90 protein-coding genes, 1 tRNA gene and 1 pseudogene (2 of these 92 running past the window's edge) are annotated in these 115343 nt (G+C 66.9%); 59 read left to right on the forward strand and 33 right to left on the reverse strand.

Annotation, left to right across the window (positions count from 1 at the left end):
• Positions 1-1267: the 3' portion of a DUF5719 family protein gene (locus VUN84_04770; protein XAS64990.1), read on the forward strand. Its footprint begins 449 nt before the window's first position; only the last 1267 of its 1716 coding nucleotides appear in the window; its start codon lies beyond the left edge, outside the window; the stop codon is at positions 1265-1267.
• A 15-nt stretch (positions 1268-1282) separates the two neighbouring features.
• Here VUN84_04770 and VUN84_04775 read toward each other — a convergent pair whose 3' ends face one another.
• The gene (locus VUN84_04775; GenBank protein ID XAS64991.1) at positions 1283-1816 is read right to left on the reverse strand and encodes a metallopeptidase family protein; all 534 of its coding nucleotides are present in this window, start codon (positions 1814-1816) and stop codon (positions 1283-1285) included.
• Positions 1817-1922: 106 nt separating this feature from the next.
• Here VUN84_04775 and VUN84_04780 point away from each other — a divergent pair, with 106 nt between their 5' ends.
• The 6 genes from VUN84_04780 to VUN84_04805 all read left to right on the forward strand — a co-directional run bounded on the left by VUN84_04780 (position 1923) and on the right by VUN84_04805 (position 8462).
• A complete protein-coding gene (locus VUN84_04780) occupies positions 1923-2312 on the forward strand; it encodes a DUF3499 domain-containing protein (protein ID XAS64992.1) in 390 nt (129 codons plus the stop codon).
• A gap of 81 nt (positions 2313-2393) precedes the next feature.
• The gene (locus VUN84_04785) at positions 2394-2639 is read left to right on the forward strand and encodes a Trm112 family protein (protein XAS64993.1); all 246 of its coding nucleotides are present in this window, start codon (positions 2394-2396) and stop codon (positions 2637-2639) included.
• 119 nt (positions 2640-2758) lie between these two features.
• Positions 2759-4237, forward strand: a complete 1479-nt coding sequence (gene ahcY / locus VUN84_04790) for an adenosylhomocysteinase (GenBank protein ID XAS64994.1) — start codon at positions 2759-2761, stop codon at positions 4235-4237.
• A 131-nt stretch (positions 4238-4368) separates the two neighbouring features.
• Positions 4369-5595, forward strand: coding sequence for an Ig-like domain-containing protein (locus VUN84_04795; protein XAS64995.1), 1227 nt, complete (start codon positions 4369-4371; stop codon positions 5593-5595).
• A gap of 67 nt (positions 5596-5662) precedes the next feature.
• The gene (locus VUN84_04800; GenBank protein ID XAS65756.1) at positions 5663-6934 is read left to right on the forward strand and encodes an Ig-like domain-containing protein; all 1272 of its coding nucleotides are present in this window, start codon (positions 5663-5665) and stop codon (positions 6932-6934) included.
• A gap of 145 nt (positions 6935-7079) precedes the next feature.
• Positions 7080-8462 (forward strand): TIGR01906 family membrane protein, encoded by a 1383-nt coding sequence (locus VUN84_04805; GenBank protein XAS64996.1) that lies wholly within the window; start codon positions 7080-7082, stop codon positions 8460-8462.
• Between the two features lie 126 nt (positions 8463-8588).
• Here the strand turns inward: VUN84_04805 and VUN84_04810 are convergent, their stop codons facing one another.
• A complete protein-coding gene (locus tag VUN84_04810) occupies positions 8589-10418 on the reverse strand; it encodes an AMP-dependent synthetase/ligase (GenBank protein ID XAS64997.1) in 1830 nt (609 codons plus the stop codon).
• 59 nt (positions 10419-10477) lie between these two features.
• Positions 10478-12190: a phospholipid carrier-dependent glycosyltransferase gene (locus VUN84_04815; protein XAS64998.1), complete on the reverse strand. Its 1713-nt coding sequence runs from the start codon at positions 12188-12190 to the stop codon at positions 10478-10480.
• A 235-nt stretch (positions 12191-12425) separates the two neighbouring features.
• Here VUN84_04815 and rsmI point away from each other — a divergent pair, with 235 nt between their 5' ends.
• Both rsmI and VUN84_04825 read left to right on the forward strand, forming a co-directional pair.
• Complete coding sequence (gene rsmI / locus VUN84_04820) at positions 12426-13247, forward strand: 16S rRNA (cytidine(1402)-2'-O)-methyltransferase (protein XAS65757.1); 822 nt, start codon at positions 12426-12428, stop codon at positions 13245-13247.
• 188 nt (positions 13248-13435) lie between these two features.
• Positions 13436-14932: an NAD-dependent succinate-semialdehyde dehydrogenase gene (locus tag VUN84_04825; GenBank protein ID XAS64999.1), complete on the forward strand. Its 1497-nt coding sequence runs from the start codon at positions 13436-13438 to the stop codon at positions 14930-14932.
• A 27-nt stretch (positions 14933-14959) separates the two neighbouring features.
• Here VUN84_04825 and VUN84_04830 read toward each other — a convergent pair whose 3' ends face one another.
• From VUN84_04830 to VUN84_04840, 3 genes are read right to left on the reverse strand one after another with little or no spacing between them, the layout of a single operon-like run.
• Positions 14960-17491: a DUF3488 and transglutaminase-like domain-containing protein gene (locus VUN84_04830; GenBank protein ID XAS65000.1), complete on the reverse strand. Its 2532-nt coding sequence runs from the start codon at positions 17489-17491 to the stop codon at positions 14960-14962.
• Complete coding sequence (locus VUN84_04835; GenBank protein XAS65001.1) at positions 17488-18912, reverse strand: DUF58 domain-containing protein; 1425 nt, start codon at positions 18910-18912, stop codon at positions 17488-17490. The genes VUN84_04830 and VUN84_04835 overlap by 4 nt, the downstream gene beginning before the upstream one ends.
• 12 nt (positions 18913-18924) lie before the next feature.
• The gene (locus VUN84_04840) at positions 18925-20013 is read right to left on the reverse strand and encodes a MoxR family ATPase (protein ID XAS65002.1); all 1089 of its coding nucleotides are present in this window, start codon (positions 20011-20013) and stop codon (positions 18925-18927) included.
• 223 nt (positions 20014-20236) lie between these two features.
• Between VUN84_04840 and VUN84_04845 the strand changes: the two genes are divergently transcribed.
• From VUN84_04845 to VUN84_04940, 20 genes are all read left to right on the forward strand, one after another.
• Positions 20237-21124 carry a TatD family hydrolase gene (locus VUN84_04845; protein XAS65003.1) on the forward strand — a complete coding sequence of 296 codons (888 nt, stop codon included), beginning with the start codon at positions 20237-20239 and terminating at the stop codon, positions 21122-21124.
• Positions 21125-21406: 282 nt separating this feature from the next.
• The gene (locus VUN84_04850) at positions 21407-22675 is read left to right on the forward strand and encodes a transglycosylase family protein (GenBank protein ID XAS65004.1); all 1269 of its coding nucleotides are present in this window, start codon (positions 21407-21409) and stop codon (positions 22673-22675) included.
• A 219-nt stretch (positions 22676-22894) separates the two neighbouring features.
• Positions 22895-23734, forward strand: coding sequence for a 16S rRNA (adenine(1518)-N(6)/adenine(1519)-N(6))-dimethyltransferase RsmA (rsmA, locus tag VUN84_04855; protein ID XAS65758.1), 840 nt, complete (start codon positions 22895-22897; stop codon positions 23732-23734).
• Positions 23735-23813: 79 nt separating this feature from the next.
• The gene (locus tag VUN84_04860) at positions 23814-24776 is read left to right on the forward strand and encodes a 4-(cytidine 5'-diphospho)-2-C-methyl-D-erythritol kinase (protein XAS65005.1); all 963 of its coding nucleotides are present in this window, start codon (positions 23814-23816) and stop codon (positions 24774-24776) included.
• Between the two features lie 105 nt (positions 24777-24881).
• Positions 24882-26711 carry an ABC-F family ATP-binding cassette domain-containing protein gene (locus tag VUN84_04865; protein ID XAS65006.1) on the forward strand — a complete coding sequence of 610 codons (1830 nt, stop codon included), beginning with the start codon at positions 24882-24884 and terminating at the stop codon, positions 26709-26711.
• Positions 26712-27359: 648 nt separating this feature from the next.
• Positions 27360-27431 (forward strand) — tRNA-Gln (locus tag VUN84_04870).
• A gap of 208 nt (positions 27432-27639) precedes the next feature.
• Positions 27640-29130, forward strand: a complete 1491-nt coding sequence (gene glmU / locus VUN84_04875) for a bifunctional UDP-N-acetylglucosamine diphosphorylase/glucosamine-1-phosphate N-acetyltransferase GlmU (GenBank protein XAS65007.1) — start codon at positions 27640-27642, stop codon at positions 29128-29130.
• Between the two features lie 5 nt (positions 29131-29135).
• Positions 29136-30116: a ribose-phosphate diphosphokinase gene (locus VUN84_04880; GenBank protein XAS65008.1), complete on the forward strand. Its 981-nt coding sequence runs from the start codon at positions 29136-29138 to the stop codon at positions 30114-30116.
• 247 nt (positions 30117-30363) lie between these two features.
• Complete coding sequence (locus VUN84_04885) at positions 30364-30966, forward strand: 50S ribosomal protein L25/general stress protein Ctc (protein ID XAS65009.1); 603 nt, start codon at positions 30364-30366, stop codon at positions 30964-30966.
• Positions 30967-31069: 103 nt separating this feature from the next.
• On the forward strand, positions 31070-31657 hold the full coding sequence (gene pth / locus VUN84_04890) for an aminoacyl-tRNA hydrolase (GenBank protein ID XAS65010.1): 588 nt from the start codon (positions 31070-31072) through the stop codon (positions 31655-31657).
• Positions 31658-31843: 186 nt separating this feature from the next.
• Positions 31844-34585: a LuxR C-terminal-related transcriptional regulator gene (locus tag VUN84_04895; protein XAS65011.1), complete on the forward strand. Its 2742-nt coding sequence runs from the start codon at positions 31844-31846 to the stop codon at positions 34583-34585.
• The gene (locus VUN84_04900; GenBank protein ID XAS65012.1) at positions 34572-37277 is read left to right on the forward strand and encodes a LuxR C-terminal-related transcriptional regulator; all 2706 of its coding nucleotides are present in this window, start codon (positions 34572-34574) and stop codon (positions 37275-37277) included. Before VUN84_04895 ends, VUN84_04900 begins: the two co-directional genes overlap by 14 nt.
• 716 nt (positions 37278-37993) lie before the next feature.
• Positions 37994-39532 carry a sugar transferase gene (locus tag VUN84_04905; GenBank protein ID XAS65013.1) on the forward strand — a complete coding sequence of 513 codons (1539 nt, stop codon included), beginning with the start codon at positions 37994-37996 and terminating at the stop codon, positions 39530-39532.
• A 57-nt stretch (positions 39533-39589) separates the two neighbouring features.
• Positions 39590-40045, forward strand: a complete 456-nt coding sequence (locus VUN84_04910) for an adenylyltransferase/cytidyltransferase family protein (GenBank protein XAS65014.1) — start codon at positions 39590-39592, stop codon at positions 40043-40045.
• Positions 40046-40082: 37 nt separating this feature from the next.
• Positions 40083-40886 (forward strand): WecB/TagA/CpsF family glycosyltransferase, encoded by an 804-nt coding sequence (locus VUN84_04915; protein ID XAS65015.1) that lies wholly within the window; start codon positions 40083-40085, stop codon positions 40884-40886.
• Positions 40887-40891: 5 nt separating this feature from the next.
• A complete protein-coding gene (locus tag VUN84_04920; GenBank protein ID XAS65016.1) occupies positions 40892-42244 on the forward strand; it encodes a hypothetical protein in 1353 nt (450 codons plus the stop codon).
• Between the two features lie 44 nt (positions 42245-42288).
• The gene (locus VUN84_04925; GenBank protein ID XAS65017.1) at positions 42289-43830 is read left to right on the forward strand and encodes a hypothetical protein; all 1542 of its coding nucleotides are present in this window, start codon (positions 42289-42291) and stop codon (positions 43828-43830) included.
• Positions 43827-45209, forward strand: coding sequence for an O-antigen ligase family protein (locus tag VUN84_04930; GenBank protein XAS65018.1), 1383 nt, complete (start codon positions 43827-43829; stop codon positions 45207-45209). The genes VUN84_04925 and VUN84_04930 overlap by 4 nt, the downstream gene beginning before the upstream one ends.
• 12 nt (positions 45210-45221) lie before the next feature.
• Positions 45222-48566 (forward strand): PKD domain-containing protein, encoded by a 3345-nt coding sequence (locus tag VUN84_04935; GenBank protein XAS65019.1) that lies wholly within the window; start codon positions 45222-45224, stop codon positions 48564-48566.
• A gap of 291 nt (positions 48567-48857) precedes the next feature.
• Positions 48858-50312, forward strand: coding sequence for a glycerophosphodiester phosphodiesterase (locus VUN84_04940; protein XAS65020.1), 1455 nt, complete (start codon positions 48858-48860; stop codon positions 50310-50312).
• 24 nt (positions 50313-50336) lie between these two features.
• Here the strand turns inward: VUN84_04940 and VUN84_04945 are convergent, their stop codons facing one another.
• On the reverse strand, positions 50337-51467 hold the full coding sequence (locus VUN84_04945; protein ID XAS65021.1) for a glycosyltransferase family 4 protein: 1131 nt from the start codon (positions 51465-51467) through the stop codon (positions 50337-50339).
• A 137-nt stretch (positions 51468-51604) separates the two neighbouring features.
• On the opposite strand from VUN84_04945, the gene VUN84_04950 reads away from it, so the two are divergent.
• The 4 genes from VUN84_04950 (at position 51605) to VUN84_04965 (ending at position 57118) form a co-directional block, all read left to right on the forward strand.
• Positions 51605-53146, forward strand: coding sequence for a right-handed parallel beta-helix repeat-containing protein (locus VUN84_04950; protein ID XAS65022.1), 1542 nt, complete (start codon positions 51605-51607; stop codon positions 53144-53146).
• Between the two features lie 336 nt (positions 53147-53482).
• Positions 53483-54904 (forward strand): right-handed parallel beta-helix repeat-containing protein, encoded by a 1422-nt coding sequence (locus VUN84_04955; protein XAS65023.1) that lies wholly within the window; start codon positions 53483-53485, stop codon positions 54902-54904.
• Between the two features lie 215 nt (positions 54905-55119).
• On the forward strand, positions 55120-56154 hold the full coding sequence (gene gmd, locus VUN84_04960; GenBank protein ID XAS65024.1) for a GDP-mannose 4,6-dehydratase: 1035 nt from the start codon (positions 55120-55122) through the stop codon (positions 56152-56154).
• Positions 56147-57118, forward strand: coding sequence for a GDP-L-fucose synthase (locus VUN84_04965; protein ID XAS65025.1), 972 nt, complete (start codon positions 56147-56149; stop codon positions 57116-57118). Before gmd ends, VUN84_04965 begins: the two co-directional genes overlap by 8 nt.
• A 93-nt stretch (positions 57119-57211) precedes the next feature.
• Here VUN84_04965 and VUN84_04970 read toward each other — a convergent pair whose 3' ends face one another.
• Complete coding sequence (locus tag VUN84_04970) at positions 57212-57817, reverse strand: CDP-alcohol phosphatidyltransferase family protein (protein ID XAS65026.1); 606 nt, start codon at positions 57815-57817, stop codon at positions 57212-57214.
• A 1226-nt stretch (positions 57818-59043) separates the two neighbouring features.
• On the opposite strand from VUN84_04970, the gene VUN84_04975 reads away from it, so the two are divergent.
• The 4 genes from VUN84_04975 to VUN84_04990 all read left to right on the forward strand — a co-directional run bounded on the left by VUN84_04975 (position 59044) and on the right by VUN84_04990 (position 66371).
• The gene (locus VUN84_04975) at positions 59044-61791 is read left to right on the forward strand and encodes a LuxR C-terminal-related transcriptional regulator (GenBank protein ID XAS65027.1); all 2748 of its coding nucleotides are present in this window, start codon (positions 59044-59046) and stop codon (positions 61789-61791) included.
• A gap of 131 nt (positions 61792-61922) precedes the next feature.
• A complete protein-coding gene (locus VUN84_04980) occupies positions 61923-64496 on the forward strand; it encodes a LuxR C-terminal-related transcriptional regulator (protein XAS65028.1) in 2574 nt (857 codons plus the stop codon).
• 93 nt (positions 64497-64589) lie between these two features.
• Positions 64590-65903 carry a SufS family cysteine desulfurase gene (locus VUN84_04985; GenBank protein XAS65029.1) on the forward strand — a complete coding sequence of 438 codons (1314 nt, stop codon included), beginning with the start codon at positions 64590-64592 and terminating at the stop codon, positions 65901-65903.
• Positions 65904-65915: 12 nt separating this feature from the next.
• A complete protein-coding gene (locus VUN84_04990; GenBank protein ID XAS65030.1) occupies positions 65916-66371 on the forward strand; it encodes an SUF system NifU family Fe-S cluster assembly protein in 456 nt (151 codons plus the stop codon).
• On the opposite strand, the gene VUN84_04995 is transcribed toward VUN84_04990, so the two are convergent.
• The 3 genes from VUN84_04995 to VUN84_05005 are packed head-to-tail and all read right to left on the reverse strand — an operon-like array spanning position 66368 to position 68669.
• Positions 66368-66589: a hypothetical protein gene (locus VUN84_04995; protein XAS65031.1), complete on the reverse strand. Its 222-nt coding sequence runs from the start codon at positions 66587-66589 to the stop codon at positions 66368-66370. The two genes, VUN84_04990 and VUN84_04995, sit on opposite strands and share 4 nt — an antisense overlap.
• A gap of 2 nt (positions 66590-66591) precedes the next feature.
• Entirely contained in the window at positions 66592-67089 is a 498-nt protein-coding gene (locus tag VUN84_05000; protein XAS65032.1) for a DUF2505 domain-containing protein, read from the reverse strand.
• 44 nt (positions 67090-67133) lie between these two features.
• On the reverse strand, positions 67134-68669 hold the full coding sequence (locus VUN84_05005) for an SDR family oxidoreductase (protein XAS65033.1): 1536 nt from the start codon (positions 68667-68669) through the stop codon (positions 67134-67136).
• 170 nt (positions 68670-68839) lie between these two features.
• On the opposite strand from VUN84_05005, the gene mfd reads away from it, so the two are divergent.
• Together mfd and VUN84_05015 are read left to right on the forward strand one after the other, a co-directional pair.
• On the forward strand, positions 68840-72583 hold the full coding sequence (gene mfd, locus VUN84_05010) for a transcription-repair coupling factor (GenBank protein XAS65034.1): 3744 nt from the start codon (positions 68840-68842) through the stop codon (positions 72581-72583).
• A gap of 3 nt (positions 72584-72586) precedes the next feature.
• Complete coding sequence (locus tag VUN84_05015; protein ID XAS65035.1) at positions 72587-73420, forward strand: metal-dependent hydrolase; 834 nt, start codon at positions 72587-72589, stop codon at positions 73418-73420.
• A gap of 105 nt (positions 73421-73525) precedes the next feature.
• Here the strand turns inward: VUN84_05015 and VUN84_05020 are convergent, their stop codons facing one another.
• The 7 genes and pseudogenes from VUN84_05020 to VUN84_05050 form a co-directional block, all read right to left on the reverse strand.
• Entirely contained in the window at positions 73526-73759 is a 234-nt protein-coding gene (locus VUN84_05020) for a hypothetical protein (GenBank protein XAS65036.1), read from the reverse strand.
• Positions 73760-73822: 63 nt separating this feature from the next.
• The gene (gene deoC / locus VUN84_05025; GenBank protein ID XAS65037.1) at positions 73823-74557 is read right to left on the reverse strand and encodes a deoxyribose-phosphate aldolase; all 735 of its coding nucleotides are present in this window, start codon (positions 74555-74557) and stop codon (positions 73823-73825) included.
• Positions 74558-74680: 123 nt separating this feature from the next.
• The gene (locus VUN84_05030; GenBank protein ID XAS65038.1) at positions 74681-75541 is read right to left on the reverse strand and encodes an FAD-dependent oxidoreductase; all 861 of its coding nucleotides are present in this window, start codon (positions 75539-75541) and stop codon (positions 74681-74683) included.
• Positions 75542-75689: 148 nt separating this feature from the next.
• Positions 75690-76460, reverse strand: coding sequence for a uroporphyrinogen-III synthase (locus tag VUN84_05035; GenBank protein XAS65039.1), 771 nt, complete (start codon positions 76458-76460; stop codon positions 75690-75692).
• Positions 76461-76465: 5 nt separating this feature from the next.
• Complete coding sequence (locus VUN84_05040; GenBank protein XAS65040.1) at positions 76466-76723, reverse strand: hypothetical protein; 258 nt, start codon at positions 76721-76723, stop codon at positions 76466-76468.
• A gap of 86 nt (positions 76724-76809) precedes the next feature.
• A pseudogene (locus VUN84_05045) lies at positions 76810-77091 on the reverse strand (nitrite reductase (NAD(P)H)).
• Between the two features lie 331 nt (positions 77092-77422).
• A complete protein-coding gene (locus VUN84_05050) occupies positions 77423-79165 on the reverse strand; it encodes a phospho-sugar mutase (GenBank protein ID XAS65041.1) in 1743 nt (580 codons plus the stop codon).
• A 130-nt stretch (positions 79166-79295) separates the two neighbouring features.
• Here VUN84_05050 and VUN84_05055 point away from each other — a divergent pair, with 130 nt between their 5' ends.
• Positions 79296-79778, forward strand: coding sequence for an Rrf2 family transcriptional regulator (locus VUN84_05055; protein XAS65042.1), 483 nt, complete (start codon positions 79296-79298; stop codon positions 79776-79778).
• 27 nt (positions 79779-79805) lie between these two features.
• On the opposite strand, the gene VUN84_05060 is transcribed toward VUN84_05055, so the two are convergent.
• Positions 79806-80624, reverse strand: coding sequence for a purine-nucleoside phosphorylase (locus VUN84_05060; protein ID XAS65043.1), 819 nt, complete (start codon positions 80622-80624; stop codon positions 79806-79808).
• Between the two features lie 118 nt (positions 80625-80742).
• Between VUN84_05060 and VUN84_05065 the strand changes: the two genes are divergently transcribed.
• From VUN84_05065 to VUN84_05090, 6 genes are all read left to right on the forward strand, one after another.
• On the forward strand, positions 80743-82158 hold the full coding sequence (locus VUN84_05065; GenBank protein XAS65044.1) for an NAD(P)H-quinone dehydrogenase: 1416 nt from the start codon (positions 80743-80745) through the stop codon (positions 82156-82158).
• A gap of 52 nt (positions 82159-82210) precedes the next feature.
• Positions 82211-82969, forward strand: coding sequence for a prolipoprotein diacylglyceryl transferase family protein (locus tag VUN84_05070; GenBank protein ID XAS65045.1), 759 nt, complete (start codon positions 82211-82213; stop codon positions 82967-82969).
• Positions 82966-83328, forward strand: coding sequence for a hypothetical protein (locus VUN84_05075; protein ID XAS65046.1), 363 nt, complete (start codon positions 82966-82968; stop codon positions 83326-83328). The genes VUN84_05070 and VUN84_05075 overlap by 4 nt, the downstream gene beginning before the upstream one ends.
• Positions 83325-84929 carry a radical SAM protein gene (locus tag VUN84_05080; protein XAS65047.1) on the forward strand — a complete coding sequence of 535 codons (1605 nt, stop codon included), beginning with the start codon at positions 83325-83327 and terminating at the stop codon, positions 84927-84929. The genes VUN84_05075 and VUN84_05080 overlap by 4 nt, the downstream gene beginning before the upstream one ends.
• A 6-nt stretch (positions 84930-84935) precedes the next feature.
• The gene (locus VUN84_05085) at positions 84936-85325 is read left to right on the forward strand and encodes a hypothetical protein (GenBank protein ID XAS65048.1); all 390 of its coding nucleotides are present in this window, start codon (positions 84936-84938) and stop codon (positions 85323-85325) included.
• 91 nt (positions 85326-85416) lie between these two features.
• Positions 85417-85956, forward strand: a complete 540-nt coding sequence (locus VUN84_05090; GenBank protein ID XAS65049.1) for a flavodoxin domain-containing protein — start codon at positions 85417-85419, stop codon at positions 85954-85956.
• A 26-nt stretch (positions 85957-85982) separates the two neighbouring features.
• Here the strand turns inward: VUN84_05090 and VUN84_05095 are convergent, their stop codons facing one another.
• Complete coding sequence (locus VUN84_05095) at positions 85983-86204, reverse strand: hypothetical protein (protein ID XAS65050.1); 222 nt, start codon at positions 86202-86204, stop codon at positions 85983-85985.
• Positions 86205-86294: 90 nt separating this feature from the next.
• The gene (locus tag VUN84_05100; GenBank protein ID XAS65051.1) at positions 86295-86675 is read right to left on the reverse strand and encodes a hypothetical protein; all 381 of its coding nucleotides are present in this window, start codon (positions 86673-86675) and stop codon (positions 86295-86297) included.
• A 324-nt stretch (positions 86676-86999) separates the two neighbouring features.
• Here VUN84_05100 and VUN84_05105 point away from each other — a divergent pair, with 324 nt between their 5' ends.
• Positions 87000-88412 carry an MFS transporter gene (locus VUN84_05105; protein XAS65052.1) on the forward strand — a complete coding sequence of 471 codons (1413 nt, stop codon included), beginning with the start codon at positions 87000-87002 and terminating at the stop codon, positions 88410-88412.
• Positions 88413-88606: 194 nt separating this feature from the next.
• Here the strand turns inward: VUN84_05105 and VUN84_05110 are convergent, their stop codons facing one another.
• The 3 genes from VUN84_05110 to VUN84_05120 form a co-directional block, all read right to left on the reverse strand.
• Positions 88607-89338 (reverse strand): glutamine amidotransferase, encoded by a 732-nt coding sequence (locus tag VUN84_05110; GenBank protein ID XAS65053.1) that lies wholly within the window; start codon positions 89336-89338, stop codon positions 88607-88609.
• Between the two features lie 66 nt (positions 89339-89404).
• Positions 89405-91225, reverse strand: coding sequence for a biotin carboxylase N-terminal domain-containing protein (locus tag VUN84_05115; protein ID XAS65759.1), 1821 nt, complete (start codon positions 91223-91225; stop codon positions 89405-89407).
• A 157-nt stretch (positions 91226-91382) separates the two neighbouring features.
• On the reverse strand, positions 91383-92060 hold the full coding sequence (locus VUN84_05120; GenBank protein XAS65054.1) for a Maf family protein: 678 nt from the start codon (positions 92058-92060) through the stop codon (positions 91383-91385).
• Positions 92061-92132: 72 nt separating this feature from the next.
• Between VUN84_05120 and VUN84_05125 the strand changes: the two genes are divergently transcribed.
• Entirely contained in the window at positions 92133-92426 is a 294-nt protein-coding gene (locus tag VUN84_05125; GenBank protein ID XAS65055.1) for a hypothetical protein, read from the forward strand.
• 99 nt (positions 92427-92525) lie between these two features.
• Complete coding sequence (locus tag VUN84_05130; protein ID XAS65760.1) at positions 92526-93938, forward strand: DUF222 domain-containing protein; 1413 nt, start codon at positions 92526-92528, stop codon at positions 93936-93938.
• A 131-nt stretch (positions 93939-94069) separates the two neighbouring features.
• On the opposite strand, the gene VUN84_05135 is transcribed toward VUN84_05130, so the two are convergent.
• The 3 genes from VUN84_05135 to VUN84_05145 are packed head-to-tail and all read right to left on the reverse strand — an operon-like array spanning position 94070 to position 97769.
• On the reverse strand, positions 94070-96610 hold the full coding sequence (locus VUN84_05135; GenBank protein XAS65056.1) for an MMPL family transporter: 2541 nt from the start codon (positions 96608-96610) through the stop codon (positions 94070-94072).
• Between the two features lies 1 nt (position 96611).
• Entirely contained in the window at positions 96612-97331 is a 720-nt protein-coding gene (locus VUN84_05140) for a TetR/AcrR family transcriptional regulator (protein ID XAS65761.1), read from the reverse strand.
• A 45-nt stretch (positions 97332-97376) separates the two neighbouring features.
• Positions 97377-97769, reverse strand: coding sequence for a YbjQ family protein (locus VUN84_05145; GenBank protein XAS65057.1), 393 nt, complete (start codon positions 97767-97769; stop codon positions 97377-97379).
• A 168-nt stretch (positions 97770-97937) separates the two neighbouring features.
• On the opposite strand from VUN84_05145, the gene VUN84_05150 reads away from it, so the two are divergent.
• Positions 97938-98507, forward strand: coding sequence for a hypothetical protein (locus VUN84_05150; protein XAS65058.1), 570 nt, complete (start codon positions 97938-97940; stop codon positions 98505-98507).
• Between the two features lie 107 nt (positions 98508-98614).
• Here the strand turns inward: VUN84_05150 and VUN84_05155 are convergent, their stop codons facing one another.
• From VUN84_05155 to VUN84_05170, 4 genes are all read right to left on the reverse strand, one after another.
• Complete coding sequence (locus VUN84_05155) at positions 98615-100069, reverse strand: dicarboxylate/amino acid:cation symporter (GenBank protein XAS65059.1); 1455 nt, start codon at positions 100067-100069, stop codon at positions 98615-98617.
• Between the two features lie 203 nt (positions 100070-100272).
• Positions 100273-101976, reverse strand: a complete 1704-nt coding sequence (locus tag VUN84_05160; protein ID XAS65060.1) for a DUF885 domain-containing protein — start codon at positions 101974-101976, stop codon at positions 100273-100275.
• Between the two features lie 88 nt (positions 101977-102064).
• On the reverse strand, positions 102065-102298 hold the full coding sequence (locus VUN84_05165) for an acyl-CoA carboxylase subunit epsilon (protein XAS65762.1): 234 nt from the start codon (positions 102296-102298) through the stop codon (positions 102065-102067).
• Positions 102298-103881 (reverse strand): acyl-CoA carboxylase subunit beta, encoded by a 1584-nt coding sequence (locus tag VUN84_05170; protein ID XAS65061.1) that lies wholly within the window; start codon positions 103879-103881, stop codon positions 102298-102300. The genes VUN84_05165 and VUN84_05170 overlap by 1 nt, the downstream gene beginning before the upstream one ends.
• Before the next feature lie 247 nt (positions 103882-104128).
• On the opposite strand from VUN84_05170, the gene VUN84_05175 reads away from it, so the two are divergent.
• From VUN84_05175 to VUN84_05215, 9 genes are all read left to right on the forward strand, one after another.
• On the forward strand, positions 104129-105034 hold the full coding sequence (locus tag VUN84_05175; GenBank protein ID XAS65062.1) for an NAD(P)-dependent oxidoreductase: 906 nt from the start codon (positions 104129-104131) through the stop codon (positions 105032-105034).
• 186 nt (positions 105035-105220) lie between these two features.
• Positions 105221-106144: a biotin--[acetyl-CoA-carboxylase] ligase gene (locus VUN84_05180; protein XAS65063.1), complete on the forward strand. Its 924-nt coding sequence runs from the start codon at positions 105221-105223 to the stop codon at positions 106142-106144.
• Positions 106137-106742: a PH domain-containing protein gene (locus VUN84_05185; GenBank protein XAS65064.1), complete on the forward strand. Its 606-nt coding sequence runs from the start codon at positions 106137-106139 to the stop codon at positions 106740-106742. Before VUN84_05180 ends, VUN84_05185 begins: the two co-directional genes overlap by 8 nt.
• On the forward strand, positions 106732-108042 hold the full coding sequence (locus tag VUN84_05190) for an adenylate/guanylate cyclase domain-containing protein (GenBank protein ID XAS65065.1): 1311 nt from the start codon (positions 106732-106734) through the stop codon (positions 108040-108042). Before VUN84_05185 ends, VUN84_05190 begins: the two co-directional genes overlap by 11 nt.
• Before the next feature lie 245 nt (positions 108043-108287).
• The gene (locus VUN84_05195; GenBank protein XAS65066.1) at positions 108288-109100 is read left to right on the forward strand and encodes a protein phosphatase 2C domain-containing protein; all 813 of its coding nucleotides are present in this window, start codon (positions 108288-108290) and stop codon (positions 109098-109100) included.
• Positions 109057-111420: an NAD-dependent DNA ligase LigA gene (ligA, locus tag VUN84_05200; GenBank protein XAS65067.1), complete on the forward strand. Its 2364-nt coding sequence runs from the start codon at positions 109057-109059 to the stop codon at positions 111418-111420. The genes VUN84_05195 and ligA overlap by 44 nt, the downstream gene beginning before the upstream one ends.
• On the forward strand, positions 111417-112253 hold the full coding sequence (locus VUN84_05205; GenBank protein ID XAS65068.1) for an inositol monophosphatase family protein: 837 nt from the start codon (positions 111417-111419) through the stop codon (positions 112251-112253). Before ligA ends, VUN84_05205 begins: the two co-directional genes overlap by 4 nt.
• A gap of 90 nt (positions 112254-112343) precedes the next feature.
• Complete coding sequence (locus tag VUN84_05210; GenBank protein XAS65069.1) at positions 112344-112880, forward strand: GNAT family N-acetyltransferase; 537 nt, start codon at positions 112344-112346, stop codon at positions 112878-112880.
• A 62-nt stretch (positions 112881-112942) separates the two neighbouring features.
• The gene (locus tag VUN84_05215) at positions 112943-113464 is read left to right on the forward strand and encodes a hypothetical protein (GenBank protein XAS65070.1); all 522 of its coding nucleotides are present in this window, start codon (positions 112943-112945) and stop codon (positions 113462-113464) included.
• An 18-nt stretch (positions 113465-113482) separates the two neighbouring features.
• Here VUN84_05215 and VUN84_05220 read toward each other — a convergent pair whose 3' ends face one another.
• Positions 113483-114154, reverse strand: coding sequence for a response regulator (locus VUN84_05220; protein ID XAS65071.1), 672 nt, complete (start codon positions 114152-114154; stop codon positions 113483-113485).
• Positions 114147-115343: the 3' portion of a sensor histidine kinase gene (locus VUN84_05225; GenBank protein ID XAS65072.1), read on the reverse strand. It continues 543 nt past the right edge of the window; 1197 of the gene's 1740 nt are visible here — the last part of the coding sequence; the start codon falls outside the window, past its right edge; it ends in the stop codon at positions 114147-114149. The genes VUN84_05220 and VUN84_05225 overlap by 8 nt, the downstream gene beginning before the upstream one ends.

Genomic DNA, 115343 nt, shown 5'->3' on the forward strand with positions numbered 1-115343 from the left:
CACCGTGGTTGAACTGGCTAAAGCCGCGACCGCGTCAGGGACCCCGGCGCCGGCGACACCCACCCCGGCAAACGCCGTGCAGCTTGCCGGGGTCCTTCCCCAGCGCAGTGTCGATGCCGCCAGCGTCCTGAGTGCCGACGTCCAGGGCGGACGGCAGCCTTCCGCGGGAGCCGTTTTGCGCTACACCGCCGAGGACGGTGACCTCCGGGGGGCCGCGGCCGCCGCCTGCCAGCAGCCGGCGAACGACCTCTGGCTGGTGGGGGCCGCTACGGCGCTGGGCCGGACAGCGGTGCTGAACCTCAGCAACGCCTCCAGCAGTCCGGCCACTGTCAGCCTCGACCTCTTCGGAGCCAAGGGCACCATTCAGGCCCCGGGCAGCCGTGGGCTCCTCGTCGCCCCGGGCACCACCCGCTCCATCATTCTGGCCGGCCTCGCCCCCGGGGAGGAACGGCTGAGCGTGCGGGTGCGCAGCGCAGGCGGTCCGGTCGCTGCGCTCATCCAGCAAAGTGTGCTGCGCGGGTTGACGGCCGGCGGCGTAGAGTTCATCACCCCTGCCGCCGCCCCGGCGCTGCGCCAGGTGGTTCCCGGCGTCGACATCCAGGACGGTGCCGCGGTGGCCGCCCTCACGGGAACGTCCGGCTTCGCAGATGCCGGACCGGCCCTGCAGATTACGGTCCCGGGGTCAGTGGACGCCGTCGTGGCGATCAAGCTGTTTGGACGGGATGGTCAGAAGGCGCTGCCCGCCGGCGGGGTCGTGACAGCAAAAGCTGGATCCGTCACCGAGGTCCCGCTCGCCGGCGTGCCGGCCGGGCCGTACACGGTGGCCATCAGCTCGGACGTTTCGTTCACGGCGGCGGCCCGCGCCACCCGCGGCCTCAAGGCCGAGGACCCCACCGATTTCGCCTGGTCCGCGGCCGCGGCAAGGCTCGGAAGCGAGCACGTCGTACCGGTGCCGGGCGAGGGTGACCGCTATCTGGTTTTCGGTGCTCCCGAGGGGCGGACCACGATTTCCTACGCGCCGGTCACAGCTGACGGCAAGATCCGCACGGCCGCATCCGCCGACATCGCCGGCGGAACCACCGCGTCCGTGAAGGTTCCCGCAGAGGTCCAAGGCTCCCGGCTCGTCGGCTATGTGGTGTCCGCCGCCGGGGATCCCGCGTACGGCGCGGTGCTCCTGCAGCAGGACGGCAGGCAGGACATCTCAACAATTGCCATCGCCCCCGGCGCAGCCGGGCAGGAACAGGTCCCGGTCACACTCGGCTACTGACCGGGCCGCGGCGTACTAGTAGCGGCGGCGGTATACCGGGTCGAGGGACTCCGGCGGAACACCGAGCATCTCGGCGGTGTACTCCACCACAACGTCATGGACCAGGTCCTGGAGTTCGTCGCGGCCCCCGCAGGCGTGTTCCACGACCCGGCGGTAGAGGGTGATCACCGGGCCCTCGTCCGCGGTGGCGGGGGAGTAGGAGCCCATCGGGGCGTGGACGCGGTCCACCACAAGCTGCTCCAGCCCCGGCGGGATCTCATCCACCGCGAAGCGGACACCGTCCAGCGGTTTGCCCCAAATATCGTGCAGCCGCTCAGCGGAATCGAGGACGAAGTCATCGAAGCGGTCAGAGCGGGTGCGGTAACCGGGCAGTGTCGGCAGCATGATCTCGCCGCGGAGCCCGCGGCCGTGCCGGTTCCTCCGCCGCTGGCGGAAGCCCCGGGCGCCGGCATGCCCCGAACCGGACGCCGGGGACCCGGCGTCGGGACCTGCGGCGCCGTTTTCAGCCAAACGGACCGAAAATCCCGGAGCTTGGTGCGATGACTGCATATCTCGACTCTAAACCCGGCGAATGGTTTACGCGACACAGGCCGCCCGACCCGCCGCCCGCGTGCCGGGCCGCTTCCGCGGACGCGGGGGAGTAGTCTGTGATCTCGTGGGAGCTATTCGTCTATGTTCAAGGTCAGCCTGCCGCAACTCAGCGGTGGCAACGTTGACGTACGTTTATGCCGACTCCACCGCCGTCCTGGGGCCCCTGGCAACCTACGCCGAACCGCACTGCTACGACTTGTGCGAACAGCATGCCGGATCCCTGACAGTGCCCCGCGGCTGGGAAGTGCTTCGGCTGGCCATGCCGGCCAGCACCACAGGTCCGGGCCCCGATGACCTCCTCGCCCTTGCCGACGCGGTCCGGGAGGCAGCATACCGGCCCGGCGCGCCGGAAGCCGGACAGGGCCAACGCGGCGTCCACCCCGCCCTGGAGGCTCCGGCCGGGGCCGAGGGCGCCCGCCGGGGGCACCTGCGGGTGCTGCGCGAACCGTCGTAGGCACCAACTGGCGGTAGGCTGGGAACTGCAAAATCCGTAAGCCACCGGCGCCTGCTGCGGCGTCCACCAGGAGCGTTCACCATGCCGAAGATCAGTCCCGAACTGTTGTCTGTCCTGAGATGCCCGGTGACCGGGTCCCCGCTGGAACAGGACGGCGAGGACCACCTCACCACCGCGGCCGGCCCCTCCGGAGAGAAACTGCGCTACCCGATCGAGGACGGCATCCCCCTGCTGCTGCCGCCGGAACTGCTTCCCGCCGCTGCCGCAGCGTCCTCTTCCCAGCACGACGGCGGCCGGCCGGACGGCAGCGCGCCCGCCGGTAGCTAAGCCCGGCCCATCGTTTCTCCGTTCGGCACCGAAGTACTTCCAGCCCCGCCCAGCACGTCCTCCGATGACACAGGCGACCAGGTCCGCGATCTGGCCGCCGGCCACAACAAAGGATTCATATGACTTTCGATTACAAGATTGCGGACATCTCCCTCGCCGAGGCAGGCCGACACCAGATCCGCCTCGCCGAGCATGAAATGCCCGGCCTGATGTCCCTGCGCGAGGAGTTCGGCGCCAGCCAGCCCCTCAAGGGTGCCCGGATCGCCGGGTCCCTGCACATGACAGTGCAGACCGCCGTCCTGATCGAGACGCTCACCGCACTCGGCGCTGAGGTCCGCTGGGCTTCCTGCAACATCTTCTCCACCCAGGACGAGGCCGCCGCCGCAATGGTGGTCGGCACGGGAACTGCCGAGGACCCGCAGGGTGTGCCCGTCTTTGCCTGGAAGGGCGAGACGCTGGAGGAGTACTGGTGGACGGCCGAGCAGATCCTGACCTGGCCGGGTGCGGACAGCAACCCGGATCTGGGCCCGAACATGATTCTCGACGACGGCGGCGACGCCACCATGCTGGTCCACAAGGGCGCCGATTTCGAGGCCCTGGGCGCCGTCCCGGCCACCACCGACGACGAATCCGAGGAAGGCCGGGTCTTCCTCGAGGTGCTGCGCGCCTCGCTGGAGGCGGACCCGAAAAAGTGGACCCGGATCGGCTCGCGCCTGCTGGGCGTCACGGAGGAAACCACCACCGGTGTGCACCGCCTCTACCAGCTCGCGGAACAGGGCAAGCTGCTGTTCCCCGCCATCAACGTCAACGACTCCGTCACCAAGAGCAAGTTCGACAATAAGTACGGCATCCGCCACTCGCTGCCCGATGGCATCAACCGCGCCACCGATGTCCTGATGGGCGGCAAGGTTGCCGTTGTCTGCGGCTACGGCGACGTCGGCAAGGGTGCGGCCGAAGCCTTCCGCGGCCAGGGCTCCCGCGTGATCGTCACCGAAATTGATCCCATCTGCGCGCTTCAGGCAGCAATGGATGGCTATCAGGTGGCCAAGCTCGAATCCGTCCTGGCCGAGGGCCACATCTTCATCACCACGACGGGCAACAAGGACGTCATCATGGCCGAGCACATGGCCGGGATGCGGGACAAAGCGATTGTGGGCAATATCGGCCACTTCGACAATGAGATCGACATGGCCGGCCTGGCCAGAATCCCGGGCATCAAGAAGGTCGAGATCAAGCCCCAGGTGCACGAATGGGTCCTGGATGCCGGGACCGCAGAAGAGCGTTCCATCATCGTCCTGTCCGAAGGCCGGCTGCTGAACCTCGGCAACGCCACCGGACACCCATCGTTCGTAATGAGCAATTCCTTCGCGAACCAGACGATTGCGCAGATTGAGCTCTTCACCAAGCGCGACCAGCCCGAAGGTGAACGGGAATACGGCAAGCAGGTCTACGTGCTGCCCAAGGTTCTCGACGAGAAGGTCGCCAGGCTTCACCTCGACGCCCTCGGCGTCGAGCTGACCGAGCTCTCAAAGGAGCAGGCCGCCTACCTGGACCTGGAGGTATCCGGGCCTTACAAGCCGGACCACTACCGCTACTAGGCAACTGACCAGAGGGCTTCGGACGTCCGTCCGAAGCCCTCTGCGTGCCCGGCTCGTGGCGCAGCCGGCCGCCCGCCCCGGCGGGAAGTCACTTATGCTGTGAAAGTAACGTCTGGAAGGACCTGAGTATTGTGAAGACCCCAATAAGCCGGAGCGCCGGACGAAAGCTCGCCGTGCTGGGAGCGGTCTGCGCCCTCGCCGCGGCCGGCGGGGTGTTCGCAGCGGGCGCCGGATTGTCCCCGGCTTCCTTCGCGTCCGAGGCCGCCTCCCCGGAACGCTCGACGCCGGGACTCGCTTTTCCGGTCGTGGCCCCGGCGCAGCTGGACGCCACACCGGCCAACGAGGCCAAGCAGGTCAACCCGGCCGCGCCCGTGACGCTGAACGTCAAAAACGGCCGGATCGACCGCGTGTCGCTGACGAGTGCTTCCGGTGACGCCGTCGACGGAACGCTCAGCGCCGACGGCTCCAGCTGGACGGCGGGTGCACCGCTGAAGTTCAACACCCGCTACAGCTACACCTATTCAGTGCTGGACGCGGCAGGCCGCAAGGACAACACGACGCAGACGTTCACCACCGTGTCCGCTGCCAACGAAGCCGACGCCGCCATCTACCCGCTGGACGGCATGAAGGTGGGGGTGGCGCAACCGCTGCAAATCACGTTCAGCGAGCCGGTCCTGAACCGGGACGCCGTCGAAAAGGCCATCAAAATCAGCTCCACATCGGGGCAGGCAGGTGCCTTCCACTGGTTCAGCAACACCATGGTCCGGTACCGGCCAGAGAGCTTCTGGGCCGCCAACAGCACCATCACCATGGACCTGCAGCTTTTCGGAGTGGACCTCGGCAACGGCCAGATCGGTAACTTCAATAAGAAGGTCACCGTCCACATTGGCGACAAGAAGGTCGGTATTGCGGATGCTACGGCGCATACTTTCACGGCCAGCATCAATGACCAGAAGGCCGGCCAGTGGCCCGCGACCATGGGGGACACCCGGTTCCCCTCCGCCCGCGGGTATCTGGTGTTCATGGAGAAGTATCGGGTGGAGCACATGGATGCATCCACGATCGGTCTCAAACCGGGCGACCCGGCCTATTATGGGCAGCTGGACGTTAACTACGCGACGCGGTTGACCCCGAGCGGTGAGTTCATCCACCAGGCCACGGAGTCCGCCATGCCCTATCTCGGCGCCGCCAACCTCTCCCACGGCTGCATCGGCCTGGGCCCGGACGGGGCGAAGTGGGTCTTTGAGAACATGACCACCGGTGACGTGGTCCAGGTGGTCAACACCGACGGTGACTTCGCCGCCGTCGACGACGGTTACGGGGACTGGAACATCCCGTGGGCGCAGTACGCCAATTAAGCTCCGGTTCGCGGAGGACTCCGCGGACGGCTGACGGTATTTCCTTGGGGGACAGGTTATGGACGAGATGACAACGGGCCCGGACGGGCCGCCGCGCGGCGGCGAACGTGCAGGCCGCGGCAGCAGGCGCAGCCGAAAAATGCTGGCCGTACTGGCCGTCTGCGCCGTCGTCGGTGCCGGCGGCATCGGCGTCGCGACGGCGCCCGCCCCGGCCGAAGCGGAGCTGCCGTCAGAGTCGGCTTCCCCGATGCGGAACGTGACCGGCCTCGCGGCTCCGGTGGTGAAACCCGTCGAACTCGCAGTGACTCCTAGGGACGGGGCGAAGGCGGTCAACCCCGCAGCTCTGCCATCAGTGAAGGCAGTGAACGGCACCGTGAAGGACGTCGCACTGGAGCGGGCCTCCGGCGGCGGCCGCATCCCGGGGACCACCAGCCCGGACGGCTCCACCTGGACTGCCGGGGAACCCCTCGAATTCGATACTCACTACACGTACAGCTTCACGGTTGTTGACCAGGCCGGCCGGGAGACGACGACGACCCAGGCCTTCGCGACCGTCGCCAAAGCCAACGAGGCCGACGCAGCCGTGTACCCCGTCAACGGGAGCACCGTGGGCGCCGGCCAGCCCATCGAGATCGTGTTCAGTGAACCGGTGCTGAACAAGGAGGCTCTGGAGAAAGCCGTCACCGTCTCGGCGTCCTCCGGCCAGGCCGTTGCGTGGCGCTGGTATTCGGACCGGCGCGTCCGGATCCGGCCCGAGGCCTTCTGGGCGTCGAACAGCACCATCACCCTTGACCTCAAGCTCTTCGGTGTTGATTTCGGCAACAAGATGATCGGTAACTCCAACACCAAAGTGTCCTTCAGCGTCGGGCCGCAGCGACTCGCGGTGGTTGATGACCTCACCAAGACGATGAACGTGTACTTCGACGGCCGGCTGGTCAGAACCGCGCCGGTCACCCTCGGAGACGCTGACTGGCTCTCACCAACCGGCTTTGCCGTCATCATGGAGCAGGAACGCCACTCCAAGTTCAACGCCGGCAGCATTGGCCTTGAACCCGGCGACAAGGGCTACTATCCGCCGCTGACGGTGGAATACGCCAACCGGCTCACCAGCTCCGGGGTCTACGTCCACCAGGCGCTCGAATCAGCCTGGGGTGCGGTGGGCAGGTCCAACGTGTCTCACGGCTGCGTCGGGCTGCTTCCGGCGGACGCGGCCTGGTTCTTCGGCAACATGAAAACCGGTGACGTCGTCCAGACCCTCAACACGGGAGCCCCCGCCGTCGAGCCGCTGGAAGGCTTCGGGGACTGGAACATCCCCTGGGCCCAATACGCCAAACGCTAAGGGCGGGGCAGGGTGCATAAACCCCATATCGTTACGGGGTGGCATCTCGCCCGCGTTGCGGCTCGGGCGGTAGGCTCGAAGGCAGATAAGGAGCGTCGCCAGGTAAGGCCCGGCGGCGCGGACGCCTACGGAAGTGAAGCTGCACGTGACTGACTCAAGTCCCACCCCTCCGAACCGGCAGGATCCGCAGCTGGATCCGGCCGACGACGCTGACGAACCCGCGTTCGACTGGATGAAGCCGAGCTCCGCGGAGAAGCGTCCTGCCGACTCCGGCCGTCCGGCGGGATCGCCAGCGGCTGTCCCCGCCCCACCCCACCCCGGTCCGGTTTCGTCGGGCGCTGTTTCGTCGGGCACGGCTCCGTCGGAGACCACGACGCCGGCGGCTGCCAGCCGGGGAACGGAAACGCCGGCCTTGCGCCGGGCCGTCGGCGGTTCCGACCGCAAGGCCGCCGACGCCGTCGAGCCGGCTTCCACGGGCGGCAGCGGACGCTTCAGCGAGCCGCTGCCGACGTCCGCGCTTCCCGTCCGGCCCCCGGAGGAGGAGGTGCAGCGCCGCAACGCCGAGCGGGAGCACGCAGCCAACGCCAAGCCCGTCGCCCCGCGGGTGATGCAGGTCCTCCTGGCACTCTGCTTTCCTGTCATCGTGCTGGTGCTGGCTGTCCGGGCCGTCGCCAGCCCGTTGTTCCTCTGGGTGGAGTACAACCGGCCAGGCTTTCCGGGGGACGGCTACGGTTTCAGCACCGATGACCGCATGACCTACGGCTCCTACGCCGTGGACTACCTCAGCAACTGGGCCGGACCGCGGTACCTGGGTGAGCTCGTCCAACGCGGCGGGGAAAAGCTGTTCAAGGGCGGCGAGGTCAGCCACATGGCCGACGTCAAGGTGGTCATCCTGTCTGCGTTCGGCGCCGGAGCAGTCCTGCTGCTGCTGAGCCTGGTCGCGGTCATCTACTTGCGACGCCGCAGCCGCGGCGGGGTGCGCCGCGGCCTCTTTGCAGGCGCCCTCATTGCCCTGGTCATCATTCTCAGCCTCGGCGTGCTCGGTGTGCTGGGCTGGGAACAGTTCTTTACCCAGTTCCACAGCGTTTTCTTCGCCAGCGGCACCTGGACGTTCTCCTTGCAGGACACCCTGATCCGGCTGTTCCCGGCGCAGTTCTGGGTGGACGGCGGCATCGTGATCGCCGGCCTGGTGCTGATCGTCTCGCTCCTGACCCTGATCCTCACCTGGCCGACGCGCAAGCGCCGCGGGCTGCCCAGACGCGGTGCCGCGCCGCAGGACCTTGCCGGCGGGGAAACCGCGGCAGCAGCCTCCACCGGTTCCGCCGCGGGCAGCCCCGCCCCGGCCAAACGCCCATTCTTCCGCCGCAGCAAGGCTGAGACGCCCGCCGGGCTATCCTCCGGCGCAAGCCAGGGCCATGGGCCGGACTCAGCCGCAGGTCCTGCGAACACCCCGGAGACAACGACCACCGGCACCGCCGCGACCGGCTCCCGGGATGCCCCCACCCGGGGGCAGTCCAGCTCCGTCTAGCAGCTCTGTAGCGTCCAACAGCTGAACAGGAAGCGGCCGGCACCATCGGTGCCGGCCGCTTCCTTACTTTAGCGGGTGCCTTTGCGGGTGCCTCCGCGGGTGCCTCCGCGGGTGCCTCCGCGGGTGTCAGCCGTAGATGCGCTCAATCTCAGCTTCGAAGTCACGAACGACGACGGCGCGCTTAAGTTTCAGAGACGGCGTCAAGTGACCGGACTCCACCGTGAAGTCGGCGTCGAGGACGACGAAGCTGCGGATGGACTCGGCCTTCGACACCAGGGCGTTCGCGTTGTCCACTGCACGCTGCAGGGCAGTCCGCACCAGTTCACTGCTGCGGGCTTCGGCGGGGCTCAACGGATCAAGCCGGCGCACGGCGCACCAATTCTCCAGGCCTTCCGGGTCCAGGTTGATCAGCGCCGACACAAACGGCCTGCCATCGCCGATTACCACGGCCTGGAGGACCAGTTCGTGCTCGCGGATCTTTTCCTCCAACGGGCCGGGCGCGACGTTCTTGCCGCCCGCGGTGACCAGCAGGTCCTTCTTCCGGCCGGTGACTGTCAGGAATCCTTCCGCGTCAAGGGACCCGAGGTCGCCCGTGCGGAAAAACCCGTCCACGAAAGCTTCCGCATTGGCCTCGGCGTCGTTGTGGTACCCCTTGAAGACGCCGATGCCCTTGACCAGAATCTCGCCGTCCCCGGCGACCCGGATGGTAGTTCCCGGCACGGGGATGCCGACCGTTCCCACTTTGGTCCGGGTCGGGGTGTTGGCCGTGCACGGTGCCGTGGTTTCGGTGAGGCCGTAGCCTTCCAGGACCGGGACGCCGGCACCGCGGAAGAAGTGGGCATCGTGGGCACTGAGCGGGCTGGCGCCCGAGACGGTGTAGCCCAGCCGGCCGCCGAAGGCCTGCCGGAGTTTGGGGTACAGCACCCGGTCGAAGAGGGCGTGTTTGGCGCGGGTCATCCGTCCGGGGCCGGTCCCGTTCCCCCTGGCAGCGGCGTCGAGAGCCCGGGAGTAGTCGATCGCGACGGCAGCGGCTGCCCCGAACAGGCGGTCCTTGCCCGCGAGGGCCGCCTTGTGGGCGGCGCCGGCATAGACCTTTTCGAAAATCCGGGGCACGACGAGCAGAAACGTGGGCTGGAAGCTGGCCAGGTCCGCCAGGAGCTCCTTGGCACTGGCGGTGTGTCCCACAGTGGTCCCGGCGGCCAGACAGATCACCTGGACGGCGCGGGCGAGGACGTGGGCCAGCGGGAGGAACATCAGGGTCCGGGTGCGGGGCTGCATCAGGATTTCGGGCAGGAACGGGACGATGTTCCTGGCGACCAGCGCGAAGTTTCCGTGCGTGATTTCGCAGCCCTTGGCCCGGCCGGTGGTGCCGGAGGTGTACACCAGGGAAGCGACGTCCGCGAGGCCTGCCGCCGAGCGGTGCCGCTCGAGCTCGGCATCGCTGACTCCGCCGCCTGCCGCTGCCAGGCTGGCGAGGTTGGGGGCGGCGCCGTCGTAGTCCATCCGGACCACCGGCAGCACGGTGTCGCCAAGCACGCCGGAGTTGTCCAGAACCTGCCGGACCAGGCCGGTTTTGGCCTCATTTTCCGCGAAGATCCGCCGGGCGCCCGAATCGTTGAGAATCCACTCAATCTGGCTGGCAGAGGACGTCTCGTAAATGGGCACGGGCACGCCGCCGGCGAACCAAATGGCGAAGTCCACCACGGTCCATTCGTAGCGGGTGCCGGACAGCACCGCCACGGTGTCCCCGGGAGTAATGCCGCCGGCGATCAGGCCCTTGGCCAGCGCCCGGACCTGGTCCAGGAATTGTTGGGCGGAAACGTCGGCCCAGCCGGCCGGACCTTTGCGTGCATACAGGGCGTGGACCGGATCCTTGGCGTGCTGCTCCAGCAGAAGGTCGGTCACGTTGCTGCCCGGATCCAGTTCGACGAGCAGTCCGGTGCTTGCTTCTCTCACAGCCGTTTCTTTCGTTCCGGGTCCGCCGGGTGCCGGGGGACGTCCCTTGCCATCCTGCCCTAGATCCAGGACGGCATCCACATCCGGAACCGCCAATCCTGGTACGTGATGGTTTCGGCGGTCCACACCGGATAGAAGAACGCGGAGACGATGACGGCCGTAACCACAAAGAGGGCCACGACGTACAGCCCGGAACGGCGCCGCCACAGCGGGTCCGTGCGCCGGCCCAGGACCAGGCCCAAACAGTAGGCGAGGGCCAACACCAGGAAGGGCTCGAAGGACACCGCGTAGAAATAGAACATGGTGCGTTCCGGGTAAAGGAACCAGGGGAGGTATCCGGCCGCCACGGCCGCGAGAACGGCTCCGGCCCGCCAGTCCCGGCGCCCGGCCCACCACAAGAGCAGCACACCCAGGCAGACGGCGGCACCCCACCAGATCACCGGGTTGCCCACGGACAGGATCGCCGTGGTGCAGCTGGCGGTGTTGCACCCCGGGCTGCCCTGCTTGGGGGACTCGTAGAAAAAGGAGGTGGGCCGTCCGAGCACCAGCCAGCTCCAGGCACTGGCCTCATAGGGGTGGTCCGAGCTGAGTCCTTGATGGAATTTGTAGGCCTCCAGGTGATAGTGCGCCAGGGACCGGACGGCGTTGGGCAGCCAGCCCCACTCCGCTGAGGGGACCGTCCCGGCCCAGTTCCGGAAGTACGCGTCCTTGGAACGGAACCAGCCGGTCCAGGTGGCGGCGTATACCAGCGCGGCCACCGGCACGATGCTGAGGAAGGCCGGGATCCCGTCCTTGAGAATTCCCCCGCTGATCCAGCCGTGGATTCCCGCGATCCGCCGCGCGCTCAGGTCCCAGAAGACCGTCAGGAGCCCGAAGCCGGCCAGGAAAAACAGCGCAGACCACTTGGTGCCGACGGCCAGTCCCAGACAGATCCCGGCCGCGAGCCGCCACCAGCGGACTCCCAGCCAGGGTCCCGACGCCAGTTGCAGCAGGCCGGGCCGGCCGTCCGGCACATCAGCCCCCTGCCGGCCCAGCCGTTCGGCAAGCCGGCGGCGGCCATCGTCGCGGTCCAGGAGCAGAGCACCGAAGGCGGCAAGAACCCAAAACATCAGGAAGATATCCAGCAACGAGGTCCGGGACATCACCAGGTGGTGTCCATCCACCGCCAGCAGCACCCCGGCCACGGCCCCGAGGGTCAGGGAGGAGAGCAGTTTCTGGGCGATGAGGGCCACCAGGAAAATGGACAGCGTGCCGGTCAGGGCTGCTCCGAACCGCCAGCCGAAGGGGTTGTCCGCGCCGAAGAGCCACATCCCGGCGGCGATCATCCACTTTCCGACCGGCGGGTGGACGACGTACTCGGGGGTATCCAGGAGTACCCCTGGATTGCCGGCGATAAAGGAATCGTTGGCTTTCTCCGGCCACGCCCGTTCGTAGCCGGAGACCAGCAGCGAATAGGCGTCCTTGACGTAGTAGGTCTCGTCGAAGACCAGGTTGCGCGGCGAGTCCAGCCGAACGAAGCGCAGTACACCGCCGAGAACCGCGGTGATGAGGGGTATGAGCCAGAACCACAGCCGGAGCGAGGGCGGGTGATCCCGCCAGCTTCGGATGTCGCCGATCAGGCGGTCCTTGAGGGCTTCGGGAGTGAACGCCTCCGCCGGGCGGCTGATCCAGCGGTGCCCTTCCAGATTGCGTCCGGTGCTGGGGGCTGGGGGCGCCGAACCGGTGGAGCCGGCATCGACAGGCCGCGTGGGGGTCTGCGTCACGCTGCCCATGCTACCTTTTGCGGCCAGGCCCGCGGCCGGCTGCCGGGCCGTTTCGCGGGTCCGGCAGGTCCGGCCCCGCCCCTGCCAGCAGTAGGCTGGTCGTGTGGATCCTCAACTCAGCACTTCCCCGACCCTTCCCGGCGACAGCGTGGTCCCCGCGGACCACACCGGGGACGGACCCGGTCCCGGGACAGGAGAAGAGCCAGTAACGGCGCCGGTTCCGCCTACCGGCGGGCCCGGCCGGATCGTGCTGGCGGCAACCCCGATCGGCAACGCCGGGGACGCGACCTACCGGCTCGTAGAGCTGCTGACGACGGCGGACATCGTTGCCGCCGAAGACACCCGGCGGCTGCACCGGCTGGTCCAGAACCTGGGCATCACCGTGGCCGGCCGGATCATCAGCTACCACGAGCACAACGAAGCCGCCAAGACCGGTGAACTCCTGGAACAGGTGCGGGCCGGGAAGACCCTCGTCATGGTGACCGATGCCGGTATGCCGTCCGTCTCGGACCCCGGCTTCCGTCTGGTCGAAGGGGCGGTGGCCGCCGGACTGACCGTTACCGCCGCGCCCGGGCCGTCCGCGGTGCTCACCGCGCTGGCGCTCTCGGGCCTGCCGACGGACCGGTTCTGCTTTGAGGGGTTCCTGCCCCGCAAGGCGGGGGAGCGGTCCTCCCGGCTCGCGGATCTCGACGCGGAACGGCGCACCATGGTCTTTTTCGAGGCGCCGCACCGCCTGGAGCCCATGCTCCGGGCGCTGCGGGAGCGGTTCGGCGCGGACCGGCGCGCCGCCATCTGCCGGGAACTGACCAAGACCTATGAGGAGGTCATCCGCGGCACCCTGCGCGAACTGCTTGAGTGGGCCGAGTCCAACGAGGTGCGGGGTGAGATTGCCGTCGTCGTAGGCGGTGCCCCGGCGCGGGAACCGGGCAAACCGGAGGACCACGTGGCCGACGTGAACGCGCTGATGGCGCAGGGTATCCGGCTCAAGGAAGCCGTCGCGGCCGTGGCGGAGGACGCCAAAATCAGCAAGCGCGAACTTTATTCCGCCGTGCTCGCCGCCCGGTAGCGCGGGCCCGGCCGGACGGCCGTCCGCTGTGCAGCTGCACAGCGATTCCCGGCGCGCGTGGTGCGGCCATGCGTAGACAGGTACGAGAACGCGGCAGTACCGTGGCAGTAATCCAGCGCCCCAAGGACGTTCCGAACGGCGCTGAACCCGAACCCATCCACCCCGAATCGCTGACGAGGGAGTCAACCGTGACTGCAATTGCCCAGCCCATTACCGCGGAGCGCGAAAGCGCCCTGCTGGCTTCTGTTCCCACCGGTCTGTTGATCGGCGGCCAGTGGCGCCCGGCCGCCTCCGGCAAGACCTTCGACGTGGAGGATCCCTCGACGGGCAAGGTGCTGCTGAGCATTGCCGACGCCGGACCCGAGGACGGTGCCGCGGCGCTTGATGCGGCGGCCGCCGCGCAGGAGTCCTGGGCCAAGGTTCCGGCCCGTGAACGCGGGGAGATCCTGCGCCGTGCGTTCGACATGGTCACCGCCCGTGCAGAGGATTTCGCGTTGCTGATGACGCTGGAGATGGGCAAACCGCTCGCCGAGGCCCGCGGTGAGGTCACCTACGGCTCGGAGTTCCTGCGCTGGTTCTCCGAGGAAGCCGTCCGCGCGTTCGGCCGCTACTCGGTCTCCCCGGATGGTAAGTCCCGGCTGCTGGTAACGAAGAAGCCGGTGGGCCCCTGCCTGCTGATTACGCCCTGGAACTTCCCGCTGGCGATGGCGACACGCAAGGTGGCCCCGGCCGTTGCCGCCGGCTGCACCATGGTGTTGAAGTCCGCGAACCTGACGCCGCTGACCTCGCAGCTGTTCGCCGCCGTGATGATGGAGGCCGGGCTGCCCGCCGGAGTGCTGAACGTGATCCCCACGTCCACGGCCGGTGCGACGACGGGTCCGCTGATCAAGGACGCCCGGCTCCGGAAGCTTTCCTTCACCGGCTCCACCGAGGTGGGCCGCCGGCTGCTCGCCGACGCCTCCGAAAACGTGCTGCGCACCTCGATGGAACTCGGCGGCAACGCCCCGTTCGTCGTCTTCGCGGACGCCGACATTGACGCCGCCGTGACCGGGGCGATGCTGGCGAAGCTGCGGAACATGGGCGAGGCCTGCACGGCCGCAAACCGGTTCATCGTGCATGAGTCCGTCGCCGACGAGTTCGCGGCGAAGTTCGCCGCGAAGATGGCGGACATGACCACCGCCCGCGGCACCGAAGCGGAGTCCAAAGTGGGCCCGCTGATCGATGCGAAGAGCCGGGACAAGGTCCACGAACTCGTCTCCGACGCCGTGTCCGCCGGTGCGGTCGCGGTGATCGGCGGCGCCGCAGTCGAGGGCCCGGGCTACTTCTACCAGCCCACCATCCTCAAGGGCGTCACCGAGGGCACCCGGATCCTGGCCGAGGAAATCTTCGGCCCCGTCGCCCCGATCATCACCTTCGACACCGAGGACGAGGCCGTGAGGCTGGCCAACAACACCGAGTACGGTTTGGTGGCCTACGTCTTCACAAAGGACCTCAACAGGGGCATCCGGATGGGCGAACGCCTCGAGACCGGCATGCTGGGCCTGAACGCCGGCGTAGTCTCCAACGCGGCCGCGCCCTTCGGCGGCGTCAAGCAGTCCGGTCTGGGCCGCGAGGGCGGCCTGGAAGGCATCGAGGAATACCTCTACACGCAGTACATCGGCATCGCCGACCCCTACGCCGGTTAGGCACACCCCCGGCCCGCCGGGGGAGCCTCAGCTCCGACGCAGCCAGCGCACCCGGCGCAGCGCTGCGCGGGCCCTTGACCAGGCCTGCGCCAGTCCCCGCCGGGTGCGTTGTGCTGTGCGCCGCACGAAGCGGAAGGGGGCCGATGCGCCATACCGCCACGCCGCAAGGATGGAGGGCGGCAGCCAGGCTGCACGGAAGCGCACAAGCCGGCCGGCGTTCCCGTCCAGCGAGGCGCGGACCGCCGCAATCAGCGCGACGGCAGATCCGGCGACGGCTGTCCCTTCCCCGGGCCTGCCGTATTCACGGCGTTCAAAGTCGGCCGTCAGGGACCGGACGGCCTGGTGGCCATCCGCATCCAGGCCCTGGGGTTCGCCCAGCGCCCCCGAGGAGCGCAGCCTGTCGGAGAAGTGCCGCGGAGTCTCGCTGATCCGCGGCGCTACGCCGTAATCCTTGGACAGGTCGCGCAGTTCCGCCCATGCCTGCAACGCCGTGGCAGCTGCACCGGCCGAACCCGTCAGGCCGGACGCGCTAAGCCGGCGGCGGCGCACCGCACCGCGCGCCAGATGCGGGGATGCCAGCAGCAGGCCCAGGAGCAGCAGCACCGCGGTGCCGTAGAGCGCCGGCAGCAGGGCACCGGCAGCATCGGGCCGGGCTGCTGCCCCCGGCAACGGCACCGGCGCCACACTGGGCACCGCCGACGGGACGGGGCTGCGGTCCGGAAGCAGACCATCGTTGGTCTCGTTCGTACTGGCACCGCTCGGCGCCGCGGCGTCCGAGGCGTAAGCCGGGACCACGCCCCGCGACGGGGTGGGCTCGAAAGGAACCCAACCGAGGCCCTGGAAGTACAGTTCCGGCCACGCGTGCGCGTCGCGGGCGTCCACCTCGTACTCCGGCAGGGCTCCCTGGCCTCCGATCGATACTGTGGAGCCGGTGGGCCGGCCGGGGGCGTAGCCGACGGCAATACGGCTGGGGATCCCTTCCAGCCTTGCCATCACGGCCATGGCCGAGGCGAAGTGGATGCAATAGCCGCTCTTCTGGGTGAGGAAATCCGCCAGCACGGACAACCCGTTGCCGTCATAGCCGCCCTGTACCGGGGATTGCAGCGAGTAGGTGAAATTGACCGAGCGCAGGTACCGCTGAAGGGCCATGGCCCGGGCGTAGGGGGTGGCGCTTCCCGCGGTCACGGTCTCAGCGGTCGTCCGCACAATTTCCGGGACGTTATCCGGCGTGCGGATGAACTCCTCCGAGACGCCCTGCACCGGCCCCGTGGCCTGTGCCAGCAGGTCCGCGGTGAGCTGGGGTGCCACCGAGAGTGCCACATACTGCTGGTCGCGGGAATTAGTGTCCACACCCTTGATGCTGAGCGTGGCGGGATCCCAGCTCCACCGGCCCGTGAGGCCGTTGACCGCCTCCGGGGCATACGGTACCGGCAGGTAGGGGCTGGTGAACTGGCCGGTATTGACCGCGGTGACCACCCGGACTTCCGTGGCTGCCGGCTCCAGGCCTGCATCCAGCCGCCCCGTGCCCAGGCGGCGCGTTTCGTCGCGATCATCCGGCGCCCAGTTATCGCCGTTAAAGCTGTCCACGGTCACTGAGCGCAGGTACGGAGTGCTGGCAGCATTGGTGGCATACGTGATCCGTCCGTCACCGGAGGGGCTGCGCAGGCTGTTGCCCAGGCTGATCATGGGGTTGAGGCCCGAGGCCGGCCCAAACGGATTCAACCGCGAGCCCTGCGGGAAGGATCCCTGGTCAAAACCCGGCGTCACCAGCTGGAGCACAAGCGTTGCGGCCAGCGCCGCGGCGCCGGTCAGGGCACCCCGACGGAACTGGCCCGGGTTCCGTACGGCCTCCGTGCCGGTCCGTGCGTCGGGTGCGAACCAGTGGCTGCAGCCGAGGATCAGCAGGTAGCCGCAGGCGGCCGCGGCGAATGCCAGCACGCCGACGCTCTGGGGCTTGATCATGGCCGGAACGATCAGGACGGCCAGGATCCCGAGGCCGCTCGTGGCAGGCAGGGCCAGGGGATACGCAAGGGCGTCGACCAGGATCACCGTCAGCCCGAGGGCGGCGCAAACGAAGAGGACAATCCCCGCGTTGGGGGCCACCGGCGCGCTCTCCGCGAGGATGGTCTCGCTGGCCCGGCGCACATACCGGCCCAGCTGGGTCATGGTGGCGCCGGAGGGAAGGAACCCGGCAGTGCTCTGCGGGCGGAAGAAAGTGAACGTCAGGATCAGCACCAACGAAGTCAACGCACCGGCTGTCACCGGGAGGCTGCGCCAGCGCAGGGCACGGAGCCCGGCCATCGTGAAGGCCACTGTCAGGACTGTCGAGAGCGCAGGGGAGTACCACGCCCAGCCCCGCAGCACTCCGTTCAGGCTCAGCGCCGCGCCGGCGACGGCGACGGACACTGCCAGGGCCATCAGCCACGGCTGCGGGCCCACCTTCTTCCGCACCCTGGCCTTCCCGGGGCCGGCTCCCGGGCCGGCGGGTTCAGCGCCGCGCCCCGCAGCCGCTCCGGCCGGGCCGGCGGGTGCATCGCTGCGCTGTGGTGTCATGGTCATCGCCGGGCCCCCGTCCCCCGCCGCACGTCCGCGGCGGCCGCCAGCGGCGCCGTGCCGCCGTCGTCGAACGCCGCCCATGCGGCGGTCAGCGGCGTCGAGGGGATCACGGCAACGGCCCGCCAGCCGCCGAGCCGCAGGATCTCGAGCACGTCCGTCGGCTGCGCGGACCGCTCCGTGATGACCAGCGCAAAGGCGTTGGCCGCAAATGCCGCCGCCGGGGACAGCACCCGGGCCTCGGCCGGCGTGATGTCACCGAGGATTGCCAGCACCGGCCCGCGCATGCGGTGGGCTGCCAGCTTGTCCATAAGCCGGTCGTCGAACGGCTGCGGCCCGGCCTCCGCGCCTGCGGGGTGCCGGTGCCCGCCCGTCCGGGGCCCGGCGGCCCCCGCCCCGTCCCTGCGGCTGGCGTGAGGCCCGGTGAGCTGGATGGCTGCCAGACTCTCGGCGATTGATTGCAGCCCCGTCGCGCCGAGGTACTCTTCCGATTCCGGCTCGGGAGCGGACGGCGAATGGCGGAACGCCGGCTCGCCGGCGGCGTCCAGGAAACGCAGCGCGTAGTTGCGTTCGGCGAGGTGGGCGCCAACGGACACCGCAGCCGTTACGGCCCATTCGAAGGCGTCGCTGGTCACGGGCTCATGGCCGTCCGCGCCGGCGGTGCCCCGGGTAAAGGCGGAGCGCCGCTGGTCCAGGATGATGGTCGCCTCCGGGGTGGTGACGGATTCCTCCTGACGGACCATCAGTTCCCCGTGCCGCGCCGTCGCCGCCCAGTGCACGCGGCGCATCGGATCACCATGGCGGTATTCCCGGGTCATGACGTCGTCGTCGCTCGGGTTGGCCCGGATGCGTGTGGCGGTCACGCCGTCATGGCCCCTGGCGCCGGCGAGGCCGGTGGCCGGGAGTTCGACGGCGGCCGGTGTCACGGTGAGGATGTCGCCGCCGTCGATGGCGTGCCGCTGGAGGGAGAGCCCGAAAGGATCGCTGAACTCGGCCGTGACCGGCCCGATGCGGAACTGGCCGCGTTTGTTGGAGCGCACATGGTATTCATAACGGCTGGTGGCGGCCGTGGCCGACCGGGCCGGGAACCGGAAGGCAGGGGACTGCCCAAACCGGGCGGGCAGGTGCTCCTCCATGAGCGCATGGCCCGAACCCGCGCCGGTCCTGGCCACGGCCAGCCGGACGGTCGCCGTGGCCGCCGTTTCGACGCTGGCCGGGGTGAACTCCCGGAAAATACTGAAGTTGGGCTTGAGCAGGCGGGTTCCGGCCAGCGAGAGCAACGGCAGTACGACGAGGAGGATGGCCAGTGCCAGGAGGTCCCGGCGCCCCATTGTCTGGGCCGCCAGTAGGAACACCCCGCCTGCGGCCAGCAATCCCCAGCCCCGGGTCGTGAAAATGTCTTTCGGGAACCGGTGCGTCAGTGCCACGGCAGTGCCACCCTAGCGGCGGTTCGGCAGCGTAGCACCGGGGGCGGCGGCCAGATCGGGGCTGACCGGGATCTTCGCCAGCACGGCACGGATGACACCCTGGGCGGTCTCGCCCGCGCCTGCGGCCTTGCGGTCCAGGATGATCCGATGCGCCAGCACGGCCTCCGCCACGCCCACGACGTCGTCCGGCAGCACGAAGTCCCGGCCCTCCAGCGCTGCGGTGGCCTTGGCCGCGCGCAGCAGTTGGAGCATGGACCGGGGGCTGGCGCCAAGCCGGAGCAGAGGGCTTTCCCGCGTGGCGCGGCCCAGGGACACGGTGTAGTCCTTGATCGCCTGCGAGACGTACACCTGCCGCACCGTTGCGATCATCGAGGCAACCTCGTCGGCGGTGACGACGGCGGTGACCTTTGCCAGCGGGGAGGTGGCCTGATGCGTTTCCAGCATCTCCATCTCGGCGTCCTTGTCCGGATAACCCATGGAAATCCGTGCCATAAAGCGGTCCCGCTGCGCTTCCGGAAGCGGATAGGTCCCTTCCATCTCGATCGGGTTTTGCGTGGCCACCACCATGAAGGGTTCATCGAGGGTGTACGAGGTGCCGTCGACGGTGACCTGGTGTTCCTCCATGCATTCCAGCAGTGCCGACTGGGTCTTGGCAGAGGCGCGGTTAATTTCATCGCCAATGACAATGTTGGCGAACACGGCGCCGGGCCGGAACTCGAAGGACCTGGACGCCTGGTTGTAAATGGACACGCCGGTGACATCGGAGGGGAGCAGATCCGGGGTGAATTGGATGCGGCTGACCGAGCAGTCGATGGTGCGGGCCAGGGTCTTGGCGAGCAGGGTCTTGCCGACCCCGGGGACGTCTTCGAGGAGCAGATGGCCCTGGGCGAGGAGGACGGTCAGCGCCAGTCTGGCTGCCTCGGCTTTCCCGTCGATCACGGTGTTGATGGCCGCCAGGATGCGCCCGCTCGCGGACCGGAACGTCCCGGCGTCCATCGCGGCAGGCGGCTGGGCGGGCCGCAGCCCCGCCAGCGCGGGGTCGTCCCCGACGTTGCGCTCCTCAGAGGGTGCTTCGTCTAAAGAGATGCGGTGGTAGTCCATCGGCAGCCTTTCAGCCCTGGTGGTTCCCGGGAAGGACCGGCGTGGTGCCTGGGACCGGTCTTTAGAACAGAGTACTAACACAACTGCCGGGCCTGACAGAGAGTTCCGCGGAAATCTGCAGTCACCGTCCCGGGTTGAGATAGCGCGGTCAGGTTAACTCGCGGCCGGGTCCGGTTCATGGGTCCGGTTCATGCGTCCGGGGGAGCGCCGATAAGGTGGACGGATGATCACCGCCCTCACTCCCGTCCCGTTCCGCGCGCCCGGCAGCGACGGTTCCGGCAGGCAGGGATACCCGCCCGCCCCCGAACCGCTTCCGGTGCCCGTCATGGATAACCACACCCACCTGGACTTCCCGCACAACGAGCTCAAGGTCAGCGTCGCCGCTGCTTTGGACGCCGCTGAGGCAGTCGGGGTGCAGGGTGCCGTGCAGGTGGGATGCGACCTTGAATCGTCGAGGTTCACCGTGCAGGCGGTTCAACTGGATCCCAGGCTGCTCGGTGCAGTTGCCCTGCACCCTAATGACGCGCCGGAGTACGCCGGCCGCGGCGAGTTGGAGGAGGCCCTGGCCGAGATTGAAGACCTCGCGGCGCACCCGCGGATCCGGGCCATCGGCGAGACCGGCCTGGACTTCTTCCGCACCGAAGGTGACGGGCTGGCCGCCCAGCGCTACTCCTTCCGCCGCCACATTGACATCGCCAAACGCCTCGGCCTGACGTTGCAGATCCACGACCGGGACGCCCACGACGACGTGGTGCAGGTGCTGCGGGAGGAGGGCGCCCCCGAACGGGTGGTTTTCCACTGCTTCTCCGGCGGGGAGGAACTCGCCCGGACCTGCAACAGCGAGGGCTGGTACATGTCCTTCGCCGGTACGGTAACTTTCAAGAACGCCGCCAACCTCCGGGCCGCCCTGTCCATAGCGGAGCCCGAGCGGATCCTGGTCGAAACGGACGCCCCCTTCCTCACCCCGCACCCCCACCGGGGCCGCCCCAATGCGAGCTATCTGGTCCCTTACACCGTGCGGGCCATGGCCAACGTGACTGGATGGGAACTCTCGGAACTCTGTGCCCGGATTGCCCAAAATACGGTGCAGGCCTACGGATCCTGGGACTGATCCCGGCACAACTGCGCCGCTTCTATGAATACGTAGTATGCACAATTTGTTGGTTGCTTTATAACGCTCCGGTTACAGTGAGAACCATTAGCCGGGGTCGGGGAAGGCCAACGGATAATTTCACTCCTGCAGGGCGCGCATCGTGGCCAACGATCCATGGGCGCGCTCTCGTTTGTGAGTGTGGCAGTGCACGCAGCTGCCGCGGACATGATGCACCGGTTCCGGTGCTGGCCCCCGGGCCGTCCGCGGCGGATTGAACGGTGCACTTTTCCCCGTGCCCGGATGGTCCAAAAGATACGGGCAATCGTGGTCAAGTTCTTCACATCGGATGGCAAATTCAGCTACGTCAAAGTCGGCACGCAGCTCGTGGTGCTCGTGGCACTCGTTCTGGGGCTCGTCGCTTTCGTCGGCAACAACAAGACAGTAACCCTCAACGTAGACGGCAGAGTCAGCTCCGTCCAGACGTTCGGCGGCACCGTCGGCCAAGTGGTCAAGGGCGCGAGCGTCGAACTCCAGCCGTCCGACCGGATCACGCCGGCGGCTGACTCCCACGTGCTGGACGGCTCCGTCATTAACGTCAACCTCGCCAAAGCCGTCAAGGTCAACCTGGACGGCGCCGAGCGGACCATCAGAACGACCGCTCCCACCGTCGAAGGCCTTGTCAGCGAACTCGGTGTCGCGGGTTCCTCCGATGTGTCCGTTCCGAAAGATGCCCAGCTCACCGTCACCGGTTCCTTCGTGTCCATTTCGACGCCGAAGTCCGTGAGCATCGTCGCGGACGGCAAGGCCGCCACGACCTCCACCACGGCAGCCAACGTCTCCCAGCTCCTGGCCGACGCCGGCATCACACTGGCCGCCACCGACCGGACCTCGCAGCCGGGCAACGCGCCGGTGGTCAATGACATGGTGATCAAGGTCTCCCGCGTGGACGCCGGCAAGACCGAAGATGCTGCCGAGGCCGTACCGTTCGAAACCGTCACCACCGAGGATCCGGCGATGACCAAGGGCGAGAAGAAGGTCACGCAGGCAGGTGTCGCCGGCACCCGCAGCAAGAGCTTCAAGCTGGTCCTGGTGGACGGTCGCGAAGCGTCCCGCACCCTCGTTTCCGAGACCGTCAGCACACCGCCGGTCACCGAGCAGATCAGCGTCGGCACCAAGGAGAAGCCCAAGCCGGCAGCCCAGGCCGCCGCGGCCAGCCCCGGCGTCGCCGCCAGCCCCGGAGCAGCCGCCAGCCCCAGCGTCGCCGCCAGCCCCCGTGCGGCAGCCAGCACCGGTGCCAACACCGGCGCCGCAGCACCGGCCATGATGAACGAAGCCATGTGGGACAAGGTCGCGAAGTGCGAGTCCGGCGGCAACTGGTCCATCAGCTCCGGCAACGGTTACTACGGCGGATTGCAGTTCGACGTCCGGACCTGGCTGGGCTCCGGCGGCGGCGCCTATGCCCCGACCGCAGCAGGGGCCAGCAAGGCCCAGCAGATCGACATCGCCAACCGCGTCTACGCACAGCGCGGCCTGCAGCCCTGGGGCTGCGGCTGGGCAGCTTCACGCTAAAGCAGGCACGCCCCGTTTCGGCTCCGGCCGGCGGGCAACCGATGTGGAACGGGATCCGCGGTGACTGACCACCACTGCGGCCCCTGGCGCAGGCCGGGTCCGGGTTCCCGGGCCCGGCCTGCGCCATGTCCGGGCCGGGCCGCGGGATAGGATACCAAGGTGACTGAACCGACCCCCTCCGCGCCAGGTCCGGCGCCAAAGAGCGCGCCAGCCCCCCTCATGGGAGCCTCCGATATCCGCAGACTGGCTGAGGAAATCGGCGTCCGGCCCACCAAGACCCTCGGTCAGAACTTCGTCATCGACGGCAACACCATCCGCCGGATCGTGGCCGCTGCGGACATCCACCCGGATGAGACCGTCCTGGAGGTCGGTCCCGGGCTGGGATCCCTCACCCTGGGTCTGCTGGACGCGGCCCGCTCCGTCGTCGCCGTGGAGATCGATCCGGTCCTCGCCGGAAAGCTGCCCGCCACCGTCGCGCAGTGGCGCCCGGACGCCGTCGAGAACTTCCATCTGGTCCTTGCCGACGCGATGCGGGTCACCGAGCTCCCGGTGGAGCCGACCGCCCTCGTGGCGAATCTTCCTTACAACGTCGCCGTTCCGGTGGTCCTGCATTTACTCCAGCATTTTCCGGGCCTGCGGCACGGCCTGGTCATGGTCCAGGATGAGGTCGCCGACAGGCTGGCCGCCGGCCCCGGCTCCAAGACGTACGGTGTCCCCTCGGTCAAATCGGCCTGGTACTCCAGCATGCGCAAGGCCGGGGTCATCGGCATGAACGTCTTCTGGCCGGCACCCAAGATCCACTCCGGTCTCGTCGCCTTCACCCGGCGGGAACCCCCGGTCACCACGGCCACCCGGGAACAGGTGTTTGCTGTCATCGATGCTGCCTTCGCCCAGCGCCGCAAGACCCTGCGGGCCGCACTGGCCGGATGGGCCGGCAGTGCAGCGGAGGCAGAACGGTGCCTGCGCGCTGCCGGCGTCGACCCCACCGCCCGCGGCGAGGTCATCGATATCGCGGCGTTTTCCCGGATCGCCGAAGCGCACGGCCGCCCGGCCCAGTGACACCCGCGGCCGCGCCGGGAAGGTGACACCGGCGCGGACTGTGCTTGGACCCTGCCTCGCCATGCCATAGCGTGGAGCCATGAACGCAGTGAGAGGGCGCTTTGCAGCGAGGACCGTCCGGGTCAAGGCTCCCGGCAAAGTAAACGTCTCACTGGATGTGGGGCCTCTCCGGGCTGATGGCTACCACTCGGTGGCCAGCGTTTATCTGGCGGTATCCCTTTATGAGGAAGTCGCAGCCACCAGCACCGACACCGGCGACATCACGGTCAGCATCAGCCCCGCCAGCACCCTGGACCTCGACGGCGTTGACATTCCCCTCGACGAGCGGAACCTGGCCTATAAAGCTGCGGCCATCATGGCCGATGTCTCGGAGCACTCCACCGGCGTCCACCTTGAAATCACCAAGCGGGTGCCCGTCGCCGGCGGCATGGGCGGCGGATCAGCCGACGCCGCTGCCACCCTGCTGGCCTGTGACGCCCTCTGGAACAGCGGACTGTCGCGGGACGAACTCGCCCATCTGGCCGCCGAACTCGGCGCCGACGTGCCGTTCTCCCTCCTCGGCGGAACCGCCGTCGGGCTGGGGCTTGGCGACGAACTCTCGCCCGCGCTGGTTAAGGCTCAGACGGACTGGGTCCTCGTGGCCGCAGACTTTGGCCTGCCCACCCCGGAGGTCTACCGGACCCTGGACCGGTTGCGTGCGGCCGAAGACGCGGCCACCGAGGAACCGACCGCGGTGGACCCCCTGATCCTCCAGGCCCTGCGGGCCGGCGACGCCGACGCTTTGTCCCGGGTGCTGGTCAACGATCTGCAACGCGCGTCCATTGAGCTGGCGCCCGGTCTCCGGGACACCCTGGGATTGGGCGAATCACTGGGGGCGATCGCCGGTATTGTCTCCGGTTCCGGCCCCACGGTGGCGCTGCTGGCCCACAGTCCGGCCGCGGCGGAGGGACTCGCCGATGACCTCCGGCACCACGGCCTCGATGCCATCGCGGTGCACGGCCCGGTTCACGGCGCGCGCATCATCTCCGATACGCTCCTTTAATAGGATTGCCGCCGTCATCAGCGCGGCGCACCGGCCCGGCCCCATCGGGCCCGGCCTAAAAAAGACGTTGCTCGACATTAGTTACCTCTAGGAAAGCAGTTCCCCGTGGCACACCTGCTCGGCGGCGAAAACCTCACGGTCTCGTACGCAACCCGCACCGTCCTCGACGGCATTACCCTCGGCCTGGAAGAGGGCGACCGGATCGGGATGGTGGGCCGCAACGGCGACGGCAAGTCGACCCTCATGCGGCTGCTGGCGATGCGCTCCACCCCCGACACCGGCCGCGTGACCAAACGCAGCGAGGTCAACATCGGCTACCTGGACCAGAGCGACGTGCTCGACGGCGACCTCACCGTCGGCGCCGCGATCGTCGGTGACCAGGCCGATTATGAATGGGCCCGCAATCCGCAGATCCGCGAGGTCATGGGCGGACTCGTGTCCGACGTCGACTGGCACGCGAACGTCCATGCCCTCTCCGGCGGGCAGAAGCGGCGCGTGGCGCTGGCGAAGCTGCTCATCGAGGACCACGACGTCATCATGCTGGACGAGCCGACCAACCACCTCGACGTCGAAGGCGTTGCGTGGCTGTCCCGGCACCTCAAAACCCGCTGGCGGCCCAACCAGGGTGCTTTCCTCGTGGTCACCCACGACCGGTGGTTCCTCGATGAGGTCTGTACCAAGACCTGGGAAATCCACGACGGCATCATGGACCCGTTCGACGGCGGCTACGCGGCGTACGTGCTGGCCCGCGCCGAGCGCGACCGCTCCGCGTCCGTGGTCGAAAGCAAGCGCCAGCAGCTCGTGAAGAAGGAGCTCGCATGGCTCCGGCGCGGCGCTCCTGCCCGCACCGCGAAGCCGAAGTTCCGGATCGAGGCGGCCAACGCCCTGATCGCGGACGTCCCCGAACCGCGTGACTCGACGGCACTGAGCAAGATGGCCACGGCCCGGCTTGGCAAGGACGTTCTGGACCTTGAAAACGTCTCCCTCGACTTCCTGGGCGGCGACCCGGGACAGAAACTCTTCGACAACATCATTTTGCGGCTCGCCCCCGGTGAACGGTTGGGTCTCGTCGGCGTCAACGGCGCCGGCAAGACCACACTCCTGAAGCTCCTTAACGGCGAAATCCAGCCCTCCTCGGGAACTGTGAAGCGCGGCAAGACGGTGGTCACCGCGGTGCTGACCCAGGAGGTCAAGGAACTCGACGACGTCTCGGACCTGCGGGTCATCGAAGTAATCGAACGCGAAAAGCGCTCGTTCAACGTCGGCGGCAAGGAATTCACCGCCGGCCAGCTCGTGGAGCAGCTGGGATTCACCAACGAGAAGCAGTGGACCCCGGTTAAGGACCTCTCCGGCGGGGAACGCCGCCGCCTCCAGCTCCTGCGCCTGCTCGTGGGAGAGCCCAACGTGCTGATGCTCGATGAGCCCACCAATGATCTCGACACCGACACCCTGGCCGCCGTCGAAGACGTGCTTGACGGCTGGCCGGGCACCCTCGTCGTCGTCAGTCACGACCGCTACCTGCTCGAACGCGTCACGGACCACCAGATGGCCCTCCTGGGTGACGGCAAGATCCGTGCCCTGCCCCGCGGCGTCGACCAGTACCTTGAATTGCGCGAAGGGGCCCTGGCCGGTTCCACCATCACCGGCGGCGGTAATCCCGTCACCGCTGCCAGCGGCACCTCTGCCGCCGCAGCGGACGGACCGTCGGAGGCCGAGAAGCGGGACGCCCGCAAGGCCAAGAACAGGATCGACCGCCAGCTGGGCAAGCTCAAGCAGCAGGAAGACAAGATCCACGCCCAGATGACCGCGACGGCCGCCGACGCCTCCGCCGTGGGCGATCTCGCCGGGCTCAATAAAAAGCTCAAGGACCTCGCAGTCGAGCGCGAAGGCCTTGAACTTGAATGGCTGGGAGCGCTCGAGGTCCTCGGGGAGTAAGCCCGCCCGGTCCCGGGGGACATGCCCACTCGCAGGCCGCCGTGTCGGGCATGCCCATCTGTGCAGGCGCTCAGCGGATATGTCCATCGGGCGGCTTGGTTTCCACCGGACATGCTCAGTGGTGCACGCGGGCAGTGGGCATGTCCCTTGGTCGCCTGGGAGTCCACCGGACATGCTCAGTGGTGCACGCGGGCAGTGGACATAGTGGGTTTATGTCCATTGCTCGCGGCCGGAAGAGGGCATGTCCTGCGGCGCTTGGGGCTTAGTCAGCTGCCGCCAACGGACGTCGGAGACTGGGGCGGTCCCAGCGATGGACATGTCCGGTGTGCCAGGTCAATCCCGACGGGCATGCTCAGTGGTGCACGCGGGCAGTGGACATAGTGGGTTTATGTCCATTGCTCGCGGCCGGAAGCGGGCATGTCCCGCGGCGCCGTGGGCAGCATCCACTGGGCAGCATCCACCCATAAGCATCCACCCATATACACCCACGACAGGCCCTCCACGGCAGGCCGTTCGCTGCAGCGGATCCGCCGCAGAGCAGGTGCCGGCGAGGACACTGCCAAGGCCGCCGACGTGGCGCCCGCACGGAGGGGCAACGCAGTGTGGCAGAATTGATTCTCGTGCCGCAGGCTCAGCGCCTTGGCACGGTCCGCCCTGGTGTAATGGCAGCACCCCGGCCTTTGGAGCCGTGGAGTATAGGTTCGAGTCCTATGGGCGGAACAGTGGTGGGTCGGGTTGCCCGGCAAGGCCCGGGAAGCCGGGGCCCCGCGGGAGTCCAGTAAGATGAATCTGGCGCCGCGACCGGATTCTGGTCCGGCCCGGCCGCGCGGATCCGGCACCCGGGTTCACTTCCGGGCCCCAGCCGCGGGGCGCCCGGATCCACCAGAGAGTGGCATGAGCTAAGCCATTGAGCAAGGAGAGCCCGTACGTGAGCCCCGAGAACACCGGCCCAGCCGCCGTCATCGTCCTAGCTGCAGGTGCCGGTACCCGGATGAAATCCCGTACCCCTAAAATTCTCCACGAAATCGGCGGTCGGTCCCTTGTCGGCCACGCATTGCATGCTGCCCGCACCATCCGCCCGCAGGAGCTGGCTCTGGTCGTCCGGCACGAACGCGACCTCGTGGCCGCCCACATCGGCGCCGTCGACCCTGCGGCCCTGATCGTCGACCAGGACGAGGTCCCCGGCACCGGCCGTGCCGTCGAAGCCGCCCTCGCGGCCCTCGACGCGCTGCACTCCGACAGCCGGCTCAGCGGAACTGTCGTGGTCACCTACGGAGACGTCCCCCTGCTGACGGGCGGGCTGCTGGCCGAACTCGTCGCCAGCCACGAGACTGACCGCAATGCCGTCACCGTCCTCACCGCCGTCCTCGATGACGCCACCGGCTACGGCCGCATCCTGCGTGCCGCCGACGGTACCGTCACCGGGATCCGGGAGCACAAAGACGCCACAGACGCGGAGCGTGGAATCCGCGAAATCAACTCCGGCATTTATGCCTTCGACGCCGCCGTGCTCCGTGATGCACTGGCCCACGTCACCACCGACAACGCCCAGGGTGAGATGTACCTCACGGATGTGCTGGGCCTCGCCCGGGCAGCGGGAGGCCGCGTCGCCGCCGTCGTGACCGAAGACCGCTGGCAGGTCGAAGGCGCCAACGACAGGGTCCAGCTCTCGGCCCTCGGCGCCGAACTCAACCGGCGCACCGTCGAGGCCTGGATGCGCGCCGGTGTCAGCGTCGTTGACCCCGCCACCACCTGGATCGATGCGACCGTCACCCTCGACGAGGACGTCCGGCTGCTGCCCAACATCCAGCTCCACGGCAGCACCACCGTGGCGCGCAACGCCGTCGTCGGACCCGACACGACCCTCACCGATGTGCAGGTGGGTGAGGGTGCCACTGTAGTCCGCACCCACGGTTCCGGCTCGAGTATCGGCGCCCGCGCGAGCGTGGGGCCCTTCACCTATCTGCGCCCCGGCACGGTGCTTGGTGAGACCGGCAAGATCGGCGCTTTCTACGAAACCAAGAACGTCACCATCGGCCGCGGTTCCAAGCTCTCCCACCTCGGCTACGCCGGCGACGCCGAGATCGGCGAGGACACCAACATCGGCTGCGGCAACATCACCGCGAACTACGACGGCGAGACGAAGCACCGCACGGTCATCGGCTCGGGCGTGCGCACCGGCTCCAACACCGTCTTTGTTGCGCCCGTCCAGGTCGGCGACGGCGCCTACAGCGGCGCCGGCGCGGTGATCCGCCGCGACGTCCCGCCCGGCGCCCTGGTCTTGTCCCTGGCGAAGCAGCAAAACGCCGAGAACTGGGTCCTCGCGAACCGGCCGGGATCGGTGTCCGCGTCCCTGGCCGAGGCCGCCGGCGCCACCACAACTTCCTCCAGTACTCCGGCATCTACAGAAGAGGGCTAGCAATAATGAGCGAAATTACGGCACGCGGCGAGAAGAAGCTGGTGCTTGCCGCTGGGCGCGCGCATCCTGAGCTGGCGAAGGAGATCGCCAAGGAGCTCGGAACCGAGCTGCTGCCCCTGGATGCCTACGACTTCGCCAACGGTGAGATCTACGTCCGGGCCGGCGAAAGTGTCCGGGGCACCGATGCCTTCGTCATCCAGGCCCACCCGGCCCCGCTGAACAACTGGCTGATGGAACAGCTCATCATGATCGATTCGCTCAAGCGGGCCTCCGCCAAACGCATCACCGTGGTGTCGCCGTTCTACCCGTACGCCCGCCAGGACAAGAAGGGCCGCGGCCGCGAGCCCATCTCCGCGCGCCTGATCGCTGACCTGTACAAGACCGCCGGTGCCGACCGGATCATGAGCGTGGACCTGCACACCTCGCAGATCCAGGGCTTCTTCGACGGCCCGGTGGACCACCTCATGGCCATCCCGCTGCTCGCGGACTATATCCGCACCCGCGTCGGCGCCGACGACGTCACGGTGGTGTCCCCGGACACCGGCCGCGTCCGGGTCGCCGAACAGTGGGCCGAGCGCCTGGGCGGCGCGCCGCTGGCGTTCGTGCACAAGAGCCGCGACCTCACCGTTCCAAACCAGGCCGTGTCCAAGACCGTCGTGGGCCAGGTCGAGGGCCGGACCTGCGTCCTGATCGATGACATGATCGACACCGGCGGCACCATTTCCGGTGCCGTCCAGGTTCTCAAGAACGCCGGCGCCAAGGATGTCATCATCGCTGCGACGCACGCCGTCTTCTCCGACCCCGCAGCCCAGCGGCTCTCCGAGTCCGGCGCCCGCGAGGTTGTGGTCACCAACACCCTGCCGATTGAAGCCAGCAAGCGCTTCCCGCAGCTCACGGTGCTCTCCATCGCCCCGCTGATCGCCCGCGCCATCCGTGAAGTGTTCGACGACGGTTCGGTCACCAGTTTGTTCGACGGCAACGCCTAGCCAGGCACCGTGCGGGCACGTTTTTACGAATCCGTGCCCGCACTGGTAGCCTTGTAGTGAAACCTTGGCGAGGGAGAGCGCCGGTGATCCGTTGCCACGGAACCCGGAACTGTCCGTTATCGACTGGGTCTGAATCTCCTTCTGAAGCTCAGCTGCACGGCAGCCGGCGTTGAAGGTCGTAAACAGACCTCCGCCCTTGCTGATGACCGTCCAGTCCCACCGCTTGAAACCCCACCAGGAGATATCCATGTCTGAGCAGAAGCTCGCAGCAGAAGTACGCACCGAATTCGGCAAGGGCTTCGCCCGCCGCGCCCGCATGGCCAACCTGATCCCGGCCGTCATCTACGGCCACGGCGCCGAGCCGATCCACATCACCCTTCCGGCCAAGGCCACCACGCTGGCCGTCCGTGTTGCCAACGCCCTGCTCACCCTGGACATCAACGGCGAAAAGCACCTGGCCCTGGTCAAGGACATCCAGCGCGACCCGATCAAGCAGATCATCGAGCACCTCGACCTCTTGACCGTCCGCACCGGCGAAAAGGTCACCGTTGACGTTCCCGTTCACGTGACCGGCGAGCTGGCTCCGGGCAACGTGTTCAACCAGGAAATGACCGTCGTGTCCCTCGAAGCCGAGGCAACCCACCTGCCGACCGGCATCGAGGTCAGCATCGAAGGCCGTACCGCCGGCGAGCACATCCACGCCGCGGACCTGGTCCTGCCGACGGGTTCGGTCCTGCTGGCCGACGCTGAGGCCCTCGTCGTGCACATCTCCGAGGCCACCGAGGTCTCCGAGGACGAAGCATCCGCTGACGTCACCGCAGGTTCTTCGGTCTCGGACGCAGCCGAGTAGTTCCGGCGCTTTTCCGGTGGCCGGGTCCCTTTGGGGCCCGGCCACCGTCGTTTCCCCGGGCAACGCCACCCCGCTGCCGGCCCGCTTACCGAAGGACTGACCCATGACAGAGACGTGGCTGATCGCCGGCCTTGGCAACCCGGGGGCGGAGTATGCCCACAACCGGCACAACGTGGGGCAAATGGTGCTCGACGAGCTCGCCTCGCGGACAGGGGGCGGCTTCAAGTCGCACAAGTCCCGTGCCCAGGTCCTGGAAGGGCGGCTGGGCGTTGGCGGCCCGCGGGTAGTGCTGGCCAAACCGTTGTGCTATATGAACGTCTCCGGCGGCCCGGTCTCGGCGCTTGCCAGGTTCTACGACATCGCGCCGGGCCGGGTCATCGCCGTGCACGACGAAATCGACATTCCCTTTAATACAGTGAAGCTGAAACTGGGGGGCGGCGAAGGTGGACACAACGGGTTGCGGGACATCTCCAAGGCCCTCGCCACGAAGGATTATCTGCGGGTCCGGGTCGGCGTCGGACGGCCGCCGGGAAGGATGGACACAGCGGATTTTGTGTTGAAGGATTTCTCCGGCACCGAGAAAAAAGAGCTGCCCTTCCTGATCGACGCCGCCGCCGACGCCGTGGAGGCCCTGGTCCGCAATGGCCTCCAGGCGGCGCAGCAGCAGTTCCACCCGACGAAAGCCCCATAGCCGGAGCGCCCGCGGACCTCGTCCGGAGCTTGCCAAGGCACCCAGCGCGCCGGCTCCTGAAATACTTCCACGCTTCCTGAATTGCGGATATGATCGCCCTACTCTCATGTCGGGGGATAGGGATACGCTACTGCTAAGCGGACGATGTCAGACTTGCTGTCCGCAAAGCGGTACGAAGGAAATTAGATGTCGAGGGAATCGCTGGGCTGGGGGAATGTTTCCACTACATTGGCACCCGCCGAACAAGAACCTGTAACCGGTACTTTGGACCGGCACAGGTGGTCAGGTCTCGCGCGCACTGCCGACGCCGACCTCGTCCGCAGTGCCCTGCTCTCCGACGAGCATGTGGGCGTCGTCATCACCGGTGACCGCGGAGTGGGCAAAACCCAGGTGGGCCGCGCCGTCATCGCGGGCCTCGGACCCGACGTCCATACCCTCCAGTTGCGCAGCGCGGGACCGGGTTCAGCGACCCCCTACGGCTGCCTGGCCTTCACTCTTGCCCGCCTGCCGCAGAGTTCCCTCGGCTCGCCGACGGCCATTCTGCAAGGCATTACCTCCCTGCTCCACGATGACGCCGCCGGACGAAAGTGCGTCATCTTTCTGGACAACGCGGGGACACTGGATGAGCTCAGCACCGGCGTCCTGCTGAACCTTGTGCAGACCCGGACCGCGCGGCTCGTTGCCACCGTCCCGCGGACCACGGACCTGCCGCCTGATTTCTACCGGCTCATCACCGCCGGGCAGCTGGCCGAGGTCAGGCTCGCCAACCTCACGGAGGTGGAAACACTGGACGTGCTTCAGGCGGCCCTGGGCTACAGGGTTTCAAGTGCCCTCGCCAGCCAGTTGCACCATCTGGTCGGCGGCAGCCCCACACTGCTGCAGGCTGTGGTCTCGGAACAGATCGAACGCGGCAACCTCGTGCTGTCCGGCTCTGTCTGGACCTTGATCGACGAAGTGGTCCTGGACGGGCGAACTGCCCTGGAGGACATCGTCCGGGCGCGGTACGCCCGGGAGACACCCGTGGCACGTGAACTGATCGAGGTGCTGTCCTGTGCCCGTACCCTGCCCTTGGCCCGGCTCGCGCGGATGTACAGCCCCGGCGTCATTGCGGATATGGAAGATGCGGGCCAGATCGTCATTGACCGGGCTGACCGGCACCTGGTGTCGCTCGGTGACCGCTATCTGGGCGACATCGTCCGCAACTGGCTCAGCGTGGAGCGCCGGCTGGAGTTGCGGGACAAGGTCCCCGGCCACCAGCAGGACGAGCTGAACGAGTTGACCGTCGAGGACCTGCTGGCCTACGCAGCATGGACCCACGACTGCGGTGCGCCCCTGTCGTCCGCCCACGCCGTGGCAGCTGCCGCCGCCGCCGTCCGGCTCTTCGACCCGAAGTTTGCGCTTAGATGCGCCGGAAACCTGAGCCCGCAGGATCCCGAATGGACCGAGGGGCAGCTACAGAAGTCCGCCGCTTACCTGCAGCTGGGACTGCCTCTGCAGGCGATGGCTGCCCTGGATGATGTCTCCGACGCCCAGCTCAGCGCACTGGGCGCCGAAGCGTACGCAGAGCTGATCGCCGCCAAGGTGGACTGCATGTCCTGGCTCTCCGACCGGACGGGTCAGGTCCCTGACCTGATCAAGCGGGCCCGGGCGCATCTCGAAGAGCCCGGGATCCGGTCGCTGACGTCGCCGGAGGAACTCACCCGTTCCCGGCTGTCCCTGGACCTCTGCGAATACAACTACCTCTCCTTCGTCGGGAACTACGCGGCGATGATGGACCGGCTGACCGCGGCGGCGTCTTCGGACCTGGACGAGGTCAACCCGGTGCACCGGCTCAGATCCGGCATCATCCTGATGGAAGCCCTGTGCATGACCGGAAAGGAAAGCGAGGCCCGCACGCTGCTGGGCGAGATCGGCGATCAGCTGGGGGAGTGGTCCAACGTTCCGCGGATCCGGGAAAACTATGCCTGGCGGTCCGTCAACGTACTGCTGCTCTCCGGACACTGGCGCCAAAGCATCGACATGCTCAAGGACGCCAGCGGCCGGGCCGGGCACGGACTCCATACCGGCAGTGCGTCCACTGACCTTGCCGTTGGACTCGCCTACGTCTACGCGGGCCGTGGTTATATGGCCCTGGACCCGCTCCTTGCAGCCATCGCGCAGCTTGAGGTCAGGCCGAGCCTGCATTCGTTGCGCCAGGCCTACGCGGCGACCGCCTTCGCCTACGCGCAGACCGGAAATTCGGTTCAGGCCACGGTCTATCTGGACCGGGCACGCTCAGCCAACGTCCCGGCGAGGTTCTCGATCCGCAGCTCAGCAGACTTCTGCATGGACATGGCCTCGCGGTGGCTGGGCGATCCGGCGGCGAAGGCCAGGCTGGTGGCGGCGGCCGAGGAACACTTCCAGGAGCACCGGTACACCCTGGCCGGCATCTTCATGCTCGGGGCCACCGTCAGTGGCAACACCCACGACTTTGAATTCCTGGAGGAGATCGCGGCCCTGCGGCAGGGTCCCCTCGCTGAGCTGTCCCGGACCGTTGCCGTGGGCAGCCGCAAAAAGGACGCCGCCATCATGCTGGAAGCCGCGGCCCAGGCCGCGGTCCTGGAACTTGACGCCGTCCAGGCGCGCTGCGCTGCCCTCGCATTCGACTTTGCCAAGGCAGCCGGGCTCAGCGGCAAGGCCAGTGCCGCGCACATCATGCTGGAGAGCCTCGCCGAGTCTTTACCGGCATTGCCGATCACGCCCAGGAACAAGGGGCCGCTGCTTACTGACAGGGAACGGCAGATCGCCACCCTCGCCGGCAACGGCGTCACCAACAAGGACATAGCCCTGGCCGTCGGCATATCCGTCCGCACCGTGGAAGGGCACCTGTACCAGGTGTTCACCAAGCTTGGAGTTTCCTCGCGAAGTGATCTGCTTGGACTCATCTAGACAACACGCCGCCACTCCCGACGGAGCAGAGGAATCCACGGTCCTCACCGGACGGTCGGAGGACCTTCGTTCGGCGGTGGAGGCCATTCAGGGATCCACCCACGTCGCTGTCCTCCTGCTCGGGGACAGCGGCATCGGAAAATCCACCCTCTTGGAAGCCGTCGCGGCCGAACTGCAGAGCTCTGTGACGCCGGTCCGGATCTATGGCAGCCCGTCGCTGGCGAATGTGCCGTATGGTGTGCTGGGTCCGTTTCTCGTCGGGTTGCCTGTGCAGGAGGCCACCTCGCAACTGGCGGTACTCAGGACCTTCTGGGCCCGTCTGGAGGAGGAACGCCAGAGTTCGGAAAAACCGTTGCTGCTTATCGTCGACGACGCCCACGACCTCGACGAGTCGACCGCCGGCATTCTGGTGGAACTCGCCGCCGCAGGTTGGGCGAAACTCCTGGTGGCTTCCGCTACCAGGCCCGGTTTGCCTGAACCGCTGCTCCAGCTGTGGTTTGAGGGCCTGGCGGAACGCCTGGATCTCCGCCCCTTGACCAGTCAGCATACGAACGACATTCTGCTTCGCGCGCTGGGACCGCAGGTGCTGCCCAGCGTCGCCGACACCCTCTGGGAGGCTTCCGAGGGCAACCCCTTGCTGCTCAACGGCCTCATCGAGGACGCGAAAAGCGACGGCACGCTGCGCAAACACAACGAGGTATGGCTGCTGACGCGCCCGCTTGAAAGCCACGGTGATCGGCTGACCGAGGTAGTGCGCCGGCAGTTGCTCCGGCGCTCGCCGGCGGAGCGCCAGGCCCTGAACCTGATCGCCTTGTCCGAACCGGTGTCCCGGGAACTCATTGAGTCCACCGTGGGCGAAGACCCCGTGGCGGCACTCCTGGAGCATGAAATGATCCGCGTCACGCCCTCACCGCATCCGCAGTTGCGCCTGTGGCACCCGGTCTACGGCGATGCGCTGCGCAACCTCATCTCTCCGGCCCGCAGCCTGCAGCTGCGCCAGAGCCTCCTGCGGCGGATGGACAGCGAACCGACGTCGGCCGAGGGCCTGCTGCGCCAAGTCAGCTGGTCGATTGAATGCGGCGCCGACATTGAGGACCGGCAGTTGTTGCGGGCGGCCGTTCTGGCCAGCCGGCTGCACCAGGACGAGCTGGCCCGCAGGGCAGCCGCCCTGATCAAGGACTCCGAATTGCAGGTCGCCGCACGGGCCGTGACAGCACGGACCTACTTCAACACCGCGGACTACGCTGCGGCCCGCGACATCCTGGAAGGTGACTTTGCGCAGGGGCTGAGCGTGGCTGTTCTGCTGACGGGAACATTGATGTGGGCGGCCGTGCAGGCCGCACTTGGACACGCGCCTGCGGACATCATGGCCCGCGCCCGGGCCCTCCTGGAAGCGGGGGAAGAGCTGGCCAGAAAGAACCCGGACGATGCTGAGGGCATTCTTGCGGCCACCAGGGAACGTTATGCCACCATGCAAGCGATGGTTTATGCGCTGGCGGGGGAGTACCCGGAGGATTCGGGCGCGGAAGGTAAGGACGGGGCAGGCCCGCCTGCCAACGCCTTCGAAGCCGCTTTCAGGCTGGCGCTGACATCGGAGCAGCTTCTGGTGCAGGGCAAGTCAGTCCAGTCTTTCGCCGCGGTCTCCGCGGCCTTGGACACCGCTGGCTCCGGCCACGACGAACTCCACTTCCTCGCGGAATTCCTCGTGGCGCGGGCAGCGGCGGCTGTCATCCACGGCGGCGACTGGCAGGGCGCCGAAGCTCTGCTGTCCGGAGTCGCCGCCGGACAGGCGCCCCACCTCATCTCATTCGGCGGGGGCGTGCACGCGGCGAACGGCATCATCCTGCTGTACCAGGGCAAAACCGGCCAGGCCTTGGGCACCCTCAGCGCCGCCCTCGAGTCACTGCGGCTCGCGGACCCCCAACAGCTCTTCGCCCTGACCGCGTCCATGGCTTTCGCAGCTGCCGCTGACGCCGGCGCCAAGGACAGGGCGGCAGCTTTCCTGGCCGACTACGAAACCGCGCCGCGGGCGGTGTCACGCTACCTGCGCGTTCTCTCGCAGATGGCAGTCGTCTACGGAAAGGCGCGGCTTGGCCATTACCCCGGCGCCGTGACCGAGCTCCGCGCGCTCGGCCGGCCGCACGGTGATGGGTCTACCCCGGGCCTGGAATTCGACGCGCTGGTGTTCTGCCTTGCCTTGGGAGACCGGGATGCGGCCGGCAGACTGCTGGAGCTGCAGCCCCAGCTGGAGGGCCCCAGGGCCGCCGCTATCTGTTCCTTCGCATTCGCCGTCGACACCGACCAGGCCGCAGACCACCTGGAAGCCGGCAAAAACTGCGAAGCCGCCGAACTGTGGGGCTTTGCGGCCCTCGCCTATGACGCCGCCGCGAACGGATACAAAGCGGCCGGTGACAGCATGCGCGAGCGCATGGCACTGTCCCAGCGGAAGCGCTGCCTGGCCAGGGCAGACAACGTCACCGGCCTGGAGCCGGAACCGGAGTCCGGCGCGCTTGGTCTGCTGACCCGGCGTGAGCGCGACATCGTAGCGCTGGCGGTGCGCGGCCTCAGCGACCGCCAGATCGCCGCCGAGCTGCAAGTGTCTATCCGGACTGTCGAAGGGCACCTTTACCGAAGCTACGCCAAGCTCAGCGTTAAAGGCCGGGATCAGCTGCCGGGCATCGCCGGCAGCTGATCCGCACGGAGCCGAGTAGCCCGGTAGACCGCAACCTGGGAAAACAGGTAGCCGCGGAACGTTGGGTCCCGCAAAACGGGTAGCCGCGGAACTCGGTGGACCGGTCGGCAACGGGTGCCGGCACCCGCTAATGAGCGCCGCCGCTGCCACAAGAGGTGGTTCGAGGCCCTGCCTGGCCAATCGGCGGGCGTCGTCGGCACGCCCCCACGGCCAGTGATGCTCGGGACGGGGTGCCGGCGTGGTTCCGGACTGTGGGCGTTGGACGGGGCGGTTCGGCCCCCGTTTGCAAGGAATTCCGGCAGTTTCCGATGCCTGCCAGCAAACCCCTGACCCTGCCGTAAACCGTAAGGATGCCCGCAGGTGCAGTCCCCGCGGCCAGGCCCGTTGCCGGCTAAACCACGCCCTGACGAGTGGGGAGCGCCTTCCCCAAACGGGGCGATGCAAGGTGATTTTCGGGTAGTCCGCCGGAAGCGGCACGTAGCGGCCACGCGCAGGCGGCAACTCCGGCGGGTAGTCCACCCGGCCGAACACCATGACAGGGCCGGGAAGATAGGTGGAATGTACTCGTGTGCCCCTCGTGCCCGGCCCATAAGTTTGCGATAGCAATCAGTCATTAATCGCTACGGCCACGAATTGGGTCTCGAAATGCGCACGTCACTTCCTTCAGTTTTGCCTTCTGCCGGGGACGGCGTTGCCTTCCGCGCCTGGGTGCGCCCGTGACCGCCGTTCGTGACTCCGCCGCGGGTCCTGTCCTTGCCGCAGGCGCAGTCGGCTTCCCCCGGGTTGCAGCCTCACGGCCGCTGCAACACCGGGCACGTGTCGTCGGGGAGGGAACGCGTTGGAGCAACAAGTACCGCCGTGTGCTGGCTATCAACGATGTGTGCGTCATTTTCTCGGTTACCCTGACGGCCCAGGTAGCGAGGTTCGGGCTCGATGACGTCCAAGTGGCGGTGGGCAGGTTCAGCCTCGGATACTTCCAGGTCTCCCTCCTGATAGCGGTGGCCTGGATGGTGGCGCTCGGGACATACCGGACGCGCGACGCCCGAATCGTCGGAATCGGCGTTGACGAGTACAAACGGGTGGTGAGTGCCACCGTGGCACTGCTGGGCGTCCTCGCCATGCTGTGCCTTTTGTTCCAAGTGGACATCGCCCGTAGTTACTTTGCCTTGGCCTTCCCCTTAGGAATGGCAGGCCTCATTGCCTCCCGATGGGCGCTTCGCCGCTGGCTCAGCCGACAGCGCACCAAGGGGCACTACCTTTCACAGGTTTTGGTGCTCGGAAAGCCCAAAGACGTGAGCTACGTCGTCAACCAGATTGAGAAGAAGTCCGGTGCCGCCTATCGCGTCGTCGGTGTCTGCTTGACCGGAAACCCCGGGATGAAATGGCTGAGCCTTGGGCGGCGCGCAGTTCCCGTTGTGCAGGAATCCGGGTCAATTGTGGACGCGGTCCGCGAGCTCGGCGCTGATGCAGTGATCGTGGCCGGCCCAGGCAAAGGCGGTGGCAAGTACATCCAGGAACTTGGCTGGCAATTGGAGGAGTCGTCCACCGAACTGATCCTCACCACCGGGCTGACCAACGTGGCGGGCCCCCGGATTCATGCACGTCCGGTCGAGGGCTTGCCACTCATGCACGTCGAGCTTCCGCAGTACACCGGGGCCCGCCACACCCTGAAGCGCGTCTTTGACGTCGTGGCTTCCGCCTCCGCCCTGCTCATTTTGCTTCCGGTCTTCCTGGCGCTGGCGATCCTGATCAAGCGCGACAGCCCCGGCAAGGTGTTGTTCCGCCAGGAGCGTGTCGGCAAGGCCGGCAAGAAGTTCCTGATGGTCAAGTTCCGGTCCATGGTGGAATCCGCCGAGGACGACCTCGCCGGGCTGCTGGATCAAAACGAGGGGTCCGGGGTGCTCTTCAAAATGCAGCACGACCCCCGGGTGACAGAGGTCGGTCGCTGGATGCGCAAATACTCCCTGGATGAGCTCCCGCAATTTTGGAACATTCTCAAGGGGGATATGAGCCTGGTCGGACCCCGGCCACCGCTTCAGCGCGAGGTCGATGGCTACAAGAACCGGGCACACCGCCGGCTCTACATCAAGCCCGGACTCACGGGGATGTGGCAGACAAACGGCCGGTCGGAACTGAACTGGCAGGACAGCATCCGGCTGGACCTGTACTACGTCGAGAACTGGTCCCTGGCCGGGGACCTCATCATCATCTGGCGCACCGCGCTGCAGATGATCAAACCCGTCGGCGCTTACTGAACGGCCAGCACCGGCTCAAGCTCCCCACCGACAGCCCCAGGTAGTAAGGACACCCCATTGAACACTCGCATTGGCTACGCAGCCGGAGCTTTCGACCTCTTCCACGTCGGGCACCTCAATCTCCTGGCCCAGGCCCGGCAACGCTGTGACTTCCTCATCGCCGGCGTGGTCTCGGATGAGCTGCTGCTGGCGACCAAAGGCCGGGCGCCCGTTGTACCGCTGGCTGAACGGCTCGAAATCGTTCGGAACATCCGGTACGTGGACGAAGCGGTGGCCGAGGTCCATCCCAGCCGCCTCGACACCTGGCGGGACACCCCTTTTGACGTTTTCTTCAAGGGCGACGACTGGCGGGGCACGGAGAAAGGGATCTCGCTCGAACAACAACTCTCGAGTATCGGAGTGGAAGTCGTCTACTTCCCCTACACGATGCATACCTCCAGCACGGTTTTGCGCCGCGCGCTGGGACAGATTTTGGAGTCCGAACAAGGAAACACGACAGCAAACTTCGCTTAGCTGCCTGGTTGCACATTTTCCGAGGGGGAAAATTTACATGGTCTCAACTTCACATTCCGGGCATGGCGGGGGTCTCCTGTCATCGACCCTGCGCGTGGACATCTTGGGCATCCGCATAAGCGCGGTGAATATGCCGCAGGCCCTGGACCGCCTGATTCGCCACATCGGCGATGGGCGTCGGGGCTACGTCTGCGTCACGGACGTCAACGCGTTGCTTCACGCACGCCGTGACCCGGAACTCCGCCGGATCTTTAACGCGTCCACTATGACTGTTCCGGACGGTGTGCCCCTGGTGTGGGCCGGCAAGAGCGCAGGTGCTGACTGGATGGGCCGGGTGTGCGGGCCTGACCTGATGCCGGCGCTCCTGAAGGCCGCCGCCGAGCGCGGATGGTCGTCGTACTTTTTGGGCGGTGCGCCACACGTCGCGGAAGAAATGATCGCAAATTTCAGCCGGACCATCCCCGGGCTCCAGGTTGCCGGATGCCAGTCCCCTCCCTTCCGCGAGCTAACTCCGGACGAGGAAACGGCTTTGACTCAGGAAATCAACGATTCGGGCGCCAAGATCGTCTGGGTCGGGCTGGGTGCACCCAAGCAGGAGAGCTGGATGGACCACTACCGCGGCCGCCTCAACGCGCCGCTGTTGATCGGCGTCGGTGGCGCTTTTGATATGCACGCCGGGCGAGTCAGCCGGGCGCCTCTCTGGATGCAGCGGAACGGCCTCGAATGGGCATTCCGCTTTGCGCAGGAACCCGGCCGCTTGTGGAAGCGCTACACCCGCAACGTCCCCGTCTTTGCTTTGGCGCTGTGCCGCAGTGCACCGAAGCTCGTGGAATCTACGTGAGAGTCATGACAAGAGCCGATGCTGCGCCCGGCCAGGTCAGAGGGCGCCGCGCCCGGTCGTGGCACGCCGGGGCGGTGAAACGAGTCGGCTGGGGGCTCGGAGACCAGGCCCTCAGCAGCATGACCAACTTCGCAGTTGGAATCCTCGTGGCCAGGTCCGTCAGCGTTTCGGATTTCGGCGCCTATGCACTGGCCTTCTCCGCCTACTGCTTCATCCTGGGGATCTCCAGGGCTCTTGCAACGGAACCCTTCGCCGTCAGGTTCGTCATTGGCGAGCCGGAGGACCTTCATCGGGCCCGGGCCGCTGTCACCGGAGTGGCTCTCCTGACCGGGGTTGCCTTTCTAGCGATGGCATTGGTGCTCAGCCAGATGCTGACGGAGGAGTACCGGTCACTGGCTGTCTGCTTGGGTGTCAGCCTCCCGGGGCTGCTGGTTCAGGACAGCGTCCGCCAGATCCTCTTTGGGGCGGGGCGCGGACGGTCCGCCTTCAATAACGATCTGCTGTGGGCCGCACTCATGGCACCGGCCTTCGCTGGCGTTATCCTCTCCGGCAATGCCAACTCAGCCACGTTAATCCTTGCCTGGGGCGCCGCGGCTACCGTGGCTGCCATTGTCGGATGTTTCCAGTGCCGGGTGGTACCGGGAATCCGCCTGATCAATGCCTGGCTGAACTCCCAACGTGGGCTCTGGGCACCCTTCCTCGTTGAAGGCGTAGCCATCAATGGTGCCCAACAGATTGTGTTTTTCGCGATTGGCGGCTTTGTCGGGCTCTCGGCAGTGGGCGAAATGAAATTGGCTCTTGTTCTGCTGGGTCCGGTCAACGTGTTGGTCCAGGGACTTGGTGTCGTCGCGGTGCCAGAGGCTGCCCGAGCCCTCGCCTTTGGACGCTCGCGATTTTTGCGCGTCACATCGGTGTTTTCCCTGGTCGTGGCGTGCGGGGCTCTCCTCTGGGGGCTCGCCGTCTTGCTTCTGCCGGCATCCTGGGGTGCCGGGCTCGTCGGGCGCGGCTGGTTGACGGCTTCAGTGCTGGTGCTTCCCCTGTTCCTCGTCCAGGTGTTCAACGGAGCAAAGACGGGCGCGGCTGTTGGTTTGCGCGGCATGGGAGCCGCCAAAAGAAGCATGTGGACCCGGATGGCGACCTCGTCTCTGGTTGTCATCCTCTCGGTCGCGGGGGCGGCCGTCGCGGGAGTTCAGGGGGCAGCCTGGGGGCTCGCCCTGGCTGCCGCTTTCAACGCGGTGCTCTGGTACCTGCAGTTCAGAAATGTCATGGCGCAGTATCCATTCAAGACTGCGAAGTCTGACTTTGCCCGCCGCACGGCGGGACGGTCTCAAGCCGGAGAGGTTGGGGGTCCCCGATGAACGAATCGTGGTCCGTTTGGCATGGAGCCAAGCAACTGCTCAGAATGCACTGGCATATCATCGTTGCCTTCACACTGATCGGTGGACTTGCCGGTGCGGGAATAGCGTTACGCAACCCCGTCACCTACACGGCGCGTGCAGAGCTGGTCACCGGAAATTACTCGCTTCCAGTGGAAGTTGCATCGCAACCGGCAATCGCCAAGGCGGGTGCACTTGGCCTGGAGCTGCCTGCTGAAACGCAGGCGCGCATCATAGCGAGCCCGACCATTGTGGACGTGGCCGCTCAAGCCTTACGTCTTGATGAACGGGGTTCGTCTTCGCTCCGGTCCAGCGTCAAGGCAACAGCAACAACAGATAATTCCTTCGCGGTCTCGGCGGTCGGGTCGACCCCGCAAGAAGCGTCGGAGAACGTCAATGCTGTCGCCGCCGCATTCCTGCAGTACCGGGCCGACATCGGCCGTGCTGACATGAGCATCCTCGCGGAGCGGGCTCACGCAGCCGCCAAGGACGCACTCGCCTCGGCGGCTTCGCTCGCCGATCCTCTTGCCAGCGCCCAGGCATCCAACGCCGGCTTCGCCGCGAGCATCCTCACCAAAAAGGAAGGATTCGAACACGCAGCGATCAGTGCGGAATCGACAGCGGCTGCACTCGATGACGCTGTAAAGAACTTCAACGGCGGCGGTTCAGTGCTTCGCCCCGGCAGCTCAGCGAACGTGGATGCGTCACCCTCGATGCTGATGTTCATCCTCCTCGGGCTCGCTGTGGGCCTGCTGGGCGGCGTGGCTTTTGCTGTCGGTCGCCGGCAAATCAGCGACCGGATCATGGACCGTCGGGACATCGTGCGGGCCACCGGGCTCACTGAGATCTTCGAACTGGGCGGTCAACAGCGCAGCGGGGCCGGTGAGTTGGTGTTCCGTTCCGTGCAGAAGTCGACCACGATGCTCGGAATGTCCTCGGAGCAGGTGGCAGTCAGGCCGCTGACGCCCACTACGCTCGGCGCAGCCGTGCTGCTGGACTTGGCAGCAGGTGGGCATGGGAGCCTGGGCTCCGTGGCGGTCGCCGCCCTCTCCAAGGAAACCGGGGCCGATATCGCCCATCTCCTTGGCATGAGGGAGAGTTACACACCTCTGTGTGCGCTGTCCGGTCGCGAGCTCGCAAGTGTCAACAGTGACATCGGATGTGAAGCGTCAGCCGTTTTCGGCACCACCCCGTCGCCAACCGGAACATACGATCTGCTGCTGCTGGCAACCGGTCCGCACCTCGAGGCCGGCGGAACCCACAACGGCCTGCCTGCGGGTTTCTCCGGTCCCACTGTCCTGACGGTGCAGCTGGGGAAGGACCGGGTCCAGAATCTGGAACGGGCCGTGGCTGAACTCAACGCGGCCAATCTGCCAGTTGTGGCAATCCTCGTTGCCGATCAGGCCAAGGGTGGAGGACGACAGCATCGTTCCGGCACCCGGTCAGGGTCCCTGAAAGCACGGAAAGCCGGCACCGAGCGGACCGGTTCCAGCCGGGCCCTGCGCTCCGAGATGCCGACCGCCGAAACGGACCCTAAGTTGCCCACGACGGCGGGGACAAAGTCATGAATACGCTCCGGGCCGCAACCGGTCCAGGCCGAATCTTTGAAGGGAACTTCCCGGACGCTCCAGTACCTGAACCATGGGCCAGGGCCGGCCGGCTCACCAACGGGACAGCCCTTATCGTGCTCGTTCTCGTCCTGGGACTGCTGCTGCTCACAGTGCAGCCCTGGTCCCGGGTGGACCCCGCCGTGGGGGGAGACAGCAGCAGCAGCAGCGCCCTCAAGGGGGCCGCGCTGATGCTGTGCGTCGTTGCCCTCCTTCTGGTGCTGCCGCCGAGGGCAGCACTGCGGATCCCGGCACCCCTGGCACTGTATCTGCTTTACGGCACGTACGTGGTGATCTCTTCAGCCTTCCAGCCGGACGCGCTGCAGGCCATGCTGCGCGGCACCCGGCTCGTTCTGGCTCTGATGGTGCCGGTTTTGCTCTGGTCAGTCGTGCGCGGGCGCTTCCAGCTCATTGTTTACGCAAACACGGTGGCTTACGCCGGCCTGGCACTAACAGTTGTTGCCGGAGTTTTCCTTTCGCCACAGTTGGCCTGGCAGGAGGGAAAGCCCTTCCAGTCGGCCCGTCTGGTGGGGGCTTTCCTGCCAATGATGGCTCCCCGGGTCGGGGAAATAGGCGCCGTACTGGTGGGCTTGACGGCGATCCTGTGGGCGCAGCGGAAGATTGGCCTCCCCGCCCTGATCCCCGCCATCGTTGTCGGAACTGCCCTCGTCGTCTTTAGCCACACGCGCACGGCGGCGCTGGCCTTGGTGCTGGGGCTCCTCGTCGCTTTCGGAGCTGCGATGAAGTCACCGGCCGGACGCCGCGGCCTCGCCTTAGTGGGGGGATCCCTCGCCCTGGCCCTGCCCTTCCTTCCCGGAATCATTGACTGGGCGATGCGGGGCCAGGACAGCGAGCAACTACAGAAGCTGAGCGGCCGCACCGCGGCGTGGGATTTCATCCTCAGCCGACCCTACGATCCGCAGCTGTTCTGGTTTGGCCACGGTTTGGGGGACAAGCGCATCCTCCTCCGCCGTGGACAGGGCGATATCAACGTGGTGCCGATTGACAACAGTTGGCTCGACAGTTTCTGGGAGACCGGGGCGGTGGGGGCCGCGCTCGTTGCGCTGGCTGTCCTAGCAGCGTCGGTGTACGCCCTCAGAACGCCCGGATATTCCGCCCGGACGTTCGCCGGGTTCCTCATGACGTACGTCCTGGTTGCCTCCGTCAACGAGAGCGGTCTCTGCGACTTCTCCTCGATGACGCTCCTGGTTCTCGTTGCAGTCCTGATCAGTGCAGTGGACAGGGCTGATAAGCGGGACCAATCTGCGGTCCGACAGGTCCGGCAGCCACAAATTAGCCATCGGTTGCGCCGGTCTTCCACGCAGCCCGAGACCATCTAAGAGAGGTACGCGATGTACACAAGACACATATTGCGCCCCGCCGGAGTTGTGGCAGCCCTGCTGCTGCTGCTGGGAGGACTTGTTTCGCCTGCTTTCGCACGGGAGACGGCGCTGTCAGCCACGAGCTCACCCATGTGGCAGACCAACAACACCGTCCGGGCTCTGGCCTACGCCAAGGGCAAAGTCTTTATCGGCGGCGAGTTCACCGCAGTACGGCCGCCTGGTGCAGCCGCGGGGACCCAGGAAACCTCCCGGACCTATCTGGCTGTCGTCGATGCCGCGTCCGGAAACCTGCTGTCCTTTGCGCCACAGCCCAACGGTAAGGTCTGGTCCCTGGCGGCGTCGGAGGACCAAAGCCGTGTTTACGTCGGCGGCGACTTTACCCAGATCGCGGGGCAGTCGCGGCAGCGGATCGCCGCCATTGACACCAACACCCTGACTCTGGTGTCGAACTTCCGGCCCAACGTGAGCTACCGCGTGGCTACGATCGCCGCGCAGGGTACAAAAGTCTTCTTTGGCGGGTCGTTCGGAGCCGTTTCAGGCGCCGTCCGGAACCGGCTGGCTGCTGTGCAGGCCAGCGACGGGGCCCTTCTGCCCTGGAACCCGAACGCAAACTTCGACGTCAAGGTGGTGCGCCCTGCGCCCGACGGAAGCAAGGTCTACGTGGGCGGTGCGTTCGACACACTCGGTGGACTTCCCTCCTGGGCCGTCGGCCTTGTAGACAGCGCGGAGGGTGCACTGCTGCCTTTCCCGGCAGCGACGGCGGTTCCGCCCAAGAGCGCCGGGTGCGTCTCGATTGTGCGTGACATCATCACGGACCAAAACACCGTCTACTTCGCCAACTCCGGCGACGGCGGAGGCTGCTTTGACGGCACGTGGGCCGCGGACCTCACCAGCGGCGCGCTGAAGTGGAAGAACAACTGCCTCGGTGCCACGGAAGCAATCGCCCTCGTTGGAGGCTGGCTCTACAAGGGCTCGCATGCCCACGACTGCAGCAGCGAGGGAGACTTCCCCCAGGTTGGCAACCGCTACTTGCTGGTACAGCGCCCCGACAACGGAAAGCTGGCTGGCTGGTACCCGCAGACAAATGCGGCGGGAGTGACCAAGGTTGGTCCTTTCGCCATGGCCACCGATGGCAAACAGCTCTGGGTTGGTGGAGATTTCACCACGGTCAACGGGGCCGTCCAGCAGGGCGTGACGAGGTTCCAGGCAGATCCGGAAACAGCCCCGACACGACCCTTGACTCCGTCGGCCTCAAGCACCCGCCCGGGCCAAGTCAAGGTCACCTTCAAGGCTACGACCGATAAGGACGATGAAAACCTGACCTACAACCTCTACCGGGCAGGAAGCACTCAGCCGATCCTGACGCAGGTCATCCGGTCCCGGTTCTGGGACATCCCGACGCTGACATTCATTGACAAGAATCTCACCCCGGGTACACAAGCGGCCTACCGGATCGAAGCATCCGACGGTACCGTCGCGGTCCAGTCCTACTGGACGCCGTATGTCACTGTTGCCTCACAGTCCGCAAGCTATCAGGACACCGTGAAGGGCGACGGCGCCGGCAGCTTCTGGCGCTTTGAGGAGACCAGCGGAACGACGGCGGCAGATTCCGCCGGCAGCAACACCGGAACCTACCGGACCATGAACCTGGGCGGGCCCGGGATCCTGGCCAGCACCACGTCCGTTGATCTGACGGACAGCAACAGCAGCATGGCGAGCAGCGTGTCCCAGACCGGTCCGCAGACCTTCTCCCTGGAATCCTGGATCAAGACCACCACCACCTCCGGCGGACGGATCGTCGGCTTCGGTAACAGCCAGGCGGACCAGAGTGGCAGTTACGACCGCCACATCTTCATGCAGAACGACGGCAGGGTGGTCTTCGGTGTATGGACCGGCTCAGCCACGACGGTCACCAGCGGCTCCGCACTTAACGACGGGAAATGGCATCACGTCGTCGCCACCATGGTGCCGGGGCGTTCCGAACTGTTCGTGGACGGCGTCAGTCAAGGCACCAATACCCCGGCGGCTGCGCAGGGATACGCTGGTTACTGGCGGGTGGGAGCGGACAACCTCAACGGCTGGCCGAATCAGCCCGCATCGCGTGCCATGGTGGGCAGCGTTGACGAAGTGGCCGTCTACCCGATCCAGCTGACCTCCTCGGACGTCCAGTGGCACTACAACCTCGGCAGCGCCAATCAGGCCCCGGTTGCTTCCTTCAGCCAAGCGTGCACGGGGCTAAGCTGCGGGTTCGATGCCTCCGCCTCATCCGATCCCGACGGCACTGTTTCGGAAATGGCGTGGGATTTCGGCGACGGACAGACCGACGTCGGCACCACGCCGTCGCACGCGTACGCAACAGCCGGGACCTTTCAGGTCCGGCTGACCGTGACCGACAACCTTGGCTCGAGCAGCAGCGTCACGCAACCGGTCACAGTCACGGCTCCGAACGAAGCGCCGGTGGCTGCGCTGACCGCCTCGTGCGATGCGCTCAGTTGTGCCTTTGACGCGTCGACCTCGTCGGATCCGGACGGAAGTGTCACCTCGTGGCAGTGGGACTTTGGCGACGGGGCGACGGGCACCGGCAAGACCGTGACCCATGCCTACACCACGGCTGGGAGCTATGACGTCAAGCTCACGGTGACCGATGACAAGGGCGCTACAGCCGAAGCAACCCGGGGCGTCACTCCCGAGGCCGCTCCCGCTGGTTCGGTGCTCGCCAAGGACACTTTCGCCCGGGTTATCGCACAGGGTCTGGGCACGGCCGATACCGGGGGAGCCTGGACAGTGCTGGGTTCGGCCAGCCGGTATTCTGTTTCCGGCGGGGTCGGCAAGTGGATCATGCTGGGGCCGGGGAACGCGCCGGGCGCCTATCTGAAGAATGTCACGGCAACCGATACAGATCTCTCGTTCAAAGTCTCACTCGATAAGCCGGCCACCGGCGGTGGAGTCTACCTGGCCGCTGTGGGACGTTCGGTTGCCAACCAGGGCGAGTACCGTGCCAAGGTCCGGTTCACCTCGGCGGGGAAGATGACCTTCGCCATTGTCAGGACCACCGCGGCCGGTGCCGAGACATACCTGACGCCGGAAACCGTCATCGCAGGGCTGACCGGAACCAACAGCCAGCAGCTCGGGGTCCGTGTCCAGGTCACGGGTCAGGGGACCACCGCCATCAAGGCAAAACTGTGGGCAACCAGCGGTGCGGAACCGGGTGCATGGCAGCTTGAGGCCACCGACACCACGGCCGCACTGCAAGCGCCCGGCTACACGGGTGTGCGGGCACAGCTATCAGGTTCAGCATCAAACCCTCCCGTTACGGCCCGGGTGTCCGATTTCTCCCTGACGACTCCGCGTTGAGAAAGGACCGGACCGTGCAAGCTTCCATTGATGCCCGCGGAGCCGGCGCCCACGGTTGGCGTCCGGTGCCGATTAATGCGGACGCACGCGGTCCGGTGACGGGTGCGGGGCTCGGCGGCGGGCCGGTAATTTTCCCGGCCAGCCGCCGACCCGGCGGGTATTTGGCCCGAACCAGGGGTCGTTATGAGGCCCTTGGGCGAGCGACGACGACGTGCGGGCGCCCCGGTACCCCCGAACGCACGCCCTACAGAGGGGCAGAACGCCTTGTTCCCTAGCAAACTATCTCAGAACGTGCCCCCGAGCCGGGCCCTGTCACGGCGCCAGCTGCTGACGGCCCTGGGAACCGGGGCGCTGCTCACTGCCTGTGGCGGAGCTGAAGTGCCGAACAGCGAAGGGGCCCGCGCCGGCGGGTCACCGCCGGCAGCGCGGGTGCACACACTCACGGACCTCATGTCCACAACGCCGTTTTACATCGCCCACCGCGGGTCGGGTGACAATTGGACCGAACACACAGCCGAGGCCTATTCACACGCCCTTCAATCCGGTGCGAAGGCAATTGAGGTCTCCGTCTCCGCCACGAGTGACGGAGTCCTCGTCTGCCATCACGACCTCAGTACCGAACGGATGACGGGCCGGAACCTGCTGATCAGCGAGGTGACTTTTGAGGAACTCGGGACCTTGCGCAATGACTCGCGGTCCTGGATCGGGCCGAAGGCACCGCTCGCGACCATTCCACGACTCAAGGATGTGCTGGATGCGCACGCAGCCACCAGCGTCATTTTCCTTGAGGACAAGCAAGGTACGAATACCACGGCCCTCTTGGATCTTATGGACAGCTATCCAAATTCCAGAGAGCACTTTGTGTGGAAGCAGACCGCGGCCGCCAAACACCTTGCGGAGGCCAAAGCGCGGGGATATAAGGCGTGGGGCTACTTTGTTGACAACGTCCAGATCCGGTTTGCGGACTTCGCGGCGGGCTTTGATTTTCTGGGCATTTATCACGGCGCCTCCGACGAGGAGATTAAGGCCCTCGTTGCCTACGGTAAGCCGGTGATCTGCTGGGAGATCCATACCCGGTGGATGCGCGAACGGGTGAGGGCACTGGGCGTCGCGGGGCTTATGTGTTCGAACTTTCCCTACGCCGCCGGCAACAACCCAATCAACACGCGGGACGATTTCGCATCCGGTGTTCGGGCCGCCGGAGATTTGCCCTGGATCCTGGCGCCGAGCTACCAGCCCACGCTGCAGCCGGAGTTTTCCTCCGTCAGCCTGAACAATGAGGCCAGCTCCAGCTACACGCTCGGATCCATGTGCCCCGTAACAAAGGACACCTACTCGCTTTCTTTTGACATGAGGTGGCCGATGGCTGTTCCGGACAAGAGCGGCTCCGCCGGAATCGCGTTCGGCCAGGCCGATGATCAGCCGTACCGCCCCACCGTGCCAGCCACGGTGGCCGGCTACCACGTCAGCATTGATAAGGCGGGCACCCTGCGGCTCTTCGCCCGGGAAGCTGGATCGCTGGACGGGGAGCTGCTGGGCGAGGCTCGATCGGATGCGCCCGAGGCAGGTGTGTGGATGCGGTTCCGGGTGGATGTCAGCCCTCGGGAGATCACCTTTGCCCGGCTCGACGGGAAGGAGACCCGCGCAGTAGCGCGCACTGCGTCCTACCGGGGCGGTTACTTCGGGCTCACCAAGAACTATCAAGGAAAGCAGCCGGTAGAGTTCCGGCAGGTTGAGGTCGGCTGAAGGGAGCTTCCCGCCCCGGACATGTCAGGGGCGAGGAGCTCCCTTGTGCGCAACGACATCGCCGTAGATGGCTTCAAGGGCGTCCAAGTTGGCCGTCGGAGTGAAGTGGGAGAGGTAGTCCACTCGGGCTGCCGCCCCGAGCCGCACGGAGACTGCAGGGTCACTGATCTCTTGCAGCACCCGACGCAAGGACAGCGGATCCCCGGGCTGGAAGGTGAAGCCGTTCTGGCCATTGCGGACCAGTTCCGGAAACACTCCCTGATTCGGCACCACCGCGGGAACGCCATGGGCAAACGCTTCCACTACGCTCAGTCCGAAAGTCTCAAACGCTTTCGACGAATTGACAAGATAGCGGGCATTCAACAGTAATTCCAGGGCCGCGGGGCGGTCCAGCGAACCGAGAAAACGGACGGAGTTGCCGTGCCGGGCTGCTTGCTCTTCCAGTTTTTGGCGCAGCGGGCCGTCACCGGCAATCATCAAGGTCCCAAGCGAGGGGTCCCAGGCCTCGATGAGGGTTGCGACGCCTTTCTCCACGGAGAGCCGTCCGAGGTAGAGCCCATAGGTTCCTTCTCCCTCCCGGACTCGGGAAGGGGTCGGAATGAAATGGGGCTTTATGGTGATTTGTTCGGCCGGTAAACCAGCCTCCGTCATGATCCCTTGGGCAAATTTGCTCATCACGATGAAGCGCTTGACGCCCCGCTGCCAGGTTCCCAGGGCGCGGTGCGCTCCAATCGATAAAGCCAGCGGAGCGGTGGCGACGCGACTATTGCGGTAACACGCATGTGTGAGCGCCGGCAGCGGTGAGCCGTGGAGGCACTCGAAACAGGGACCGCCGTCGCGCAACAGCGTTCCGGCAGCGCACACAAGGCGGTAGTTGTGGAGGGTCGCAACGACTGGAACATGAGATTGGCGGGCGGCGGCCAAAATAGACGGACTGATCAGCGGAAAAGAATTATGCAGATGGATAACGTCGAAATCTTGCCGCCGCAGTTCATTCATCATCGCTAATTGATCCTGCAGTGACCACGTGACCCGCAGCGGCAGCTCTGCTTTACGGGCGACCGACATGCCGGAAATGTCGTCACTGCGGCGGATATATTCGGCCACCTCATGCCCGGCATCCTTAAGCAGTTTGCGCTCCTGCTCCACTACCATGTCCTCTCCGCTAGGATGATCCGAACGGTAGCGGTTGTGGACCAATAAGATGCGCAAATGGTTCCGTTCGTTAGGCGGGCTGAATTAGCTCGCATGCTACCGGATCCGATCGGTTCTTGCTAGAGAAGGATGTCGACGTGATCCGTGGTGAATTCGGATATCCGATTGCCTTGCTGCTCGCCGTTTCATTGGTGCTGAGCGGCTGCAGCGGGGCCGTTTCGACGAGTCCGCCGGAAGTCCCGGCAACAACCACTCCGGTGGCGACCGATGCAGGACCACGGGCCACCGAAACCAGCAGTGCTCCGGCAGCACCCTGCACCGTTACGGTGGAACCCGGAGCAGACCTGGATGCTGCGGTGAATGATCAACCGGAGGGGGCTGTCATTTGCCTGGCTTCTGGGCTCTTTAGAGTGGCCCGGACCGTGAGGCCCAAAGCTTCACAAACTCTCCGAGGCAGTGAGAATACGGTGCTGAGCGGAGACATCCCGGTAGAGCGCTGGAAACCGGACGGGGCGATGTGGTCCGCCCGAGGCTATCTCCCTCCAGATTATGAGAAGACCGGGCAGTGTGAGGACACTGAAGCCAATCCGTGCCAGGTCGCCGAGGACCTCTTTGTGGATGGAAAACCGGTACGGCGCGTCATGAAGAAAAACGCCGTCGACGCCACGACCTTTTATGCGGACTACGCTGCCGATGTCATTTACCTCGGCCAAAATCCGGCGGGCCGGGCTGCGACGCTGGCCCGCACCAGAACGGCAGTGACCTCCAGTGCGCCAGGAGTGGTCATTGAGCACCTGACCATTCGGGGATTTGCCAATCTGCCCCAGCAGGGTGCGTTAGTGATCGGGGGCAAGGACTGGACCGTCCGCGATTCCACCATCACGTCAAATCACGGGGTCGGGGTCATGATCGCACAGGCGGACAATGCGCGTGTCACGGGCAACGATATTAGGGAAAACGGGCAGCTGGGTTTAGGTCAATACCGCTCTCAGAATGGCCGCATTGACAACAACAGGATTACTAACAACAACACTGCAGAATTTTGGCGTGCCGACTGGGAAGCGGGAGGTATTAAGGTCACCAGATCGTCCTCAACCATCAGCAACAATGACGTTTCGGACAACCTTGGCGTTGGCATCTGGATTGACCTTGCAGGTGACCGCGTGGCCATTACTGACAACACGATAGGGGGAAATGCGGCTTGTGGCGTCCGTTACGAGATCAGCCGCAACGGGCGCATTGCCGGCAACACCGTCACCGGCAACGGACTCGCCCTCAAGCGTGGCGCTGGAACCGGCCTGCTGACCGGGGCGGGCATCACCGTGAACACCAGCAGCGCTGTGACCATTGAGCACAATGACGTCGCAGGCAATCTCAACGGAATCGGGATCCAAGCCCGCCCGAGGGGTGACGGTCCGTGGGGCGAATACGTGCTCGAAAATGTGATGGTCGCGGATAATCTCGTTGACCTGCGGGGCCCGGACACCGCGACTACCGGCTATGTTGAGTCCGGTTCGCCAACGCTTCCACCGGGCCCCGGCAGCGTCAGATTTCAGAACAATCGATACGTCCTTCCGGATCCCGCAGCACCCAGATTCAAATTCAAGGGTGATTCCCTGAATTTTGCGGGTTGGCAGGGGGCCGGCAATGACACCGTGGGGGCAGTCACCCCGGCCTGAGGAAACACACCTCACCGCGACGCCGCCTTACAGTAGTCAGAGGGTGATGTCAACGACCGATGGGTGCTGTTGTGCAACGAGTTTGCGCTAGAGTGTGCAACCGTAATGCCGTTCGTGTGCTCGGGGCGCGGTTTTCGCTGGGGGAGTCGCGCCCGAGCCCGAAGTTCGGACTCGCCAACAGGAAGAAAACTTCTTATGAAGGTCCCCCCTCCGATGTTCATTTTCAACCACAAATCTCCTCGTCCCCGACCCAGTCTCCGCGCTCTTGCCGTGGCATCGGTTGCGGCTGTGTTCAGCCTCGGATTTATTGCCCCGTCCACCGCAGCCACCCCCGTCGTGGATGCCACCGTCGCCGCCGGCGCCTCGATTCAAGCGGTCATTAACGGCGCACCGGAAGGTGCCCGCATCGGGCTGTCGGCTGGCACATACCGGCTTAGCAGCCCCATCAGTCCCAAACGAGGTCAGAAACTGCTCGCACTGGGCGGCGCAGGGACCGCTGTCATCAAGGGCTCGAATGTTGTGACCGGATGGCTTAAAGATGGCTCAAATGCCCGCTGGTACAAGAACGGGCTGCTGCCCGCAGCCTACGCGGACCCGGGCCAGTGCGAAGTGAACAGCGGCGCGGCTGCCAATCCGTGCCAGAAGCGGGAGCAGGTGTACCGGAACGGTGTTGCGCTGACCCGTGCGATGCAACTCTCCGATCTCCGCGCGAACGGCTTCTACCAGGACTACCAGAGCAACCGCACGTGGCTGGGCAGCGATCCCGCCAATACGACCACCGAGATTGCCCGGACACCTCACGCCATCAACTCCGGGGCCTACGGGGTCACCCTGAGTGGCCTGACATTCACCAACTTTGCCACCCCGTCCCAAAAAGGTGCCGTCATGGCTGGCGGCGCCAACTGGGTCATCGAGGGCTGCGTCTTCAAGCGTAACCACGGTATTGGGCTGCAACTTTCCAACGCGGACAGGGCTGTCGTCCGGAACAACACCATGATTGAAAATGGCCAGCTTGGTATGGCACATTACTCCTCCGACAACACCGTGGTGGAAAACAATGAAATTGCCCGGAACAATACCGGCGGTTACTGGGGGGCCGACTGGGAAGCTGGAGGATTCAAGAGCACCTACTCCAACGGTGTGATGCTTCGCGGCAACAACGTCCACGATAATCGGGGCACAGGTGTTTGGTTTGATATCAGCAATATCAATGTCAACATTCTCGGGAATTCCATCAACACGAATTACGCAGATGGAATCCGTTATGAGATCAGCTACAAGGCGCTCATCAGCGACAACAGGCTGACTGGCAACGGATACGGGTTGGCGACCGGCGGAGGACGCGGAATGGACTACTCGCTGTACGCCGTAGCCGCCATCAATGTCAACTCCTCACCTGATGTGGAGATCAGGCAGAACGTCCTCGGAAAAAACCAGAACGGCATCACCGCCCAGATGCGAAGCCGGGGCAGCGGTACCTATGGCGCCTACGACCTGCACAACCTCTACGTCCACCACAACGACGTTACCCTCGCCACGGGAAGCCGGACAGGCGAAGGCGTTCAGGGATTGGGCACCTTGTCTCCGGTTTCGCCGACAACGTACTACACCGCGAAGAACAACCGCTTCGACTACAACACGTACCGGATGGACGCCACGAGCGCCAAGCGCTTCTCGTGGAACAAGTCCTACATCACGTTCGCCTCCCTTCAGGCCGCCGGTCAGGAGCGCAACGGACGGGTAGTTCCAGCCACGTAACTCCGCTGCTGGCCTCTGCGGCGGGAGCGCGATCGCACCCGCCGCAGAAGCCGGTGTGGGGTGGGCAATCCTTCATATCTTGCCTCGTGAATGCCGAGAAACGCTCGCATGTGTGATCTGCGTCATCTATCATGACAGCACAGATCGTGTGGAGCCCTTATGACCGGGGTCCGGACATTTGCCGTTCATCATCGTTCGAGACTTCGGGGGACCATGTGGCTAAACGCGCGCTTATTACCGGTATTACGGGCCAGGACGGTTCGTACCTGGCCGAACTCCTCCTCATGAAGGGCTACGAGGTCCACGGCCTTATTCGGAGGGCGTCCACCTTTAACACAGTACGGATAGAGCACCTGTATGTTGATCCACACGAGCCGGATGCGAGGCTCTTCCTCCACTACGGGGATCTGAGTGACGGAGCCCGGCTCGTCACGCTGATCGCGAAAATTAAACCCGACGAGGTATACAACCTGGCAGCCCAATCGCACGTCCGGGTCTCTTTTGACGAACCGGAACACACGGCCGACACCACCGGCGTCGGCTCCGTGCGCATGCTCGAAGCTGTGCGCCTGGCGGGAATTGAAACCCGCTATTACCAGGCATCCTCGTCGGAGATGTTCGGCGCTACGCCGCCGCCACAAAGCGAGGACACACCGTTCTACCCGCGCTCCCCCTACGGAGCTGCAAAGGTTTACAGCTACTGGATGACCAAGAATTATCGGGAAGCCTACGGCATGTACGCTGTCAACGGCGTGCTGTTTAACCACGAGTCACCCCGACGCGGTGAAACCTTCGTTACGCGCAAAATTACCAGGGCCGTGGCAGCCATCAGCGCCGGGCTTCAAGACACCCTGTACATGGGCAATCTCGACGCGGTCCGGGACTGGGGATACGCAGCCGAATATGTCGAAGGCATGTGGAGAATGCTGCAGGCCGAGGAACCTGACGACTTCGTCCTCGCGACGGGTGCCGCCTACACGGTTCGTGACTTCCTGGAGATTTCCTTTACCCACGCCGGCCTCAACTGGGAAGACCACGTCGAGTTCGACGAGCGCTATCTCCGTCCTACGGAAGTGGACGCGCTCGTGGGCGATGCGTCCAAGGCACGGGAGAAGCTCGGGTGGAAGGCCACGGTGGAGACTCCTGAGCTGGCCCGCCTGATGGTGGATGCCGACATGGAGGCTTTGAAGCATCCCGGTGGTTGGATCGACACGGTGGACCTGGGCAGCTGGGGCAGCAGGGATGCCTGAGGCCCCCTCTTTCATCCCCGGCCCCCTTGACCGCGGTGCATCCTTCTACATCGCAGGCCATCGCGGACTGGCCGGATCAGCGCTGTGGCGCACACTGACAAGGAGAGGGTTCACGAACCTGGTTGGCCGCACGTCCCATGAACTGGACTTGAAAGACCGAAACGCCACGTTCGAGTTCTTTCGTCAAGCGAAGCCGCGGTACGTCGTCCTGGCGGCCGCCAAGGTCGGCGGGATTATGGCCAACAACGCCTATCCCGCAGATTTTCTCAGTGAGAACCTCCAGATCCAGGTCAACGTGCTCGATGCGGCCCAGCAGGCAGGAGTTGAACGGCTCCTGTTCCTCGGGTCGTCCTGTATCTACCCCAAGATGGCAGCTCAGCCGATCAAGGAGGAATACCTCCTCACGGGGCATCTGGAACCGACCAACGACGCCTATGCCATTGCGAAAATTGCCGGTATTCTCCACGTCCAAGCGGTCCGGCGACAGCATCAAAGGGCCTGGATCTCGGCCATGCCGACCAACTTGTACGGCCCGGGAGACAATTTCTCGCCCCAAGGCTCGCATGTGCTCCCGGCGCTGATCCGCCGCTACACGGAGGCCGTGGCCGCCGGCGTGGATTCGGTGACAAACTGGGGCACCGGTTCGCCGCGCCGAGAGTTCTTGCATGTCGATGACATGGCTGAGGCCTGTCTGCACTTGATGGAACATTACGACGGCCCCGAGCACGTCAATGTAGGCACAGGGACCGATGTCAGTATCGCCGAAGTTGCCAGCCTGGTGGCGGATGCAGTCGGTTTTGCCGGATCGACCGACTGGGACGCGTCCAAACCGGACGGGACACCGCAGAAGCTGCTCGACGTCTCCAAACTTGCGGACGCGGGCTGGAAGTACCGTATTCCCTTAGAGAAGGGCATCGCGGAGACCGTGGAGTGGTACCGGCTGCAGGAGTCGGTCCGGCAATAGCGTCAAGAAACATCGGGTAAAAGGAGAGGTCCGCAGCCGGCGGCGGTCCGCTTCGGGCCTTTCCTGCCTCCGCAGTTTCGTGAGGGGTGTTTCCTAGACTTTGTCGGCTGCGCCGTAACTGCGCATTTCGCGGTACCAGCGGGGCAACGCCAGCAGGAGGAAGCACGCGTTGATTCCAAAGAAAACCGCATAGACCACCGAAAATACCGGCGGGATAGACCACAGGAGAAATGCCAGGCACAGCACTCCATATTCGGTGGGCAACACGGCCAGGGAGTAAAGAACTGATGAGCTGCCCTCCCCGGCCAGACGGGTAGCGGTGGAACCGCGGTGCGCCCGCCGCATCTGGTCGGTCAGGATGATCGCGAAAAACAGCACGACGGCAAGGAGCTGGTACAGCAAAGGAACGGCCAGCCAGGCGCTGCTTTCGGCGTAGCCCTGGTACCACGCCACGAGCACAGCCAGATGGAGGGACGCCATCTTGACCGCGTCGACCACGTGGTCCAGCCACTCACCTGCAAAGCTTCCGCCGCCGCGCAGCCTGGCCAGCTGCCCGTCCGCCGAGTCCAGGGCGTAACCAAGTACGAGCAGCAGGGCGATCAATACACTGACGACCGGCGTTGCCGGAGCAAACGCAATCAGCCCAATACCGGCGAAACTGCAGAAGGCGCTGACCGCTGTTACTCCGTTGGGGGTCATATGCAACCGGTAAGCCAGCGCGGCAAAATGCCGGCCCGCAGGACGGTTTAAGTAACGTGCGTAGGCGGACGCGCCCTTGGACGTTTTTTGCTTTGACCGGAGGGCTTGAACCAGTTGGTGATGGGAGGACGACGGGGCCAGCGGCGGCCCGGTCTGCTCTACCTGCACGGCGACACCTCGGTTGCGGCCAGTTTCCGAAGCCTGCACGCTGACTTTTTCCATTGCATGCAGTCATCGTAGCGGCACCGGCCTGCGGGAACGACTATTTTCCCGGGCCGTTTATTTCTCCGGCGCGTCAGCGCAGCTATGGCCTTCCAACCCGGGTGATGTCCTTCCTGGTGCCACTTCCGGACAGCGTCCCAGCGGCGATCAGGCAGTGATGTCCTTGCCTCCATGCCGGCAACAGGTTGGCATTGCCGCCCAGGTTCAGCAGCATGCGGGTAACTGCGGAGGCCCGGCAAGTAGGGACCGCGTTTCCCGGGTACGGGGACCGCGTAGCCTGACCGTGCGCGACCCAATGCCCGGGCGAGGTGGCAAGTACCCTCGCTCGCGGTTCCTTCGCAGCCACCCCGCTAATTCGAGTACGGACTACCGGTGCGCGGGTGGCGTCCGATTCGCTAAATTGTAGTCAGCACCAGAAACCACCGGACAAAGAATCCTGACGAGGAATCCCGACCAGGGATCCCCCAAGGAACTTCGAACGGTGGAGCCATGTCAGCAACAGCGGCCCGGTACCCGATGAAGCTACCGGGACCACCAGCGCGTGGACAATGGTCGGCCCTGGTGCAGCTAACAACAGATCCCTTCCGAAACGGTCTCCCTGAATGGTTCCCGCCGTGTGCGTGAACCCCCTAGACGGAGCCGACGGCGTCGGAACCTTCTGAGACCGAGGTTCCTCCCCCCAGCCGCCGTCGGCTCCCCAAGCCTCCAGTGGCCCCAGTCCTGGCTCGGCCGCCCGATAACCGGGCGGCCGTGCCAGCACTGTGATGGCCCGCAGCGGAGTCCGCCCGGACTGCGTTCCCCCGCGGTCGGCACCCCGTCGCGGTTCGGCGGACCGCACTACTTGGTTTGAAGCGTGCGGCTCCCGGCAGCTACTGAGTACAACCACGTAGCAGGGAGGCTGCCGCTACACAGGTATTCGAGTAGCTCTTACGCATCCGGTAGATTACCGGCATCAATATGTTGGACCTATCGGTAGTCAAACTTTGATTGCGAAGGTCTCTCACATGTTTCAGCAAGAATCCGCCGTGCCTGCGGGCAGCGGCAGAACAGATACGATTTCAGCCGTCCAACGCCAGGGGAGGCGGCTCGAGAAACAGTACACGCGCCACCAGACCGTCGGGGAAGTGGTCACGGCGCTGACGTCCGGATCAGGCTGCGGGGCCGTGATAGTCGGGGAACACGGGGCAGGAAAGTCCTTCATTGCCCAACGGGCGCTCGAACAGCTCGGTGAGGACTACTTGGTGGTCCATGTCCGGGGCAGCTCGATCTCCTCCAAGCTGCCGTACGGTGCCCTCAGTGTCCTGCTCAATGAGCTCGACGCCTCCCATCTTGAGCATCCGCTGATGGTGCTCCGTGGCTTGACCCAGTTGCTTGCCACCCGGGCGCAGGGCAGGAGCGTCGTGCTGTTCGTCGACAACGCCCACGACCTCGATGAATTGTCCACGATGATGGTTGCCCAGCTCTGCGCCGGGGGACACGTCCTGCTGCTGGCGGCCTGCGTTGACCTGCCCAACCTGGGCACCGACATTATGGGGCTCTGGAAGGACGATCTCCTGCGCAGGGTGGACCTGGCACCCTTCGATTTTAGCGAAACAGCCGACAGCCTCGCCCGGGAGTACGGTGGCCAATTCTCGCACACAGCGGCTCGGGCCCTGTGGAATGCAAGCGGCGGCAACGCGCTTTTCCTGCATTCCCTGGCGCGGGAACAGATCAAAGTCGGCACCATCGTCCGCCGCGGGGATTCCTGGGTGCTGGGTGATAAGCCGGTGGCATTGGCCGGTGAGATCCGGGACGTGCTTAAAGCCCGTCTAAACCGCCTTAGCCCCGGCCAGCGCGATGTCTTTGAACTGTTGTCGCTCGCCGGCGCTTTGCCTCTGCAAACCCTGATGAGCGTGTCCAAGGCGCAGGACATCGACACACTGCAGGAACGGGCGCTGATTGCCGTCAGCCATGACCACCCGCCCATGGTGAGCATCGCCAACCCGGTCACAGCAGGAATTGTCGCCAGTGTGGTGCCGCCCGGCCGGAGCGCGGAACTGCGCCGCCGTTTGGGGGTTGTGCTCCAGGACCAGGACCTCGACGAATTCACGGGATCCACCGCGGTCGCGTGGGCACTGGACTGCGGAGAACACGTGGAACCCGGACTTGCCCTCGCGGCGGCCCGTCTGGCGAACAAGGTATCCGACCCGCAGTCCGCGTTGAGGTTTGCCCGGGAAATTGCGGGCCAGGAGAAGCTGGCCGACGTGGCGGTGGAATCCGCCAGAGCGCTGGCGTCCCTGGGCAATGCTGAAGCGGCCCGACGCGTCCTGGCAGATGCTGAATTGCGGATTGGTGACGGATTGGCGCTGGAAGAGTGGGCGTCGCTCCAGCTGCTGTGGGCCGAGTTGGACCGGCGCAGCCCGGCCACGGCGGCAAGGGCTCTGGCCAGGCTGCAGGAGGTCGAACGGCGGCTCAATGAAGCGGGTGCGGAGGGCATCCCGGTCGCCGAGCGGGTGCGCCTGGCTTATGCCGAGCGGGTGCGCTTGGCCTACGCCGAGCTGGCCGCCTTCGAGGGCCGGTTCACTGATGTCCTGCTAATTCTCCAGGGTTTGGACTCCACTGACCTGGGCAGCGAAACGAAGCTTGTAGCCGCGAGCGTCCTGAGCGAGGCCAAAGCGGTCACCGGGGACGTTCTGGGCGCTGTTGCGCTCGGCAGGCAGGTGATCCTCGCCACCGGCGGCCTGGACTTGTCCGATGCCACGATCCGGCAAGTCCGCGGACGGTTCCTGTTACTCCTGCTGCTGGCCGCTAAGTTCCGGGAAGCCGCGGATTTCCTGGCCGCCACCTCCGAATCCCGCGACGAGCAGGCCCGGTTGGGCGGAATGTTTGAGATCGGGCAGGGAATCGTGGACCTCCACCGCGGCCAGCTCACGCGGGCGCTTCAGCGTCTGCAGTCCGGCGTCTGGCAGCTGCGCGTGCAGGATCCGGACGCAGTGGCCGGACTCGCCGCCGCCGCCTGCGCCTTTGCCCTCGCACTCCAGGGCGATGAGGACAACGCCGGCGCCATGTTGTCGGACGCTGAAAAGCCGTTGCCCCGGGCATCATGGCTGGTGAACCGCGTCACCCGGTACTTCGAGCTCTCCGCCAAGGCGGAAATCGGGCAGAAGACCGAGGCCCTGCGCGCCATGAAGCTGGAAGCAGACCTGGATATCGACGCCTCGGCTCTTACTACCGGCCTGCAGTTCCTCTCGGCGGTGGCCCGGCTGGGAGATCGGCAGGCGAGCCAGAAACTCAACGACCTCGCCGGCCAGGTCACCGGGCACTTCGCTGGCCTGTGCGTGCGGCTTGCCGACGGGTTAAAGGATTCCGACAGCGAGGAGCTGTTGGCAACGTCCAAGGACGCCGATGCGGCCGGCAACGCCATCTTCGCCCGGGACGTGACCAGGAAAGCGGTTACGTGCGCCAATGACGCGGGCAACCGCATCTCCCTCAGACTGGCCCAGCGCACCCAGCAATCCCTGGAAGACCGGTTCGGCAACCCCCGGAACGGTGTACTCTCGCTGCTGAGCTCGACGTTGACAGCCCGGGAATCCGAGGTTGCCGTGCGGGCGGCCGCGGGCACATCCAACCGTAAAATCGCGGACGAGATGCACGTTTCTGTCCGGACAGTTGAAGGACACCTTTATCAGGTCTACGCAAAGCTCCACGTCGCAAGCAGGTCGGAACTCAAAGATGTCATCACCGGACCCGTGGAACACGCCCGCATCGGCTGAAGGACCCGGATCCCGATCGATGGGCCCCCGCTCCATCGCCGCCCGACCCGCCGGGCCTCCGGACGCGTCGGACGGTCCCGGGCGGGCCGGGCGGGCCGGGATCCGTTGCGGACCGGCAGGAGGGGCAGCGGGTGGAAAGCCTGACTGAATCTGCCACGCTGGTGGGCCGCTCCGGCGTCGTCAAAGACATTGTCAAGTGCCTGCGCGACGGCGTGCTCTCCGGCGCGCTCATCGTTGGGAACCCGGGCACGGGGAAGACGGCCGTGTTGAGGGCCGTGATCCGCGAACTCCATCCGCAAACAGCCGTGATTCGCCTCGCGGCAACGCCGGCGCTGTCGGCAGTACCGTTCGGCGCGTTGGCGCCCTATCTGGGCCGGCTGCCCGCCCACGATCTGGACTCGTTCTCCGCCGTCGTCAAGGCCGTGACGGACAACATCAAGGCCGAGCCCAGCAAGCCGCTCTTTGTGATCGACGATGCCCAATGCCTGGACCGCGGGACAACAGAGCTCGTCGCGCAGGCAGTCGCCACCGGCGCTGCCATCATCCTGGCCACCTGCCGGCCAGGGTTGCTGATTCCCGAGGAATTCCTGGCCCTTTGGGACGACGGGATCCTGGCCAAATTTGATCTGGAGCCGCTCACCCGGCCCGAGGTGCACCAGCTTTGCGAGCAAGTGCTCCGCGCCGATGTCTCGCCGTGGGCCAGTGCGGTGCTGGCGGACGCCTCCGCCGGCAACCCGTTGATGCTGCTGTCCTTGGTGGAGCACGCCCGCAGCACGGGGGCCCTCGGACTGCGCCGGGGCATCTGGTTCCTGCTCACGCCCCCGGTCCTGGCCGATGTTCCGGTTGCCGACCTGATCGGTCACGAGTTGCGGTCCATGTCAGCGGAGGAACGGACAGCGGCTGCGATAGTTGCGCTGGCGGGACCGCTTCCGCTCGGCCAGCTCCTGGGCTTCGGCGGCCCGAAGGCTGTCGACGCTTTGGAACGGGCCGGGATCATTACCGTGTCGAGGGGTGCCGCCAGGACGGTCCAGCCCGCGAGCCCGCTCATTGGCGCGATCATCCGCCGCTGGGTCCCTGCCGGCCGCAGCGCCAGCTTGCGGGCCAGCTTTGTGGCACTGCCCCCGGGGGCGACAGTTCCGCCGGAAGCATTCCTCAACCGGGTGCTGTGGGCTTTGGATTGCGGTGCGGCGGTGCCAGCGGACAGCCTCCTCGAAGCGGCCTGCCTTGCCAATGTGGGGCTCGACGCGCAGACGGCGATGAGGGCCGCACATGCGGTGTCCGATGCTGCCAAGCTCCCGCTGGCCCGCCTGCAGCTCGCCTACGCACACTACTTGGCCGGTGACCGCCAGCGGTCCTCGGCCGTCCTGCAGCTTGCGGATCCCGTTCCGACCGGGGAAACCGGCTACCTGGCTGCCTTGTTGTCCGCCCGGCTCCAGGGGCCTGCCTGGCTGGACCTGGCGGCCGTCGCCACGATGGCGGGCGTCGGGGACGGTCTGCCGGCCCACGAACCGGAGGACCGGGAAAATGGTCTGAACCGGCTGATCCTGGCGGCGGGCGGGCGGCCGGGTTTGAAGATTCCGGCGGAGTCACTGCTGGCTGAATTGCTTTGTGCCAAGGGCAGGGTGGCAGAAGGCCTGGGGCTGGCCCGCGAAGCCTGGCACGGGGCGCGCAGTGCAAGCCGCGCGTTGCCGCTGGTCTATGAAGACCTCCTGGTGCGCTACAGCCTGAGCCTGATCTGGGCAGGGGAGTGGGAGGCCCTCGGTTCGGCGCTGGATGGGTACGAGGCCGATTACCCCTCGAGGCTGCTGCTCAGCGGCGGCATCATGCATCTCATGCGCGGCCTCGCCCGCGTCCGCCAAGGGCGGATGCCGGAGGGCATCGCCGAGTTGGTTCCCGGGGTTGAAGAACTCACCATCGCTGATCCCTGGGACCTGTTGCCCTTTGCCCATTCAGTCGCGGCGTACGCCAACTTCGTCGTCGGCCACCCGGGTGAGGCCGAGGACCACGCGGCCGCGTTCCGGCTGTCCCGGTACCGCGGGCAGGGGGCGCTGCCGCTGCTCGCCGACGCTTATTCCACCGCGGCCAGCGAGGCTCCGGGCGGAGCAGGCGGCGTGAGCCGGATCCTGGCAGGCCTGGCCGCAGAGGCCGGCCGGCAGGGCTTGCGGGGGATTGAGACGGACATCAGACGGCTGGCGGTGCGCCGCGGGGACACTGCGGCGGCGGACGGACTTGCCCGCAGCAGCCTGGCCGTGGAGGGCCGGGAGGCCGGGATGCTGCACGACTACGCGCTCGCGGTGCTGCAGGCGGACGACGCCGAACTTGTCCGGATCAGTGACAAGGCACTGCGCGCCGGTTTCGTGTTGCTGGCCCTCGAAGCCGCCCAGCAGGCCGAACGATGCCTGGCCGAGACCACAGACAAGCGCAAGCTGCTGGCCGTCCAGCGCAAGATCCAGAACCGGATGACAGCTGCCGGGATGGCCTCCCACATCGACCTCGTCCGTCCCGAGCAGGACGCGGAACTCACCGCGCGGGAAACCGAAATCCTGGACCTGGTGTCCGGCGGAGCGACCAACGCCGAGATCGCCAGCCGGCTCTGTGTATCCCAGCGCACCGTGGAGGGACACCTCTACCGTGTCTTCGCCAAACTCGGCGTCAGCCGGCGGATCGACCTCATTGACACGGGCGGCGATTCGCGCCGGCCCTGAAGGCCGCCTCCCCAGCTGGTCCCGCCCGGAGCGGGGTGCCGTTCCGTGGGAAGATGGACACTAGTCCACCAGACCCGATCCGAGGAGGCCAGCGTGGTTTTTGTGCCCACGTCCGAGTCCCAGGCGCTGCCCGCGCCTGCACTGACCGACGATGAGGTGTTGCGGATCCGCAATGACTTCCCCATTCTCGCCAGGGCCATGGGCGGACAACCCTTGATCTACCTGGATTCCGGGGCAACGTCGCAAAATCCGCTGAGCGTCATCGAGGCCGAGCAGGAATTCTATGAGCAGCGCAACGCCGCCGTGCACCGCGGCGCCCACCTCCTTGCCGTCGAGGCCACGGACTCCTTCGAGGACGCCCGCGAAACGCTCGCTGCCTTCCTGGGCGCAGCGGCCGATGAGATCATCTGGACCTCGAACGCCACCGAGGGCCTGAACCTGCTCAGTTACGCGTTTCTGAATTCTTCCCTGCCTGGCGCCGCGGCGCCGGCAGCACGGTTCGCGCTGGGCGCCGGCGACGAGATTGTGGTCACGGAGATGGAACACCACGCCAACCTCATTCCGTGGCAGCAACTTGCTGAGCGGACCGGCGCCACGCTCCGGTTCATCCCCGTCGACGACGCCGGTGCACTTGACCTCGATGCTGCTGAAGGCATCATCGGCCCGGCCACCAGGATCCTCGCCTTCAGCCACGCCTCCAACGTTTTGGGCACCATCAACCCGGTCAGGACCCTGGTGGCGATGGCTGGCAAGGCCGGCGCCCTGACAGTGCTCGACGCCTGCCAGTCCGCGCCGCATCTGCCGCTGGATGTGAAGGATCTCGGTGTCGACTTCGCGGTCCTCTCCGGACACAAGATGCTCGGGCCTACCGGAATCGGCGTGCTGTACGGCCGGTCGGAGTTGCTGAACGCGTTGCCGCCGTTCCTCACCGGCGGATCGATGATCACTACTGTAACGATGGAGCGTGCCGCGTTCCTGCCGGCGCCGCAGCGCTTTGAAGCCGGAACCCAGAAAGTGTCCCAGGCCATCGCGCTCGCCGCGGCGGCCAACTACCTCACGGAAACAGGAATGGGCCGCATCCACGCCTGGGAGTCCCTGCTGGGCCAACGCCTCGTCGAGGGGCTCACCGCAATTCCCGGCGTCCGGGTCCTCGGGCCCGCTCCCGGGGAGGAACGGATCGGCCTCGCCTCGTTCGACGTCGCGGGAGTGCACGCGCACGACGTCGGGCAGTTCCTGGACAGCAAAGGCATCGCTGTCCGGGTGGGCCACCACTGCGCGCAGCCCCTGCACCGCCGCCTGGGACTGACGGCCAGCACCCGGGCGAGCACCTACTTGTACAACACGACGTCGGACGTGGACGCGTTCCTCGCGGCAGTCGCCGGGGTCCGCGCCTACTTCCGAGCCTAAGGAAACTTCCCCATGAGCCTTGAACAGCTGTACCAGCAGATCATTCTGGAGCACGCGAAGCTGCGCACCGGCAGCGGACTGGCGGAGGCGCCCGTTCCCGCGGACGCGGCCACCGGACAGTCCCACCAGCTCAACCCGGTCTGCGGGGACGAGATCACCGTCCGGGTGGCGGTGTCCGACGGCAAGGTAGCCCAGCTGCGCTGGGACGGGGCGGGATGTTCGATCTCCATGGCGTCGGCCTCGGTCCTCACCGAACTTGCCGAGGGCATGGACGTGGAGAGCTTCACGGCAGTGATCGGTAACTTCCGTGAGGTCCTGCGATCCCGGGGAAAAGTGGCCGCGGACCCGGAGATCCTCGGCGACGCGTCAGCCTTCGAAGGTGTCGCGAAATACGCTGCCAGGGTCAAGTGCGCCATGATTTCCTGGGTTGCGGCCGAGGACGCCCTGGCCCAGGCGCTGACACCCTAGCTCAGCAGGCCGGCAATCCCGATGGCCGCCGTCGCCGCCCCGAGCAGCATCGAAATGCTGACCAGGACAAGGTGAACGGTGAGGAATCGGGTCGCTTTGCCGTTGGCGTCCCGGGCCCTGGGATCCTTCCGGACCCGGCGCAGGAACTGCGGCCAGACGGCGAGAGACCACACGCCCGCCACCATCAGGACGACGGACAGGAATGCCGGCAACTCCACCGCTAGTGGCTTTCGAGCCAGGCCTGGGCCTGGGTGGACTGGAGCTTCAGGGCCTTGCCCACCATCGGCTCCGCCGCGTCGGCGATCTTGCCGCCCAGGAACGGCACCGAGGACGTGACCGTGCCCTCAAGCTCGATCCGGGTGCCGCCGCCGTCGGTGACGAGGCGCTGGACCGCGTTGACGTCCAGGGGTGCGCCGGAGACCTTCAGGGTGATGGTGCTTTGCCGCGAGCCGTCAGTCGCGGGGGCATCCCACTTCTCCAGCTGCGTCACTTTCAGGCTTTCACCGACGAACTTGCGGGCCATGTCCGGCATCCGGTCGGTCGGGATGGTGCGCACCGTGGTGGTGCTGAAGGCGCCGGCGGGATCGCCGTCCACCGCGAAAGACTCCAGGGTTCCGCCGACGAGCGCACTCGTGTGGCGCAGGAAGTCCTCGTTCACGAAGACCGCCGTGACGCGGTCAACGCTGTGGGGAAGGTGGGTGGATGCGCTTAATGCCATGGGGGTCCTCCGGGTGGAACGGGTGTTTTCGGGCTTCTGACATCCTATGCGGTGTGCCCGGCAGGCTCCGATTCCGCATCCTGGAGGGCCTTCGCCGCGGCGGTGATGTTCCGCGACATCGCCGGGAAGATCAGGCTGTGGAAGGGCAGCACCGCCAGCCAGTACAGCCGCCCGCTGAGGCCCTTGGGGAAGAAGATCGCCCGCTGGCGGTACCGGCTGCCGGTTCCTTCCGGCTCCACCGAGAGCTCCAGCCAGGCCCGGCCGGGGGCACGCATCTCGGCGCGCAGCCGGAGCAGCCGGCCGCGGTCGATCCGCTCCGCCCGCCACCAGTCCACTACCTCGCCTTCGGCCAGCAGGTGCGGGTGGCGGCGGCCGCGCAACAGCCCGGCTCCGCCGGTGAGCTTGTCCAGCAGGCCGCGGACGCGCCAGGCCAGAGGCATGGAGTACCAGCCGTTCTGCCCGCCGATCCCTTCGATGATGGTCCAGATGTGCTTCGGGTCCACGTCGCTGGAGTAGCTGCGTTCATCCAAGTACACGCGGTGGCCGGCCCACTCGGGGTCGGACGGCAGCGGATCGGCGTCGGCGCCCGCGCTGGCCCAGGTGGTGGCCACCTGGCCGTCGCGCTCCTTGCCCAGGGCGAGCGCCACTGCCCGGCGGTAGGGGGTGAGGCCGCCTTCCGGCGCGGGAATGTACGCGTCGATGTCGCGTTCCCGGGTGACGGCGTCGTGCTGGAGGGACTCCACCAGCGGCAGGGACATTGACAGCGGAATGGGTGTGGTCAGTGCCACCCACATGCCCGCAAGTTTGGGCGCGGGAATGGGGAGCGCCAGCACCACGCGGTGGGGGAGCCCGGCCTCTGCGGCGTATTCCTGCATCATGCCCGCGTAACTGAGGACCTGGCGGCAGCCGATGTCGAAGGTACGGTTGATGGGACCGTCCAGCGCTGCCGCCCCGACGAGGTAGTGCAGGACGTCGCGGACCGCAATCGCCTCGATCTTGTTGCGGACCCAGCTGGGGGCCGGCATCAGGGGCAGGGTCTCGGACAGGTGCCGGATCATCTCGAACGACGCCGAACCGGAACCGATCACCACCCCTGCCTGGAAGACGACGGCGTCCACCGGGCTGTCGAGGAAAACCTTGCCCACGGCCTCGCGGGACCTCATATGGGTGGACAATTCGGAGCCGGCCGGGTGCAGGCCGCCCAGGTAGACGATCCTGTCCACGCCGGCGTCTGTTGCCGCCTTCGCCGCGGTCTGGGCCATCGCCTGTTCCTTGGATTCAAAGCCCGACCCGGCAGCCATGGAATGGACCAGATAGTAGAGCACGTCCACGCCGTCCAGTGCCGCCTGGAGCGCCTCGCCATCGTCGAGGCTGCTTTGAACCACCTCGACGTCGGCCAGCCACGGGACCCCGGCGATCTTGGCCGGCGTCCGGACCAGGACCTTCACGGTGTGCCCGGCCTCCAGCAGCCTGGGCACCAGCCGGCCGCCGATATAGCCGCTGGCGCCGGTGACGAGCACCGTCCTGGGCGGAACGGTGTGCGAGGATGCGGTCTGGGGGGTTTCGGGGGTGCCGGTCATGATGACTCCTTGTCGTCTGGAAGGCATTCGGAGCGCCAGCCCGTTTGGACGGCCGTGTATCCTGCCAGCCTAGCCCCGGGCGGGCGGTAGGCTGGAGGTACCCGGGATTCTCGCGAATTCCGGCTATTCGTGTTGCCTGCATTCCCGTGATCCCTTCAGGAGTTACAGCTATGAGCCCCAACGGCCCCTCTCTCACCGGTCTGCGCCGTGTACTTGCCGAGGACCGGAACTACGCCCGTGTCCGCGCTGAGGCGGCCCGCGGATTCGCGGCCCGCAGCGAGGATTACCAGATCAGCGCCCCCGCCGGCCTGCGCTCGGCGCTGTTGGCGGAAATGGCGGATGGACTGACTGCCCTGGCGGACAACGCGGCGGAGAACACAACGGACAGCACAGCCGACGGCGCAGCAGCCACCACGGCCAACGCGTCCGCCGACGGGGCAGCGAACGGCCGCGTGGCGCCGGTAGTGCTGGCCATCACCGCGACCGGCCGTGAAGCCGAAGACCTCACGGAGGCGTTGCGCGCGTTCCTGCCGGCCGACGCCGTCGCCGAATTCCCCAGCTGGGAAACGCTCCCGCACGAGCGGCTCTCGCCGCGCTCGGATACCGTGGGACGGCGCTTGTCGGTGTTGCGCCGGCTCGCCCACCCCGAATTGTCCGCTGCCGGTGCCTTGCGCGTCGTGGTGGCCCCGGTGCGCGCCGTGGTCCAGCCGATCGTGGCGGGTCTCGGGGAGTTAGTTCCTGTCATGCTGAAAGTGGGCCAGGAGGTTCCGTTCAGCGACGTCGTCCGGAACCTCGCCGACGCCGCTTACGCCCGGGTGGACATGGTGACCCGGCGCGGCGAGTTCGCCGTCCGCGGCGGCATGCTGGATGTCTTCCCGCCCACGGAGGACCACCCCATCCGGGTGGAGTTCTTCGGCGACGAAGTGGACCAGATGCGCTGGTTCGCGGTCGCCGACCAGCGCTCGTTGAGCGCACCCGGGGTGCACCACCCCACAGAGCTGCACGCTCCGCCGTGCCGGGAAATCCTCATCACGCCGTCTGTGATGTCCCGCGCCGCGACGCTGAAATCACAGCTGCCAGCCGCCGCGGACATGCTGGAAAAGATTGCCGGCGGCATCGCCGTCGAGGGTATGGAGTCCCTGGCTCCGGTGCTGGTGGACGCCATGGTGCCGTTCCTGGACCAGTTCCCGCCCGGTTCGATGGCGGTGGTGATCGAGCCCGAAAAGGTCCGGACCCGCGCCCATGACCTCGCCGCCACCAATGAGGAATTCCTGGAGGCGGCCTGGTCCACCGCGTCCGACGGCGGCACGGTGCCTCTGGCCTTGGACACTGTCCTGACCTCCGCGGCGTCCGCGGCGCTGCATTCGGCGAGCTTCCGGTCCCTGACCGAAACCCGTTCCGCAGCCCTCAGCCACGAGGTGTCCTGGTGGTCCATCACCTCCCTGGCCACCGACGAGGAGCTGCTGCCCGACGTCGACGTCCTGAACCTGCACGCCCGCGAACCGCGCGGCTACCAGGGCGACGTCGCTGAAATGATGGCGTTCATCGGCTCCAGGGTGCGGGAGCAGTGGCGGATCGTGGTCGTCACCGAAGGCCCCGGCCCCGCCCAGCGCCTGGCGGAACTTCTCCACGACCACGACATCCCGTGCGCCCGCGTCGATTCCCTGGACGGGGACCCCCAGCCCGGGTTGATCGAACTGACCACCGCGGCCCTCGGCCGCGGGTTTGTGCTGGATCCGCTGAAGCTTGCGCTCCTGACCGAGGCTGACCTGCTGGGACGGACCTCCGCCGGTTCCACCAAGGACATGCGCCGGATGCCGTCCAAGCGGCGCAACGCCGTCGACCCCCTGCAGCTGGTGGCCGGAGACTCCGTGGTGCACGAACAGCACGGCATCGGCCGGTTCGTGGAACTGATCCAGCGCAGAGTTGCTGGCGGCGGGGACGGGGTGCGCGAGTACCTCGTCCTCGAATACGCGCCGTCCAAGCGCGGCGCTCCGGGTGACCGGCTCTTTGTGCCCACGGACCAGCTGGACCAGGTCACCCGCTACGTCGGCGGGGACACCCCGGGGCTGAGCAAGATGGGCGGTGCGGACTGGGCCAGCACCAAGTCCAGGGCCCGCAAGGCGGTCAAGGAAATTGCCGGTGAACTGATCCGGCTCTACTCGGCCCGGATGGCGTCCCGCGGTTACGCTTTCGGACCCGACACCCCGTGGCAGCGTGAGCTCGAGGAAGCCTTCCCGTACGTGGAAACCCCGGACCAGTTGACCACCATCAACGAGGTCAAGGCCGACATGGAGCGGGAGATCCCCATGGACCGGCTGATCTCCGGCGATGTGGGCTACGGAAAGACCGAGATCGCCGTGCGGGCGGCGTTCAAGGCCGTCCAGGACGGCAAACAGGTTGCCGTGCTGGTACCCACCACCCTGCTCGCGCAGCAGCACTATGAAACCTTCACGGAGAGGTTTTCCGGCTTCCCGCTGGTGGTCAAGCCGCTGTCCCGCTTCCAGAGCGGCAAGGAAGCGAAAGAGACAGCCGAAGGCGTTAAGGGCGGTTCCGTGGACGTCGTCATCGGCACCCACCGGCTCCTGTCCAAGGACTTCGCGTTCAAGGATCTGGGCCTGGTGATCGTGGACGAGGAGCAGCGCTTCGGCGTCGAACACAAGGAGGCGCTCAAGAAGATGCGCACCAACGTTGACGTCCTGGCGATGAGTGCCACCCCGATTCCCCGAACCCTGGAAATGTCGCTGACCGGCATCCGTGAGACGTCCACCCTGGCCACCCCGCCGGAGGAACGCCACCCGGTCCTGACCTACGTCGGCCCCTACACGGACAAGCAGACGTCCGCCGCGATCCGCCGCGAACTCATGCGCGAAGGCCAGGTGTTTTTCGTGCACAACCGGGTCTCCACCATTGACCGCACCGCGGCGAAGATCCGCGAGCTGATCCCGGAAGCCCGGGTGGAGGTGGCGCACGGGCAGATGTCCGAGAGCCGGCTGGAACAAATCATCGTGGATTTCTGGGAAAAGCGCTTCGACGTGCTGGTCTGCACCACCATCATCGAGACCGGCCTGGACATCTCCAACGCGAACACGCTGATCGTGGACGGTGCCGACAAATACGGTCTTTCCCAGCTGCACCAGCTGCGCGGCCGGGTGGGCCGCGGCCGGGAACGCGCCTACGCCTACTTCCTGTACCCGTCGGAGAAACCGCTGGGCGAGGTGGCGCTGGAGCGGCTCAAAGCCGTCGCCACGCACAACGAGCTCGGTGCCGGCATGCAGCTGGCCATGAAGGACCTTGAGATCCGCGGTGCCGGCAACCTCCTGGGCGGGGAGCAGTCCGGGCACATCCAGGGCGTCGGATTCGATCTCTACATCCGGCTGGTCGGGGAGGCCGTGGCGGAATACCGGGGCGAGGCCGAGGAGAAGGCCGCGGAGATGAAGATCGAGCTGCCGGTCAACGCCCACCTGCCGCACGACTACGTGCCGGGTGAACGGCTGCGCCTGGAGGCCTACCGCAAGCTCGCCGGCGCCATCACCTACGAGGCGATCGACGAGGTGCTCGCCGAGCTCGTGGACCGCTACGGGGAGCTGCCGCTGCCCGCAAAGAACCTGATCGACGTCGCCCGCTTCCGGGTGGGCGCCCGCGAGGCCGGACTCAGCGACGTAGCGCTGCAGGGCAACTTCATCAAGTTCTCCCCGGCGCAGCTGCCCGAGTCCAAGCTCATGCGGCTCACCCGGATGTACCCCGGCGCACAGTCCAAGCCGGCCCTGGACACGGTGCTCGTGCCGAAGCCCAAGACCGCCCGGATCGGCGGCCGGGACCTCCAGGATGCCGAAATTCTCGAGTGGGCCAACGGCGTCATCCGCAACATCTTCTCCGACGCGCCGCTGGCCGTCTCACCGGCGGTGAAATAACGCATGATGGGAGGACACCACGCCGCATCGGGAGCCGCGGCGTGGGTGGCTGTCGCGTCGACGGGTCCCTACGCGCTGGGCTGGTATCCGCTGGACGCCACCGGGATTGTGATCGGCGGGATGGCGACGGCGGGAACAGCCCTGGTCTGCGACTGGGACCACCGCTCCAGCACCGTGGCGCACGCGCTTCCGCCGCTGTCCAACGTGATCGCGGCGGGCATCGAGAACGCGTCCGGCGGCCACAGGCAAGGCACGCATTCCCTGCTCGGCGCGGCGTTCTTTGTGCTGCTCGCGGCGCTCGCCGGGCAGTTCCAGCTGCAGACGGACTGGGGGCTGCTGTCGGTGGGCGCCGGGCTGCTGTGCATGTTCATGATCAACATCGCCGCCAAAGCCCTCAAACTCTTCCCGAAGTACGGCTGGATCAGCAACTGGGTCTTCGCCCTGACGATGGCCGGGCTGGTCACCTGGTTTGCCCCGCACCAGTGGATCTGGCTTCCGGTCTCGATGCTGACCGGAGTGCTGGTGCACATCGTCGGGGATATGATCACCACCGGGGGAGTGCCGCTGCTCTGGCCGGTGGTGATCAAGCCGCCGAAAGTCCTGCGGAAGCTGCCGCTGCTCAAGAACGTGTGGCGCGCCAACGGGGCGTTCTCGATTCCCCTGCTGGGCCGTGCCGGCTCACGGCGGGAATGGTTCGTGCTGATCCCGGTCAGTGCCTACGCCATGATCGGCATGTTCGGCGCGGCGCTGGACCTGGCCGAGGTGCACTGGCCGGCCGCCGTCGCGCTCGGAACGGGGCTCGTCAGGAGCCTGTACAGGCTGCTTGCCGCAGCATAGTGCCGGGCCGGGGACTCATCGCAACGTCCTTGCCAGGCCGTCCTGGTTAAAGAACTGAAGCTCCGGGAGAACCCGGAGCTTCAGTCGGTGGGGTTTTAGGGTGTTCTAGACTTCGCCCGCGGAATCCGAGCGGCCCAGAAGGGTCTGCGGCACCCAGAACGCCGCGGCGAACAGGGCGAGGCAGACGGCCATCGGCCACGGGTTGTCCAGCGTCAGGAAGCTCAACGAGTAGAGGGCCCCGCCGAAGAGGACCATCATCAGGACGAACAAGGTAATGCTGGAGCCAAGGCTGTTCTCGTTCTGCGGCGTCTGCTCGGTCTGCGCGGTGTTGCTGGACATTCGTTCCTCCTCGGCCCCGTAGGGCTCAAAACTGTGGCGGCAGCGGTTGTTTTCGGAAAGCGGTCAGTACGCGGACGAACCCTGTTCGCCCTTGACGATCGCGATGCCGGAGCTGGCGCCAATACGTGTTGCACCAGCAGCAATCATAGCCTGTGCGTCGGCGAGCGAGCGCACCCCGCCCGAGGCTTTGACGCCGAGTCCGGGACCAACTGCGCGGCGCATCAGGGCGACATCCGCAACCGTGGCGCCGCCGCCGTTGAAGCCGGTGGAGGTCTTCACGAAATCGGCGCCCGCCTCGACGGCCGCCTCGCAGGCGAGCACCTTCTGGGCATCATCCAGGAACACGGTTTCGATGATGACCTTCAGGATCGCACCGCCCTCGTGCACGGCATCGGCGACGGCACGAATGTCATCGGCCAGGGCGCCCTTGTCGTTGGCACGGGCAGCGGCAATGTTGATCACCATGTCCACTTCCTCGGCGCCGTCCAGCACCGCGCCGCGGGCCTCAAAGGCCTTGACGTCGCTGGGGGTGGCACCGAGGGGAAAGCCGACTACGGAGCACGTCAGCACACCTGTTCCTTTCAGGGCCTTCTTGACCGTCTTGACCCAGACCGGGTTGACGCACACGGATTTGAACCGGTATTCGGCGGCTTCGGCACAGACCGTAAGGATCTCGGTCTCACTCGCTTCCGGCTTGAGCAGGGTGTGGTCAATGTAGGAGGCAATATTCCCGGCGGTACCGTCGTCCCCGGCGGCTGGCGCGGCGCCCTCGGCAGCAGTGGCGGCTTCGTTGCTCATGGTGGTCCCTTCGTGGCTTCTCAGGTGTCCATCTTGCCATAGCGGCCCTTCGCCGGAGGTCATCCCCGCAGGGCACCCGCGCAGTGCCCTGCCCAGGGTCCAGGTGTCTGGTCAGCCGGCAGTTCAGGCGGCTTCGGCGAGGGGTTCGGCCAGGCCGGCACGGAGCAACTGGGCGGCGCAGACGGAGGCAGCGGAGGAGGCTGCCACGAGCAGTCCCAGCCGGACGCCGTCGAACACGGCAGCGTCCCCGATGGCCCAGATCCCCGGGACGGACGTGCGGAAGTCGCGGCGAATGACGATTCCGCCCTGCCGGGCTGTCGTCAGGCCGGCGCTGACGGCGAGCGCGTCGCGGGCAATCGGCTCCTCGGCCAGGACCACGAGGTCCCCGGCCATGCTGGAGCCATCCTCGAACACGATCCCGGCGGCCGGGATCGTGGACCCGGCCAGGGTGGGAACCACGGACGCCGGCCGCTGCGAGGTCCGGACGGGCCGGACGCCGCGGGCGCGCAACACCGCCTCGGCCTGGCCCGCGGCGGTCCCGGTGCCGACCAGGATGCCCAACGGCCGCCGGCCCAGTACCCGGGTGACGTCCTTGACGGCCTCGCCCAGCCGGGCGGCGTCGTCGATGGTGGAGTAGCTCAGGCACCGGCCTTCCCCTGCCAGCGGCGGGCCGGCCGGGGAGGACCCGGTGGCGATGACCAGCTGGTCGTAGCTGAATTCCAGGCCGTCCGAGGTGGTGACATAACGGCTGTCCGGGTCGATGTAGCTGGCGGGCTGGCCGAACCGCACGGATACCTGCGGGAGGGCCGCGAGTTCCAGGAGCTCCTCGGACGCGTCGTCCCGGTTGCTCAGCACAGTGATTCCGCCGGCGAACTGCGCCCGGGTGAGCTGGCGGACCAGGGCCTGCGCGGCCGGGCCCGCGCCGGCGATGACGATCCGGGGGCGGGTCTGCGAATCGCCGGGAACGGTGGTGGTGGCGGACATGGTGGGTCCCTTTCGCTGGTGGCCCGTGGTGCGGCCTGCGTGCTTGTTGGACCCAGCCTAGGCGGGTGATCTTTCCAGCGTGTTTCCCCGGTGTTGCCGGATTTGCGGTGCCCGTTCGCCAATGTTTACCGGCCGGTAATGGCGTGGGTCACACCCGTAGCCGGTATCCGCGCTTCACCACGGTTTGCACGAGCCTGCCATCCGGCAGGGCGGTGCGCAGCCGGCTGACTGTCGTATCCAGGGCGTGCACCGAACCGCGGAGTTCCAGCAGTTCGGCGAGGGAGTCGCGGGACAGCACCGCGCCGCCGGCGCCCAGCAACGCCCGCAGCAGCAGCAGTGGGGCCGGAGCCAGCTCAACGGGCTTGCCGTCGATCCGCAGCGAGCGGCCGCGCAGTTCCAGCCGGCCCGAGCCGGTGTCCAGGCGGCGGACGTGGTTGAGGGCGAGGTGTTCCACCACGAGCCGGATCAGGGCGCTCAGGCGGGACCGGTCCGGCACCAGCGGCCGAATGCCGGCATCGATGAGCGGTTGCGCCGTGAACGGCCCGATGACCGCGGTGGTGACGGTGCTCTTGAGGCTCGCCACGAGCTGGCTGTACAGGCCCATCTCGTGCGCGGTGCTCCACACGGCGTCCACCGCAGGGGCGCTCGTGAAGGTCAGCACGTCCAGGTTGCCGCTGCAGGCGGCCTCGATCAACCGTGGCAGCCGGTCGGCGCCGTCGGAGGTGACCCAGCGGTACGGCGTCACGATCAGGCGCATGTCCTCCTGCGCGGGGGCGATCTGCAGGGCCGGTGCATGCAACACCTGGGCGCCACGCCGTTCCAGGGCCTCGATCAGGTCCTGGGAGCCCCGGTGCGAGGTCACCCCGATCCGGAAGCCTTCCAGGGGCAGTTCAAGCGGCGGCACCGCCGGTGCGCTCACGGCTCTCACGCTCCCATCAGGGACGCGGCGAGCCGGTCCAGTTCGGCCTGGGCTTCCGCGCAGCCGCGGTTGGCCCCGGCCACCCGGACGACGCCGCCCAGGACCGGTACCGCCGGATTGCTGCAATCGGCCACCAGCAGTTCCTCGATGCCGGCCTGGCTCACCGGCTGGTGGCCGGGCCGCTTGCCCACATCCACCAGTTCGGCTGTGGCCAGGGCCGGCAGGCCCTGGATCGGAGCCAGCAAATCGATGGTGAGGTCCATGGCTATGCCTCGTTCTCGTCGCGTGCACGGACCGGGATGGACGAACCGATCAGGACCGGCTGGTTACCGGCCAGGGCCTTGTCCTGGCGCTCGCCGGTCTGCAATGTGAGGAACTTGTGGTCCGACAGGAAAGCGCTCAGGGTGAGGTCGACGGCGGTATCGGTGGGGGCCGTGCGCAGCGCAACGCGGTCATAGGGAGGGTGCGCTTCCCCGGTCAGGACGGAGACATCCCAGCCCTCGAGGCCCCGGGCGTGCAGGGCGTCCGCGAACCGGTGGGCGGCCGGTCCGCTTCCGGCAGCCACAATCCGGTGCGGTGCTGCCGCGGGTTCTGCGCCCTGATGGTGGGGGCTTGACGTCTGTCCGGTCACGGTGGGCCTTTCGCGTGGACCGCAGCCGGTATTCTGCGGCCGTCTCCGTCGAGGTGTCCGTTCAGACTAGGCAGCCGCAGTTTCGCTGTAGTTTCCCTGATGTTTCGGCGTCTTAACGTCTGCATCACGGAGGCGTTTCGGGCGGGGTGAGGGCTCGTTGAGCCGCCGGGCACATGGTCTGTACGCAGCCGAAACGCCCCGGAACTACCTTGGGTGGTACGCCGCAGCAGCTGCTCAGCCCGAACGGAGCCAGGGAGCGCCGTAATGACTGCCGTACGTGGCAGCGCAACACCGGGATTGTGGGCGGGTACCTTGAGGTCGAGCGCCAGGGCTACAGCCCGAGCGCCTCGCGGACGTCCGCGAGGACCGCGTCGAGAGCTGCGCGGGCCTCGAGCCGGGCCGCGGGCAGTTCGGCGGCTGATCCGACGCTTTTGATGACCTCCAGGTAGCACTTGAGCTTCGGCTCGGTGCCGCTGGGCCGGATGATGATCCGGCTCAGATCCCGGGTCAGGTACAGCAGGCCGTCGGTGGGCGGCAGCTGGGCGCTGCCGTCGGCAAGATCGGTGACAGTTTCGACTGCGGAGCCCCCGAAGGATTCCGGTGGACTGACGCGGAGCCGGTTCATCATCGCGTCCAGCAGGCCCAGGTCCGCGACCCGGATGCTGAGCTGGTCGCTCGCGTGCAGTCCGTGGACCAGATACAGCTCATCGAGCGTGTCGAAGATGGTCTTGCCGCCGGCCTTGGCAGTTGCCGCGAGCTCAGCGATCAGCACAGCCGCGGAGATGCCGTCCTTGTCACGGACCTGGGTGGGGGCGACGCAGTACCCCAGCGCTTCCTCGTAGCCGTACAGCAGCCCGGGAACACGGGCGATCCATTTGAAGCCGGTGAGGGTTTCCTCGTGCGCGTAGCCTGCCGAGGCCGCGATGCGTGCCAGTAGCCGGGAAGACACGATTGAATTCGCGAACACCCCGGCTGGAGTCTGTTGCCCGCCGGCCGCCAGCCGGGCCACGATGTGCGCGCCCAACAGGGCGCCTACCTCGTCGCCGCGCAGCATCCGCCAGGACCCGGTGTCCGGGTCCTTGGCGGCGACAGCGGCGCGGTCCGCATCGGGGTCGTTGGCGATCACAATATCCGCCGCCACCCTGGCAGCGGTGTTAAGGGCCAGGTCCAGGGCGCCGGGCTCCTCGGGATTGGGGAAATTCACGGTGGGGAAGTCGGGGTCGGGTGCTGCCTGCTCGGCCACCAGGGTGACGTCGGCAAAGCCGGCCGCATGCAGCACCGACACGGCGGTCTCCCCGCCCACCCCGTGCATGGGGGTCAGCACAATTTTGAGGTCGCGGGCCGGGAAATGCCTCGTGTCGGCCAGGGCCGCGGTGGCGGCCTCATACCCGGCGGCGATGGACGGATCCAGCACGGTCCAGCCTTCCGCGGCCAACGGAATTCCGGACAGCTCACCGACAGCGTCGATCTCCGCAGCGATCAGGGCATCGTACGGCGCCACGATCTGCGCGCCCCGCCCGCTCTCCTCGACCGCGTGCCGGCCCAGGTAGACCTTGTAACCGTTGTCCTGGGGCGGGTTGTGGCTGGCGGTCACCATCACGCCGCCGTCGCAGTCCAGCGCCCGCACCGCATACGCGAGCAGTGGGGTGGGCAGGGCAGATGGCATGAGGAACGTCTCGACGCCGGCTGCGGTGAGGATCGCGGCCGTTTCCGCCGCGAAGATGTCCGAGTTGTACCGGGCGTCGTAGCCGACGACGGCGCGCGGCCGGGTTCCGGGCGCGGCCTGGGCGACCGTGCCGGTGAGGAACGCCGTGAATCCTGCGGCGGCGCGGCGCACCACCACGCGGTTCATCCGGTTCGGGCCGGGGCCGAGGGCCGCGCGCAAGCCTGCGGTGCCGAACTGCAGGGTGCCGCTGAAACTGTCCGCGAGTTCCTGCTGCGCCGCGGCAGCGCCCTCGTCGGCGCGGCGGATCAGCTCCGTCAGGGTGGCGGCAGTGGCGGGATCCGGATCCTGGGCAGCCCAAGTCCGGGCGTCGCTCAGCAGGCGGGCGGGATCGGCAACAGAAGACGTCATAGGAACCAAACTAGTGCCATTCGCCGCGGATGCCGTGCCGACAAGCGAGAGGCGGCCATTCGGACAGGTCCCGCCGTGCTGCGCCCTCAAGCCTTGACAGCCATTTTTCCGGACACGTAACGTCTGGAATATGAGGCTGGGCCGTGGGGTGGAATGGGCTGTGCATAGTTGCGTCACTATGGCGTGGACGCCGGCCGGGGAAGCAGTCAACAGCGCCCGGCTGGCTGAGTATTACCAGCTTCCCGGCGCCTATCTGAACAAGCAGCTCCAAGCGCTGGTCCGCGCCGGGATCCTGGGCTCCGTCTCCGGCCCGCGCGGCGGATTCTATCTGGCGCGCAGGCCGGAAAACGTCACGGTCCTGGACATTGTCCTGGCGCTGGAAGGCCCCGATCCGGTGTTCCGCTGCGAAGGCATCATGGGCGAGGTCCCGGACGCCGAAACCGGACAGAACTTCGTCCGGAGCTGTCTAATTTCCCAAACCATGAGGCAGGCCGAACTCGCCTGGCGGCAGGCGCTGGCCCGGCAAACCGTCGCAGGAATCGCGGACTCCATGGAGCGGCGGTGTCCGCAGGACGCAGAAAAGGCTGTGCGCTACCTCGCGCCCGGCAGCTGAGCCCGGCCGCCGGGCGGACTGGGACCCTTAAAGTTTGGCGATGATTTCGGCGAGCAGCTTGGAGATCCGCGGTCCCGCTGCCTGGCCGGCTTCGAGGACCTCCCCGTGGCTCAGGGGCACCGGGCTGATGCCCGCGGCGAGATTGGTCACGAGGGAAATGCCAAAGACCTCCATGCCCGCGTGGCGGCCGGCAATGGCCTCGAGGGCGGTGGACATGCCCACCAGGTCCGCGCCGATCCGCTTGGCGTACTGCACTTCCGCAGGGGTTTCGTAGTGCGGGCCGGTGAACTGGGCGTAAACGCCCTCGTCGAGTGTGGCATCGACCTCACGGGCCAGGCCGCGGATCCGGGCGGAGTACAGGTCGGTGAGGTCCACGAAAGTGGCGCCTTCGAGCGGGGAGGTGGCGGTGAGGTTGATGTGGTCGCTGATCAGCACGGGGGTCCCCGGCGTCCAGTCCTCATTGAGGCCGCCGCAGCCGTTGGTCAGGACCAGGGTCCCGCAGCCGGCTGCCGCAGCGGTGCGGACGCCGTGGACAACGGCGCGAACGCCTTTTCCCTCGTAGTAGTGCGTGCGGGCGCCCAGAACCAGGGCGCGCTTGCCCTCCCGGGTCAGCACCGAGCGGATGGTGCCGACGTGCCCCACCACCGAGGGGGAGGAGAACCCCGGGACCTCGTCCGCGGAAAGGGTGGCGGTGGTCTGGCCGATCAATTCAGCGGCGTCGCCCCAGCCCGAACCAAGCACCAGGGCGACGTCATGCTTGTCGATGCCCGTCTCTTCGGCGATGTAGTCGGCGGCGGCGCGGGCGGCGTCGAAGGGGTCCGTGTTCAGGAATTCTGTTGTACTCACCGGTACAAGTTATCCTGCCGGCGTCGTGCTGCCCAGCCCATTCCGCCGGGTCTGTGCCGGTGCGGTGCCGGCGGTGTTTCTTGGTGGTGCAGGTCCGGATGGTGGACAATGGCTGATTGTGACTACGCATCCCGATTTCAGCTCACCCCGCATCGCAATCCTGGGCGGAGGGCCCGGTGGCTACGAAGCTGCTATGGTCGCCGCCTCCCTTGGCGCGAAGGTCACCATCATCGAGCGGGCGGGGCTTGGCGGCTCCGCGGTGCTGACCGACGTCGTACCGTCCAAGACCCTGATCGCGACGGCGGACCTGATGACCCGCGTCGGTGAGGCCGGTGAGCTCGGTGTCAAGTTCGACCTCGACGGCGGCGACTGCACCCCGACGATGCGAGCGGATCTCAAGCACATCAACGACCGCCTGCTGGGCCTGGCCCGGCAACAGTCAACCGACATTCAGAAGGGCCTGGAAGGCCAGGGCGTGCGGATCCTGCTCGGATCCGGAAAGCTCCTGGACAACCACACCATCGAGGTCCTCACCGCCGACGGCACGGAAACCATCGAGGCGGACGCGATCCTGCTGGCCGTCGGTGCCCACCCGCGCGAGCTTCCCACCGCCCGCCCGGACGGTGTCCGGATCCTGAACTGGGCGCAGATCTACAACATGGACGAGCTCCCTGAGCACCTGATTGTGGTTGGTTCCGGCGTGACCGGCGCCGAGTTCGCCTCCGCCTACAACGGCCTGGGGTCCAAGGTCACCCTGATTTCCAGCCGCGACCGCGTGCTGCCCGGCTCCGACGCCGACGCCGCCGAGGTCCTGGAAGGCGTCTTCGAACGCCGCGGTGTTAAGGTCCTGTCCCGAGCGCGCGCAGAGAGTGTGGAGCGCACCGACGACGGCGTCATCGTCACCCTCGGCGACGGCAGCCAAGTCACCGGCAGCCACTGCCTGGTGGCCGTGGGCTCCATTCCCAACACCGCCGGGATCGGCCTGGAGGAGGCCGGGGTGGCGCTCAGCGAGAGCGGCCACATCAGCGTCGACGGCGTCTCCCGCACCACTGCACCAAACATCTACGCCGCCGGTGACTGCACCGGTGTGCTGGCGCTCGCCTCGGTGGCCGCGATGCAGGGCCGGATCGCGATCGCCCACTTCCTTGGCGACAGCGTGACGCCGCTCAAGCTGCACCAGGTGGCCTCCAACATCTTTACCTCACCGGAGATCGCCAATGTGGGCGTCTCCGAGGCGGACATCGAATCCGGCAAGTACCAGGCCGACGTCGTGAAGCTTTCGTTGCGCAGCAACGCCCGCGCCAAGATGCGCAACCACAAGGACGGCTTCATCAAGATTTTCGCCCGCAAGGGTTCCGGCACCGTAATCGGCGGTGTGGTGGTGGGGCCGAACGCTTCCGAACTGATCTTCGCCATCTCCCTGGCGGTCACCCAGAAGCTGCACGTCGACGACGTCGCCAGCACCTTCACGGTGTACCCGTCACTGAGCGGGTCCATCTCCGAAGCAGCGCGGCGGCTGCACGTCCACATGTAATTAGGGCCGAAAGCACCCTATGCCCGGCAGCGTTCGCTGTTAGGCTCGGCCCATGATTGGGCTTCCCTTCGCAGGGAACGGGCTGGTGCACTCCGGCCTGGTAGGGCTGGGAGTCATCGCAGCCCTGCTGTTCTTCGCTTATGAGAAGCGACGCCGCGGCCTCACCGACCCCCGGCTGTGGCCGATTGCAGGCTTCGCCATCGCTTTCGGGGCGATCGGCTCCAGGGTGCTCACCTGGGATGCCTCCCGCCAGGTGTCCCTGGCGGACTGGTGGGGAAACGGCGACCGCAGCATCCTCGCCGGCCTGGTCGGCGCATGGTTCGGGGTCCATCTCGGGAAGCGGATGACGGGCTACCGCGAGTCCACCGGGGATCTGCTGGCGCCCGCAGTGGCTCTGGCGCTGATCGTCGGACGGGTAGGGTGTCTCACCACCGAGCTGCCCGGCACCCCGACCGGGGGAGAGTGGGGAATAGTCCTCACCCCGGCGCAGGCTGCATTGACGGGAGGGCCGGCCGGGGTGGGTCTTCATCCGTCCTTTGCCTACGAGATGGTGTTCCACTTGGCCGCCTTCGCCGCAATGTGGCACTTCCGAGACCGGCTGGCCCATTCCGGTGACCTCTTTGTCTGTTACGTGGCCGCGTACGCCCTGTTCAGGTTCGGTGTGGAGTTTGTCCGCGGCAACGAGGTGCTTTGGCTGGGCATGAGCCGGCCCCAATGGTTCCTCCTCGCGGTTTTGCCCCTGCTGGGCTGGCGGATGCGGCGGGTGTTCGGGAAACCGGCTCGCCATGAATTAGAAGGAAGTGCCGCGTGAGCGCCGACACCCCCGACGGTCCCCAGATCCCACCCCAGTGGTCGGATGTGCCCGGCCCGTCGCAACAGCCACGAGGCGGTTCCGTGGGACTTGGGCTCCTGCTCGGGGCTGCGGCCCTCTACCTGTTCTACGTGGGGGCCTTCTTCCTCTTCGGGCCCGGCGGACCGCCGCCGCCTGGCCTCACCGGAGCGGGAGCGTTCATACCGCTTGGCGTGTATCTGCTGGTGGCCATTCTGCTGGCGGTGCAGCGCCGGACGTCGCTTTTCGGCGCGGGACTCCTGATTGGCTTCGGAATTTGGACTTTACTCGGCGGCGGACTCTGCATGGCGTCCCTTGCTCAAGCCGGAGGGCTGCCATGAATCCTTTACCCCGGAGCTCCACGCACCCGCTGCCCGGTCCCGGCCAGCCCTTGCGGGGCGACAGAATTCACCGCTACGTCACCGCATTCTGTCCCCGCTGCCACGAGACCAACCCCCCGCTCGCGCAGGTACGGCGGCTGTCCGGGGCGCTGCTGATCCGCGACGGGCGGGTATGGCTTGAACGCGGGTGCCCGGATCATGGGCTGGTCCGCACACTGTATGACGAATCGCCCGAAATCCTGCGGTACTTGGAGAAGTGGCAGGCGCCCACCAAGCAGCATATTCCCGACCAAACGGATAACTTCCGTCCGGTCCCCGAGGCCTACGCCTTCGGCCTTCCGGCCATGCAGACGCAGCACACATGCATTTTGCTGCAGGACATTATCGAGCACTGCAATCTTCGTTGTCCCACCTGCTTCACCGCCTCGGGCCCCCAGTTGCAGGGGGTGGCGCCCCTTGCAGAAGTGCTCGCGAACATAGACGCAAGGCTTGCCCGCGAGAACGGACGGCTGGATGTGCTGATGCTCTCCGGCGGGGAGCCGACACTGTATCCCCAGCTGGCCGAACTGCTGCAGGAGCTCGTTGCCCGGCCAATCGTCCGGATCATGGTGAACAGCAACGGCATGCTGATCGCGACAGATGATGACCTGCTTGCCCTCCTGGCCAGCCACCGGGACCGGGTCGAGGTGTATCTGCAGTACGACGGGCCGTCCAAGGAGGCGTCAATCCACCACCGCGGGGGAGATCTGACCCGTTTCAAGGATGCTGCCATCTCGCGCCTCTCCGAGGCGGGCATCTTCACCACACTGACAATGACCGCCACGCTCGGTATCAACGACGGCGAGGTCGGCGCCGTCGTGATGCGTGCTTTGGAAACCCCGTTCATCGGTGGAGTCGCGCTGCAGCCGGTGTTTGGATCGGGCAGGGGGCACGGCATCGACCCTACGGACCGGCTCACCCACACCGGCGTGCTCGAGCGGCTGGCCGGGCAGACCGGCGGGGTGGTTTCGTGGCACGACCTCACGGCCCTCCCGTGCTCGCATCCGCACTGCGCATCCGTCGGCTACATGCTCAAGGACGATGCGGGCATCTGGCGGTCACTGACCGCGCTGATCGGGCACGATCAGCTGCTCGCCTGGCTGGAACTCAACCCTGACAGCCTCGCGAACCGGATCGCTGACAGTGCGATCCCGCTCGAGCTGCGCAGCCTGATGAAATCTTCCCTGTTGGACCTGCTGAGCGAACAATCGTCCCTGTCCCATCCGCGCACGGCGGACCTTTGGCAGAACATTTGCAGCCAGTGCGACCTTGGCATCGGCACGCTCACCACGCTGGCGGCCGGCAAGCTCCCGGGCCAGCAGCAGCGGCTCCGCCGGCTTCTCGCCGAACGGGTGACCCGCATTATGGTCAAACCCTTTATGGACATCTCGACCATGATCGAGGAACGGCTCACGCAATGCTGCGTCCACGTGGGGACCAAGAGCGACGCCGGTGCCCACCAGTGCGCGCCGTTCTGCGCGGTCCAGGCGTGGCCGGCCCTGGCCCGGCAGCGACTAAGCACTGCCACTGCCCCCCGGCTGCTCCCGGTACGGCGGGCTTAAGGAGGGATGGTGAGCTCTGCGTCGGATGCCCGGCGGATCGCCTCGGGCCCCCTGCCCTCGCAGTTGGTGGCCCGGGAACACGCCGCCCGGCATCGCAGCCAGAACGTGGTGCCTGCGGATCCGGGCCCGGACCGGCAGGCGGACGCTCCCTTTGATCCCCTCAGGCTGTGCATCTTTGCCACAATTGCCCTGCTTGGCTGGCTGGCCGGTCCTGTCGCCTTGGCGGTGTTCGCGGCCGTTGGGTTCATAGGCTACTGGAAAGCGCGCCGGCGTGGCCTGAAAACGTCCGACTGCTACCTTCGGGACACCAGGCTCGTGCTCGGATATTTGGCCGTCCTCCTGGCCGCCGGCCTGTGGGGAATGTACGTGCTTGGGGTCAGCCTCGCTGCCTCGTGAACCGGGTTACTGGCTGCCCCGCTACCCTTCGGCGCCGGCGCCGGGACGTTCGGCCCTTGCCCGGCGCCGCCGGCCGCGGGCACCGTGGACCATGGCCAACATTTACATTCCATTCGGGACGGTGGAGGGCCAGACCGCCCGGATCGCCGAGTACATCGCCTACGTCCTCCGCGAGCACGGCCACGAGGCCCGGACGGCAGATCTGCAGACCTCCGGCGATGCGCTCCCGCAGGAGTGTGACGGCGTCATCGTCGGCGCCTCCGTCCACATGGGCAAGCACGAGGAGTTCGTGACCGACTTCGTCCGTGCGAACAAAGCGGCGCTGGAACGGCTGCCCTCGGCGTTGTTCTCGGTCAGCCTCGCCGCGCACGGGGACGAGGAGAACGCGGAAGGCTATGTGCAGAAGTTTGAGCAGGAGACCGGCTGGCGCCCGGCGCACGTCGGCCTGTTCGGCGGGGCGCTGCTCTACACCCAGTACGGCTTCCTCAAGCGGCACATGATGAAAAAGATCACCAGGGACAAGGGGTCCGCGGACCTGGACATCTCCCGCGACTACGTCTACACCGAGTGGGCCGGCGTCAAGCACTTCACGGAGGATTTCCTGGCGGGACTGCCCGCGGCGGCACACTAGGGCCGTTGGAAACACCGGGGCCGGGCTCAGCCGCAGGCGAAGGGCGGAACCGTGTTCCAGGCGTTGTAAGGCACGAACCAGTGTTCGAAGCCCAGATTGCCGGCGTCGTCGTCAAGGATATCGAGGGAATCCGAAAAGAGGGCTGCGCTGTCCGCGTCCGCGAGGAGGACGTCCTCGACCTGGGCCCGCCAGTCCGCCGGGAGGTCGAGGTCGTAGATGTCCTCGGTGATCTCCGCCTGATCGAGCAAGCAGCGGACGGCGAGTTCGGCGGCGAGGCAGCCGGGGGCGGTCCACCCGCGGACCAGGCACGCCGTGAGGTCAGCGGCGACAACAATAAACTATTGGGTGAATTTCGCGTCGTAGCTGGACGCAAACTGCGGCGGCAGTGAGGTCAGCACCGAGGTTCCGGCGATGTCCGGCCCGGTGACGGCGTCCAGGGTGCTGAGGGTGGCCAGATCCCGGAAGAGCTGGTCAAGGAGGATGCCGGATGAGTTCCACAGCAGGCCGGCCAGAAGGCGGGTCCGGCGGACGGCTTGCTGCCGGTCTTCCGGTGGGACGGCGGCCATTTCGGCCAGATCTTCCGGATCGAACAGGAGCCGCTGCTCCGGTGTCATGTCGTCCGGGTGCGGGTCCAGGCCCAGCAGTTCAAGGCTCAGTCCCGTCAGTTTGACGGCGTCGGCCAGGAGTTCTTCGTTGATGTCGTCATCGTCGGCGCTCATGACCGAAGATGCTACCCTCACTCCGCTCCTTGTGTGTCACCTCCGGAGCCCCGGGCACCCATGGACCGGCTGCCAGACAGTCCCTGCGGCAGTTCCGGTCCCGGCCACCGCGTGCTGTGACGTTTACCTATCGGCGCGTTGGAACCATTGTTGGGGCAGGAGCGGGGCGTAATGTGATGACCACCACGTGAGACGAATCCGGGTGTCCAAATAGTGGACCATTTGTCCATCCAATGGACGTCGGAACTTATTATGTCATCATACGAATCCCTTTCCGGGCAGCCCCGAGCAACACCAGTCCGGTCTTCATGAAAGCGCTGTTACATGTCATCCACTGCCACTTCCGCGGAGCATGGGTCCGCCAAACCGGTGAACTCGCGCGGCCGCGTCATCGTCGCCAGCCTCATTGGCACCACCGTTGAGTTCTACGACTTCTACGTGTACGCCACCGCCGCTGTGCTCGTCTTCCCGAAGCTCTTCTTCCCTGGCCAGAACGAGACCACCCAGTTGCTGGCATCCTTCGCCGTCTTCGGCGTCGCGTTCATCGCCCGCCCGCTGGGCTCGATTGTCTTCGGCCACTTCGGTGACAAGTTTGGCCGCAAGGGCACCCTGGTGGCCTCGCTGCTGACCATGGGTATTGCCACGTTCCTGATCGGCTGCCTGCCGACGGCGACCGTTCCCGGCTGGACCTTCTGGGCACCGGCCCTCCTGGTTGTCCTGCGCTTCGCCCAGGGCCTTGCCCTCGGCGGGGAATGGAGCGGCGCGGCGTTGCTGGCCACCGAGAACGCCCCGGCGAACAAGCGTGCCATCTACGGCACGTTCCCGCAGTTGGGTGCGCCGATCGGCTTCATCATCGCCAACGTGATCTTCCTGGTGTTCAGCTACACCCTGACGCCAGCGGCATTCGAGGCGTGGGGCTGGCGTGTGCCGTTCCTGCTCAGCGCCATCATGGTCATTATCGGCCTCTACGTGCGGCTCAAACTAATCGAGACCCCGGCCTTCACCAAGGTGCTGGAATCGAACGAGGTTGCCAAGCTGCCGCTGGCCCGGGTCTTCAAGACCAGCTGGCGCCAGCTGATCCTGGGCACGTTCATCATGCTCGCCACGTACGTGCTGTTCTACCTGATGACCACGTTCACCTTGACCTACGGCACCCGTGCCTCCAGCCTGGATGCGGCCAGGGCCGCGGCCGAAAAGGCCGGCAAACCGATGACCGAGGCCGCCGCTGCCGCGTTCGTCCCCGGCCTGGGCTACACCCGGAACGATTTCCTCTGGATGCTGATTGCCGGCGTCGTCTTCTTCGGCATCTTCACCCTGGTTTCCGGACCGCTGGCTGAGAAGTACGGCCGCCGCAAGATGCTGATCGCCGTGACCCTGGGCATCTTCGCCTTCGGTCTGCTCTTCGTTCCACTCTTCAGTGCCGGCTTCGTGGGCACCATGGCGCTGCTGATCATCGGCTTCTCCCTGATGGGGCTGACCTTCGGGCCCATGGGTGCGCTGTTGCCGGAGCTGTTCCCCACGAACGTCCGGTACACCGGCTCGGCCATCAGCTACAACTTCTCCAGCATCCTCGGTGCCGCGGTGGCCCCGTTCATTGCCGTCTGGCTGTGGGAGATGGGGAAGGGCAGCCCCGTGCTGGTGGGAATCTACCTCGCCTCCATGGCCGTCCTGACGTTGATCGCACTGTTCGTCAGCAAGGAGACTCGGGACCTGGAGTACACCAACAACGTGGCCTGATGCCTTAGCCCTCGCTGCGTTGGCGCTCCCGCCCAGTTGCTTTCCAGAAGGCCCGGCGTGTTCATTGGACACGCCGGGCCTTTTTGGATCGGCACCCGGGGCCGGGAGAGCAACCGGGCAGGATGGCGGGTGCCGGAGCGGCCACGGGCTCTGCCGGGCCCCGGCGGGAGCGCCAAGCCCGCACGCAGGCATCCCTAGTTTGCGTACTGTTCCACGAAATTCCGCAGGATCTTCATCGGTTCCGGCGCGGAGAACCGCCGGGCGTCCGCGATTAATTCCTCGGCCGCTTCGGGCGGGAAGTACCCGGCATGCCGGTAGATGTCGATCCGGGTGGCCAGGCCGTCCGCATCGAGTTCGGGGTGGAACTGGGTGGCGTACAGGTTGGTTTTAATCCGGAACATGTGCACCGGGCAGGCGGCGGAGCTGGCCAGAAGCACCGCGTGGGGAGGAAGGAGGGTGCAGGCTTCCTTGTGGCCGGTGAACGCCGTGAAGCTCTCCGGCAGACCCCGCAGCAGGGGATCCACCAGGCCTTCCGCACTCAGCTTGATGCTCACACCGCCCAGCCCCTCGCCGTAAGTGCGGTCAATCACGGCGCCCTGGTGCCGGCCGAGCGTACCCACGCCGTAACAGGCACCGAGGAACGGGAAATCCAAAGGCACGATCCGGTCGAGCAGGGCCTCGAGCTCACGCTCCACCCGGTGCTGGACGTCGCTTTTTTGCCCGGCAGGATCACTGGAGGTGAACGGACTCCCTCCTACGATCACCCCCGAGTAATCGGCAAGATCCAACGGGGGCAACGGCGCGGCTTCCATCCGGACGCGCCTCAGCTGGGCCGGTTCAAGCCCGCCATAGCGGAGGTAGGCTTCGTATTCGTCCTCGGCGGCAGCGTCCTCGGCCCGGGAGGCGAGGAGCAGGAATGGTTTCACAGACCAAGTCTGCATGGGCAGGACGCGGTGACGCCAGAGGCGCGCCCGCACCCCGCCGTCGGGCAGCTACCCGGCAGCCGCATCCTCGATCAAGGCGATGATGGCGCCGGCGGAGACCGTCTCGCCCGCCGCGGCGGTCAGGCCGATGACGATTCCGGCGCGGTGCGCGGTGAGCGGCTGCTCCATCTTCATGGCCTCGAGCACCACCATGAGGTCGCCCTCGGCAACGAGGTCACCCTCCACGACAGCCACCTTTACGATGGTGCCCTGCATGGGTGAAGTCAAGGCATTGCCGCTGGCGGCCGCCGCAGCGCCGCTGCCGCGGGAACGCTTCTTCGTCTTGGCCGGCTTGGCAGGCCCGGCACCACCGCCGGAACCCAGCGACGCCGGCAGGACCACCTCCAGGCGTTTCCCGCCGACCTCAACGACGACGCGCTGGCGTTCACCGGCGTCGGGCGTTTCAGCGTCGGTGCCGGTGGGGGTCCAGGCGGGGATGTCATTGACGAAGGCCGTTTCGATCCAGCGGGTGTGGACCTTGAACGGTCCCTCGGCGGGAGCGAAGTCGGGGTTGGTGACGACGGCGAGATCGAACGGGATGACGGTGGGGATGCCCTCCACCACCATTTCCTCGAGGGCGCGCCGGGCGCGCTGCAAGGCCTGCGGGCGGGTGGCTCCGGTGACGATGAGTTTGGAGAGCATCGAGTCAAAATTCCCGCTGATGATGTCGCCCTGCTCCACGCCGGAGTCGATCCGCACGCCGGGCCCGGTGGGGTTCTTCAACAGGGTGATGGTTCCGGGGGCGGGCATGAAGTTCCGGCCCGGGTCTTCGCCGGTGATGCGGAACTCGATCGAGTGGCCGCGGACCTCGGGGTCGCCGTAGCCAAGTTCCTCGCCGCGGGCCAGCCGGAACTGCTCGCGGACCAGGTCTATTCCGGTGACTTCCTCGGAGACGCAGTGCTCCACCTGGAGGCGGGTGTTGACCTCAAGGAAGGAAATGCTGCCGTCCTGACCCACCAGGAACTCGCAGGTGCCGGCGCCGAGGTAACCGGCCTCCTTAAGGATGGCTTTGGAGGACTCATAGAGCCGGCGGTTCTGCTCCTCGGTGAGGAAGGGTGCCGGCGCCTCTTCGACGAGCTTCTGGTTCCGGCGCTGCAGTGAGCAGTCGCGGGTGGAAACCACCACGACGTTGCCGTACGCGTCGGCGAGGCACTGGGTCTCGACGTGGCGCGGGGCGTCCAGGAAGCGTTCGATGAAGCACTCGCCGCGGCCGAATGCGGCGACAGCCTCGCGGACGGCGGATTCGAACAGTTCGGGGATTTCCTCGCGGGTGCGGGCCACCTTGATGCCGCGCCCGCCGCCGCCGAAGGCGGCTTTGATGGCGACCGGCAGGCCGAACTTGTCGACGAACTCGAGGATCTCCTCGGCCGACTCCACCGGGTCGGCGGTGCCGGGAACCTGCGGGGCACCGACCTTTTCGGCGATGTGCCGGGCCTGGACTTTGTCGCCCAGGGCGGAGATGGCGGCGGGGGAGGGCCCGATCCAGGTGATGCCGGCGTCGATCACCTTCGCGGCAAACTCAGCATTCTCGGCGAGGAAGCCGTAGCCGGGGTGGATGGCGTCGGCACCGCAGCGGTGGGCCACCTCGATCAGCTTGTCCATGACGAGATAGGACTCGGCTGCGGTGTCGCCGCCCAGTGCGTAGGCCTCGTCAGCGAGCTTGACGTGCAGGGCGTCCCGGTCCGGGTCTGCGTAGACCGCAACCGAGGCGATGCCCTCATCGCGTGCGGCCCGGATGATGCGCACCGCGATCTCGCCGCGGTTGGCGATCAGCACCTTGCTCAGCCGGTGAGTTGCTGCGGCAGGGCCTGCTGGGGCGGATCGCTGCACGGGATTTGCGGACTGCTCCGAATTTGCTGACAAGGCGTCTCCTTCTTTCCTTCAGGGAGCCTAGCGCGGTTTTGGAGGTTCCGCCGATATTGCTTGCGGATTCCGCGGGTAGAGGCCCGTACCTTTGTAGGTTTGCTACAAAGCTATGCGGATTAGCTCACTCTGCCCGGAGCAATGCCGGATCCGCGGCGCCGGCGGTCCACAGTTCCGTGATGCCCACCTGGGCTTGCTGCAGCAGCCCGCGCAGGGTTGAAATGGAGAGCCCGACGACGGCGTGCGGGTCGCCGTCGACCTTGCGGATAAAGGCCCCGCCGTAGCCGTCGATCGTGAAGGAGCCGGCGCACTGCAGCGGCTCGCCGGTGGCGATGTACGCGTCGATTTCCGCGGGGCTCAGGTCCATGAAGTGGACTTCGGCGGAGGTGACATGCCCGAGGGTTGCGCCGGTGCCGGCCACCCCGGTCTCCTCGGAGTCCTCGGTGTCGCGGCAGTCGACCAGCCAGTGGCCGGTGTGCAGCACACCTTTGCTGCCGCTCATCCGGAGCATGCGGGCTTTGGCGACGTCGGCTGTATACGGCTTCCCGTGCGCCTCGCCGTCGAACTCAAACACCGAATCGCAGCCGATCACCAGCGCGCCGTCGGCTTCGGGCAGGGAGGCAACGGCCTCGGCCTTGGCCCGGGCGAGCAGCAACGCGGTGTCATGCGGGTCCGTGACGCCGTAGCGGGCCTGCACGGCTTCTTCGTCGACGTCCGAGCCGAGGATTTCGTGCCGGATGCCGGCGTCGGTCAGCAGCTTGGTGCGGGCGGGGGACTGGGAGGCAAGAATGAGTCGGGTCACCGCTCCAGCCTAGTTCCTCGGGGTCGTCGTCGCCGTGGCCTTTTTGTCAGAGGTCGAAGGCAGAGTTGGTTCATGGACGGGAACGAAGGACCGGAAGACAAACTCCGCAGCGTGCTGGCGATGGGTGGCCGCGCGCCAGAGGAGGTTACCGTGCCCCGGAGCCGCGCAGGACTGATTGAATCCTGGCGGCGGTTGGAGGAGCTGAGCTCAGCATTGGCCGCTGTCACGACCCGACCTGAAGTGGCGGTGGTCCTTAGCCGTGTGCCCATGTCTGCGTCCGGTGTCGGGACCACCCCAATGGCCAACGAAGCGGTTGACCGGCTCCTGGTGGCCGTCAATAATGTCGTAGCCTTCCGGGACACTTGAGTCATGGACGGGACTCAGTCAGCCGCGGCAGCTCTGGCAGCTGTGGGGTGCACCTGCCCGCTCAGCTCCGGGAAGAGGCCGGCCACCGAAGATGCAGGCATGGGCCTGTGCGGCGGCGTGCCGGAGCTGGATGGTGCGCGCATGATTGCTGAAATCCGTAGCCTGGAAGATCGAAAGTCTGCCCTGGCTGCCCGGCAGGCCCGCCTGTCCGTCGCCTTCGATCTGCTCCAGCGCCGTGAACAGGGTACCGGGATACCCTCGGCCGGGCTTGGTGCCGGTGTCGGCGCGCAGATCGCCCTGGCCCGGCGGGAATCCCCCGCCAAGGGCGGACGGCTCCTGGGCTTGGCGAAGGCGTTGGTCACCGAGATGCCCCACACCCTCTCGGCTCTGGAGGCCGGTCAGCTCAACGAATGGCGCGCCACCCTCTTGGTGCGGGAAACGGCCTGCCTCTCCGCAGAGGAACGGGCCGGCGTCGACGAAGAGCTCGCCGCCGACGCCGGCACCTTCGAAGGAGCCGGGGACCGGAAGATCATTGCCGCGGCCCGGACCGCCGCCTACCGCCGCGATCCGCGCTCCATCACCCAGCGAGCCAGCCACGCCGCGACCGAACGGCACGTCAGCCTCCGTCCGGCCCCGGACACCATGTGCTATCTCACTGCCCTGCTTCCCGTGGCTCAAGGTGTGGCCTTGTATGCCGGCCTCACCCGGCATGCCGACACCCTCCGCGGGTCCGGTGATCCCCGGACCCGCGGGCAGCTTATGGCCGATGCGCTGGTTGAACGCACCACGGGAAAAGCCGGCGGGATCAGCGGGGTCGAGATCCAGCTCGTCATGACTGACCGCAGCCTCTTCCAGGGCGACAGCGAACCCGCGCGTCTCCCCGGCTACGGCATCGTCCCCGCCGGCTGGGCCCGCGACGTTCTCGCCAACCCCGGATCAGAGGCGGGAGGGGGTGTGGCGTGGGATGGTCCGGGCGGCATTGCCCAGGACAAGGGCATGGCTGTCTGGCTGCGCCGGCTCTATACCGCCCCGGGCGCCGGCACCCTCACCGCGATGGACTCCCGCGCCCGGCTCTTCCCGTCCGGGCTCCGCCGCTTCCTCACCGCCCGCGACGACACCTGCCGCACACCCTATTGCGATGCCCCTATCCGCCACTTTGACCACATCATTCCCTGGCACGATGACGGACCGACGACCCACGGTAATGGGGCCGGGCTCTGCGAAGCCTGCAACCACACCAAGGAAACCCCTGGCTGGTCCTCCCGGCCCCGCGCCGGCCCCCGACACACCATCGACGTCACCACCCCCACAGGCCACGTCTACCGGTCCACCTCACCGCCGCTGCCGGGAACCGGTGCCCGTCGCGCCGGGCCGGAACTGGCCGTAGCCAGGAGCCGAGCCGGCCCCGACACCGCCGCTGTAGAGCCAGAGGCCTTTCCCGCGCCCGAAGCCAAAGCCACGTCACAGCCTGATCAAACAACCCGCAGCCTGATCAAACAACCCGCAGCCTGAACAACAACCCGCAGTCTGAACAACAACCCGCAGCCTGAAGAACAACGGTGCCGCCGCCGCCCCACAACACAGCCGCCCGCCGATCGACGTGATCAGCGGGCGGCTGGGGCAGTTGGTCGCAGCCTGCGGAACTAGCGGGTGGCTGCCCCGGCGGTTTCCGGAAGGGTCTCCGGTGCGTCGGCCACGGGCTTGCGCAGCTTGGCGCCTTCGACGTCCACATCCGGCAGGATCCTGTCCAACCAGCGGGGAAGCCACCAGGCCTTCTCGCCGAGCAGGTACATGACGGCCGGGACGATCGTCATACGGACCACGAAAGCGTCAATCAGCACACCGAAGGCCATCGCGAAGCCGAGCGGCCGGACCATGTTCAGGTGGGAGAAAATGAAGCCTGAGAACACACTGACCATGATGATCGCGGCCGCGGTGACCACGGCGGCGGCGTGGCTGAAGCCGGAGCGGACCGCGCGTTTGGCCGGTTCGCCGTGCATGTAGGACTCGCGCATGCCGGAGGCGATGAACACCTGGTAGTCCATGGCCAGACCGAACAAAACGCCGATCAGAATGATGGGCAGGAAGCTCAGGACCGCGCCCGGATTCTCGACGCCGAAGATGCCCCCAAGCCAGCCCCACTGGTAGACCGCGACGACGGCGCCGAACGCGGCGGCCAGCGAGAGCAGGAACCCGCCAGTGGCCAGCAGCGGCACCCAGATGGAGCGGAACACCAGCAACAGCAGGATCAGCGAGAGGCCCACCACGATGGCCAGGTACGGAGGCAGGGCGTCGCCGAGCTTGGTGGAGACATCGACGTTGCCTGCAGTCTGACCGGTGAGCCCGATGCTGACGCCGGTGGAGTCCTTGATCCGGGTCTTTTCGGCGCGGAGCTCGGAGACCACCCGGACGGTGCTGGCGCTGGCCGGGCCCTCCTTCGGAATGACCTGGAAGACGGCAGTGCGGCGGTCCTCACTCAGCGCCAGCGGTACGGCGGCGCTGACATTGTCCGTGCCGCGCAGGATGTCCGCGACGTCGAACTGCTTGGCCTGGGCGTCGGTTTCGCTGAGCCCCTCGGGGAAGTCGCCCACCACGATGATCGGGCCGGTCATCCCCTCGCCGAAGCTGCGTTTGGTGACGTCATAGGCCTGGAAGGCCTGCGAGGCAACCGGCTCGGAGCTGGCATCCGGCAGGGCCAGCCGCAACTGGCTCGCGGGAAGCGCCACCACCCCAAGGAGCACGACGCCCGCCAGCAACGCCAGCCATGGGTGGTTGGTGACGACGCCGCCCCAGCCGTGGCTGCTGCGGTATTCGTCCCGTGCGCGGTCCTCGGTTTCATGCCCGGCTGCGGCGTTGTGCTGTTCGGCCTTGGCCCAGGCCCGCTTGGAGATCAGTTTCCGGCCTACGAGGGACAGGACAGCCGGCGTGAGGGTCAGGGCGACGACGACGGCGACGGCCACAGTCGCCGCGGCCGACAAGCCCATGACTGCCAGGAACGGAAGCCCCGGGACCACCAGGGCTGCGAGGGCGATGATGACAGTGAGGCCGGCGAACAGCACGGCATTACCGGAGGTCCCGGTGGCCAGTGCCACTGATTCTTCGGCGTCCATCCCGGCGAGCAGCTGGCCGCGGTGCCGGTTGACGATAAACAAGGAGTAGTCGATTCCGACGGCAAGGCCGAGCATCAGCGCCAGCATGGGGGAGATGGAGCTCATGTCCATGGTGCCGCTGAGGGCAAAGGTGCCGCCGACGCCGACGGCGACACCCACGATGGCCATCAGCAGCGGAAGACCGGCGGCGATCAGAGTTCCGAGCATGATGATCAGCACCAGGGCCGCCACCGCGATGCCGATGATCTCGGCGGTCCCGAAGAGCTCGGAGATGTCCTCGCTGATTTCCTTGCTGGGCAGGGCGGTCACATTGGCGGCGGACACCTCTTTGACGATGTTCTGGACTTCCTCCCGGACCTCGGGCTTGAGGCCGTTGATGGAGGTTTTGAACTGGACCTGGGCGATCCCGGCCTTGCCGTCCTCGGAGACGAACCGCAGGCCCTTGGAGGCCTCAAGTTGCCGTGCGCCCAGCGTCAGCTTCGCCTCGCCGGCGGCCAGTTCCTTGGTGCCGGCGTCGAGCTTCGCCTGACCGTCGGCCAGGGCAGCCTTTTGCTGGCCCAGCTGGGCCTCGATGACGGCCGCCGGCATGCCGGCGGCCGTCATCTGCTGTTCGGCGGCGTCCAGCTTGGCCTTTCCTGCGGCGAGTTCGGCCGCTGACTGGTCCAGCCGGGCCTTGCCGGCTGCTGATTTGTCCTTGCCGGCGGCGAGGTCGGTTGCCGCCTGGTCCAGCTGCGCCTGGGTGGCGAACGGGTCAACAGTGCCTTGGACCTCGGGGAGGGTCTTGAGCTTGGCCAGTGCCGCCGTGACGGCGTCCTTCCCGGCCTGGCTGAACTGTGGATCGTTGGCTTCGAACACCACGCTCGCGGAGCCGCCGGAGGAGGAGGGCAGCTCACTTTTGAGCTTGTCAGCCATCTGCTGGGTCTCGGTGCCGGGGATCTGAAAATTGTTGGACAGGGTGCCGTGGAACGCGGCAGCCGCGCCACCGACGGCCACCATCACGGCAAGCCAGACGGACACAACAAGCCAGCGGTGCCGGTAGGAGAACTTGCCGAGGCGGTAGAGCAGAAGTGCCATGTCAGTGCCGATCTGGGAAAGGGTTGGCGGTGGAGTGGTGGGCCGCGGGTGTGCCGGTGCCGTCGGGGCGGGCAAATCCGGAACCCAGCAGGCCCATGGAATCGATCAGGAGCTGCCGGAGGGTGGAAAGGGACGTAGGGGTGAGGGAACCACCGCAGCGCAGGAACCAGACGTCCATGGCTGCTTTGCCGCAGGAAATGACGGACCCGGCCAGGGCACGCAGGTACAGCTCGTCCACTTCGACGCCGGCACTCTGACGTACGCGCTCCCGGGCCACGGCGATGATCTGGGCGGTGCAGTGGTCCCAGGCCTCCAGCTCGGACCGGCTGAGCTGCGGATGGGCCTGGCCGAGGCTGTAGAGCTCAGCCAGTGGGGCCACCGTCATCGGGTCCGCGAGTTCCACGAGGGTGGCACGGGCCGACTCCAGGAAGGGCTCGCCGGCCGGGCGCAGCCGGAAATGCTGAAGGAGGGTGTCCAGGAAACCGAAGGTGACGGCGGCAATGGCGGCTTCGGTGCTGCCGAAGTAATTGAAGAAGGTCCGGCGGGAGATTCCGGCGGCATCAGCAATATCCTCGACCGTGAAGTTCCCGGGGCCGTTGGACCGGAGCAGGGCCAGGGCGGCGTCGATGATTGCCTGGCGCGTGGCGGCTTTATTCAGCTCCCGGCGCGACGGGACCGGCGCCGGCGCGGAAGCCGTGGCCGAAGACGCAGTTAAACGCAGGGATGCAGAGGCGGGCACACAATTACACTACGTGCATGTTTGCACTCAGGGCAACTTTTGGCCGGGCCCGGTCTTGGCCAGGTAGGCGGATTGGCCGGTGGCGCCGGGTTCGCCCGAGGCGATGGGGATGGCGAACACGGCCGTGCCGTAGGCGCAGACCTCGGTCCAGGTGGTTCCCAGCTGCGAGTTATCAAAGCGCATGGCGATTATGGCGTTGGCGCCGCGCTGCTCTGCCTCGGCCACCATCCGGGCCATGACCTGCTGCCGGCTGTCGGTGAGCATGCGTGTCATTTCGGGCAGTTCCCCGCCGCCGATGGACCGGAAACCGGCCATTACCTGGTTGCCGATGTCGCGGGCACGGACCGTCAGCCCCATGACCTCGCCAAAAACGGCGTCGATCCGGTGTCCGGGAATGTCATTGGAGGTCACGATCAGCATGCCCTGAGCCTAGCGGTCCGAAAGCCCGCCCGGCGCCACCGGCCTTCACAGCAAGATGAAAGGTTCCGAACAGCTCCTGCTGAAGCGCCCGGCGGAGACTTGAACCACGTCTTGGAAGAGACAACCACTATTCGCAGCTCCACGACGCTGCAGACCAGGAGAGCGCACATGTCACGCACTAAGAGAATGACCCTCGCCATTTCGGCCGGGGCCCTGGCCCTGGGCGCTGGACTCGGGGTCACCGGGATGGCCTCAGCAGCCACGACCCCGGCCCCCGCCCCCAGCTCCAGTGCCGCGGCGGACACGGCGCCCGGAACCGGCAGTCAGGGAATGCGCGGCGGCCACGGTCCCCGCGGCGGAGACCGCGCTGGAGAGCGGGGCGCCCAGGCGGCCGAACTTGCCGCCAAGCTCGGTGTCGATGAGGCCAAGGTGACGGAGGCCTTTAAGGCCTTCCGCCAAGCCAACAAGCCGGCCACCCCGCCAGCCGAAGGCAGCAGGCCTGACCGCACCGCCATGCAGGCGGAGTTGGCCAAGTCCCTCGCCGCGTCGCTGGGAATCGACGAAGCCAAGGTCACGGCGGCCCTTGAGGAGCTCCGCACAACCGAGCAGGCTGAGCATTCCGCAGCACTGAAGCCCAGACTGGACAAGGCTGTCACTGACGGCACGCTGACCCAGGCGGAAGCCGACGCGGTGACCAAAGCGGTCGAAAAGGGCGTCATCGGCGGTGGCGGACACTAGGTCCGTCATGCACTAGGGCAGCAAAACAGTAGTCCCCGGAAAATGCTCCGGGGACTACTGTTCGGACCGGTGCTCGAGGCACCTGCGCCGGCTGAGCGGTGTGGGCTTTAGACCCTGGAGCCCGCCAGCCTGCCGCCTTCGAAGGCGTCCGATCCGGCGCCGCGGTCAGTGACGGCGGCAGAGGGATCCTCGGCGGCGTCCACAACGTCGTCACTGAACGGGTCACCGGTGCGGGGTGCGTTGTAGAGGGATTCATCCAAAATGCCCTGGCGCTTGGCCACGATCGTCGGCACCAGGGCCTGGCCGGCCACGTTGACCGCGGTGCGGCCCATGTCCAGAATCGGGTCGATGGCGAGCAGGAGCCCGACGCCGGCCAGCGGCAGTCCCAACGTGGAGAGGGTGAGGGTCAGCATCACGACGGCGCCGGTGGTGCCGGCGGTCGCGGCGGAGCCCAGCACGGACACCAGGGCGATGAGGAGGTACTGCGTGAAGTCCAGCTGGATGCCGAAGAATTGGGCCACGAAGATCGCCGAGATGGCCGGGTAGATCGCAGCGCAGCCATCCATCTTGGTCGTGGCGCCCAGCGGCACGGCGAAGGAAGCGTAGGCGCGGGGGACACCCAGGCTGCGTTCGGTGACGCGCTGGGTCAGCGGCAGGGTGCCCACCGACGAGCGGGAGACGAAGGCGAGCTGCACGGCGGGCCACACGCCGGTGTAGTACTGCTTGACGGACAGGCCGTGGGTGCGGATCAGGACCGGGTAAACCACGAACAGCACGAGGGCGAGGCCGGCGTAGATGGCCACGGTGAACTTGCCCAGGGAACCGATGGTGTCCCAGCCGTAGATCGCCACGGCGTTGCCGATCAAGCCGACGGTACCGAGCGGGGCGATCCGGATGATCCACCAGAGCACCTTCTGGATCACGGCGAGGGCGGAAGCGTTAAGGTTCAGGAACGGCTCGGCCGCCTTGCCCACCTTCAAGGCCGCGATGCCGACGGCGATCGCGATCACCAGGATCTGCAGGACGTTGAAGCTCACCGCGGTGGTGGCGACGCCGTCGGTGACGGTGGTGCTGGCGCCCAGGCCCAGGAAGTTCTTCGGGAAGAGTCCGGTCAGGAAGGCCCACCAGTCACCGGATTTGCCGGCGTACTTGGCTTCCTGGGTGATGCCGGTGTTGGCGCCGGGCTGCAGCAGCACACCGAGGCCCATGCCGATCAGAACCGCGATCAGCGAGGTGATGGCGAACCAGAGCAGCGTGTTCCAGGCCAGCCGGGCGGCGTTGGACACGGCCCGCAGGTTGGAGATGGAGCTGACGACGGCGGTGAAGATGAGGGGCACGACGGCGGTCTGCAGCAGCGAGACGTAGCTCGAACCGATGGTCTGCAGGGTGGCGCCGAGGGCGTTGGGCTCTGCCTTCGTGCTGCCCGTGTACTTCGCGAGCAGGCCCAGGCCCAGGCCCACGATCAGGGCGGCGATGATCTGGAAGCCGAAAGAGCCGGCCCACTTGGGCAGCTGGAGGCCGGTCTTTCCGGCGGGTACGGGGGTGGTTGTTTGAGTGCTCACCCGACAACGCTAGGGCGCCGGCCTTTATCACGGCGAACGAATGTTGAGTAATGTTACGCACCGACATTTCGCCCACACCCGCCACCGTCCAGCAACCACGCCGAAGAACTGCCCGTTTGTGAAGTTATTCCAGCTCCCGGTGTGGCGATTGTCTCCCTCCTTGCCCGCTAACCCAACAGCGCCCGCTAACCCAACAGCGCCCGCTAACCCAACAGCGCCCGCTTCAGGGTGTCCAGGCCCACGGAGCCCATAGTGAGCGCCTTCGTGTGGAAGGCCTTGAGTTCGAACCCGGGACGGGATTCGAGTTCGGCGCGGATCTGTTCCCAGAGCCGCTGGCCCACCTTGTACGAGGGTGCCTGGCCCGGCCAGCCCAGGTACCGGGTGAATTCAAACTTCAGCTGGCCCTCGCTGATCGCCAGGTGCTGGGTGAGGAAGTCGTACCCCTTGTCCGGAGTCCAGGTGCCCGACCCCCAACGTTCGGGCACCTCCAACTCCAGATGCACGCCGATGTCGAACACCACGCGGGCGGCCCGCATCCGCTGCATGTCCAGCATGCCCATGTGGTCCCCCGGGTCCCGGAGGTAGCCCAGTTCCTGCATGAGCTTCTCGGCGTAGAGCGCCCAGCCTTCGCCGTGCCCGGAGGTCCAGCAGACGTTCCGGCGCCATTTGTTCAACACCTCGCGGCGGTAGGTGGCGGTGGCGATCTGCAGGTGGTGGCCGGGAACGCCCTCGTGGTAGACGGTGGTGGTCTCGGCCCAGGTGGTGAAGGTGTCCTCGCCCGGCGGTACGGACCACCACATGCGGCCCGGCCGGCTGAAGTCATCCGAGGGGCCGGTGTAATAGATGCCGCCCTCGTCGGTCGGGGCAATTTTGCACTCCAGCGTCTTCATGATGTCCGGGATGTCGAAGTGCACGCCCGCGAGGTCGGCCACGGCCTTGTCCGAGAGCTCCTGCATCCAGGTGCGGAGGGCGTCCGTGCCTTTCAACTGCCGGGCGGGGTCGCTGTTCAGGATTTCCTTGGCTTCCTCGATTGTGGCGCCGGGGCGGATCAGCCCGGCGACCCGCTCCTGCTCGGCGACCAGGCGGTCCAGCTCCTGCACACCCCAGGCGTACGTTTCCTCCAGGTCCACTGTGGCGCCCAGAAAGGAGCGGGAGGCCAGGGCGTAGCGTTCCCGGCCCACGGCGTCCTTCTCCGGCGCGACGGGGAGCAGCTCGGATTCCAGGAAACCGGCCAGCCGGGAGTAGGCCACGCGTGCGGCGGCAGCACCGGCGTCGAGCCGGGACTGCACGTCCCCGGGCAGCGGACCGTCCGCAGTTGTGGCGTCAGCGGCGAGCTGTGCGAAGAATCCGTCGGCCGCGGCGTACCTGGTGGTCTGTTCGATGACGATCGCGACCTGGCGCGCGGCGGCAACCTTGCCGGCGTCCTTGGCGGCGCGCAGCGACACGATGTACCCGTCCAGGGCGGCGGGGACGTTGTGCGCCCGGCCGGCGATGTGGTCCCACTGCGCGGCGGTGTCCGTGGGCATGAGGTCGAAGATCGCGCGGATGTCCTGTGCCGGGGAGGCGATATTGTTCAGGTCGGCGAGATCCCAGCCGGAATCGTGGATTTCCAGCTCCAGGCCCAGACGCTCGCGCATGGCATCCAGGGTGACGGCGTCGACGTCGTCCGCCGGTTCCAGCCCGGCGAGCGCGGCGAGGGTTTCCCGGGCAGCCACCGCGAATTCCTCGACCCCGGCGGGGGAGAAATCCTGGTATTCCCTCTCATGCCCGGGGAGGCCGAGCTCGGTGGCGAAGCTGGGGTTAAGCCGGATCAGGGTGTCCGTATAGCCATCGGCGATGGCGTCGATGGCTGTGTGCGGGCGCGCGGGACCGGTGGCGGCTGTGGCGTCAGTGGGTTCAGTAGTCACCCGGGAAACACTAGCCCGGCGCCGCCTGTTATGAAAGGGTTGCTGCACTTTTTGGCGGCGCGTCCGCGGCACCGTTACGGCAGGACGGTCAGCCGCGGCTGCGCTTCCAGGAGCCGGGGCCCGGCCTCGGAGCCAGTTGCAGTTGCTGCCGGCGGATCCAGTGCCGGGCGCTTGGCTTGTCCGGTGCGGCCGGGCCGCCGCTGGCCAGGGACAGCACGACGGCGGTCAGTGCCGCGAGCTCCTCCGGCGTCGGCTCGCCCTTGACCACGGCGAACAGCGGCTGCCCCTCCGCCGTCGTCGTCCCGGTCTCACCCGTGGGCATCACAGCGGAATGTTTCCGTGCTTCTTGGCAGGCAGGCTGGCCCGCTTGTCCCGCAGTGCGCGCAGGCCCTTGATGATCTGGACCCGGGTCTCGGACGGGGCGATGACTGCGTCCACGTAGCCAAGCTGCGCGGCCTGGTAGGGGTTGAGCAGCTCTTCCTCGTACTGCCGGATGACCTCGGCGCGCTTGGCCTCGACGTCGCCGCCGTCCGCCGCGACGGCGGCCAGCTCTCGGCGGTACAGGATGTTGACCGCGCCCTGGGCGCCCATGACGCCGATCTGCGCGGTGGGCCAGGCCAGGTTGAGGTCGGCGCCGAGTTTCTTGGAGCCCATCACGATGTACGCTCCGCCATACGCCTTGCGGGTGATGACGGTCAGCTTCGGCACGGTGGCCTCGGCGTAGGCGTACAGCAGTTTCGCGCCGCGGCGAATGATGCCCTGGAACTCCTGGTCCTTGCCCGGCAGGAAACCCGGGACGTCCACGAGCGTGATGATGGGAACGTTGAAAGCGTCGCAGTTTCGGACAAAGCGTGCGGCCTTCTCGGAGGCGGCGATGTCCAGCGTGCCGGCGAACTGCATCGGCTGGTTGGCCACGATGCCCACGGTGTGGCCCTCCACCCGGCCGTAGCCAATCATCACGTTGGGTGCATAAAGGGACTGCATCTCCAGGAAGTGCCCGTCGTCGACAATCTGCTCGACGACCTTGCGCATGTCGTACGGCTGGTTGGCCGAGTCCGGAATCAGTGCGTCCAGGGCGAGGTCGTCGTCGTCGAGGTCCAATCCCTGGGTGTGCTCCAGCACGGGGGCTTCGGCGAGGTTGTTGGAGGGCAGGAAGTCCAGGAGCTCCCGGACGAACTCGACGGCGTCGGTCTCGTCGGAGGCGAGGTAGGTGGAGGTTCCGGTGGTGGCGTTGTGCTGCCGGGCGCCGCCGAGTGTCTCCATGTCCACGTCCTCACCCGTGACGGTCTTGATGACGTCCGGGCCGGTGATGAACATGTGCGAGGTTTTGTCCACCATGACCACGTAGTCCGTCAGGGCGGGGGAGTAGGCAGCACCGCCGGCAGAGGGGCCCATGATGAGGGAGATCTGCGGGACGACGCCGGAGGCGTGGACGTTGTTGCGGAAGATGTCCGCGAACATCGCCAGCGACGCGACGCCTTCCTGGATGCGGGCGCCGCCGCCGTCGAGGATGCCCACGACCGGGCAGCCGTTGCGCAGGGCGAACTCCTGGACCTTGACGATCTTCTCGCCGTTGACCTGGCTCAGCGACCCGCCGTACACGGAGAAGTCCTGGCTGTACACGGCCACGGGCCGGCCGTCCACCGTGCCGTAGCCGGAGACCAGGCCGTCGCCCAGCGGCTTCTTCTTCGCCATGCCGAAGGCGGAGGAGCGGTGCACGGCGAGGGCGTCGAACTCGACGAACGAGCCGGCGTCCAGCAGCAGGTCGATGCGCTCGCGGGCGGTGTTCTTGCCGCGGGCATGCTGCTTCTCGATCGCTTCCGGGCCGGAGGGCTGCTCAGCACGGGCCTGGCGGTCGCGGAAATCGGCAATCTTTCCCGCGGTCGTGGTCAGATCGTGGCTCATCAATGTCTCCGGCTCTGTAGTTCATTACGGCTGTGTGCGGTGTCGCTGGCCTGTGCGGTGTCGCTTCAGTGGATTCCACACAAAAACATGGCCGTGCTGGCAAGTCTAGTGACGGTATTCGCCCGCACCGCTGTAGAAAACCTACAATTTTCGCCCCGACTCTCCCGGGCAGCCCACCCCGGAGCGGCCCTGGACCGCGGCGTGTCGATGTTACTCGCCGGTAACAAGGGTCGGCTAGAGTGTCCTCATGACTTTGAGCAATGATGCTTCCGGCACCGCCCCGCACTCCCCGCAGGCAGGGCCGTACCGGGCCGCCGGTACCCTCTCCGGCCGCACCATCCTTATGTCCGGGGGAAGCCGGGGCATTGGCCTCGCCATCGCCGTCCGCGCGGCGCGCGACGGCGCCAACATCGTCCTGATGGCCAAGACCGGCCAGCCGCACGCCAAGCTCGAAGGCACCGTCTACTCGGCCGCCGAACAGATCGAGGCTGCCGGCGGGCAGGCGCTGCCGCTGGTGGGCGATGTCCGCAACGACGCCGACGTCGCCGGCGCCGTGGCTGCCGCCGTCGAACGGTTCGGCGGCATTGACATTGTTATCAACAATGCCTCCGCCATCGATTTGTCCAAGACCGACGCCGTGGACATGAAGCGCTACGACCTGATGCAGGACATCAACGTCCGCGGCACCTTCCTGCTCGCCAAGCTCGCCCTGCCCGCACTCCGCGCCTCCGAGGCCGGCCAGATCCTCACGCTGTCCCCGCCGCTGAACCTGGACCCCAAGTGGGCCGGGATGCACCTGGCCTACACCATGGCGAAATACGGCATGAGCCTGACCACCCTGGGCCTCGCCGAGGAGCTCAAGATTGACGGCATCAACGTAAACTCCCTGTGGCCGTGCACCCTGATCAACACGGCAGCCATCCGCAACATGCCCGGCGGCGACAAGATCATCCAGGGCGCCCGCGGCCCCGAGATCATGGCCGACGCGGCGCACGCCGTCCTCACCAGCAGCAACGCGATCCCCGAATCCGGCAGCTGGAGCGGCAACTTCTACACCGACGAACAAGTGCTTGCCGCGGCCGGCGTCACGGACTTCACCGCGTACAGCCTGGGCGCTCCGGAAGACCGGCTGATCCCTGACATCTTCCTCTGAGTTCCCTGCGGCCTTCCTTGGTCCGGCCAACAGCCGGGACCGCCGAAACTCCCCACTATTGCGGGTTCGACGCCGGGAATCTGCGGGGTGGGCGACCAACGCGCCGGTGGCGGCGTTCAGAAGCAGGGACCTTCCTTCGGGCCGGTGCCGAAGCCGCCCGCCCGGTAACTCGGTAGGATTCTAAGCATGGAAGCCGCGCAGGAAGCCCCGGACCGTCCGCCTTTGGATGTGAGCGCCCTCAGCGATGGGGCGTTCCTTTCCGCCAACGGCATTCCGCAGCTCACGGTGGTGGACACCACCGGATCCACCAACGCGGACCTGCTGCGGGGCGCCACCGAGGATCCCACAGCGTTTCCGGACCTCACCGTGCTGACCGCTGAACACCAGAGCGCCGCCCGCGGCCGCCTGGACCGCCGGTGGGAGGCGCCGGCCCGCAGCTCCATCTCCGTCTCGCTGGTGCTGCGCCCGGTCAACGCCGACGGACGCCCGTTGCCCACCCAGACCTACTCGTGGCTCTCGCTGCTGTCCGCGCTGGCCCTGCGTGAGGCGCTGCTGGACACGGCCGGGCTGCCGGCAGAGCTCAAATGGCCCAACGACGTCCTGGTCCGGGGCAAGAAGATCGCCGGCATCCTCGCCCAGCTCGGACCCATGTCCGGCGGCGCGGTGCCGCCCGTGGTGCTCGGCACCGGTCTGAACGTCACCCTCACCGAAGCGGAACTTCCGGTGCCCACGGCCACCTCCGTCCTGCTCGAACACCCGGTCACGGTGGACCGCACCGAGCTGCTCAAGAGCTACCTGTCCCGGTTCGCCACGCTGTACCGCAGCTTCTGCAACGCCGACGGCGATCCCACGGCCGGGCTGGCCGGCGGCGCCTCACTGCACAACCGGGCCGAACACCTGATGACCACCCTGGGCAAACAAGTCCGCGCCCAGCTCCCCGGCGATTCGGAAATCATCGGCCACGCCACCCGCCTGGATGATTACGGCTCCCTGCTGGTGGTGGACTCCGGCGGCCACGAGCACGTGGTGACCGCCGGCGACGTCGTGCACCTGCGGCCCTGGACACCGCCGGGCGAGGGAAGCGCCGGCGCCGAAAGCGGCTATGCGTAAGGAGCTCCTTCCGGGCGAACAAGTGATTGTGGTGACCCGGCCGCAGCCAAGGACCCTGATTTTTCCGGCGCTGCTGTTCATCCTTGTTCCTGCCCTCGCCGCCTTTTGTTGCGCCTGGATCATCAAAGGCGGAGCGGCCAAGCTCGCCCCGATGATCCTCAAGGAAACCAAGGAATCGACGCCGTGGCTGATCGGGATGTGCGTGGCGTTCGCTGCCTGGGTGCTGCTGGGGTACTGCCTGCCGCGGGCCATGACCTGGCATGCCACCAGATACACGCTCACCAGCCGGCGGCTTGTCGCCCGCTACGGCATGCTCAGGCGACGGGACCAGCAGGTATTCCTGGCGACGGTTCGTCATGTGGTCATCCACCAGTCGTTGCTCCAACGCGTATTGCGTTCCGGGAATATATCCTTGGAAACCGGGCACCCCGCCAGCATGGTGGTTCCCGACGTCCCGGAGGTCGCGATGTTCCGGAGTTTTGTCCTCGACGCCATCAGCGATCTCCCGCAGGAGGTCCAGTGGCCCGGAGACATGATGGACAACCCTGACGCGGCGTGGCCGTGGGAAACGAGAGAAGGTGGAAGGGATGGGCGCTGAAAACGTCAACCGGGAAACGGGACTGCTGGCCGAAGAGCCGTCGCACATTTCCGATGCCCTGGTCGAGTCGGCGAGCCTTGAGGCCGCCGTCCTCGATTCCGTAACAGGCAGCCTCAGCGACGGCGCCGCCGAGTCCGCCGGGGACGCGGGCGCACCGCCGTCCCTGTCCGGCCCCGGGGAACCCGAGGACCGTGATAAGTCCCGCGAACCCCGCGGCCCGGCAGCACCCGACGCCGTTTCGCCGCCCACCGGCACCATGTCGGCTGAACGCATCGCGTTGAAAGCCCTGGAACAACGGCTGCTCGGTGGCGAACGCAAACTGCGGCGCCGTGAAGTCGCCTCCGGCGCCGGGCTGTCCCTGCTCTCCGCCCGGAAACTCTGGCGCGCCCTCGGCTTTCCGAACATCGGGGACGAGGATGTTGCCTTCACCGAACGCGACCAGTCGGCGCTGAACACCATCGTGGACCTGGTCCGCGCCGGCAAACTCACCGAGGAAGCCGCCATTTCCGTCACCCGCGCGATCGGGCAGATGACCGACCGCATGGTGGTCTGGCAGGTCGAGGCCCTGGTGGAGGACATGGTCCACCAGCAGGGTGTCTCGGATGCGGTTGCCCGCAAGCGCCTGGTCAACGAGTTGCCCTCCCTCGTGGACGCGCTCGAGGACATGCTGGTCTATTCCTGGCGCCGCCAGCTTAACGCCGGAGTCCAGCGCCTGGCCGTCCGGGCCGAGGCCGGGCTGGCTTCCAGCGAGGAGGGCCGCGAGGGCGACGAGGACGATGCACCGCTGCCGCTGGCCCGCGCGGTGGGCTTCGCGGACCTGGTTTCCTACACCAGCCTGTCCCGCCGCATGAACGAAAAGACGCTCGCCCAACTGGTGCAGCGCTTCGAGAACAAGTGCGCCGAAATCATCTCGGTGGGCGGGGGGCGCCTCGTCAAGACGGTGGGCGATGAAGTGCTCTACATCGCGGAAACCCCTGCGGCCGGGGCCGAAATTTCCCTTGCCCTCTGCCATGCCTTCACCGAGGATGAAATCCTGCCCGAGGCACGCGTCGCCATGGTCTGGGGCCGCATCCTCTCCCGGCTCGGCGACATCTACGGACCTACCGTCAACCTGGCCGCCCGGCTCACCGCCCTCGCCGATCCCGGGACCGTCCTGGTGGACTCCATGACCGCTGCCGCGTTGGAAGACGACGAACGGTTCGTCCTCCGGCCACGGCCGGCCGAGGACGTCCGCGGGTTCGGCGAAATCCACCCGGTCCAACTCCTGCGCGGCAGCGGCCACGGTCTCGTCCTGGATTAGCGGGTCCGCCGGCCCGCGCATCCTGCGGACCGCCGTTGAGCAGCTGCGCAGGCGGGAACGAAACACCGCCCGGTCCTTCCCCCTGCCGCGCCGATCCCCGGTAGTATCCCGGTAATGACGAGCCCAGCCCGGGCAGCGTCCAAGGGGGAGATTCCAATGCCGGACACGCTTGACCTGGCGCCCGCCCGCGTCCGACCAGATTCCACCGTCCACTTCGGGGAACGCCCCTTCTACCTAGGACAGGCATGAACTCCCAGCCGGCCGCCGTTCCGCCCCCCGCCTCCTCCACCCCTTCCCCGGCCGTTCGGCTCAACGTCGGCTACGGCACCGACCGTGGCCTGCGCCGGGAAACGAACGAGGATTCCTTCATAGCCTCCGACCCCGTCTTTGCCGTCGCAGACGGCATGGGCGGCCACGAGGCCGGCGAGGTCGCCAGCGGTATCTGCGTTCGGACTCTTGCCCGGATCCCGCAGCAGGCGGCCGGTGCGCGGAACACCACCGCCGCCGACGTGCAGGAACTCCTGCAAATGGCCGATGAAAGCATCCGGGAGGCCACCGGGGCCAGGGCCGGCACCACACTCTCCGGCGTCGTGGTGGTGGAGCAGACGGGTTCCCCCTGCTGGCTGGTCCTGAACCTGGGCGATTCCCGGACCTACCGCCTCAGCCACGGGGAGCTTCGGCAGGTCAGCGTCGACCACTCCGAGGTCCAGGAACTCGTGGACGCGGGCCAGATCACTGCGGCCCAGGCGGCCGTGCACCCCCGCCGTCACGTCGTCACGCGCGCACTGGGCACCGGGGATGCCGTCGAGGCCGACTACTGGCTGCTGCCCATGGCCGAAGGCGACAGGATCTTGGTCTGCTCCGACGGGCTCAACGGCGAACTCGACGACGAACACATCGCCAGGATCCTCCGCTCCCGCCCCGACCCCCAGGCAGCCGTGGATGAACTCATCCAGTCGGCCCTGCGCAGCGGCGCCCGGGACAACGTCACCTGCATTGTCCTTGACGCGGCCGATGTCGGCGATACGGCGGCGCCGGTCACCGGACAATGTCAGTGATCTAGGGCAGGATAGGTCTGTGAGCACAGGGAACACTGCAGCAGAAGCCCAGACCCAACCCCCCTCGGACGCCGTGCGCGAGGAATACCAGGTCCTCGTCGAGGAGGTGCGCAAGCACCGCAGCGCGTACTACCAGGAGGACGCGCCCGTCATTTCGGACGCCGAATTCGACGACCTCTACCGCCGGCTGGAAATCATCGAGGCCATGCACCCGGAACTCGTGGCCAACGATTCCCCCACCCAGGAAGTGGGCGGCGAAGTGTCCGCGGCCTTCGCCGCCGTCGAACACCTGCAACGCATGTACAGCCTGGAGGATGTCTTCTCCCTGGCGGAACTGGAGGCCTGGATCGCCAAGGCCGAGGCCAACATCGCCAAGCAGGGCAACGGTGCGCCGGCCTGGCTCACCGAGCTCAAGATCGACGGCCTCGCCGTGAACCTGCTGTACCGCGACGGCGTGCTGGTCCGGGCCGCCACCCGCGGCGACGGCACCACGGGTGAGGACATCACCCACAACGTCCTCACCATCAAGGAAATCCCGCAGCAGCTCCATGGCACCGCCTTTCCGGCCGAGCTGGAGGTCCGGGGCGAGGTCTTCATTCCATCCAGGGCCTTTGCCGACTTCAACGAGGCCTTGATCGAAGCCGGGAAGGCACCCCTGGCCAACCCCCGCAACGCCGCCGCCGGTTCGCTGCGCCAAAAGGACCCGGCCGAGACCGCCAAGCGTCCGCTGCGGATGTACGTGCATGGCATCGGCGCCCGCGACGGCCTCGAAACGGCCAGCCAGTCGGACACGTACCGGCAGCTCGCCGAATGGGGACTGCCCACCAGCCCGTACACCGAGGTCCTTCCAGGGCTGCGGGAGGTGCTGGAATTCATCACCCGGTACGGCGACAAACGCCACAGCCTGGCCCACGAGATCGACGGCATCGTAGTCAAGGTCGATAACTTCGGCACCCAGCGGGCCCTCGGCTATACCTCCCGGGTTCCACGCTGGGCCGTCGCCTACAAATACCCGCCCGAGGAAGTCCACACCAAACTGTTGGACATCGCGGTCAACGTGGGCCGCACCGGCCGGGTGACCCCGTTTGGCCTGATGGAACCGGTCAAGGTGGCCGGTTCCACTGTGGAGATGGCCACCTTGCACAACCAGGAGGTGGTCAAGGCCAAGGGCGTCATGATCGGTGACATCGTGGTGCTGCGCAAAGCCGGGGACGTCATTCCGGAGATCGTGGGCCCCGTCCTGGCCCTGCGCGGGGAGCAGGATCCGCCGGTCCGCGAATTTGTGATGCCCACCGAATGCCCTGCCTGCGGCACGCCGCTGGCGCCGGCCAAAGAGGGGGACGTGGACATCCGCTGCCCCAACGCCCGGTCCTGCCCGTCGCAGTTGCGCGAACGGGTGTTCCACCTCGCCGGCCGCGGTGCCTTCGACATCGAAGCCCTCGGCTGGGAAGCTGCCATCGCCCTGACCCAGCCCGCCGAGCCGGACACAGCACCGCTCACCACCGAGGCGAATCTGTTCCGGCTCAAGCCCGAAGACCTCGCGGACGTGCGCATCCGGCGCGAAAAACGGTCCAAGGGCGTCGCCACCGGCGAGTTTGAGCTGGTGCCGTACTTCTACAGCCGAGGCAGCGCGAAGACGCCGTCCAAGCCCACGGCCAGCACCGAGAAGCTGTTCCGCGAGCTGGCGAAGGCCAAGGCCCAGCCGCTCTGGCGGGTTCTGGTGGCGCTGTCCATCCGGCACGTCGGACCCCGCGCTTCCCGCGCCCTCGCCACGGCGTTCGGCAGCATGGACGCCATCCGGCAGGCCTCCGAGGAGGAGCTTGCGCACGTCGACGGCGTCGGGCCGGTGATCGCGGCCGCTCTGACCGAATGGTTCACCGAGGACTGGCACCGCGAGATCGTGGACGGCTGGGCGGCCGACGGCGTCCGGATGCAGGACGAACGCGACGAGTCCAGGCCACGGACGCTGGAGGGCCTGACAATCGTGGTGACCGGGAGCCTGGAGGGTTTCAGCCGGGACGAGGCGAAGGAAGCCATCCTGATCCGCGGCGGCAAGGCTGCCGGCTCCGTGTCGAAGAAAACTGATTTCCTGGTGGCCGGCGACAACGCAGGCACCAAACTGGACAAGGCCGAACAGCTCGGCGTGCCGGTCCTGGATGAGGACGGCTTCCGCGCCCTCCTCGCCGACGGCCCGGCGGCCCCTGCCGGGGACCCTGGGGCCGCCGCCGGCGCAGCTGCCGGGGACCCCGCCGGCAGCGGCGAAGGCGACGGTGCCCGCGAGGACGCCGAAGAAAACCATCAGGAGGTGGTCCCCGAGTGAGTGCCGCACACCCGGCCGGGTCCGGCGACCGTCCGGCCGCGTTGCTGGACCTCGCGCAGCGGGCGGCAGCCGCCGGGGCCCACGTCCTGGCCGGCCGGAACGCAGCCGGCCTGGACGTCAGCAACAAGGGCGACTCCGGGGACTGGGTGACCGCCTTCGACCTCGCCGCGGAAACCGCCGTCCGGGACGTCATCACCGCGGCGCGGCCGTTCGACACCATCACCGGGGAGGAAGGCGGCACCGTCCTGCCCGCTTCGCCCAGCGGCTACCGCTGGTCCGTTGACCCTCTCGACGGCACCACCAACTTCATCCGCAACATCGTGTACTACGCCACGTCGGTGGCCGTCGCGGACCCCGACGGCGTCTGGCTGGCCGGCGTCGTGAACGCTCCGGCCCTGGGCCGGACGTACTATGCCCTCCGTGGCCAGGGCGCGTGGCTGAAGGAGGCCGGCAGGCTGACGCAGCTGTCCGGTCCGGTCGCCGGGCGCACCGGACAGATCCTGGCTACCGGATTCAGTTACCACCCCGGCGTCCGGGCCGAACAGGCGGCCGGTCTGGGCAGCATCATGGACGGCTTCGCCGACGTCCGCCGCCTCGGCTCAGCCGCCCTGGACCTCTGCCTCGTCGCGGACGGCACCCATGATGCCTACGGTGAACGCGGCCTGAACGAACACGACTTCGCCGCGGGAGCCTTGATCGCCGAGGAGGCCGGGTGCTGGGTCCGCCGCCCCCGGCTGACCAGCCCGCTCGCCGGCGGACCCTCCGACGACGAACGCCTCGCCGCCTGGACCTGCGCCGGGACCTTGGAGCTCGCCGGCAAATTCCCGCTGTAACCGGCTGCGGCAGACGCTGTTTTGATAGTTCAATCACAGAAAACCGGTGTCCGGGGACCGGAGTGGCGCACCCGCCCGTAGCATGGACACGTGCATTCCCAGATCCTCATCCGTTCCGCGGTTCCCGCCGACTACGACGCCATCGCGCGCATCACCACAGATGCCTACTTGGCCGCAGGCTATTTCGAGAGCGCAGACCACCCGTACATGCGCCAAATCCAGGACGTCTCCCGGCGGGCCGCTCACGCCACCATCTGGGTAGCCGAACGCGCCGGGCGCGTTGTGGGCTCCGTGACGCTGGCCGTCGCCGGCGAACCCTACGCGGACATTGCCCTGAGCGATGAGCTGGAATTCCGGATGCTCGTGGTGGACCCCGCCGTCCAGCGCAGCGGGGCGGGCAAGGCCATGGTCCACGCCATCCTCGACCATGCCCGGGTGTTGCCGGGAATCAACGCCGTGGCCCTGACCACCGGCCTGACCTGGGAAAGCGCCCATGGGCTGTACCTCAAAACCGGTTTCCAACGGGCACCGGATCGCGACTGGATCGTGCCGGACACGGACATCAAGTTGCTCGTCTACCGCCAGGAGCTCGCAGGCGGAACGGCAAGTGCCGGGGAGGGCCGCTGATGCGTTGGGGTAGGGTTTGGGTTCATCGAAGCATGTTGGCGCGCACGTAATCTGGAGGAACCATGGCAGCGCACATCCCCGATTCACTCGACGGGAAGCTCCTCGGCCTCTACCTTTCGGACCACCTGACCGGCTCCACCGCCGGCGTATCCCGGATCCAGCGCATGGCGGCGGCCTTTGCCGACACCCCGGTGTCGGCCGACATTTCCCGCGTCAGCGAGGAGATCACCCGGGAGCGGGCCGAGCTTCGCGCCCTGATCCGCCAGTTGGGCCTGCGGCAGCGGCCGCACCGCCAGGCGGCTGCGTGGGTGGCCGAGCACGTCGGCCGGCTCAAGCTCAACGGGCGCATCGTGCGCCGGTCCCCGATGACCATGGTGCTGGAGGCGGAGTTGATGCGCGCAGCGGTGCTGGGTAAGCTCGGCGGCTGGCAGACCCTGACGGAACTGGCACCCGAGCTGGGGCTGGACCCCGCCCAGTTCACCGCGCTCGCGGACGACGCCCGGTCCCAGATTGAGGCCCTCAGCCGCGTTCACGAGCACGCCCGCAGCAACGCCTTCCGCAAGAGCGGGGATATCAGCAACTGACAGCGTTGCCGGGCCGCATCAGGTACCGGTGCCGGGCGGGAGTCCGTAACGGTGCTCCGGCCGCCCGGTGCTGCCGTACCGCAGCTGGATGTCGACGGCGCCGTCGTCCGCGAGCGCTGACAGGTACCGCTGGGCGGTGGCCCGGGACACTCCCACCCGGGCGGCGACCTCGGCCGCCGAATACTGCTCATCCGGTTCGAGCGATTCCAGGACGGCCGCTTCCGTGGCGGACCGCGGTTTGGCCGTGACCGGGACGTCCCCCGGAATGAGCGCGCGCTTGGCCCGCTCCACCGTGTCCTGGGTGGCGTTCCCCGGCTGGGCCAGGATCCGCCGGTATCGTGCGTAGGAGCGCAGCTGCCGGGAGAGGGATTCGGCCGTGAACGGCTTCAGCAAGTAGCCCAGTGCGCCGCGCCGGAACGCGACCCGGAGCGAGGCAGTATCCGAGGCGGCGCTGAGGATCATGGTGTCCACGTCCAGCTGGTGGAGCAAATCCAGGCCGGAAGCGTCGGGCAGGTAGACATCCAGCAGCACCAGGTCCGGGCGCAGGCTATGGATGGCCTGCAGTGCCTGTGACGCCGAACCGGCGGGCGCCAGCGCCAGGAACCCTGCCACGGAATCCACATAGGCTGCATGCAGCTTGGCGACATGGAAGTCGTCGTCCACAATCAACACCCGGAAATCCTCAGACATCGTTGTCCTTTTCGTTGAATTGGATGGTTCCCGGCAGCGTCGCCATGAACACCGCCCCGGGTCCTCCCGCTGAACCGCGGTCCAGGACCCGCACGTCCCCGCCGCGGCGGCGCGCCAGCTGGCGGGCCAGGGCGAGGCCGAGCCCCTGCCCGGCACCCGCCCGGGCCGGGCGTTTTGCGGTGCTGAATCCCTCGGCAAACACCGCGTCGTCGCCCACTGCACGGTCGTCCACTGCCCGGTCGCCGGGCGCGTCGGGCAGCCCGTCGCCGGAATCGCCGACGACGATCAGCAGCGTGCCGCCGCCGGCGCCGGGCTCGTCGAGTACCTCCACCTCCACCCAGCGCTCCGGCGCCGAGCCGCCGACGGCGGCGTTCACGGCGTTGTCGATCAGGTTCCCCAGGACCGTGGTGACTTCCTGCGGTTCGGTGACCTGGCCCCGGACCAGCGTTTCAGGGCCGAGACGCAGGCTCACGCCGCGTTCATCCGCTTCCACGCCCTTGGCGCCCAGGAAGGCCTGCAGGTAAGGGTCCTGGAGCAGCTCGGCCTGGTCCACCGGGAATTTCAGCGGTCCGGTGGCGGCCAGCCGGGCCAGGTAGTCGCGGGCCTGCTGGGGCTGTCCAAGGCTGAGAAAGCCGGCAATGGTGTGCACCTGGTTGGCGAACTCGTGCCGCTGGGCCCGGAGGGCGGCGGACAGGGTGCCCACGGCGTCGAGCTGGCGGGTCAGCTGCTGGAGCTCGGTCCGGTCCCGCAGCATGAGAACCCAACCCAGGTCCTCGCGGCCGTGCAGCGCCTTCCGGGCGCTCGCCACCAGCACCCGGCCTCCGGCGACGAACTCCACCGCGTCGCCTTCCGCAGCGTCCGCCCGGGTGAGCCGCAGCAGCGGGGCGGGCACCTCTGCCTCTGCCCACGGCGTTCCGGTGAGATCGGGCCGGCCCAGCAGGCGCCGGGCGGCGGAGTTGAAAACGCTGATCCGGCCGTCCGCCGCGACGCCAATTACGCCGTCGTCGACGCCCTGCAGGACCGCCACCTGGTCGTGGACCAAAGTGCTGATTTCCTCCGGTTCCAGGCCCAGTGTCAGCCGCTGGAGGCGCCGGCGCAGCAGGAAGGAGGCGAGGACGCCCACCAGCAACGCACCGGCGGCGGTCAGGGCGATCGGAACGATGTCCCGGGCCAGGCTTTGGCCGATGGT

Source organism: Micrococcaceae bacterium Sec5.8 (assembly GCA_039636775.1).
In the GTDB taxonomy this organism is placed as follows: domain Bacteria; phylum Actinomycetota; class Actinomycetes; order Actinomycetales; family Micrococcaceae; genus Arthrobacter.

What these genes read in the sequence shown, in the direction of transcription:
- VUN84_04775 (XAS64991.1), bottom strand. Translation starts at nt 1,816, where the DNA reads ATGCAGTCATCGCACCAAGCTCCGGGATTTTCGGTCCGTTTGGCTGAA.
- VUN84_04785 (XAS64993.1), top strand. Translation starts at nt 2,394, where the DNA reads ATGCCGAAGATCAGTCCCGAACTGTTGTCTGTCCTGAGATGCCCGGTG.
- ahcY (XAS64994.1), top strand. Translation starts at nt 2,759, where the DNA reads ATGACTTTCGATTACAAGATTGCGGACATCTCCCTCGCCGAGGCAGGC.
- VUN84_04800 (XAS65756.1), top strand. Translation starts at nt 5,663, where the DNA reads ATGACAACGGGCCCGGACGGGCCGCCGCGCGGCGGCGAACGTGCAGGC.
- VUN84_04815 (XAS64998.1), bottom strand. Translation starts at nt 12,190, where the DNA reads ATGGGCAGCGTGACGCAGACCCCCACGCGGCCTGTCGATGCCGGCTCC.
- VUN84_04830 (XAS65000.1), bottom strand. Translation starts at nt 17,491, where the DNA reads ATGACCATGACACCACAGCGCAGCGATGCACCCGCCGGCCCGGCCGGA.
- VUN84_04840 (XAS65002.1), bottom strand. Translation starts at nt 20,013, where the DNA reads ATGGACTACCACCGCATCTCTTTAGACGAAGCACCCTCTGAGGAGCGC.
- VUN84_04845 (XAS65003.1), top strand. Translation starts at nt 20,237, where the DNA reads ATGATCACCGCCCTCACTCCCGTCCCGTTCCGCGCGCCCGGCAGCGAC.
- VUN84_04850 (XAS65004.1), top strand. Translation starts at nt 21,407, where the DNA reads ATGGTCCAAAAGATACGGGCAATCGTGGTCAAGTTCTTCACATCGGAT.
- rsmA (XAS65758.1), top strand. Translation starts at nt 22,895, where the DNA reads ATGGGAGCCTCCGATATCCGCAGACTGGCTGAGGAAATCGGCGTCCGG.
- VUN84_04860 (XAS65005.1), top strand. Translation starts at nt 23,814, where the DNA reads ATGAACGCAGTGAGAGGGCGCTTTGCAGCGAGGACCGTCCGGGTCAAG.
- VUN84_04880 (XAS65008.1), top strand. Translation starts at nt 29,136, where the DNA reads ATGAGCGAAATTACGGCACGCGGCGAGAAGAAGCTGGTGCTTGCCGCT.
- VUN84_04885 (XAS65009.1), top strand. Translation starts at nt 30,364, where the DNA reads ATGTCTGAGCAGAAGCTCGCAGCAGAAGTACGCACCGAATTCGGCAAG.
- pth (XAS65010.1), top strand. Translation starts at nt 31,070, where the DNA reads ATGACAGAGACGTGGCTGATCGCCGGCCTTGGCAACCCGGGGGCGGAG.
- VUN84_04895 (XAS65011.1), top strand. Translation starts at nt 31,844, where the DNA reads ATGTCGAGGGAATCGCTGGGCTGGGGGAATGTTTCCACTACATTGGCA.
- VUN84_04915 (XAS65015.1), top strand. Translation starts at nt 40,083, where the DNA reads ATGGTCTCAACTTCACATTCCGGGCATGGCGGGGGTCTCCTGTCATCG.
- VUN84_04920 (XAS65016.1), top strand. Translation starts at nt 40,892, where the DNA reads ATGACAAGAGCCGATGCTGCGCCCGGCCAGGTCAGAGGGCGCCGCGCC.
- VUN84_04925 (XAS65017.1), top strand. Translation starts at nt 42,289, where the DNA reads ATGCACTGGCATATCATCGTTGCCTTCACACTGATCGGTGGACTTGCC.
- VUN84_04930 (XAS65018.1), top strand. Translation starts at nt 43,827, where the DNA reads ATGAATACGCTCCGGGCCGCAACCGGTCCAGGCCGAATCTTTGAAGGG.
- VUN84_04935 (XAS65019.1), top strand. Translation starts at nt 45,222, where the DNA reads ATGTACACAAGACACATATTGCGCCCCGCCGGAGTTGTGGCAGCCCTG.
- VUN84_04945 (XAS65021.1), bottom strand. Translation starts at nt 51,467, where the DNA reads ATGGTAGTGGAGCAGGAGCGCAAACTGCTTAAGGATGCCGGGCATGAG.
- VUN84_04965 (XAS65025.1), top strand. Translation starts at nt 56,147, where the DNA reads ATGCCTGAGGCCCCCTCTTTCATCCCCGGCCCCCTTGACCGCGGTGCA.
- VUN84_04970 (XAS65026.1), bottom strand. Translation starts at nt 57,817, where the DNA reads ATGACCCCCAACGGAGTAACAGCGGTCAGCGCCTTCTGCAGTTTCGCC.
- VUN84_04975 (XAS65027.1), top strand. Translation starts at nt 59,044, where the DNA reads ATGTTTCAGCAAGAATCCGCCGTGCCTGCGGGCAGCGGCAGAACAGAT.
- VUN84_04990 (XAS65030.1), top strand. Translation starts at nt 65,916, where the DNA reads ATGAGCCTTGAACAGCTGTACCAGCAGATCATTCTGGAGCACGCGAAG.
- VUN84_05000 (XAS65032.1), bottom strand. Translation starts at nt 67,089, where the DNA reads ATGGCATTAAGCGCATCCACCCACCTTCCCCACAGCGTTGACCGCGTC.
- VUN84_05005 (XAS65033.1), bottom strand. Translation starts at nt 68,669, where the DNA reads ATGACCGGCACCCCCGAAACCCCCCAGACCGCATCCTCGCACACCGTT.
- mfd (XAS65034.1), top strand. Translation starts at nt 68,840, where the DNA reads ATGAGCCCCAACGGCCCCTCTCTCACCGGTCTGCGCCGTGTACTTGCC.
- VUN84_05015 (XAS65035.1), top strand. Translation starts at nt 72,587, where the DNA reads ATGATGGGAGGACACCACGCCGCATCGGGAGCCGCGGCGTGGGTGGCT.
- VUN84_05020 (XAS65036.1), bottom strand. Translation starts at nt 73,759, where the DNA reads ATGTCCAGCAACACCGCGCAGACCGAGCAGACGCCGCAGAACGAGAAC.
- deoC (XAS65037.1), bottom strand. Translation starts at nt 74,557, where the DNA reads ATGAGCAACGAAGCCGCCACTGCTGCCGAGGGCGCCGCGCCAGCCGCC.
- VUN84_05030 (XAS65038.1), bottom strand. Translation starts at nt 75,541, where the DNA reads ATGTCCGCCACCACCACCGTTCCCGGCGATTCGCAGACCCGCCCCCGG.
- VUN84_05040 (XAS65040.1), bottom strand. Translation starts at nt 76,723, where the DNA reads ATGGACCTCACCATCGATTTGCTGGCTCCGATCCAGGGCCTGCCGGCC.
- VUN84_05050 (XAS65041.1), bottom strand. Translation starts at nt 79,165, where the DNA reads ATGACGTCTTCTGTTGCCGATCCCGCCCGCCTGCTGAGCGACGCCCGG.
- VUN84_05055 (XAS65042.1), top strand. Translation starts at nt 79,296, where the DNA reads ATGAGGCTGGGCCGTGGGGTGGAATGGGCTGTGCATAGTTGCGTCACT.
- VUN84_05070 (XAS65045.1), top strand. Translation starts at nt 82,211, where the DNA reads ATGATTGGGCTTCCCTTCGCAGGGAACGGGCTGGTGCACTCCGGCCTG.
- VUN84_05080 (XAS65047.1), top strand. Translation starts at nt 83,325, where the DNA reads ATGAATCCTTTACCCCGGAGCTCCACGCACCCGCTGCCCGGTCCCGGC.
- VUN84_05085 (XAS65048.1), top strand. Translation starts at nt 84,936, where the DNA reads ATGGTGAGCTCTGCGTCGGATGCCCGGCGGATCGCCTCGGGCCCCCTG.
- VUN84_05090 (XAS65049.1), top strand. Translation starts at nt 85,417, where the DNA reads ATGGCCAACATTTACATTCCATTCGGGACGGTGGAGGGCCAGACCGCC.
- VUN84_05100 (XAS65051.1), bottom strand. Translation starts at nt 86,675, where the DNA reads ATGAGCGCCGACGATGACGACATCAACGAAGAACTCCTGGCCGACGCC.
- VUN84_05105 (XAS65052.1), top strand. Translation starts at nt 87,000, where the DNA reads ATGTCATCCACTGCCACTTCCGCGGAGCATGGGTCCGCCAAACCGGTG.
- VUN84_05125 (XAS65055.1), top strand. Translation starts at nt 92,133, where the DNA reads ATGGACGGGAACGAAGGACCGGAAGACAAACTCCGCAGCGTGCTGGCG.
- VUN84_05130 (XAS65760.1), top strand. Translation starts at nt 92,526, where the DNA reads ATGGGCCTGTGCGGCGGCGTGCCGGAGCTGGATGGTGCGCGCATGATT.
- VUN84_05135 (XAS65056.1), bottom strand. Translation starts at nt 96,610, where the DNA reads ATGGCACTTCTGCTCTACCGCCTCGGCAAGTTCTCCTACCGGCACCGC.
- VUN84_05145 (XAS65057.1), bottom strand. Translation starts at nt 97,769, where the DNA reads ATGCTGATCGTGACCTCCAATGACATTCCCGGACACCGGATCGACGCC.
- VUN84_05150 (XAS65058.1), top strand. Translation starts at nt 97,938, where the DNA reads ATGTCACGCACTAAGAGAATGACCCTCGCCATTTCGGCCGGGGCCCTG.
- VUN84_05165 (XAS65762.1), bottom strand. Translation starts at nt 102,298, where the DNA reads ATGCCCACGGGTGAGACCGGGACGACGACGGCGGAGGGGCAGCCGCTG.
- VUN84_05170 (XAS65061.1), bottom strand. Translation starts at nt 103,881, where the DNA reads ATGAGCCACGATCTGACCACGACCGCGGGAAAGATTGCCGATTTCCGC.
- VUN84_05175 (XAS65062.1), top strand. Translation starts at nt 104,129, where the DNA reads ATGACTTTGAGCAATGATGCTTCCGGCACCGCCCCGCACTCCCCGCAG.
- VUN84_05180 (XAS65063.1), top strand. Translation starts at nt 105,221, where the DNA reads ATGGAAGCCGCGCAGGAAGCCCCGGACCGTCCGCCTTTGGATGTGAGC.
- VUN84_05185 (XAS65064.1), top strand. Translation starts at nt 106,137, where the DNA reads ATGCGTAAGGAGCTCCTTCCGGGCGAACAAGTGATTGTGGTGACCCGG.
- VUN84_05190 (XAS65065.1), top strand. Translation starts at nt 106,732, where the DNA reads ATGGGCGCTGAAAACGTCAACCGGGAAACGGGACTGCTGGCCGAAGAG.
- VUN84_05195 (XAS65066.1), top strand. Translation starts at nt 108,288, where the DNA reads ATGAACTCCCAGCCGGCCGCCGTTCCGCCCCCCGCCTCCTCCACCCCT.
- ligA (XAS65067.1), top strand. Translation starts at nt 109,057, where the DNA reads ATGTCGGCGATACGGCGGCGCCGGTCACCGGACAATGTCAGTGATCTA.
- VUN84_05215 (XAS65070.1), top strand. Translation starts at nt 112,943, where the DNA reads ATGGCAGCGCACATCCCCGATTCACTCGACGGGAAGCTCCTCGGCCTC.
- VUN84_05220 (XAS65071.1), bottom strand. Translation starts at nt 114,154, where the DNA reads ATGTCTGAGGATTTCCGGGTGTTGATTGTGGACGACGACTTCCATGTC.